The sequence below is a fragment of the Chromohalobacter marismortui genome (assembly GCF_004364315.1).
Taxonomy (GTDB): Bacteria; Pseudomonadota; Gammaproteobacteria; order Pseudomonadales; family Halomonadaceae; genus Chromohalobacter; species Chromohalobacter marismortui.
Map to the genome: position 1 here is coordinate 576,715 of NZ_SOBR01000002.1, position 115,343 is coordinate 692,057.

Sequence of the window (115,343 nt, forward strand, 5' to 3'; positions counted from 1 at the left end):
CATTATGCATACTGCCGTGACAGTCAATTCGCATCAACGCTAGCCCCCATGCAGCTGCGTTCTTATAATACCGACGGCAACGGATTGCACCACTCATTGCGGCCAGACCGCCACCCGAGACGACGGAAAACGCCTTTTCATGAAGCTTTTCAAACGCTTGTTAACGTCCATCCTATTGCTAATAGTGTCCTTGGGGCTGGGCTGCGTACTGGCCACTATCGGCGCCGGTATCTACTTCGCGCCGGGGTTGCCCGACGTTCGCCAACTGCAGGGCTTCGAACTGCAGACCCCACTGCGCGTTTACACGCGTGACGACAAGCTGATCGGCGAGTTCGGCGCTCAACGCCGTATGCCCGTCAGCTACGACGACATCCCCCAGTCTTATGTCAACGCCCTGTTGGCCGCCGAGGATGCCAGTTTCTTCGAGCACCCCGGCATCGATCCCAAGGGACTCGCCAGGGCGGCCCTGGAGCTGGCCACCACCGGCAGCATTCAGTCAGGGGGCAGTACCATCACCATGCAGGTGGCGCGCAACTACCTGCTCACGCTGGATCAAACGTTCACGCGCAAGATCCGCGAAATCCTGCTGTCGCTGCAAATGGAACAGGTGCTCAGCAAGCAGGACATCCTCGAGCTCTACGTCAACAAGATCTACCTGGGCAATGGCGCCTACGGTATCGGTGCCGCTGCCAAGAGCTATTACGACAAGCCGCTCGCACAACTCGATCTGCCGCAATTGGCCATGCTGGCGGGACTCCCCAAGGCGCCCTCTGCGCTCAACCCCTTGAGCAACCCCGAGCGCTCGCTGATCCGCCGCAATTGGGTCTTGCTGCGCATGCGCGAACTGGGCTTCATCGACCCCATTCAGTACCAGGCTGCCGTCAAGGCGCCGATCACGGCAAATCAGGCGCACTCGCAATATGAAGTCAATGCGCCCTATGTCGCCGAAATGGCGCGTCAATACGCCGTGAATCGCTTCGGCGATAACGCCTATACCGACAACATCAAGATCACGACGACCATCGACAGCCGTCTGCAAACCCTCGCTAGAAACGCCCTCGTGAACGGCCTGATCGAATATGACACACGGCATGGCTGGCGCGGCCCGGAAAAAACCGATATTCCTTCGAGCCTGGTGGAAGCTCAGGAAAACACCACTTCCCGGGGTCTCGAGAAAGAACTCTCCGAATCCCCCGAGGTCATGAAGACCGCACGCCAGGCCGCTAAAAGCAGCGAGCAGACAATCGAAGGTGTCGATGGCGATGTCAGCAACTGGCTCAAGGTGCTCGATCGCACCCCCACGCTCGGCCCCTTGAAGCCGGGTATCGTGGTGAGCACGGACGGTCGCCAGATGCGAGTACTCACCCGCGATGAGGGCGTGGTCACACTCGGTTGGGACGGCCTCGACTGGGCGCGGGAGTATCACAGTGCCGAATGGCGCGGCAAGGTGCCGGCCAATGCCAGCGCCATCGCGCAACGCGGCGATCTGGTTCGCGTGATGCAGACCGATGACGGCGACTGGCGCCTTTCCCAGATCCCCGGCGCCCAGGCCGCCATCGTCATCATGGATCCGCAGACGGGCGCCATTCGCGGCCTGCAGGGCGGCTTCAACTTCTCCGCCAGCAAGTTCAACCGCGCCATTCAGGCCAAGCGCCAGGCCGGCTCGATCTTCAAGCCGTTCATCTATCTTGCCGCGCTGCACAACGGCATGAGCGCCGCGACCATCATCAACGATGCCCCGGTGGTGATGTCGGACATGGGCGGCAAATGGCGCCCGGAAAATGCCGAGGGCGAGTTCCGCGGCCCCACCCGCTTGCGCGTCGGGCTCTATGAGTCACGCAACCTGGTGACCATCCGTGTCCTGCAGTCGCTGGGGCTGGACAATACGTTGACGTTCCTGGAGAAGTTCGGCTTCAGCAAGCAACAACTGCCGCATGGTCTTTCCTTGGCGCTGGGCAGTGCCTCGCTGACGCCGTTGGAGATGGCCAATGCCTATGCCGTGCTGGCCAATGGGGGCTTCAAGGTCTCGCCCTGGTACATTCAATCCGTCACCAAAGGCAGCCAGAACAAGCTGGTCGAGGAAGCCAACCCGGTGGTGGCCTGCAGGGAATGCGCCCCCGACCAGGAGACCGTCGCCCTCAACGGTGAAACCCGCCGCATCGCCGAGCGCGTCGCCAACCCCGAAGAGATGTACATCATCCGCGACATGATGCGTGACGTCATCGAGAAAGGCACCGGGCGCGGCGCCTTGGATCTCAACCGTGCCGATATCGTCGGCAAGACGGGGACCACCAACGACCAGCGCGATGCCTGGTTCTCGGGCTTCAACAGCGATCTGGTGGCCACCGTCTGGGTCGGCAAGGACGACAACACCACGACCGGGGAATACGGTTCGCAAGCCGCCCTGCCGATCTGGAAGTCGTTCATGGGCCAGGCGCTTCAAGGCCGGCCCGAAAGCATGCCCTCGCGTCCCGATGATATCGTCAAGGTGCGCATCGACCCCGCGACCGGGCTACGCCTGCATAACGATCAGCCGGGCGGCATGCAGGAAATCTTCCGCGAGAACAACCTGCCCGACTACAAGCCACGCTCGATTCAGCCCGAACTCGAGGACAGCAGCGGCTCGCAGGGCACCGGCACCTACGATGCCATTTTCTAAGCGACTCTCCATGGGTGGCCACGCAGGCCACCCCATGAGCGCGCCAGCTCCCACACCACTGACCGCGAACCGTTATTGAAGGGAGTCCCCCATGCTCGTGTCGCGAGGCTCGCCATGGTTATTGCTCGTCATGCTGCTCGGCGGCGCGCTCCCGGCCCATGCCGGCCTGTTCTACGCGCCCCCCGCACCGCAAGAAGACACCCCCAGGATGAGTGGCGAGGCCGAACTCGGCTATACCCACCTCTCCGGCAACAGCAACAGTCAGACACTACTCGCCAAGGGGCGCCTCACCTGGCTGAGAGGGCGCCATACGTACACCCTGCGCGGCGAGACACGCAGCGTGCAGGAAAACGACGATACAAGCACCGAACAGTACATGGCGGCCGGCCGCACGCGTTACGAGCTGCAAGGCCCACATTACCTGTTCGGCTTCGGGCGCTGGGAGAAGGACCGCTTCAGCGGTTACGACTACCAGTTCACCACCATCGGCGGCTATGGTCGTCAGTGGCTCGATGGTCCGACGCATATGTTGTCGACGGAATTCGGCCCGGGCTATCGTCACGATGCCTATCAGGATGGCAAGGACGCCGACCTCGGCCTGGCCTATGCCGCGTTCGACTATCGCTGGAACATCTCGGAGAACGCTTACTTCGAGCAGGCGATCTCTACCGAGGCGGCTGCCCCCAACACCACGACGCGCTCGATCTCGTCGTTGACCGCCCAACTCAATTCACACCTGGCGCTCAAGATGTCCTATGAGATCAAGAACAACACGGACCCGCCGGACGACGCGTCAGCCAATACCGATCGCACCACCTCGATGTCACTGCTTTATAGCTGGTAAGTCCAGCATGCGCCTGTCCACGACCTAAAAAGGGCCGCTCCCGGAGCGGCCCTTCCTCGAACATCATGCCCGTTCGACGCACCTATAGTGGGCCGTAAACGTCCTTGATGCTGGTCAACGGATAGTGAGCCGGATAAGGCTTGCGCGCCACGCCGGTATCCACCGCCGCTTGTGCCACTGCCGAGGCGACTCGATCAAGCAGACGTGAATCCAGCGGCGTAGGAATGATGTAGCCGCGCCCGAACGCCAGCGACGCGATACCGTAGCCATCCAGCACTTCGCGCGTCACCGGCTCACGGGCCAAGTCCTTCAAGGCATGCACGGCCGCCACTTTCATTTCTTGATTGATACGCGTAGCGCGCACGTCCAGCGCCCCGCGAAAGATGAACGGAAAGCCCAAGACGTTATTGACCTGATTAGGATAATCGGAACGCCCAGTGGCCATGATCACGTCATCGCGCGTCTCGTTCGCCACGTCCGGATGAATTTCCGGATCCGGATTGGAGCAGGCAAAGACCACCGGATTCGCTGCCATCCTCTGAAGCTGCTCGGGCTTGAGCAAGTTGGGCCCGGAGAGCCCCACGAAAACATCGGCTCCGTCGATGGCGTCATCCAGCGTGCGGCGCGTGGTTTCGGTGGCGAACATCGCCTTGTACTGATTGAGGTCGTCGCGCTCGCTGTGCACCACGCCCTTGCGATCGAGCATGAAGATATTCTCGGCGCGCGCACCGCACGAGACCAGCAGCTTCATGCAGGCGATGGCGGCCGCGCCTGCGCCCAGGCAAACGATCTTGGCTTCTTCGAGACGCTTGCCGGCGATATCCAGCGCATTGAGCAGCCCTGCCGCCGTGACGATGGCCGTACCATGCTGATCATCGTGGAAGACCGGAATGTTGCACTGCTCGATCAGCGCCTGCTCGATCTCGAAGCATTCCGGCGCCTTGATGTCCTCGAGGTTGATACCGCCCCAGGTATCGGCGATGCGAGCCACGGTGTCGATGAAGGCCTGCGGGCTTTCGGCGTCGACCTCGATATCCACGGAGTTGATCCCCGCGAAGCGCTTGAACAGCACGCCCTTGCCTTCCATGACTGGCTTGCTTGCCAACGGACCGAGGTTGCCCAAGCCGAGGATCGCGCTGCCGTCGGAGACCACGGCCACCAGGTTGCCCTTGCCGGTATACAGATACGCGTTTTCCACATCCTTGGCGATCTCGCGACACGGTTCGGCTACCCCCGGGCTATAGGCCAGGGCCAGATGTTTCGACGTTTCGGTAGGCTTGGTCAGTTCGACGGATAATTTGCCGGGAATCGGCTTGGCATGATAGTCCAGCGCTGCCTGTCTTTTTTCGTCACTCATGAGCTTTTTCCAGTCATCTGCATGGAGGCATGATCGCCAGAATATAGAAAAAGATTCCGCCAAACAACTTAACCCAAGTTCGCGACAGTAAAGGCTTTTAAGCGACCGTTTGAAGCAATTAACAGCCATTTGCCGAAACTTATGCCTGATTGAGCAGGCATAAAACAAACCTTATCGGAGCGCTCTTTTCGACTTCCAAAAATAAAAAAACCCGCCGGAGCGGGTTTTCTCGAATGCCGATGCATCACCGGCATATCGGTTCTTGCTGGTCTCAGTTGCGCTTGAGCGCTGCACCGAAACGCTTGTTGAAGCGCTCGACACGCCCCCCCGTGGTCGCCTGCTTCTGCTTGCCGGTATAGAACGGGTGGCACTGTGAGCAGACATCAAGGTAGAAGTCGTCTTTGGCCGTGGAGCCCAGAGAGAAGGTCGCGCCACAAGAACACGTGGCAGTGACCTTCTTGTATTCGGGATGGATCGCTTGTTTCATTTTGCCGCCTCACGCTATGGTGCGCCGCCACCTGGTCGATGCCAGGCACCGCACACGGGTTGATAAAGATGCAACCGATTGATTCGGCATGCGACCCCGACGATACTCGCCAGGGCCCAACGCCGAAGGGCCGCGCATTATAGCAGTGCCATGATATCGCTGAAAAGACGCGTGGCGCCTGCAACGCCATGTGTCACCGCCTTTTCGGAGGACTCTTGTCGAGCACCGACCATACGCCACGCCTACTCAGGGTCGCCCTGCCCACGCCCTTGCGACGCCTCTTCGACTATCGCCCCTGTCGCGAGGCGCCCGCCTGCGGATGGCGCCCGGGAATTCGCGTCAAGGTGCCATTCGGGCGCCGCCAGTTGATCGGCGTGGTGGTCGAGTGCCCCGAGCGCAGCGACGTACCGGACGCGCAGCTCAAGTCCGTGCTGGCGTGTCTCGACGAGGCCCCCCTGCCCGACGACTGGTGGTGGTTGTGCCGCTTTACCGCGCGCTACTACCAGCATCCACTCGGCGACACCATCGCCCAGGCACTGCCCGTCGCCTTGCGCCAGGGGCGTCCCTTGCAGGCGCGCCACCAGGAACGCTGGATAGCGCGCGATGCCGCCACTCCCACCCTCGAGCGTGCGCCCCGACAGGCCGAGCTGTTGGCGATGCTGCGCCAGCATCCGCGTGGTTTGATGACGCGCGCGATCACCGCGCAAGGCTTCACCCGCGCGCAGCTCGAAGGCCTGCAGGCCAAGCATCTCGTCGAGCGCCACGAAGAACGCCTGACGGCCACCGAGGAAGAATCCGGCTCGCGGCTCGCCGAGCCCTCGCTACCGCTCAACCGTGAGCAGGCAAGCGTCCTTGCCGAGATTCACGAAGGTCTCGAGCGCTATCATCCATGCCTTCTGCATGGCGTCACCGGCAGCGGCAAGACCGAAGTCTACCTGCAACTCATCGAAGCGGTGCTTGCGCGGGGTCGCCAGGCGCTGGTGCTAGTACCGGAGATCGGCCTGACACCGCAAACGCTGACCCGTTTCCGGCAACGCTTTCGGGTCCCGGTAGTGGCCCTGCATTCAGGACTCACCGACCTCGAGCGTCTGGATGCCTGGGATGCCGCACGCACCGGCCGGGCGCCGATCGTCATCGGCACGCGCTCGGCGGTCTTTACCCCCCTGGCCGCTGCCGGGGTGATCGTCATCGATGAGGAACACGACGGCTCCTTCAAACAACAGGAAGGCCTGCGCTACCACGCCCGTGACCTGGCCATCGCCCGTGCCCACCGCGACAACATTCCCATCGTGCTGGGCAGCGCCACACCGGCACTCGAGACGCTCGCCCAGGCACGCAGCGGCCGTTACCGGCATCTGCGCCTGACGCAACGCGCCAACCGGCACGCGCCAGCACGCCTGGAGCTGACCGATCTGCGTGGACGTCACCGCCAGGGCGGCTTGATCGCCCCTGCCATCGAGACAATCCGGCAGACCCTGAACGCGGGCAACCAGGTCCTCGTCTTCATCAACCGGCGCGGTTTCGCGCCCACCCTGGCGTGCCACGCCTGTGGCTGGCTGGCCGAGTGCCGGCATTGCGATGCCCGCATGACGCTGCACCGCCAGCCCCAGGAACTGGTCTGCCATCATTGCGACTTCCACCGAGCACTGCCCGACGCCTGCCCGGAGTGCGACAGCGGCGACCTGCGCCCCTTGGGCAGCGGCACCGAACGTACCGAAGAAACGCTGGCCGCCCTCTTTCCCGAGACACCCGTACATCGAATCGACCGCGACAGCACGCGTCGCAAACAAGCCTTCGAGGATATTCTACGCGAGATTCGCCGCGGCGAGCCCAGCCTGCTGGTCGGCACCCAGATGCTCGCCAAGGGCCACCATCTGCCGCATGTCACGCTGGTGGTCGTCGTCAACGCCGACGCCGGCCTCTACGCCAGCGACTTCCGCGCCCTCGAGCACAGTGCCCAACTGCTGGTGCAAGTCGCCGGTCGCGCCGGCCGTGCCGAGCATCCGGGCCGCGTACTGGTCCAGACCCTGCATCCCGACGACCCCAATCTGCGCCTGCTCGCCGACCGCGGCTATGAAGCGCTCGCCGGTCAATTGCTGGAAGAACGGCGCCTGGCCGGCCTGCCGCCCTATCGTCACCTGGCCCTGGCGCGCTTCGAGGCCGCGCGCGAGGAACACGTCGCCGAATTCGCCACTGCTGCCGCCGAGGCACTACGCGAATGGCTCACCACCCAGGACGCCTCGGTTACCTGTCTGGGGCCGGTGCCGGCCCCCATGGAGCGGCGCCAGAACCGCTACCACATGCAGCTGATGCTCGCCGACATACGGCGTAGTGCCCTGCACCGCGCCTGCGCCTGGCTCGTGCAATGGCTAGAGAGCCATCCCGATAGTCGCCGCGTACGCGCCTCGCTGGACATCGACCCCAAGACACTGACGTGATCCCTGCCACAGGGCGTCACGCCGCCCCACCGTCACCAGCGACAGCCACAGACACATGGCATCGCTGGGTTTAAAGGCGACGGCCAATCGCCGATAATGGACCACCCAACGCTCTTAGCGCAGCCTGGCGCTCGCCGGCCTGTCGCGCGCCAGACACAGGACATCGGAATTTCATGAAAGAGACGATCATCGCACTGCTCGACGCGGCCGGTACGCAGCTCAAGCAGCAAGGCATTCTGCCCCACGACACACCGCTGGACATCAAGGTCGAGCCCACCAAGGACAAGGCCCATGGCGACTACGCCAGCAACCTCGCCCTGACCCTGGCCAAGCCGGCCGGCCGCAAGCCTCGCGAGCTGGCCGAGGCACTGGTGGCGGCACTTCCGGAAAGCACCGCCCTGCGCCAGGTCGACATCGCCGGCCCCGGGTTCATCAACTTCTTCGCCGCCACCGACGCCGTGGCGCAGATCGTGCCCAGCATTCTCGACGCCGGCGATACCTACGGACGCAGCCTGAGCGGCCAGGGCCAGAAGGTGCAGGTGGAATTCGTTTCCGCCAACCCCACCGGGCCGCTGCATGTCGGCCATGGTCGGGGCGCCGCCATCGGCGACTGCCTGTGTCGACTGCTGGAGGCCACCGGCTTCGAGGTCACCCGCGAGTTCTACTACAACGACGCCGGTGCCCAGATCCACAACCTCGCGCACTCGGTGCAGGCCCGCGTCAAAGGCCTCACGCCGGAGGCCGCCGAGTGGCCCGAAGACGGTTATCGCGGCGACTACATCATCGATGTCGCCAACGCATACCTGGCCGGCGAGACGATCACCGCCGATGACCGCGAAGTCACCGGCAAAGGCGACCCCGACGACCGCGACGCCATCCGCGATTTCGCCGTCGCCTACCTACGTCGCGAGCAAGATCTCGACCTCAAGGCCTTTGGCGTGACCTTCGACGTCTATTTCCTGGAGTCTTCGCTCTACGACGACGGCAAGGTCGAGGCCACGGTGCAGGCACTCGTCGACGGCGGCCACACCTATGAAGAGGACGGCGCCATTTGGCTGCGCACCACCGATTTCGGTGACGACAAGGACCGGGTGATGCGCAAGAAGGACGGCGGCTACACCTATTTCCTGCCGGACGTCGCTTATCACCTCGACAAATGGCAGCGCGGCTTCACCACCGTGATCAATGAGCAGGGTGCCGACCACCACTCCACGGTCACCCGCGTCCGCGCCGGCCTACAAGCGCTGGAAACCGGCATCCCCCAAGGATGGCCGGACTACGTGCTGCACCAGATGGTGCTGGTCACGCGTTCCGGCGTCGAGGTCAAACTCTCCAAGCGCGCCGGTAGCTACGTGACGCTGCGCGATCTCATCGACGAAGTCGGCCGCGATGCCACGCGTTTCTTCCTCGCCGCCCGGCGTGCCGATTCGCAGTTGACCTTCGACATCGACCTGGCCCGCTCGCAGTCCAACGACAATCCGGTCTACTACATCCAGTATGCGCATGCGCGCGTGTGCAGCATGGTGCGGCGTGCCGAAGCCGATGAAAAACCCTTCGACCATGCCCTGAGCATGCACCACCTGAGTCGACTCGACGCCGAGCAGGAAAAGGATCTGATGAATCGCCTGGCACGCTATCCAGAGGTCGTCGAACGCGCCGCCCGGACTCGCGAACCGCAGCAGGTCGCCCAGTATCTGATAGATCTGGCCGCCGATTTCCACACCTGCTACAACGCCGTCAAGGTCATGGTCGACGACGCTGAACTGCGCAATGCGCGGATGGCACTAGGGCTGGCCACGCGCCAGGTGCTGCGCAACGGCCTCGACCTCATGGGCGTCAGCGCACCCGAGGAGATGTAAGCATGGCTCGTCGTCCCGCCCAGAATCAGAAAGCTCAAGGCAGTCGCCGCCCTGCATCACGCGGCGCCACCAGCCGCAAGCGTCAGACCAAGTCCTCGCGCGCGGGGTTGCCGGCCTGGTTGTGGGGGGTGGTCGGCTTGATCGCCGGCTTCGTGCTTGCCCAGTATTTCCAGCAGACGGCCCCATCGCCGGTGGCCACGATCGTGCCCAAGCCTTCCAGAAGCGCTGCGCCGAGCGATGGCACCAGCCGCAAGGGGGCTTCCGACGACGCCACCGGCCAGGCTGCGTCGGGCGCTTCCGAGCCGCGCATGCCGACCTTCGAATTCTATACCTTGTTGCCGGAATCGGAAGTCATCGCGCCCAAGGTGGATCGCACCACGGCGCCCCCCAGTAGCAGCGGCGAGGACGCGGCGGCCTCAGACGACAAGCGTGCCGACGACGTGGTCGCCGATCCGTCCGCCGATGGGCTCAAGTACATGCTGCAGGCGGCCTCGTTCCGCAACGTCGCCGATGCCAAGCGTCTGGCGAGCCGGTTACAGGACCTCGGGCTGATCGCCAAGATCACCACGGTCCAGACCGCCAGCGACGAAATCTGGCATCGTGTACAAGTCGGCCCTTACCAAGACACACATGAACTGACGCGCGCCCAGGACTTGATGGTGACGCAGGGCATCGAACCATTGCTGATCAAACTGCAGGACTGACGGGGTGTCCGTGTGGCTTGATTTCCCTGCATGCCGCCCGCATTACCGTGGGCATCATGGCCTTCGTCGCCGCCGTTTTATCGCCTGGGCGGCCACGAGCGCCTCGGCCATCAAGTCAGCGGGTGTCCGACACCCCACAAGGAGTTTCCATCCATGACCACGATCGTATCCGTACGTCGCGGCGAACATGTCGCCCTCGCCGGCGACGGCCAGGTCTCGCTCGGCAACACGGTGATGAAAGGTAACGCCAGCAAGGTACGCCGCATTCACCACGGCAAGGTGCTGGCCGGTTTCGCCGGTGGCACGGCCGATGCCTTCACCTTGTTCGAACGCTTCGAGGCCCAGTTGGACAAATACCAGGGGCATCTGGTCAAGGCCGCCGTCGAGCTTTCCAAGGAGTGGCGCACCGACCGTGCCCTGCGGCGTCTGGAAGCGATGCTTGCCGTGGCCGACAAGAATGCCTCACTGATTCTCACCGGTAACGGCGATGTCGTCGAACCCGAGCGCGGCATCATCGCCATCGGCTCCGGCGGCCATTACGCCCAGGCCTCCGCACGCGCCCTGCTCGAGAACACCGATCTCGACGCGCGCACCATCACCGAGAAGTCGCTCGAAATCGCCGGCGATATCTGCGTCTTCACCAATCAAAACATCACCCTCGAGGAGCTGTGAGCCACGCTCACCGCGCCCGGGCAGCATAGGGCTCCGTCATGACACAGATGACTCCCCGCGAGATCGTCCACGCACTGGACCAGTACATCATCGGCCAACAGGAAGCCAAGCGCTCCGTCGCCATCGCGCTGCGCAACCGCTGGCGTCGCATGCAGCTCGACGACAGCCTGCGCAACGAGGTCGTCCCCAAGAACATTCTGATGATCGGGCCCACCGGGGTCGGCAAGACCGAGATCGCCCGTCGCCTGGCCAAGCTGGCCGGCGCGCCGTTCATCAAGATCGAAGCGACCAAGTTCACCGAAGTGGGCTATGTCGGCCGTGATGTCGAATCGATCGTCCGCGATCTGGTCGAGATGGCCATGAAGATGGTCCGCGAACAGGCCAAGGAAGAAGTCGCCCACAAGGCCGAGGATGCCATCGAAGAGCGTATCCTCGACGCGCTTCTGCCTCGTCCGCGCGGCAGCGAGTACGACCATGCCCGTGACGACTCGTCGACGCGCCAGACCTTTCGCAAGAAACTGCGCGAAGGTCAGCTCGACGACAAGGAGATCGACATCGAGGTCACGCCCCAAGGGGGCAGCTTCGACATCTCCGCGCCGCCGGGCATGGAAGAGATGACCAGCCAACTGCAAAGCATGTTTTCCAACATGGGCAAGCAGAAGTCTGAGTCGCGCCGTGTGACCGTCAAGGAAGCCCGGCACCTGCTGCACGATGAAGAAGCCGCCAAGCTGGTCAACGAGGAGCAGATCAAGCACCGCGCCATCGAGGCGGTGGAGCAGAACGGGATCGTCTTTCTCGATGAGATCGACAAGGTCGCCAAGCGCGGTGACTCAGGCAGCGGCGGCGATGTCTCGCGCGAAGGCGTGCAGCGCGATCTGCTGCCGCTGATCGAGGGGTCGACGGTGTCCACCAAGCACGGCATGGTCAACACCGATCATATTCTGTTCATCGCGTCAGGGGCGTTCCACCTTTCCAAGCCCTCGGATCTGATCCCCGAACTGCAGGGTCGCCTGCCGATCCGTGTCGAGCTGCAGGCCCTGACACCGGCCGACTTCAAGCGTATCCTCACCGAACCGTCTGCGGCACTGACCAAGCAGTACCAGGCACTGCTCGCCACCGACGGGCTGGACGTGAATTTCACCGAGGAAGGCATCACCCGCATCGCCGAGATTGCCTGGCAGGTCAACGAAGGCACCGAGAACATCGGCGCCCGGCGCCTGCATACGGTGATGGAGCGCCTGCTCGAAGAACCGTCTTTCCAGGGCGGCGACATGGCCAGCCCGCTGACCATCGACGCCGCCTATGTCGACGAGCAACTCGGCGAACTGGCCACCGACGAAGATCTGTCGCGGTACATTCTCTAAGACGTGTGCTTCGGGCTTCGGGCCACGAGCCGCTCGAAGCTCGAAGCTCGAAGCTCGAAGCTCGAAGCTCGAAGCTCGAAGCTCGAAGCTCGACAATCAGCATGCTGCTCTCCACGCTTGAGTTAAGCGTTTTGCTCATGCATCCAGCCGCGCAGCGGCGCTCTTCCAGCTTCAAGCTCACCGGAGGTGTTTATGTCCGCACCCGTTCCCACGCGCATTCACTATCATCAGAAGGCCCGCGAGCTCGAGCTCGGCTATGCCGATGGCACGTCCTACCGCTTGCCGGCGGAGCTGTTGCGCGTGTTCTCGCCCTCCGCCGAGGTTCGCGGCCACGGCCCGGACACCGCCGTCCTGCAGGTTGGCAAGAAGGATGTCGGCCTCAAGAACATCACCCAGGCCGGGCGTTATGCCCTCAAGCTGCACTTCGATGACGGCCATGACAGCGGTCTGTACAGCTGGGACTACCTCTATGAAATGGCCCGCCATCAAGAACAGTGGTGGGCCGATTACCTGCGCCGTCTCGAGGAGGCGGGCGCCTCGCGCGAGCCTACCACCATCACCATCAAGGAGTTATAAGGCCACCAGGCGTGGCGACAAACGCCGGGGGCGACGTTACAATGCAGCCCCACTTCCACGCACCGCGCGGGCATTCCACGCCTGCCCAAGGAAAGGTCATGGACAAGCGCACGACCCACTTCGGTTATCAGGAAGTTCCGGTCGAGGAAAAAGCCGACCGGGTGGCGCAAGTCTTCCACTCGGTCGCCGCCCGCTATGACGTCATGAACGATCTCATGTCGTTCGGCGTGCATCGCCTCTGGAAACGCCTGACCCTCGAGCGCGCCGGCGTCCGCCCCGGTCATCACGTGCTCGACATCGCCGGTGGCACCGGCGATCTGGCGCTCAAGTTCTCGCGCCTGGTGGGTCCCCGCGGTCGCGTGGTGCTGGCCGACATCAACGCCTCGATGCTGCGTGTGGGCCGCGACAAGCTGCTCGACAATGGCGTCGGCGACAATGTCGACTACGTGCAGGCCAACGCCGAAACGCTGCCCTTCGCCGACAATAGCTTCGACTGCATCACCATCGCCTTCGGCCTGCGCAACGTTACCGACAAGGAGGCTGCACTGCACTCCATGGCGCGCGTGCTCAAGCCCGGCGGTCGTCTGCTGGTGCTGGAGTTTTCCAAGCCGGCGAGTGCCGTGCTCTCGCGTCTCTACGACGAATATTCCTTCCGCGTCTTGCCACGCATGGGCGAATGGGTCGCCCAGGACGGCGAGAGTTATCGCTACCTGGCCGAATCGATCCGCATGCATCCCGACCAGGAAACCCTCAAGGCGATGATGGAAGGCGCGGGGCTCGAACGTGTCGAGTACACCAACATGACCGGGGGCGTTGTCGCCCTGCATCGTGGCATCAAACTATGAGGCCGTCATGCCGGTGATGTTCACTTCCCTGCTGGCCAGTGCGGAAACGCTGATCAACGGGCTGCTCGCGCACGATCCCGCATCGCCCTCACGATTGGCGCGCCTTGCCGGACAACGCGTATCACTGCGCCTGGAGCGTCCGGCGCTGGCCGTACTGGTGCATTTCGACAGCCACGGCATCACCCTGCTCACCCAGCACGACCCTGCTGAAGCCGATAGCGACGTGGTCGTCGAACTGGACACCGAGACGCTGGGCGCCCTGCTGGGTGGCGAACGCGTCGAGGCACTGATGTTTGCCGGGCGCCTGTCGGTACGCGGCCGCACCCATGTACTGGAACGCGCCAGTCAATTGCTCAGCGATCTGGAGATCGACTGGGAAGCCGAACTGGCGAACTGGCTGGGCGATATGCCGGCACATAGCCTTTCGCAGGGCCTGCGGCGCCTGAATAAATTCGGCCTGCGCACGCGCGGCGAATTGCAACGCGACGTGCATGAATACCTGACCGAGGAAGCGCGGCTACTGCCCAGCCGTACGCAATGGGAAATCGCCCGCGAGCACCTGACGCAGTTGAGCCTGGCCACCGATCGGCTCGAAGCACGCCTGGACCGGCTAGTCCGCGAGATCGAGCGTCGCCGACAGGAGGAGCACACGTCGTGAGTTTGCGGCTGTTTCGCATCGCCTGGGTCATCGCGCGCTTTCGCCTCGACACGTTGATTCCTGCCGATCGCCTGCCCGGGGTTCTGCGGTTCTCGATGAAGCTCTCGCCGCTACGCCTCCTGCCCACCGGCCCCAACACGCGTGGCAAGCGCCTGCGCTTGGCACTCGAGGCGCTCGGACCGATCTTCGTCAAGTTCGGCCAGATGCTCTCCACGCGGCGCGATCTGCTGCCGCCGGACATCGCCGATGAACTCCGACGCCTGCAGGACCAGGTGCCACCATTCCCCGGCGAACAGGCCCGCGCACTGGTCGAGGAAGAGCTCGGCATGGACATCGACGCCGCCTTCGCCGACTTCACCCGCGAGCCGCTCGCCTCGGCTTCCATCGCCCAGGTCCACGGCGCACGCCTGCACAGCGGCGAAGACGTGGTAGTCAAGATCATCCGCCCCAACATCGATGGCGTGATGCGCAAGGACATCGGGCTGTTGTATACGTTCGCGCGCCTGCTCAAACGCGTTCCCGAAGCCAGGCGACTACGCCCCGTCGAGGTGGTGGCCGACTACGAGGCCACGCTTTTCGATGAACTTGACCTGCACAAGGAAGCCGCCAACACCTCGCAACTCAAGCGCAACTTCCGCGATTCGCCGCTGCTTTACGTGCCGGCGATCCACTGGTCGCTGACACGCAAGCAGGTGATGGTCCAGGAACGTATCCATGGCATGCCAGTGGCCGACATGGACGCCTTGCAGGCCGCCGGCATCGACTTGCGCCGACTCGCCGAGCGCGGCGTGGAGATCTTCTTCACCCAGGTGTTCCGCGATAATTTCTTCCACGCCGACATGCATCCCGGCAACATCTTCGTGTCGACCGAGACCCCTCACGATCCGCAGTACATCGCCATCGACTGCGGGATCGTCGGCAGTCTTACCCGCGAGGATCAGGATTACCTGGCCCGCAACCTGCTCGCCTTCTTCCGCCAGGACTACTACGAAGTCGCCGTGTTGCACATCGAATCGGGCTGGGTCGGCGAGGACACCCGTGCCAACGAGTTTGCCGCCGCCATTCGCGCCGTCTGCGAACCGATACTCGAGAAACCGCTCAAGGACATTTCCTTCGGTCAGGTCCTGCTGGGACTCTTCCAGACCGCGCGACGCTTCAACATGGAGGTTCAGCCGCAGCTGGTGCTGCTGCAGAAAACCCTGCTCAACATCGAGGGGCTGGGTCGCCAGCTCTATCCGGACCTGGATCTGTGGAGCACCGCCAAGCCCTATCTGGAACGCTGGATGAAGGAACGCGCAGGGCCCCGCGGCTTCTGGGACGCGCTGACCAAGCATGCCCCGGAACTCTCGCGGCAATTGCCCGAGCTGCCGGTGCTGGCACATCAGGCGCTCGCGCGCAGCGAAGACAGCCACCGCCAGCATCGCCAGCAGACCGAGGCCCTCAATGCCTTGCGCCGCCGACTGCGCGGGACCGGCGCCCGGGCGCGGCGCTTGCGCTTCGGCGCCTTGCTGCTGGCCCTGGCCCTGGCCTGGCAACCCCTATGGGAGTGGTCGCAATCCCAGCCTTGGCCGGTGCTCGCCGCCGCCGCGCTCGGCCTGCTATTGATTGCCTGGCGTTAATCCATCAGGGCGCGATGTTGCTGCTATCATTCACCCACCATTCTCTTTGTCTCGGAACCGTCACATCATGAATGATACGCTTTCCCAGCTTTCGGACGTTCTGGCCGCACGCCGCCATGCCGACCCCGACAGCTCATACGTTGCCAAGCTCCATGCCCAGGGTCTCAACAAGATCCTGGAAAAAGTCGGCGAGGAGGCGACCGAAACCTTGCTGGCCGCCAAGGACGCCGAACACGGCGACGATAAAAGGCGTCAAGCATTGGTCGCCGAAACCGCCGACCTGTGGTTTCATAGCTTGGTGATGCTCTCGCATCTGGACATCGACCATCAGGCGGTGCTGGATGAGCTGGCCCGGCGTTTCGGAACGTCCGGGCTGGAAGAAAAGGCATCACGCCAATCACCCTAATCGGCTCGGCCATGTCCGAGTATGAAGGAGATCTTCCATGTTAGGTGGAATCAGTATCTGGCAGCTGCTGATCGTTCTCGGCATCGTCATCCTGATCTTCGGTACCAAGAAGTTGCGTAACCTGGGCAGTGACCTTGGCGGTGCGGTGAAAGGGTTCAAGAGCGCCGTCGGCGAAGAGGAAAAGAAAACGTCGCACGACGACGAGGACACGACGCAACAGCGCGTCGCGCATGACGCCAACGACGAAACGCTCGACACCCAGGCGAACGCCTCGCAAGCGTCCAAGGTCGACGACAATACCGAGCGGAAGTAAGCCGTCATGTTCGATATGGGCTTTCTCGAGCTGATGCTCATCGGTGTCGTGGCCCTGTTGGTGCTGGGGCCGGAACGCCTGCCCGCGGCGGCACGCACCGTGGGCCTGTGGGTAGGCAAAATCAAGCGCACGGTGTCCGGCATGCAGCGCGAAATCAACGCGCAACTGGAAGCCGAGGAGCTGCGCCAGAAGCTCAACGAACAGCAGCGCAAGCTCGACGCCGGCCTGCACAAGGTCCGCGATGGGGTCGAACGCCACGCCGACGCCGACGCCGACACGCATCATGCCGGATCGCAGCGGCCCACGGCGACGCCTGAAGCAGATGATGACGCCCCGACGTCGACCTCCAGTGCCTCCCGGACACCATCCGACGCCTCGTCCGCCAAGGATTCCAGCACGCCATGAGCGATACACCGTCACCCGATACGGAAGAGCACGCTCAGACGCCATTGATCGAACACTTGGTCGAGCTGCGCTCGCGGCTGGTCAAGGCAGTGGCGGTGATCGTGCTCATCTTCGCCGCGCTTTACGCCTTCTCCAACGATATCTATAGCTTCGTCGCCGAACCGCTGATGGCGCTATTGCCTGCAGGCTCGCAGATGATCGCCACCGAAGTGGCCTCGCCGTTCCTGGCGCCCTTCAAGCTGACATTGTTCACGGCCTTTTTCATTGCCGTTCCCTTCGTGCTCTACCAAGCCTGGGCGTTTATCGCGCCGGGGCTTTACCGGCACGAGAAGGCCCTGGCATTTCCCCTGCTGGCCTCGAGCATCCTGCTCTTCTATGGCGGCGTGGCCTTCGCCTATTTCGCGGTCTTTCCACTGCTGTTCGACTTCTTCGTCCACACCGGACCGGAGAATGTCACGGTGATGACCGACATCAATCAATATCTCAATTTCGTGCTCAAGCTGTTCTTCGCCTTCGGCGCGGCCTTCGAGATTCCCATCGCCACCTTTCTCCTCATCTGGACCGGTGCGACCAGCGTCGAAAGCCTGGGCAAGAAGCGCCCCTACGTGATCGTCGGCTGCTTTGTGATCGGCATGATGATGACACCTCCGGATGTGGTCTCTCAAAGCCTCCTGGCCATTCCCATGTGGCTGCTGTTCGAGGTCGGCATCATCTTCGGCCGCCTGGTGCCACGTCACCGTCGAGACACCGACGCAGCCCGAGAAGGCTAGGATGCTTTTCTCAAGCGCGTGTGCCCGATAACACGACGCCCGTCATCGCAGAGAGCCTGGAAAGGGGCTCTCTGCCTCACGCGCCCCGGTGCCATCACCGCGAGCGGGCTCGTGATGCCCGCCGTTTCATGCATATACTGACAAGGCGCGGTCACTCTTGTCACATTCCTGTCACGCAGGCGTGTCAGGCTTTTGAGCCTGCGGTTGATCACCAGCAACGCTAGGGAGCTCATGATGGACGGTACGCGCTCTTCCGACGCCCCCCTCGGTAATGACAATGCAGCCCCCCAGGAGAGCGGTGAAGCGCCTCCGCTTCGCGTCAACCGCACGCGTACGGGCATTCACGCCAAGCCCGCGCCATCTCCCGAAGCCGATCTCGACGACCCGTCGTTGTATTTCAATCGCGAATTATCCCACTTGCAGTTCAACATTCGTGTCCTCGAACAGGCGCTGGATCCATCGCATCCGCTGCTCAACCGGCTGATGTTCCTGCTGATCTTCTCTTCCAACCTGGACGAGTTCTTCGAGATTCGCGTGGCCGGTCTCAAGCATCAGATCGCCTTGGCCCGCGAGGAAAGCGGCGCCGATGGCATGCCACCTCACCAGGTGCTGGCCGAAATATCACGCATCGCCCACGAGCAGGTCGAGCGACAATACCGCATCCTCAACGAGACCTTGATTCCCGCGCTCGAAGAGCAACGCTTGCGGTTCCGCCGCCGCACGCAGTGGACCGACAGCCAGGCCGCCTGGGTGAGCAAGTATTTCGCCGAAGAGATCATGCCGGTGATCAGTCCCATCGGGCTGGATCCTTCGCATCCCTTTCCGCGCCTGGTCAACAAGAGCTTGAACTTCATCGTCGAGCTCGAGGGCACCGATGCCTTCGGTCGCGAAGGCGGCATGGCCATCCTGCCCGCACCACGCTCACTGCCACGCTTGATACGCCTGCCAAGCGAGTTGAGCGAGCCCGGCTATACCGAGTACGTGTTTCTCTCCTCGATGATCCACGCGCATGCCCAAGAGGTCTTTCCCGGCATGGAAGTGCGTGGTTGCTATCAGTTTCGCCTGACCCGCAATGCCGACCTGGCCGTCGACCCCGAGGACGTCTCGGATCTCGCCTCGGCCCTGCGCGGCGAGCTGTTGGCACGGCGCTACGGCAGCGGCGTGCGCCTCGAGGTGGCCGATAATTGCCCCGACCGGCTGGCGCACTTCCTGCTCACCCAATTCGAGCTCGAAGAGGCGGATCTGTACCGCGTATCCGGCCCGGTCAATCTGACGCGCTTGATGTCGGTTCTCAGCGATATCGACCGCCCCGACCTGCTGTATCGTGCCTTTACGCCGGGCCTGCCGCGTCAGATCAAGAGTGATATCAGCCTGTTCACGCAGATCGCCCAGAACGACATTCTGCTGCACCATCCCTTTCAATCATTTTCGTTGATCGAGGACTGGCTTCAAGAAGCGGCCGACGATCCTGACGTGCTGGCGATCAAGCAGACCCTCTACCGAACCGGTGCGGACTCCCCCATCGTCGGCGCCCTGGTCAACGCCGCACGCAACGGCAAGGAGGTCACCGTCGTCATCGAGTTGCGCGCGCGTTTCGACGAGGCCGACAACCTGGCCCTGGCATCTCGATTGCAGGAAGCCGGCGCCATCGTCATCTACGGCGTCATGGCCTACAAGACCCACGCCAAGATGCTCCACGTGGTCCGTCGCGAACGTGGGGCGTTACGCTACTATGCGCATCTGGGCACCGGCAATTACCACTCCAAGACCGCCAAACTGTATACCGACTACAGCCTGCTCACTGCCAATGAAACGCTCTGCGAAGACGTTCACAAGGTCTTCCAGCAGCTCTCGGGGATGGGCAAGCCACGTCAAATCGATACACTGCTGCACGCACCGTTCGTGCTGCACGACCGCCTGGTGTCGATGATCGACCGCGAGGCACGCCATGCCCAAAAGGGCCAAAAGGCACAGCTGATCATCAAGTGCAACTCGCTCACCGAGCCACAACTGATCCGCGCGCTGTATCGCGCCTCGCGGGCCGGGGTGCAGTGCGATCTCATCATTCGCGGCATGTGTTGCCTGCGTCCCGGGGTCGAGGGAATCTCCGAGAACATCCGGGTACGCTCGATCATCGGTCGCTTCCTGGAGCACACCCGCGTGTTTCACTTCCACAACGGCGGCAAGCCCGAGACCTGGTGCTCCAGCGCAGATTTCATGGAACGCAACATGTTCCGCCGCGTGGAGACCTGCTTCCCGCTCCTCGACAAGAAGCTCGCCCAGCGCGTGCGCAAGGACCTGGCAACTTACATGGTCGACAACTGCCAAAGCTGGGAGCTGCAGACCGACGGTCGCTACCGTCTCCTCGAGGCAGGGGATGCCGAACCGATCAGCACACAGGAAACCCTGCTCTACGCCTACGCCGTCAAGCCCTGAGCTCGAAGCTCGAAGCTCGAAGCTCGAAGCTCGAAGCTCGAAGCTCGAAGCTCGAAGCTCTAAGGCAGCCTAACCCACACCGCCTCCGTTGCAAGCTCAGACGACGGAGGCGGTTTTCTCTTTCAGCGGTTTTCTCTTGCAACTTCCAGCCGCGCAGCGGCAGACTTCCAGCGTGCGGTTACACCCCGACCTGGCCACCATCGGCTTTCTGGATCACCACCGTAGCCGCTCGCGGACGCACGCTTCCGGAAGCGGTGCGCGTCGCATCCTGAATCGCGACGGCAGGGTCCGCAGGCCAATTGCCGGGATGCTGAATGTTGATGAAAAGCGCCGTCTTGTCGGGCGTGGCAAAGATCCCCGTCACCTCGCAATCATTGGGCCCGATCGCGAACCGCTTGAGTTGGGTCTGATCATCGGCGCTGATGACCGACGCATCGTTATTGCCTCGACTCACCGACGAGGGCACCACGGCCAGCACCTGGTTGTTGGTGTATTCCGCCACCCCGGCATAACCGTTATCGGTCTGAATCCAAAGAATCCCCTGGCCATCGCCACGCTCGTCGTACCACAAGCCATCAGGGCTGGCGAACTGATTCGCCTCGGTGAGCCCGGAGAGGTTGACCGTGTCGTCTGCGGCGGCACCGAAGACGAAAATCTCCCACTCGAAATCGGTAGGCGAATGAGCCGACTCACGCCAGCGGATTACCTGCCCGCCCTCATTGCGGGGGCGCGGATTGGCCGCATCGGTGGGGGCCGTGGCGTATCCGGCCGGAACCGCCTCAATGGAGTCGCCGCCATTGGTGTAAGTCGGCTCGGTATTCTCGGCCGTGCGGTCGGAGTTGTTGGTCAAGGTCATGTAGACCTCGCCGGAGACCGGGTCGACGGTGCCCCATTCCGGGCGATCCATCGGGGTCGCGCCCATCACGTCAGCCGCACTGCAGGTGTGCACGATCACCCCGGCCCGATCATCGGCATCAAGGCCCAATGCACTGGCCAAGGTGCGGCCCTCGGGCGTTTTCGCCTCCGGCGTCAACGGCAACCACTCACCACCGCCATCAGCGTCGAAGCGTGCGGCATAAAGCGTGCCTCGATCCATGTACTTGGCGCCGATGGCAAGACGATCGTAATCTTCACCGGGTCGATTGGCATCCGCGGGATCCCACTTGGCGTCGGAAACGAACTTGTAGATGTACTCGTTGCGCGAATCATGCCCGGAATAGAAGACGACGGGCTCACCGGCAACCAGCTTGCCCGGCCAGCAGCCCTCGTGGCGAAAGCGCCCCATGGCGGTACGCTTGACGGCTTGGGACTGGCCATCGTAGGGATCGATTTCCACGATATAACCGAAGGTCCGCGTCTCGTTGCGGTAATCATCGCGCGGCCCATCTCCACGCGGGGTGACATCGAAACGCGCGAATTCACTGTCACGCTCGCTGGCATTACCGGCGGCGGTTTCCCAGCCGTAGCGCCCGCGCTCGGCGGGCAGCCCCAGGCGCGCATCGTCGGCGTGACGCTCGCCGGTATTGACGAAGACCTCGGGCCAGTTCTCTTCACAGGTCAGGTAGGTGCCCCAAGGCGTGTACCCATTGGCACAGTTGTTGTTGGTACCACGCGTCCTGGTGCCGTCCGGGGAATAGGGCGTGCTGACGTATTCGCTGCCGGCCACCGGCCCCGCCAGGGCCATCGGCGTGGCGCTGGTAAAACGGCGATTGTGGGCATCGCCGGGTACATGCGACCAGGTGCCATCGCTGTGCTTGCGCACTCGCACGATGGTCACGCCATGCGCGTTGATCTCGGTGCGCACCTCGTCGGCCGGGCGTTGGCCAGTATCGGCGTTCGTCGGCCCGCCACGCGGTGCCCAGAGCGCTTTCTGGTCGATGTACTCGTTGTTGAGGGCCAACAGGAAGTCACGCGAGGCGTTCTGCTCATCCAGCGAGAAGGCATGCATGCCATCGTGATGCATCCCCACGCTGTGCGCCTGTGCCTCGGCGGTCATTTCTTGCTCTGGATTCCAGGCCATGCCCTGCTGATCGAGCGGCGTACCCCAAGGCACCAGTACCTGAGCGGTGTACCCCTCGGGGACCACCACGGCATCGGTACGCGCGCCGCGCAACGACTCGAAGGCCAGCGTCAGCGGCGTCTTCTGGGCGCCGCTTTCCTGCGCCCGGGCCATATTGAGGCCACCGATACCGCCCAGCATGCCCAGCGCGGCCAGACTCAGGCCACCACGCATGATGTCGCGTCGCGACACACGACGCGCCATCACCGATGAGAACGGCTCATTAGTACTCGGATTCAGATTGCTGTGATTCTCGATTTCCTGGCTCATGGTCTCTCCTCACGACGGTCGACCGACACCCCATCGTGTCGGGACATGTTATGAGGTCATATCTTGAACCACCTATATGACAGTGCCATGAAGTACGCTTCAGGCGCATGCATCACGCAATCGCTCGGCAACCACCGTAAGCAGGTGTTCGGTGCCTTCCCAGCCGAGACAGGCATCGGTCACGGAGACGCCATAACGCAACGCGCCCGGCGTGAGCGGCTGCTTGCCCTCGTGCAGGTGGCTTTCGAGCATCACGCCGACCAGGTCATGGTTGCCGACCAGCCGTTGTTCGAGCACGTCCAGCATGACCTCGGCCTGGCGGCGGTGGTCCTTGCGCGAATTGGCATGGCTGCAATCGACCATCAGACGCGATGTGATGCCGGCCGCCTGCAAGTCCCGGCGACACGCGTGCACCGACGCCTCATCGTAGTTGGGCTGGCCGTGGCCGCCGCGCAACACGACATGCGTGTGCGGGTTACCTTGCGTTTCACGCATCGCCGGACGCCCGGCATCGTCAATGGCGAAATGACGATGCGGATGCGCGGCCGATTGCATCGCAGCGACGGCGACATCGACGCTACCGTCGGTGCCGTTCTTGAACCCCACCGCGGCACGCAGGCCACTGGCCAGTTCGCGATGGACCTGTGACTCGGTAGTACGCGCGCCGATAGCGACCCAACTGAGCAGGTCCTCGAGGTAGGGCGCCGCCATCGGCTGCAGCAGCTCGGTGGCCACGGGCATGCCCAACGCGACGATGTCGCGCATCAGACGCCGCGACACTTCCAGGCCGTGCGCCATGTCGTCGCTGCCATCCAGGTGCGGGTCATAGGCGAGCCCCTTCCAGCCTACGGTGGTACGTGGCTTTTCAACGTATACACGCATGACGAGCAATAGCCGATCATCAAGGTGCGCGGCAAGTGCGCTGAGCTTTTCGGCGTATTCCAGCGCCGCACGGGGATCGTGGATCGAACATGGGCCCACCACGACCAGCAGACGGTCGTCACGGCCATCAAGAATGGCCTGAATCTCGCCACGTTGACGTTCGACCTGTGCTTCGAGGGTGTCACCCAGCGGCAGGCGCTGCTTGAGTTCATCCGGCGTGGGCAAGGGCTGATGAGAAGGTGCCGTGGCGACGTCGGGGCGTTGGGGCATCGTCAGGGGTGCGTTCATGTCGAGTCTCTAGTTGGGGCTGTCCATCACGAGTGGACAGCGGAACGTCGTGTTCGGTGGACGCCACCCAGCGTTTCACGGTCGGAGGTGGCCGCTAGAGCCGACCGGACGTCGCTAAATCGCCAATAATATAGTGCCTGGGGGCTCTGCCATGCGCTGCCGATCTCAAACATGTCCCGCTCCTGTGTCATTCATCAAAAAAGGGGTGGATTAAACGCAAGAACCCCCGATCGGGTTGCCGACCGGGGGTTCTAAGACGCAGGAGGCAACCCGGGATGGGGCGTGCCTCGTGGCGCATCAGGTCATGTGACCCTATCGCCGGGCACGCCGGGGCTAAACCAATACCAATAGCTGAACCCAAAGAACGCACGCAGAGCAGCATCCACTGCCTGAATCGGCAGGGAATGCATGCTTGCGATCATGGGGGCTATCGACATCGGTTGACTCCTGAACATGCCCTCATCCTACACGGCTGTCGTCATTTGACAAGTCCACGCCGGCCGATGCCCCTCAGCGCAAGTGCCGCCCGCCGTCCACGGGCAGGATCGCACCGGTCACGAAATCATTGTCGAGCAGATAACGCAGCGTCTGATAGATCACGCCCGGCCCCGGCACCTTGGCCATCAACGACTTGGCCTTGGCCTTCTCGGCGTAGGCCTCGTCGTCGGCGGCGCCCAGCATGATCAAGGCCGGTGCAATGGCGTTGACCTGAATGTCTGGCGCATACATCGCGGCGAACGACAGGGTCAGGTTGTCCAGCCCTGCCTTGGTCGCCGCGTAGGCGGCATGCTTGCGCGATCCTTTCTGGCTGACGTAATCGGTCATGTGGATGATGTCGCGCTGAGGTTCCTGGCAGGCGTCGAGCAGCTCGCGGGCATGCAGGTTGATCAAGTACGGCGCCTGCATGTGCACGCGAAACAGACGCTCGAAATTGGCGCCGGCATCGTCGTCGAGGCTGTCCGGCGCCCAGTCGCTGGCGTTGTGGACGATGGCGCGCAACGACGATGTCTGCGCCTTGAGTCGGGCGATGAAATCGAGGATACCCGCTTCGCTGGAAAAATCCGCCCCCAGGGTCACCGCGCCCCGCCGACGCAATGCCTCGAGGGCGTCGCGCTCGCGACGGTAGCTCAGGATGACCGGCTGGCCGTCATCGAGCAGACGCTCCACGCAATGACGCCCGAGGCGCTGGGCACCTCCGGTCACGAGAATCGGCGATTGACTCATGCATCGTCCTCCAAGCGCCGCTCACCGGGTGACAGCGGGGCCGATTCGGGCGCGTCGTCCGGCAACGGAATCAACGGCACGCGCGGGGCATAGGCGAAGACATCGGAAAACACGCGCTCGGGGTCGAGCCCCAGCGGCACCAGCGTGTCGATGCAGGCGTACACCATGCCCGGCGAGCCGGACAGATAGACATCGTCGCCGGCGACATCTCCCAGGGTCTCGGCGAGCACCGCATCGATACGCCCGACATGGCGGGTCACCCCGGGAGGCGTGCTCGTCACGGTCGTACTCTCCTCGGCCACGGTGTGCACTTCGATGTGTGCATGCTGAGCGGCCCAGTGTAACGCCAGGCTTTCCAGATACAGATCGCGCGGCGACTTGACCGCCCACCACAGCCGAATCGGCCCCGGATGATCGTTGGCCAGCGCCGCCTCGACGATGGCCTTCATCTGCGCGAATCCGGTACCCGCCGCGATCAGTGTCAGCGGCCGCCGGCTGTGCGTATCCAACACGCAGCCGCCATTGGGCAGGCGCACCGTCAACTGGGCGGCATGCACGAGGATCTCGCGCAGACGAGCCGAGTTGCTGCGTTCCGGCCAATGCTGGACATGCAATTCGATGATGCCATCATCAGCGTGCGCGTTGGCGATGGAAAACGGCACCCAGGTCTCTTCATCGAGCTTGAGCTCCAGGTACTGTCCCGGCGCGTGGGCGATGGCTTCGCGGCGCCCAGCCAGATGGACGCGAAATACATCGGGCGTCAGGTCTTCTACCGATTCGACATGGCAAGTCAGCGTCTTAGGCGTCATCGTGTCCTCGTTCGTCGCTCGGGGGCGAATGGCGGGGGGCCGGTGGCGGCGTCGCGATACCGTATTCTTCCCAGCGCGCGTCGACACGCCGCTTGACGGCAGCGTCCATGACGATGGGCGTACCCCACTCGCGGTCGGTTTCACCCGCCCATTTGGTGGTGGCATCGAACCCCATTTTCGAGCCCAGCCCCGCCACCGGAGAAGCGAAATCGAGATAGTCGATCGGCGTATTCTCGACCATGACCGTATCACGTGCCGGATCCATGCGCGTGGTGATCGCCCAGATCACGTCTTCCCAGTTGCGCGCGTCGACATCGTCGTCGAGCACGATCACGAACTTGGTGTACATGAACTGGCGCAGGAAACTCCAGACCCCCATCATCACGCGCTTGGCGTGGCCGGGGTACTGCTTTTTCATGGTCACTACCGCCATGCGGTAGGAACAGCCTTCCGGCGGCAGGTAGAAATCGACGATCTCGGGAAACTGCTTGCGCAGGATCGGCACGAACACTTCGTTGAGCGCCAGGCCCAGGATGGCGGGCTCGTCCGGCGGGCGCCCCGTATAGGTGGAATGGTAAAGGGGGTCGCGGCGATGGGTCATCCGCTCCACGGTAAAGACCGGGAACGTCTCGACTTCGTTATAGTAGCCGGTGTGGTCGCCATAAGGACCTTCCGGGGCCGTATCGTCGGGATAGAGATAGCCCTCGAGCACGATCTCGCTGGAGGCCGGCACCTCGAGATCGGCATGGCCACACTTGACCAGCTCGGTGCGTGACCCGCGCAACAGGCCTGCGAAGGCATACTCGGAGAGGCTGTCGGGCACCGGTGTCACCGCCCCCAGGATGGTCGCTGGATCGGCCCCCAAGGCGACGGCAACCGGAAACGGCTCGCCGGGATGCGCGCGTTGCCATTCCTGGAAGTCCAACGCCCCGCCGCGGTGCGAGAGCCAGCGCATGATCAGGCGGTTCTTGCCCAGCTTCTGCTGGCGATAGATGCCCAGATTCTGGCGTTCCTTGTGCGGTCCCTTGGTCACCACCAGCGACCAGGTCACCAGCGGCGCCACGTCGCCCGGCCAGCAATGCTGGATCGGCAACTGGTCGAGGTCGACCTCATCGCCTTCGTGGACCACTTCCTGACAGGGCGCCTTGCGTAACGTCTTGGGCCCCATGCTCATCACTTGCTTGAAGATCGGCAGCTTTTCCCAGGCATCTCGGAACCCCTTGGGCGGCTCCGGCTCCTTGAGAAACGCCAGCAGTTCGCCGACCTCGCGCAGCGCAGCGATCGACTCCTGGCCCATGCCCAGCGCGACCCGCTCCGGTGTCCCGAACAGGTTGCCCAGCAGCGGCATGGCGTGACCCTTGACGTTCTCGAACAAGAGCGCCGGCCCACCCGCACGTAGCGTGCGATCACAGATCTCGGTGATCTCCAGATAAGGATCGACCTCCGCCGTGATTCGCTGGAGCTCGCCACGCTCCTCCAGCGCCGCGATGAAATCGCGCAAGTCCCGATACTTCATGTGGTTTTCCGTGCCAAAACGCGAAAAGGGCAGCATAACATGCCGCCCCTTTCATTGACCGCCCATCGGTCTGCAGCCCGGCGATATCTTGACGCGTCAGCCGAGGCAGCCTTTCCGGAGGCGCTATGCCCCCAACCCTGGGCGCGCCACTCGCCTCAGCATATTATCAAGCGTTGAGAGCTGGCCGCAGCGAGCAAAGGCAAAACAAGGCGAACTCCGGCGAACCAGCGGAGTGTACTTTAGTACATGAGCATGGCGAGCCGGCGTTCAACGCCGTGTTGCCGAGCGAGCAGGCCAGAATCAACGCCTTTTCATGGCCTCGAAGAATTCCAGATTAGTCTTGGTATCCTTCAGACGATCGATCAAGAACTCCGTCGCCGCCACATCATCCATGGGGTTGAGCAGCTTGCGCAGGATCCACATACGCTGCATCTCTTCTTCGGAGGCGATGAGATCCTCGCGGCGCGTGCCGCTGCGACGGATATTGAGCGCCGGATAGACACGTTTCTCGGCCAGCTTGCGATCGAGATGCGCCTCCATGTTGCCGGTCCCCTTGAACTCCTCGAAGATCACTTCGTCCATCTTGGAACCGGTATCCACCAGTGCCGTGGCGATGATGGTCAGGCTGCCGCCTTCCTCGATGTTGCGCGCGGCCCCGAAGAACCGCTTGGGCTTCTCCAGTGCGTGGGCGTCGACACCACCGGTCAGCACCTTGCCGGACGACGGCACCACGGTGTTGTAGGCGCGCGCCAGGCGGGTGATGGAGTCGAGCAGGATGACCACATCCTTCTTGTGCTCCACCAGGCGCTTGGCCTTCTCGATCACCATCTCGGCGACCTGAACGTGGCGCGCGGGCGGCTCGTCGAAGGTCGAGGCGACCACTTCGCCACGCACCGTGCGCGACATCTCGGTGACCTCCTCGGGACGCTCGTCGATCAGCAGCACGATCAGATGACACTCGGGATTGTTGCGCGTGATCGACGTGGCGATGTTCTGCAGCATCAGCGTCTTGCCCGCCTTGGGCGGCGACACGAGCAGACCACGCTGGCCCTTGCCGATGGGCGACGTGAGATCGATCACGCGTGAGGTCAGATCCTCCGTCGAGCCATTGCCGACTTCCATCACCATGCGTTCCTGCGGGAACAAGGGAGTGAGGTTCTCGAACAGGATCTTGTGCTTGGCGTTTTCGGGCCGGTCGAAGTTGATCTGACTAACCTTGAGCAGCGCGAAATAACGCTCCCCTTCCTTCGGCGGCCGAATCTTGCCGGCGATGCTATCGCCCTTGCGCAAATTGAAGCGACGGATCTGCGACGGCGAGACATAGATGTCATCGGGGCCAGCCAGATAGGAGCTGTCGGCGCTGCGAAGAAAGCCGAAGCCATCCTGCAGGATTTCCAGCACACCATCGCCATAAATGTCTTCGCCACTTTTCGCATGCTTCTTGAGAATGGCAAAGATGATGTCTTGTTTACGCGAACGTGCCAGATTGTCGATGCCCATTTCCCGGGCAATATCCAGCAGTTCGGGAACGGTTTTTTGCTTGAGTTCGGTAAGATTCATCGGTTTCGTCAGAGGTTGCTCGTGTCGGCGAGGCAATGGGATTGCCGGACAAAAGACAGGAGGCGGTCATGCGCCGCGCGGTGCGTTCAGAGGGCCCCAGGAAATCCGTTCCACTCATCGCATTCATGCCTCAAGGCATCGCCGCGCGAGGGATTGGCGAAAAACGGTATTGAGAGATTCGGTTCGCGTCGCCTGGCGCCATGCCTGACTCCTGATCGGGAGACCTGGCGAGACAAGAATACTTGGGGCGATCTGACGACTTGAAGGACCGCGACGGCAATGCCGCGTGAACGGTCAGGAAGCATTCGGAACAGGCGAACGTCTCGATGGTAGTCAAGGCGCCCGCCAAACGCAACCCCACTTTACTCATGCATGAGACCCCGGCGCCACGCCTTACCTTTTAAGAGAGGCGCTTTTCGTCATGATCCGGGGCTCAGGGCGTGAGCTGATGATCGAGCCACGCCTCGAGTTGCGCAGTCGACAACGCCCCCACGCGCGTCGTATCCAGCCCCGCATCGGTAAACAGCGCCAGGGTCGGCATACCGCGCACACCGTACTTATGCGCCGTGGCGGTGTTGAGGTCGACATCGCACAGCGCCACCTGCAGCGTCGTCTCACGCGCACTGGCCAAGGCAGACAGACGCGGCCGCAATTCGAGACAAGGGCCGCACCATGACGCCATGAAGGCCACCAGCGTGGGGGTGGCTGCTTCCAGCACGCGACCCTCGAAGGTGTCATCCGTCACCTCGACAATACGTTCGGACATGCGCTTTCTCCCTGAACGTTCGGCCAATGAATGGTGCCTTATTGGACGCCGCAAGGCGACAATTGACAAGCACCGGACAGCCACGCAACCTTGCCATACTTCTGTCAAAAGGATCCTCGCATGAGCAGCCGCCACCCGGCACCACGGCGTCTTGCCGCTATCGACCTAGGCTCGAATAGCTTCCACCTGCTGGTCGCCAATCAAGTCGGCGGCGATCTGCAGGTGGTCGCCAAGCAGGGTGAAAAAGTACAACTGGCCGCGGGTCTCGACGACGACGATATCCTCGACGAAGCTGCCATGCAGCGTGCCCTCGCCTGCCTGGAGCGTTTCGCGCCTTATTTGAGTGACCTCGACCCCGGTGACGTGCGCATTGTCGGCACCAATGCGCTGCGCGCGGCACACAACCGCCAGACGCTGATCGACCGTGCCGAAGCCTTGATCGGCCACCCTATCGAGATCATCGCCGGCCGCGAGGAGGCGCGTCTGATTTATCTTGGCGCCGCGCATGCGCTGGCCGAGGTCCACGGCCGCCGCCTCATCGTCGATATCGGCGGCGGCTCCACCGAATTCATCATCGGCGAACGTTTCGAGCCGCTCGCCCTGGAAAGCCTGCACATGGGCTGCGTGGCCTATACGCAACGCTTCTTCGCCAATGAAGAGATCACCGAAAAGGCTTTTCGCAAGGCCGAACTCGCCGCACTCTCGGAACTCGCCAACATTCGACGCCCCTATCAGGCGCTCGGCTGGCAGGATCCCGTCGGCTCGAGCGGCACCATCAAAGCCATCGCCGCCGTCCAGGCCGCCTATGGCGACGGCCCGGAAGGCATCGTGACCCGACAGGGGCTCATGGCCCTGCGGCGTCGGTTGATCAAGTGCAAACGGCTCGACAAGGTGAGCATGACGGGGCTGAAAAGCGACCGAGCCCGAGTGTTTCCGGCCGGCGTGGCGATTCTGTGCGCCATCTTCGAAGCCTTCGAGCTCGAGCGCATGCGTTACTCGGAAGGCGCCCTGCGCGATGGCGTGCTCTACGATCTCCTCGGCCGCAATACCGCCGAGGACTCCCGCGCGTCGGCGCTTCTCACGCTGCGCCGACGCTTCGACGTCGACATGCGTCAGGCCAGCAACGTACGCACCACCGCCGAGCACCTCTGCGCGCATGTCGCCGACGTCTGGCCCCTGAGCCAGGAGCAGCGCCAGTTTCTGGCCTGGGCCGCCGAGCTGCACGAAATCGGCCTGGCGATCTCGCACAGCCAGTTTCACCGCCACGGCGCCTATCTACTGGAAAACTCCGACCTGGCCGGCTTTTCGCGTCCCGAGCAACAGTCCCTGGCCTTTTTAGTACGTGCCCATCGACGCAAGTTTCCCGCCAAGGAACTCGATACCCTCCCCGCCGCCACGCGATCCACCTATGCACGGCTGGCGCGACTGCTGCGCCTGGCGGTGGCCCTGAATCATTCGCGCCCTGAGGCACCCGTCCTCGACGCCCGCCTCCAGGCCGATGGCGAGACCCTATACGTGTACCTCGATCAGGCCAGCGATCAGCCCCTGCTGAGCGCCGACCTGGAACAGGAAGCGCTCTATCAGCGCAACGCCGGGTTTTCGCTGATAGTGGGCCCGTTGATGGACGAAGTCCAAACGAGTTCCTGACTCAATTGTTAATCTTGCCGAGGCTGGCGGCTGCCAGCCTCAACCCCATCGATTAGCTTGCGAAGCAGCTCATTCAAGGTGTTTTGCTCGTCCGTCGTAAGGCCTGAAAGGGCCACCGCTTCATTCTCTACGTGCAGGGGGACGATGCGATTTATCATCTCAAGCCCCGCATCGGTTAATGAGACTAGGGTGCCACGACGATCTTCAGGGTTGGGTGATCGAGCAATCAAACCTGCCTTTTCCAACCGATCGAGACGATTGGTCATCCCCCCCGAAGTGATCATAAGCGCTTCATAGAGCTTCGTTGGACCTAAAGCATAGGGCGCTCCTGCACGTCGCAACGAGGCCAAGACATCGAACTCACCTGCTTGAAGGTCATGGTTTTTGAAAAAAGGGTCAAGATAGTCGCGGTGGACCAGACGAGTGACCACCTTAAGCCTCCCGATCACAGCCATTACCAAGAGGTTTAACTCCGGCATCTCTTCCGACCACTGTCGAGTGGCCTTTTCGACATTGTCCATTGCACTCCCATTTGCCTTTGCACTAAGATAATTAAAGAAAAGATTCTTTATGAATTCCTATGGCCAGGAGTGATCATGGCGTGTTCAGCACTACAGCGCAAGGGGACGTTTCTGCCCGAGTGGCGTGCCTTAGGTTGCCTATTGCTTGTCGGCACCCTGTTGGCAATGTCATATGTGGTCGCCAAACAGGCCGAAGCGAGCGGTATGCCAAAGCTTCACCTCCTTGTTGTATCCATGGCGGGCGCGGGTCTCGTATTGCTGGGAATCGCACGTCTACAGCATCGGACTTCTCAGCTATCCCCGCGCCTCTGCGAATACGCCCTTGTTTCTGGCATGCTTTTAGCCTTTCCAAATGCCATGGGCTTTCTGGCTATCAGGCATGTAGGAGCTGGGTTCGTCTCGCTTAGCCTGGCCTTCCCTATTCTCATCACTTGGCTGCTCGTCGTCATGCTGAGGCTAGAACCGCTAATCAAGAATCGCTTGCTGGGCGTGCTGTTTGGCCTGGCCGGTGGGGTGCTGCTCACCCTGGGAAAGGCCAGCGGAATAGAGGGTAGTTGGGGGTGGGCTGCCATTGTTTTGGCCATGCCCGCTGTCATCGCTTTTGGCAATGTTTACCGTACGCTACGCTGGCGGTCCCAGGCCGAGCCAGTCTTTCTTGCTGCTTTGATGTTGCTCGGTGCTGGCGCTTCGCTACTTCCATTTGCAACCGTGTTCGAATCCGGACGAGCGGTTTCGCTGATTGCCACGAAGACGTCTGCTTGGCTCGTTCTGGAGCTGATCGCCGTATATACCGTCCTCTATCTATTCTTTTTCCTACTGCAACGACTGGCCGGCCCTGTCTACTTCAGTCAGATCGGGACGGTCGCCGCTCTGGTCGGCTCAGGGATCGCCATCCTTGCCCTGGGTGAGACCCTGCCAAACTATCTAGGCCCCGCTGCAGCTCTGATCGGGCTAGGCACGATACTTTTTCATCGCGGCGCAAGACTACGACGTACCAAGCCCAGCGCGACCACGACCTAAACCCACAGCCATTTCCCATCTGTCAAATAAGGAGCTTGTAGCATGTCATTTTTGGAAGCCTTGAACTGGCGCTATGCGACGAAACGCATGAACGGACACACAGTCCCTCAGGAAAAGCTGGATACGATCCTCGAAGCGGCACGCTTGGCCCCTTCCTCATATGGATTGCAACCCTACAGCGTGGCTGTAGTCAGCGATGCCGCACTTAGGAACAAGATTCGAGGGTTAGCGGTACCTCAGCCACAGGTTACGGAAGGATCCCACCTATTAGTTTTTGCCACCTGGACGACTATCGACGAGGCTAGCGTGGAAAGGTTTATAGAGCACGTCGCTTCAGAGCGTGACTTACCACTATCGTCTCTTGCAGGCTACACAGATGCGATCAAGAGCACCCTTCGAAAGTACCCAACGCAAGTGGAACGTGAGCATTGGGCCTCGAAGCAGGCATACATTGCTCTCGGGATGGCGCTAGCCGCTGCGGCAACAGAACATGTCGACGCGACACCAATGGAAGGCTTCTCTCCTGAGGCTCTGGATGAGCTCTTGGACCTGAAAGCCCAGGGGCTACGCAGCGTGGTGGTGATGGCCATAGGCGAGCGAGATGAGAGTAATGATTCCATGACTTCGCTTAAGAAGGTGCGCTGGCCGAAAGAGTCGTTCATTACTCACACGTGATGAGGTAAGAGATAAGAAGTCCCGCCTTGCCGCACCCACTGTGCGGCTTTTTTGCATACAGAGCATCCCTAGGCTAACAGAGGGCAGTCCTGGTTAGTCTGGAAAATTCCTAGCACCGTCGCTTGCACAGGTACACCAGCTTCTTCTTGCAACCGTGCACCTTGATGTTAAGATATATTCACATTAGCTTAACATTAATCTGCCAAGCTAAAACCGATGGTCTCGGTATGACATCAAGCGTAGCTGTAAAAGCCTCGTACTCATAGCCTTCATAGTGACTTCTTGGAACAAAGCAAACATCTGACGTCTATGCAGGATAAAGCGTTCAGCCACCCAATTACACTATCCGCAACATTTACTAAACAACCAGAATTTTGCAGGCTTAGATACACCAGTGTCGGATACCCCACACTCGGATGACAATGACAACCATATAAATTGGCTGTGAAGAGCAAGTTCAATAGACGCAAACTTGGGACGCCACAAACCATGGATCGCTTCACTGCTTTGAAAACGTTCTGCGCAGCTGTGGAGGCTCAAAGCTTTTCGCGTGCGGCGAATGACATTTGCCTGTCTCGCTCGGCTGTGAGTAAGAACATACGTGAACTGGAAGAGTATTTAGGCGTCACGTTGATACAGCGCAGTACACGCGGTATCAGTGTGACTGAGGCTGGCGCCAACTATTACGAAAAAGTCAGTCGGATGCTGACCAGCATGAAAGGTGCTGACGATGAGGTACGACAATCCAGTACGACCCCATGCGGAAACCTACGGGTATCTGTGCCACTTTCCCTGGGTCTGTTGTACATCACACCCTTACTACCAACGTTCCTTGAGCGATACCCCGACATCTCAGTAGAGGTAGTGCTAACAGATAGCAAAGTCGACCTTCTCCAAGAAGGTTTTGATCTTGCTATACGGGGTATAAAACGTTTGGAAGACTCGTGCACTAGGTCACGACTGATTGGCGAATTTACTCACACCATATGTGCTTCGCCCGATTATTTGGCTAGATGCACTGCCCCCATGTGTCCAAGTGACCTTCGACGTCATGACGTACTTATTTATACGGAAGTCGCGACCCCTGATCGCTGGAAGTTCGACAGCCCTACCAATGACGATCCAGATGAGTGCATCGTACAAGTCTCTGGAAGGTATCGATCAAATAACAGTCTCGCCTTGAGACAAGCAGCTATCGCAGGAAAAGGAATTCTTCGCATACCTGAGATCTATGTCAGAGATGACTTGGAGAAGGGGCACTTGGTTCCCTTGCTCCAAGACTGGTCGCTTCCAACTTCAGGAATTTGGGTAATTTACTCACAAACCTCTTTTATACCAAATAGGCTACGCGTATTTATTGACTTTTTAGCAGATAATTTTTCAATGAACACGCTTCCTTCCACACCTAATCACATCGGTATCACATAAACTTTACATAGATTTTTCAGACATATTTCTTCATTAAGCCCGCAGCGTAATTGTGCGGGCTTTTTTTATATTCTTCGCCTCTCCTCATGTTGTGCACTGTCGGTAAACACAGTTCGCACTCAAATATATCTATCCTATCATTTCTCAGTCTAGTAACGTCTTGTAACGCAGCAATACGCTGTTTTTCCATAGTCGAACACAAGGTAAGAGACAGACATGAGCATTATCCAGGTTGCAGGAATCATCGACGCCAAAGAAGCTGACATGCTGATCAATGAAGGTGTGGATTGGCTAGGTTTTCCGCTACGTCTTCCTTCAGGGCGTGACGATATCAGCGAATCTGAAGCTACCTCTATTTTACAGTCATTGCCTAAACCACACAGGGGCGTTCTGATTAGCTATATGACTGAGGCTGACGAAGTATCCCGCTTCTGTGACCAGCTCTGTCTGGATGCTGTACAGCTGCATGGCGATATTTCCATGAAGGAGTTAGCCAAGCTGCGTGAGGCCCGCCCGGACCTTTATTTGCTCAAAAGCCTCGTTGTTCGCTCAGATAACATGAACGGTCTCCTCCAGCTTATTGATGACAGCTCCGAATGGGTAGACATGTATATAACTGATACTTTCGACCCTATAACCGGGGCTAAAGGTGCCACTGGTATTACACATGACTGGTCAGTGAGCAAGGAATTGGTACGTCATTCTGAGCGCCCATTAATGATGGCTGGTGGTCTTTCTCCCGAAAATATTGGTGAGGCTATACGAGAGGTTCAGCCTGCTGCCATCGACGCACACTCGCTATTGGAAGGGCCTGACGGGCGCAAGGACCGAAACAAGATCCGCCGCTTCGTTTCAGAGGCACGTGCAGCTTTTGATGAAATTGGTGCAACAACCCTAGTGTAACGGAGGCTTAATCATGCCAGTTCATGTTTTGAACCAGACTAAGTCCTTAAAAGCCATACATTCGGTGATACGCCACCGTGATACCAGTCATTCACTGTTTGTCTTCCAGGCGAATCGGCTGATTCGTTTGATATTGGAAAAATGTTTTGAGCTTTTACCCTATCGGCCTTACGAGGTAAGAACGCCTATCGGCGAACTGTACGAAGGACAACAATTTAGCAAGCCTCTTTGTGCTGTTTCTGTCGTTAGAGCGGGAGAGAGCATGGAATATGCCCTTTCATCGATTCTGGCGGGCTTTCCTATCGGGAAGATCTTAATCCAGCGGAATAAGGTGACAAAGCTTCCTCACCTCTACTACGCCGCTTTTCCTGAAGATATTGCTGATCGATATGTGCTTCTTTTGGAACCCATGCTAGCCACAGGGGGATCGGCGATAATGGCTGTGCGTGAACTCCTTGAACGTGGCGTCCCAGAACATAACATCATTTTTGCGAACGTTCTTACCTCACCAGAAGGGTTAGCGAGACTCGAGTCAACCTATCCAAACCTGACTATCGTGACTTCTTCGGTCGAGAAACGACTGAACGAAGAGGCCTTTATGGTACCGGGCATTGGGGACTTTGGTGACAGGTACTTTGGCACAACGAGACAAGGGGCCGCTCATGGACAGGCATAACATTGTCCTGAATATCTTTTTGACCTCATTGGTTCCTATTGTCTGGGGCAGCACATATCTGGTGACCACGGAGTTTTTGCCTCCCGATGCGCCTTTGCTAGCTGCGGTGCTTCGCGCGTTACCGGCCGGCCTCATCCTCATTGCTTTCGGGCGCCAGCTGCCGACAGGTGGCTGGTGGGTCCGGGCGGCACTGTTGGGCGTACTGAACATAGGAGCCTTCTTCTATTTTTTGTTCGTCGCAGCCTATCACCTCCCTGGAGGGGTAGCTGCACTGATCATGTCCATCCAGCCAATCATTGTACTGCTTTATGGAGTAGTACTGTTTGGCAACGCCATTACTGCCACGCAGGTACTGGCCTGTGTGCTGGCGGCAGTCGGTGTGGCTCTAGTGGTGCTCAGGCCTGAAGCTGAATTGAACGTCGTTGGCGTAACAGCTGGCCTTGGGGGGGCATTGTCCATGGCGACGGGCATCGTCCTTACTAAGCGCTGGGGCCGTCCCGCCGGAACCAGCCTATTAACGTTCACAGGCTGGCAACTGGCCTTCGGAGGCGCCGCATTACTGCCGATCGCCCTCGTCTATGAAGGCCTCCCTCCGGTCCTCACAGTACGTAACTGGCTGGGTCTGGGTTACCTCGGGTTGTTTGGAGCTCTCGCCGCCTATGCGCTGTGGTTCCGTGGCATTGAGCGCCTGCCGGCTTTATCCGTGTCTTTCATCTCTCTCCTGAGCCCCCTCTCCGCGACATTGCTGGGGTACTGGTTCCTCAATGAGCAATTGAATTGGTTGCAATTGCTGGGAGGTGTCGGGGTGCTCGGTGCGGTATTCCTCGCGCAGCCCAATATAAACCTTTTTGCCCGTTTTCAACGTCCGAGGCACGGAGAGGCCTGAACCCCATCTGCCCACGTCTTTAAACCGATCAGCAAGGGTATTCCTATGGCTTTGAACACGCAGCTTCCTTCCCATGACATTCCTACAACCTTGGACACGCTTTCCGGCATGCTTGCCTGGCAGGCCCGTACAAGGCCGGACGCGCCAGCGGTGATCTCTGACGATACCCAGGTAAGCATGGCCGATCTCGCTTCGACCGCGGGCAGTATTGCCAAGGGGATTCTCTCTAGCGCGCCAGGCGTCAGCGAGTGTCTGGGTCTCTATGCCGATCCTTCGCCGGAAATGATCTCTGGTCTCTGGGGTATTCTCTGGGCCAGCCGTGCCTATCTTCCGCTGGCCGTTGAATACCCTGAGGAACGTATTCGTTACATCGTCGAGCACAGCGGTAGCAACACCATCCTCACCCAGGCGCATCTAAAAGCCCAGCTACAAAGGATGGTGCCGCACACTACCCAGGTACTGGTGCTCGAAGAACTCCTGCGAGAACCAGCGAGTGAGGCTGCGACATGCACTTTGGAGGACCTTGGCTACGTAATTTACACGTCCGGAAGTACAGGTAAGCCGAAAGGTGTCATGATCAGCCAAGAGGCAGTGGTCAACCAGTTGCGTTGGCTGTCCCGTCAAGCTTACCTAAGACCTGGCGTCAGAATCCTGCAAAAAACACCGGTCAGCTTCGATGCTGCACAGTGGGAATTACTCGCGCCAGCCGTCGGTGCAGCGGTGGTGTCAGGCCGACCAGGTATGTTCCGTGACGCGCATGCCATCATCTCCAGTATCCAGCGTCACAGTGTGACCAATCTCCAATGCGTTCCCACCCTGCTCAGTGCGCTTGTCGAAGACGAGACATTCTTGAGCTGTACAAGCCTCTCGACACTGTTTTCCGGTGGCGAAGCACTTTCTCAGAAGCTCGCACGCAAGGTGCTCACCTCGATGCCTCACGTCGATCTTGTCAATCTGTATGGACCGACGGAATGCACGATCAATGCGACATCGCATCATGTCTGTGTAGATGAATTAACCGACCTGTCCTGCGCGGTATCAATCGGCACACCCGTCGATGGGGTAACTTGCCATATCCTGGATTCGCAGATGAATCACGTTCCCGACGGAGAGGAAGGTGAGCTCTATCTTGGCGGGATTCAGCTAGCCAAAGGGTATCGCAACAGTACCGAACTAACCCGGGAACGCTTTGTTTTTCTACCCGGGGCTCCACAGCAACGTTTGTACCGGACGGGGGATATCTGTTCCCGGCAAGCCGACGGCACCCTACGCTTTGCTGGGCGTTCTGATCATCAGGTAAAGCTGCGGGGTTATCGCGTTGAACTTGAGGAAATCATCGTAGCAATCGAAGCTCATCTCTGGGTCCGCCATGCGTCGGTGGTGGTCCTTGAAGACGAGCGAACCAAGGGGCAATCGCTGACGGCTTGCATCGAGCTGAACGATAAAGAAGCTGCATTGATGGACCAAGGGGTCGCCGGCAGTCACCACCAATCCAAGGCGAACAAACTTCAGGTGAAGGCTCAGCTGGCCAACCCGGGCCTTCGTGATGATCTTTCTCTCGCCTCATCAGCGGTTACATCGCTGCCCGGCTCACAGCCCTTCGACGAGCAACGACGGAAGGTCTTCGCCCGGAAAACCTATCGTTTCTATGACGGCGGCATCACGACCCGAGACGAGCTGGCAGAGTTGATCAGCGACTGGCAACGCCAGATGGCGAGCCCCAAGGACATGCAGCTACCCCGTGAATGGGATATCGTCCTGTTGAGCGACCTGCTTCGTTGGTTCGGCAGCTTCCAGAGTGAAGCCCGACTTCTCCCCAAATATGCCTATGCATCCCCGGGAGCGCTATACGCAACTCAGCTCTACGTAGAGTGTGCCGGCATCCCAGATGTTGAGGATGGAATCCACTACTATCATCCCTTACGACACACCCTGATTCGTGTGGCCAGCCCTTTCTCGGCCATTCAGGAAGACGGGCCTCGTCAGCTACGTTTCCACTTCGCGGGCAAGCGAAAGGCCATAGAGCCGGTCTACAAGAACAACATTAGAGAAGTCCTGGAGATCGAAACGGGACACATGCTGGGACTGCTCGATGAAGTACTGATCAAGGATGGTCACAGTGTTACGCCCGCGCCTCGCCATGAATATCTGTTAGCGCACCTTGGTCTCCAACGTGACGACTTTGACCTTGGAAGTTTTGCCTGTGTCCCAGCAGGACGAGGTTGGAGGCCGAATGTCGAGTTATATGTCCAGTCGACGGGCCTTGGGACAGAGGGCCTAGAGCCCGGGACCTGGAAGATCATGAGAAACAAGCGGAAGCTGATTTCGAACAATGCCATTGCGTCACGAGACGTCATCGCAATCAACCAGCAAGTTTTCAATCGCTCAAGCGTCGGCCTATCGATCCTGAGCCGCGAACAGGATGCGTCATTAGGCTATGTGGCGCTGGGCTATGCACTGCACAAGTTCCAGCGTAATGAGCACGGCTTTGGCTTCATGTCATCGGGCTACAGTTCTAAATCGGGCAACCCATTACCCGCTGCTCGCCGATTTGACGGGATTCTTCACGAAGCGGGCATCGAATCTGGCCCGATGTACTTCTTCATAGGCGGCAAGGTCAGCGAGGCACAGCGGCTTAGCGAAGGCATGCATGAAGACAGCGTTCACATGCAAGGCCCCGCAGAGATGATCCGCGATGAACTGGCGAGAAGCCTCCCTGATTATATGATACCCGACAGAGTTCTCGTCTTTGACAGGCTCCCCCTCTCGGCCAACGGGAAAGTCGATCACAAAGCAGTCGCCGCCTCGGATCAGTTACGCGAGGCCGTCGCTGCTAAACCCTATAAGGAGCCTGATTCACCGACCGAGCGCTGGCTAGCAACCCTTTGGTCCGACTTGTTGGATTTTGATCCCGTTTCGCGTGAGGACGAGTTCTTCCTGTCGGGTGGCAATTCCCTGGTTGCGATATCGATGCTTGCCTCGATCAATAAGCATTTCGGTCTGAACCTCCCCGCCCAGGTGGTTTTCGAGTGCCCGAAGCTAAGTGAACTAGCGACTCGCATTGATGAGGGTATGGCCACCCCATCTTCGCGCCTGATTCCGCTGAACGATAAAACAGACGCCTACCCCATATTCTGCTGGCCTGGGTTGGGCGGGTATCCGATGAACCTTCGCCCACTGGCCCAAACTCAGGCCCGTCCATTCATCGGTATCCAGTGTTATGGACTCAATGAGGGTGAGACACCTTACTCAACGATCGCAGAGATGGCCCGGGCGGATGTCGAGGAAATCCAGCATAAGCAGCCGAGCGGTCCCATAACGCTATGGGGGTATTCTTTCGGCGCCCGGCTGGCATTCGAGGCTGCTTGGCAGCTGGAACAAGCAGGCAGACAAATTGACCACCTGGTCCTGATCTGCCCAGGGAACCCTCATGTTGATACCGGGGTGGTGACAGAACAACGTGATGCGAATCTGAGCAATCTGGGCTTCGCTGCGATTCTCCTATCTGTCTTCTTTGGCAAGGTCGACATCGAAGAGACCAAGCGCTGTATGGCTCAGTGTGCCAACCTTGAGGCCTTCATCCGTTACGTGCACACACGACGCCCTGAAGTAGGCGTAGATACCGTGAGGCGCATTACCCAGCTCGTCTGTGAGACCTATGAGTTTGAGTATAACTTCGCTGAACTCAAAGTCCACCGGGTGTCGGCACCCATCGATATCGTGAAAGCCCAAGGGGACGACTACTCGTTTCTGGAAAATGCCAGCAGTTATGCCGCGGCGGCCCCGCGCGTCCTGTATTCGGCAAGCGACCATTACCAAATCCTTCGAGATGGCCCTGTTCGTGAGCTTGCCGGCATGCTCACCCGCGCAGGCCAACCCCCGCAGGGTTTCGAGGAAACCTCCACAACCTCGGCTTCACAGCGGGAGGTAAGCCATGCCGCACATTGAACTGAGCCACTTCCCGGTCGAGCTCACTCACGCAGAAAAAGAGGCCTTGGCCAAAGATCTAACACGGGTGGTGTGCGACAGGCTTAAAACACCCTCGTCCGTAGTGTCGATTGCCCTGGAGCCAGTCACGCCCGAGCAGTGGCATGACCGAGTGATCGCTCCGAGGCTGCTACCTGCCGGGAGTCGGCTTATCAAGAAACCGAACTACCCCATTAAGGAATGAACATGCGTTACGTGACCACACATGGCGATATCCCATTAACGTTCAATGAAGAAGTCGCTGACGCGCTGGCCGGTAATCGTCCTGTCGTGGCGTTGGAATCCAACGTCATTACCCACGGTTTGCGATATCCACTGAACATAGAGACGGCCCTGGCCGTGGAGAATGCGGTTAGACGGGGTGGGGCTGTTCCAGCAACGATTTTCATCGATGAAGGTAAGATCCTGGTAGGGTCTGATCAGGATCGGATTGAACGATTCGCTTCCCTTGAGTCCGTGCCGAAGGTATCAAGCCGCGACCTGCCTGTCGCGCTTGCTAAAGGCGGGCCCGGTGCTACCACGGTCGCCTCTTCCCTGGTCTGTGCGGAACTGGCGGGGGTCGAAGTGTTTTCCTCAGCGGGCATCGGCGGTGTGCACCGCGGCGCAGAACGCAGCATGGATATCTCAGCAGATCTGGTGCAGTTCACGCGCTCGCGTGTCGCCGTGGTCTGTGCCGGCGCCAAAAGCATACTGGACCTGGAGTTAACGCTTGAGTTTCTCGAAACACATTGCGTGCCGTTGCTCTCTTACCGCTCGGATGATTTCCCCGCTTTCTTTTGCGACAGCAGTGGCTTGCGTAGCCCCAACCGTATAGATGACCTACCCACCCTAGCCCGTGCAATCCTGGCTCATTGGGCCAGCGGCGCCCCGGGTGGCCCCGTCATCACGACACCACCTCGCCCCGAGGATGCACTGCCTCGCGCCGAGGTCGAAAGCGTTATCACCGATGCACTTCAGCGTGCTGAAACTGAGCAGATTTCCGGCAATGGCCTGACGAAGTTCCTGATGCGTGCCATTGAGCAGGCAACAGAAGGACGCTCTGCCCAGGCCAATGCCGCCGTGCTGGTTAGTACGGCTGAGCTTGCCGGCGAAGTCGCCGCCTCACTACAACGCGAATCTACCTTTGTTTAAGGATCCAAGATGACCCGTTCAATCGCTTTCACCCCGGCACGCTTCGGTGCGATAGACGTTGCAAACCGATTTGTCATGGCTCCCATGTCACGCAATCGTGCCACACCCGAGGGCCTTGCAACGCCATTGATGGCCGAATATTACGCCCAGAGGGCCACGGCAGGCTTGATCGTGACCGAGGGTGTACAGCCCAGCGCCGTAGGACAAGGGTTCATGAATACACCAGGCCTGCATAGTGAAGCGCAAATAACAGCGTGGCGTCAGGTGACCGAGGCCGTCCATGCCAAGGGAGGCAAGATTGTTGTTCAGCTGATGCACGCTGGACGCATTGGGCATCCCTCCCTCTACCCTGACCGACATGCTTCAATTGCGCCCTCAGCGATTGCTGCACAAGGACAGGCCTTCACTCCCGAAGGTCCCAAGGATTACCCGACGCCTCGTGCCATGTCTGAGGCTGATATCAATCAGGCGATCGCTGAGCATGCCCAGGCTGCCCGAAATGCCATGGAGGCAGGCTTCGACGGCATTGAGATCCATGCCGGTAATGGCTTTCTAATCCATCAATTCATGGCAGAAAACTGCAATCAGCGCACTGATGGCTATGGTCGCGGCATTAAGGGGCGTGTTCGCTTTGCCCTGGAGGTGATTGACGCTTGCGTTCAGGCCATCGGCGCCAGGCGTGTTGGGGTAAGAATTTCCCCATATAATCCTTTTAACGACATCATTGAAGGAAATACCCCAGAACTCTACAAGGCGCTCCTGGAGCGTATACCGGAGGACCTGGCTTACCTACATATTATGGAAGCCAATAACCGGCCGCAGACAGAGGCCATCAGGGCGATGTGGCGCGGTCCGCTCATCCTGAACCCGCATGCGGATGCCACCGCCTGGCCGGCCACTCCAAGCATACTAAAAACCCTCTTCGATACGGACCTCGCCGACGGGGTCTGCTTCGGCGCCCTATTCCTGGCCAACCCAGACCTGGTCTCTCGGATTCGCCTGTCAGCTCCATTAAACAGCGTGGATGAAACTACCTTCTATGGGGGAGGTGCCCGAGGCTATACCGACTACCCGACTCTGGAGCAGTGCGCATCCATTGCCTGATCCCCAGTGCCTTCGGCGGCATCGTCAAGACGCCGAAGAATGAACCGCAGCCGTGAACTAGGCGACCTGTCCCATAAACAGGCAGGTTGCCCTCGTGCAGCCGAAAAAGGATTAGGCTGATGCATGATGTTGCAATCGTTGGTTTTGGTGCGACTGGGGTCAGTTTCCTCCGCCAGCTGCATTCCCATTTGTATGAGCAGGATTTAGATCCGATCCGTGTTGCCCTGGTTTCGCCTGAGGAAAGCTTTTCGTCTGGGCTAGCCTTTGGACAGGCTGAATATTTTCACAAGGTGAACACGCCACCCGAGCTAATGGGAATCGACCCAGAAGACCCACAAGGGTTTGCCACGTGGATGCGTCAGCAGAGAGGACAGGAGGACCCGTACCCACCACGCGTGACGTATTCAGATTACCTGAAGTATATCTATCGGACCTTGGCCGGCGACAAACTTGCAATCACTGAGTTTCACACCCACGCCAGCGATATCGATACACATACTGCCTACCAAGTTATTCGGCTTAACGATGGGCGCGAGGTCATGACGCGAAGGACCGTGCTTGCTCTAGGGTCTATTTCCGCACCAACATTCAACACTGCCTCGGGCATGAATCCGGTACAACCCAGAGAGATTGCCTATACGCGGGCCCCCGAATGCGCGTTGGTCGCAGGGACAGGGCTAACGGCAGTGGACTGTGTCCGATCGCTGGCTCGACTGGGAACCCAGTCAATACACATGTTTTCACGTAGCGGGTTTGCGCCCACGGTAATCTCGAAAGGCGTGTCCTACCACCCTGAGCACTTCATCTGGGACAAGTTAAAGGCCGAGTTGAACCAGCATCCTCGTGAGACGCGGCTGCCCAGTGTTATTAAATTGCTCAAAGCCGAGATAAAACAGATGCCTAATCCGGAAGTCCCTCGAGCCAACAGGTTCCTGTTGAAGGGGAATCTCAAGTCCTATTGGGGTTACCTGTTATCACGCGCTGACAACGCCGATCTCCCCTTTCAGGATACGTTAGGCTCGACTCGATTCTATGCCCACAAGATTTGGCGCAAGCTTGGAGAACGAGAGCGTCAGGACTTTCAACGTAGCTTCGGGTCGTTCTGGGCATGCTGGCGGCATCCGATACCTGCCGATATTGTCAGAGAGCTTCAGCAGTACGCAAAAGAGGGTCGTTTGCATTTGCATCGCCCGGTGGCGCCCATCAAACGCCAAAGAGGGCAGTATATACTTGAGACCAAAGACACGCGCATACTTGCCAACATCCTGATCGATGGAACCGGTGGCTCAGGCGACATGCAGCAAGTCTCTTCTCCACTTGTCCGAAATTTGTTGAACAAACAGTTGGCGATTGCTCATCCCTGCGGCGGCCTGAGAGTCGACTCCCTAACCTATGGATTAGAGAACGACACTCGATCCACAGGAATCTATTGTCTTGGGCCATTGGCCAAAGGAGCGCTTTTTTCTACCAATGCCTTCTGGTTCAATGCGCAGTGCGCCTCCCAGCTGGCCTATTACCTGGCCATCGAAATTCGCCTTGAGCCGCGCAGGGGGGTTATAGCCTGATGTCACTTCTTGCGCCTCTGGCCTATTTACTTAGCGGTATCCTGCTAGGCCGATTGTTGCCCGATATAAAAAATGCCTTAGCTATCACGCTGACTACAGTTCTCATCCCGTTCATCATCATCTACAACCTTTTAGCCTATCAGCCCGGTACGGCAACGCTGGCGCTATTCAGCGTGGCCTTTTGTTCGCTACTGTTTGTGTGTGGCTATGTGGTTTGGAAGGATCGGTTGACGGCCCTGACATTGAGTTATCTCAATGTAGGTTGGCTCGGTCTGCCGATTGCCATAGCTCTTTTTGGCGACGGGGCCAGTCGCATTATAATTGCAGCCTACGTGGGAAGCTCTATCTTCGGAAACATTGCGGCGTCCTTTGCGCTACAGTCTGGTATGACGTGGCGCGGATTAAGCTACCGCTTACTCAAAATGCCGCCAGTAATAGCCGTTATAGTGGGTCTCGTGTTGCATGTCTTGCCGCTACGCCTGGTGCAAAATGAACAGCTCAGCGTCCTCTATGATATTGCCAAGCAATTGATGTCCATGGCTGGCATGGGTATTTTAGGGATCTGGCTATACAGTTCCAAGGTTACACTGCAGAGTTTACGAGCATCAATTCCGCATGCCATTGTCAGAGCCGTGGTGGGAACCAACGTGGTCGCCCTGTTTATCGGAGGCTGCCGAAGCTTAGGTTACGACCCCTTTCCAGACAGTATCTGGGCGCTTGCTTTATTGCCTCTTCTCCCTCCAGCAGCCAATATCGTAGTGTTGGAAACCTACTACTGCGGCACGGGAAATTCCGCGCAAACGATAGTCTGTGGAACGGTAATTTCTCTTGTTTTGGTGTTTGTTTTTTCTTTGATACTCATGGCGAGTTAACAGTCATCCCTAGGCCCGCGCACAGGCTTGGACACCAACCCCCCTCGTCCCTCGGATGGCGAGAGGGACTTTTAATTCCCCTTAGCGGCCATCGCCCGCAGCCGCCAGCCTTCGGCGGCGGCGATGCCCAGCACCCCGACCAGAGTGTCTCCCTCCCAGACCAGCCACACACGCTCGCGTTGCCAGGGCGGTACCCCGGCCTCCTGCAGGAGCCGTTTGACGTCGCGCCGGCCGCGTCCCGCCACGCGCAGCGTCTCGCCGCCCCGACGCCTGCCCAGCGTGAGATAAACATCACGCGGCGGCTCGGGTAGCAGTTGCCAGTTCAAGGGACCCGACGGCGTTTCCAGAGGGGTGACGCCATCCCACGCGGCCTCCCAGTCGACATCGACAGGGGCGCACGGCGCCAGCAGATGGAGGTGCCCTTGCCAGCGCCGGGCCTCTCCACCCGGCCAGGCGAGATGGACCTGTGCGTCGCCGCGGGCCTGTAATTGGTCGAGCAAGCTTTCGAGGCGCGCGCGCGGCGGCGTAGGCAGAGCGAGTTGCCGACAGGCATGGCGCACGAGAAGCCGCTGACGGGGGCGGGAGAGCGCCAGGACATCCGCCACCGACAAACAGGCCGCAGCGCCGCCCAAGGCCTGCAAGGTTTCTTCGGCCAACTCCTCCAACAGCGCATCGCTCTCGCCCAGTTGCTCGGCGGTGCGTGCCAGCGATGCCGCCGCACTCGGCCAGCGCGCCGCCAGCGCCGGCATGACCGTGTGGCGTAGATAGTTGCGATCGAAGCCTTGGTCTGCGTTGCTCGGGTCGTCGATCCAACGCAGGCCTCGTTTCTCGGCCTCACACTCCAGCGCCGCCCGCGTCACGGACAGCCATGGCCGGACCATGAAACGCCCTTGCCACTCGCGGCTCTCGGGCATGCCGGCCATGCCACGCAAACCACTACCGCGTAAACCCGCCAGCAACAGACCTTCGGCCTGATCGTCGGCATGCTGGGCCAGCAGCAATGTGTCTCCCGGTGCGACACGTCGGGCGAACGCCGCCAGGCGAGCGTCACGGGCGTGAGCCTCAAGGCCCCGTGCGCCGCGTTCGACCGTGGCACGCTCTACGAACAACGGCACCCCGAGACGCCCGCACAACCATCGCGCATGGTCTTCGAACGCGGCAGCGGCATCCTGCAGGCCATGATTGACGTGCAAGGCATACAGCGGGCGCGGATGGCGGCGGCAGGCGGCCACCGCGAGTGTCAGCAGCAGCGACGAATCCAGCCCACCGGAGAGCGCCACCCAAACACGACGCCCCGGCGAGATCATCGCCAGGGCGTCGTCGACAAGGGCTTCGGGGGTCGACCGCGCGTTATTGGGGCGCGCCATAGCTCATCAGACGATCATAGCGACGCGACAGCAGGTCATCCGTCTCCATGGCTTCCAGCCGCTCGAGGCTGGCGCCGAGGGCGTCCTTGATGCTATCGGCCATCTTCTGCGGGTTGCGGTGCGCGCCCCCCAACGGCTCCTTGATCAAGGTATCGACGAAGCCCAGCTCCTTGAGGCGCTCGGCGGTGATACCCATGGCCTGCGCTGCCTCGGAGGCCTTTTCGGCGCTCTTCCACAGAATCGAGGCGCAGCCTTCCGGGGAGATCACCGCATAGGTCGAATACTGCAGCATCTGCAGCTCGTCGCAGACGCCGATCGCCAGCGCCCCGCCGGAGCCGCCCTCGCCCACGACGGTGGAGATGATCGGCGTCTTGAGGCGCGACATGACCGCCAGATTGTAGGCGATGGCCTCGCTCTGGCCGCGCTCCTCGGCGTCGATCCCCGGATAAGCGCCCGGGGTATCGATGAAGGTCAAGACCGGCATCTTGAAGCGCTCGGCCATTTCCATCAGCCGGCATGCCTTGCGATAGCCTTCCGGGCGCGGCATGCCGAAGTTGCGCCGCACCTTCTCCTTGACGTCACGCCCCTTCTGATGACCGATGACCATCACCGGTTTGTCGTCGAGACGCGCCACGCCACCCACGATGGCGGCGTCATCGGCGAAATGACGATCGCCGTGCAGCTCGTCGAAGTCCTCGAACAGGCTGTCGAGGTAATCCAGCGTGTAAGGACGCTGGGGGTGACGCGAGAGCTGCGATACCTGCCAGGCGCTGAGATCGCGAAAAATCGATTCGGTGAGCTTGCGATTCTTTTCTTCAAGCTTGCCGATTTCGTCGCTCAAGCTGATACGGCTGTCGTTACCGACCAGGCGTAGCTCATCGATCTTGGCTTCCAGCTCGGCGATCGGTTGTTCAAAGTCCAGGTAGTTGGGATTCATAGAACGTCTACTTTGTGGTCTTGGGCAGCCCGGGGCCGCACGTCCGATGCCGCGCGAGGCGACGCTGTGACGGACAGGGCATGGCGCCAACCGGCCGTAATCCGGCATTATCGCACCCTGAACGCATCACGCAAGACACTCAGTGCCAGGGAACCCCATCAGCACGCTCACGCCCCGCCCCGATAGCGCAGCGTCACCGACTCCTGGCCCTCTACCTCACGCAGAGCAATGAGCAGGTCGTCACTAGGCGCCACGCGCCAGGCCTCCCCCAGTTCCACGATGCCGCGAGCCTGGGGATTGCGGTAGCGCACACGCACCGGGAGGCCCTGAGGGTCGCGCCACTGCGTCAGGCTATCGTGCAGGCTACGGGCGAAACGCCCATTGAGACGTGCGCCGTCGACGGAAAGTTCCACGGCCTCGCCATAGCGCGTGCGTGCATCGACCATCGGGGTCACCTCCTTGCCACGCAGGCGCAACCCGCCCGAGTAATCGTCGGTGCTCACTTCGCCTTCGATGATCAGCACGTCGTCGGCGCCGAGCTTGCCACGCATCTGATCGTACATCTCACCGAACAGCGAGGCCTCGATGCGTCCGGTACGGTCGTCCAGGGTGATGAAGGCCATGGTATCGCCGCGCTTGGATTTCATGGTGCGCATGGCCACCACCAGCCCCGCGACCCGCTGCGATTCGCCGCGCTGGGGCTTCAGGTCGACGATGCGCGTCGACACGAAGCGCTTGAGCTCGCTCTCGTATTCGTCGATGGGGTGGCCGGTCAAATACAGACCCAGCGTCTCTTTCTCGCCGGCCAGGCGCTCCTTGTCGGTCCACTCGCGCACCCCGCGATAGTCGGCGTAGGCATCGCCGGCCTCGGGCTCGCTGAACGCTTCGCCGAACATGTCCATCATGCCCAGATTGGCATTGGTGGTGCTCTGCGCGGCGGCCTTGAGCGCCGCCTCCAGCGAGGCCATCAGCACCGCGCGGGTGGGGCCGAGATTGTCCAGCGCGCCGGAGCGAATCAACGCCTCCAGGGTGCGCTTGTTGAGGCGTTTGGCATCGACCCGGCGGCAGAAGTCGAACAGGTCGCTGAAGGCACCGTCCGCCTCGCGCGCCTCGACGATCGCCCCGATGGGCCCCTCGCCCACGCCGCGAATCGCACCCAGCCCATAGACGACACGGTTTCGTTCATCGACGGTAAACTTGTAGCTCCCCATGTTGACGTCCGGCGGCGTCACCGTAAGCCCTTGATTGCGGCATTCCTCGATCAATGGCACGACCTTGTCGAGGTTGTCCATTTCGGTGGACAGCACCGCCGCCATGAAGGGCGCGGGATAATGCGCCTTGAGCCACGCCGTCTGGTACGAGACCAGGCCGTAGGCCGCCGAGTGCGACTTGTTGAAGCCATAGCCGGCGAATTTTTCCACCAGGTCGAAGAGGTTACCGGCCAGGTCCTTGTCGATGCCATTGGCCGCGCAGCCCTCCATGAAGCCGGCACGCTGCTTGGCCATCTCCTCGGGCTTCTTCTTGCCCATGGCACGACGCAGCATGTCGGCCTGCCCCAGGCTATAACCCGCCATCACCTGGGCGATCTGCATCACCTGCTCCTGATAGAGGATGATGCCATAGGTGGGCCCGAGCACGGGTTTGAGCAGCTCATGCTGGTAATCCGGGTGAGGATAGGCCACCTCGGCGCGACCGTGCTTGCGGTTGATGAAGTCATCGACCATGCCGGATTGCAGCGGCCCCGGACGGAACAGTGCCACCAGGGCGATCATGTCCTCCAGCGAGTCGGGCTGCAGGCGCTTGATCAACTCCTTCATGCCGCGCGATTCCAACTGAAAGACCGCCGTGGTCTCAGCCTTCTTGAGCATGTCGAAGGTGGGCACGTCATCCAGCGGAATCGAGGCGATGTCCAGCGGCCCCTGGCCTTCGCGGGCGCGTACCGTGTCGACCATTTCCAGCGCCCAGTCGATGATGGTCAGCGTGCGCAGCCCCAGGAAGTCGAACTTGACCAGCCCGGCTTCCTCGATGTCGTTCTTGTCGTACTGCACGACCAGGCCACTGCCGTCCTCATCGCACAGCAGCGGCGAGAAGTCGGTGAGCTTGGTGGGCGCGATCACCACCCCGCCGGCGTGTTTGCCGGTGCCGCGCGTGATGCCTTCGAGCTTGAGGGCCATGTCCCAGATTTCCTGGGACTCCTCGTCGCTGTCCAGATACTCCTTGAGAGCCGGTTCCTGCTCGATGGCCTTGGACAGGGTCATGCCGACCTCGAAGGGGATCAGCTTGGAGAGCTTGTCGCCCATCGAGTACGGCTTGCCCTGGGCGCGCGCCACGTCGCGCACCACGGCCTTGGCGGCCATGGTACCGAAGGTCACGATCTGCGAGACGGCGTCACGCCCGTAGCGACTCGCCACGTACTCGATGACCCGGTCGCGCTTCTCCATGCAGAAATCGACGTCGAAGTCGGGCATCGACACACGCTCGGGGTTGAGGAAGCGCTCGAACAGCAGATCGTACTCGAGCGGGTCGAGGTCGGTGATCTTGAGGGCATAGGCCACCAGCGACCCGGCCCCGGACCCGCGCCCGGGGCCCACCGGAATGTCGTTGTCCTTGGCCCACTGGATGAAGTCCATGACGATCAGGAAGTACCCGGGAAAGCCCATCTCGAGGATGATGTCGAGCTCGAAGTCGAGGCGCTCGCGGTAGGTCGGCTCGTACTCGGCCAGGTCGCGGCCGGGGTAGATCGGTCGCTCGCCGGAGAACAGCTTGTCGAGCCGCTCGGTGAGGCCGTCATGGGAAATCTTGCGGAAGAAACCGTCCATGCTCATGCCGTCCGGCACCGGGTACTCGGGCAGGAAGATTTCCCCCAACGGCACATCGACGTTGCAGCGCGCGGCGATCATCACGCTGTTTTCCAATGCCTCGGGCAGGTCCGAGAACAGTTCCGCCATCTCCTGCGGGGTCTTGAGGTACTGCTCTTCGCTGTAGCGGCGCTCGCGCCTGGGGTCGTCGAGTGCCTTGCCTTCGCCGATCGCCACCCGCGTCTCGTGGGCCCAGTAGTCCTCACGGGTCAGAAAGCGCACATCGTTGGTCGCCACCACCGGCGTCTCGGTCTCGGCCGCCAGGGCCACCGACAGATGCAGGCACTCCTCGTCATGCTCGCGACCGGTCCGCTGGAGCTCCAGATAGAACCGCCCCGGAAAGGCCGCCTTCCAGCCCTGGCACAGCTCGCGCGCCGCCTGGCCGTGCTCGGCGAGCAGGTACCGGCCGATCTCGCCGTCGCGGGCCCCGGAAAGCGCGATCAGACCCGCACTACGGGCAAAGATCCACTCCTTCTTGAGGATCCCCTGGCCGCGCTGCTGGCCTTCGCTCCAGCCCTGCGAGATCAGCTCGGTCAGATGGCGATAGCCGTCGTTGTCCATCGCCAGCAGCGTCACACGATAGGGATGCGACTCGTCATGGGGATTCTCCATCCACAGATCGGCGCCGATGATCGGCTTGAGTCCCGCGCCTTGCGTCCCCTTGTAAGCCTTGACCAGGCCGAACAGATTGGAATCGTCGGTCACGGCCACGGCGGGCATGCCGCTCGCAGCCGTCGCTTCGATCAGCGGCTTCAAGCGTACCAGGCCATCGATCAGGGAATATTCACTGTGCACGCGCAGATGAACGAAAGGCGTAGTCATGACGAGCTCTTGAGACGAAACGAACGATGCCGCCCGGACGGCATCCTCCTGAATGAATTGGGTAACGACGTAATGGGACGCTATACCAGTGGCAACTGCTTGACCGGCGCAAACGAACGACGATGCTCCTCGAGCGGCCCCAGGCGCTCGAGCGCCTCGCGGTGCTCACGGGTAGGATAGCCCTTGTGGCGCGCGAAGCCATAGCCGGGATGACGCTCGTGCAGGGCACGCATCTGGGCATCGCGCGTCACCTTGGCGAGGATCGAGGCGGCCCCGATGGCGGCATGACGTTGATCACCCTTGACCACGGATTGCCCCGGCACATGGTGCCCCGGCATCCGGTTGCCGTCCACCAGCAGATAGTCTGCCGCCACCGGCAGCGCGTCGATGGCACGCCGCATGGCAAGATGCGTCGCGTGGTAGATATTGAGCGTATCGATCTCGATGGGCGACGCTTCACCTACCGCGAAGGCCAGCGCGTATTGGCGAATGGCGTCGGCCAATGCCAAACGGCGCTTTTCGCTGAGCGTCTTGGAGTCGGCCAGCCCCTCGATGGGATGGGCCGGGTCGAGAATCACCGCTGCCGCGACCACGCTGCCCACCAAGGGACCACGGCCGACTTCATCGACGCCCGCCAAGCGCGCGCCGTGATAGTCGATCATCAGGGGCGGAAAGTCCGTCATGCTATCGGCTCCTCAGGCAAGCGTCCGTGTGCCACCAGGCGGTCGATGGCCTCGGCGGCACGTTCGCTGGCACCTCTTTGAAGCGTGGCGTGCAAGTCGGCAAAACGCGCTTCCGTGGCCTGGCGGTGCGCGTCGTCGCCCAGCCACGTCAGCAGGGCCTCGCCAATCGCCTCACAGGACGCGTCTTGCTGCACCAGCTCGGGCACCAGCGTCTCCTGGGCGATCAGATTGGGCAGCGAGATCCACTCGGTCTTGACCATGCGTTTGGCCAGCCAGTGCGTCGCAGCCGCCATCTTGTAGGCCACCACCATGGGACGATGACAGAGCATGGCTTCGAGCGCCGCGGTGCCGGACGCCAACAGCACGGCATCGGCCGCGGTCATTGCCTGGCGCGACTCGCCGTCGCGCAGATGCACGAACTCGCGGGCCGGATGCGTAGCGAGCAAGACCTCGAGTTCCTGTCGACGTGCCGGAGAGGCTGCGGGAATCACCACCTGCAGGCCCGGCAAACGCTCGCGCAACCAGACGGCACTGTCCAGGAAAGTCGGTCCCAGAAAGCGGATCTCGTTGCCACGCGACCCCGGCAGCACGGCCAGTAGCGGTGCAGTGGCCGACAAGCCCAATGCCGTGCGCGCCGCCTGACGGTCGTTGACCAGCGGCAGCTCATCGGCCAGCGGATGCCCGACAAAGGCCACCGGCACTGCATGGCGCGCATAAAAGGCCGCCTCGAAGGGCAGAAAGGTGAGCATGGCGTCGACCGACTCGGCGATGGTCTTCACGCGTCCCTGGCGCCAGGCCCATACCGAGGGACTGACATAGTGGACAGTAGGCATGCCGGTGACGCGCAGCTGGCGCTCGAGCCCCAGATTGAAGTCCGGGGCATCGATGCCGATCATCACGTCCGGCTGCCAGGCCAGGGCGTCACGCCGCAGATGACGGCGGACCTTGACCAGCCTCGGTAGATGCTTGAGCACCTCGACCAGCCCCATGACCGACAGCGTTTCCAACGGATAAAGTGACTGCAGGCCCTCGGCCAGCATGCGCGGCCCGCCGATACCGCGAAACTCGGCACCGGGGTGGCGACGTTTCAGCGCCTGCATCAGCCCGGCACCGAGGATATCGCCCGACAGTTCTCCCGCGACCAGGTAGATACGCATGGCGTGTCTCGTTCAGCGCGTGATGCCACGCTGGGAGTTCTTCAACGATGCCAGGAACGTCGCGACTTCCGGACCGTCGAAATCGTTCTCCAGACGCTGCAGCGCCTGCTCCATGGTCAAGCCCTGGCGGTAGACGGCGCGATAGGCATCGCCCAGCGCGCGCAGGGCTTCGCGCGAGAAGCCACGACGCTTGAGCCCCACCAGATTGAGCCCATGAGCCTGCGCCGGATTGCCATTGACGATGATGTAGGCCGGGACATCCTTGGTGATGATCGACCCACCCCCCGCCATGGCATGTTCTCCCATATGGCAGAACTGATGAATCGCCGACAATCCCCCCAGGATGGCGAAGTTGCCAAGCGTGACGTGCCCTGCCAACGTGGCTTGATTGGCGAGGATACAGTCATCGCCGATCACACAGTCATGACCGACGTGCGCATAGGCCATGAAGAGGTTGCGCGAGCCGATGATGGTCACTTCCTTGTCCTGTACCGTGCCTCGATGCAGGGTGACGCCTTCGCGCACGACGTTATCGTCACCCATCTCCAGGCGCGTGGCCTCGCCGGCGTACTTCTTGTCCTGGCAATCCTCGCCCACGGAGGCGAACTGAAAGATCCGGTTGCGCTTTCCCAGACGCGTGGGTCCCTTGATCACCACATGCGGGCCGATGACCGTTCCGTCCCCGATTTCAACCTCAGGGCCGATCACGGAGAACGGGCCAATGTCGACGTCATCGGACACGCGCGCACTGGGGTCGACGATGGCGGTGGAATGAATCAAGCGACTTTCCTCTCGGCACAGATGATCTCGGCTTCGCAGGCCAACTCGCCATCGACCGTCGCACGGCAGGCGAATTTCCAGATCCCACGCTTACCTCTGATAACGTCGGCCTCCAGACGCAGTTGGTCGCCCGGCATCACCGGACGTTTGAAGCGCACGTTATCACTTCCTACCAGGTAATAGACATAACCGTCGGCAGGCATCTTGTTGACGGTCTTGAAGCCCAGGATCCCGCAGGCCTGCGCCATCGCCTCGATAATCAGCACGCCGGGCATGATCGGGTGATGCGGGAAATGCCCAGTAAAAAATGGCTCGTTGATGCTGACATTCTTGTACGCGACGATCGATTCGCCAACCGTGATCTCCATGACGCGATCCACCAGCAAAAACGGATAACGATGCGGCAGATACTCACGGATCTCGTTGATGTCCATTACCATCGATACAACCTCTGAAATAACGAAGTGCCTGCCGTGAAGGCAGGCACACAAGGGCGGAGTACTCCGCCTACCTGGATGGGGCGAGAATTATACAGACCCGGCCCTGCGCTGGCAGCCTTCAGCTTTTACCCGCATCCGAGGTCTCCCGCTCCAGGCGCGTCAGACGCTTGGCGAGATCGTCGAGCTGCTTGAAGCGCACCGCGTTCTTGCGCCATAACGCATTGGGCATGGCCCCTGTTCCCGAGGAATAGACGCCGGGCTCATGGATGGAGTTGGTGACGAGGCTCATACCGGTGACCTGAACACCATCGCAAATCGTCAAATGGCCCGAAAGCCCCACGCCACCGCCCAGCATGCAATGACGTCCCACGCGGGTCGACCCCGCGATCCCCACGCATCCCGCCAGGGCACTGTGGTCGCCAATCTGCACGTTGTGCGCGATTTGCACCTGGCTATCGATCTTGACGTCATTGCCAATCAGGGTATCGCCCAGCGCCCCTCGATCGATGCTCGAGCAACTGCCGATTTCAACGTCGTCACCCAGGATGACACCGCCGAGCTGAGCGATCTTGTGCCAGCCATGGCCATCGTGGGCGAAACCGAAGCCATCGGCGCCGATCACGCAACCGCTGTGCAGGATGCCGCGTCGCCCGACGCTCACGCCGTGATAGAGCGTGACATGCGCATGGAGTCGGGTATCGGCGCCGATCTCGCTGTCCGCTCCGACGATGCAGCCGGCACCAATGACGCAGCCATCACCGATGACGGCGCCGGACTCGATCACGCACTGGGGACCGACCGATACGCGGGCGCCGAGATGCGCACTCTCGGCGACCACCGCGCTGGGATGCACGCCTTCCGTGGCTTGCCCAGCCAAGGGGTCGAACAAGCGTGACAGCTCAGCATAGCCAAGATAGGGATTCTCGAGCTCGAGGCGCGCGCAGGGCGCATCGGCACCGTGCGCAGGATGCACCAGCACGGCAGCCGCACGCGTCTCAGGCAAGTGCTTGAGATAGGTCTTGTTGGCCAGGAACGTAATATCGTTCGGGCCTGCATCGAGCAACGTGGCCAGACCGGTGACGCGATGATTACTGTCGCCGACCAAGCGGGCCTTGAGACGCTCGGCCAGTTCGCCGAGCGTGAAGGCACAGGGGGTAAGGGTCTTCATGTGCACTTGGAGCCGCTAGCCATCGGGCGCCATCGACGCCCCATGGGCTCAGTTGAGCGAGTTGAAGATGCGGGTGACTTCCTTGGTCACGTCGAGGCCATCCTTTGAATACACCACCGCATCGCGATCGACCACGAGATCCAAGTCATGCTGCTCGACGACCTGCTCGATGGCTTTGTCAAGCTTGGGCTTGGCCGACTTCATGAACGCCTGTTCCTTTTGCTGCTGTGTGCGCTGAATCTGCTGACGCAGCCGCTGGAACTCAGCGCCTTTCTGACGCAATTCTTGCTGTGTACTGGTGCGCTCGGACTCGGACATCACCGCGCCATCCTGCTGGAGCGTTTGCTGCAGCTGCCGAAGTTCCTGGCTCAGTGACTGCGCACGCTGCTGCTGGGCGCTGATCTGGTTCTTGAGCTCGTTCATCGAACGCTGCGCGGCGTCCGAATTCAACAGCGCCTGACGCCAGTCAAGCACGCCGACCTCGGTCGCCATGGCCGGCATGGACAATACACTCATCACCCCAAGACATAGGGCCCCTGTCAATTTGCGCATCACACCCTCTCCTTGATTCGTTATGGTTGCTCGACGCGATCTTGTCACCGCGTCGAGCACATGCCGCTACGTCGACCCACGTTAGAAGGTCTGACCCAACGAGAATTGAAAGACCTGCGTATCGTCGCCGTCTTCATCGCTGAGCGGCTTGGCGACACTGAAGGTCAACGGCCCCACCGGGGTCAGCCAGGACAAGCCCAGGCCGACGCTGTAACGCAAGGTCCCCATATCCACGCCGCTGCTGCAGCTAGAACTATAGTCATCCGGCACATCGTAGCAGTCGGTCAGATAGGTATTGCCGGCATCGAAGAAGACACTGGTCTGCAACGAACGACGATCCTCGACCCAGGGGAACGGATAGATCAGCTCGGCCGAGCCCTCGACGAGCACGTTACCGCCCAGAGTATCGTCGTCGCCCCCGTTACGCGGTGTGGTATCCGGCCCCAGCGTGTTGCTGGAGAAGCCTCGTACCGAGCCCAGGCCACCCGCGTAGAAGTTTTCATAAAAAGGGTAGGCATCGTCGCCGACCGTATTGGCATAGCCAAGATTGGTACTGAACTTCAACGACCAGCCCGGCCGGAACTCAAACAGCTTCTGGCCTTCATAACGTGCCTTGTAGTACTGCGTATCGCTGCCCGGAACAGCCGTTTCCAGTGACAGGCTCTGATAGCTACCGGCCGTAGGCATGATACCGCGATTGAGGTTATTGCGCGTCCAGCTCGCGGTGAGCTTGTAGTTCAGGAAGTCTTCGCCCTCGTCTTCCGTGTACTGGATGATTTCGGCCGGCGTATCGCGATAGGTGTCCAGCGACAGATCCTCGACACCGACACCGAAGTTGAGACGCGAGAGCTCGTTGATCGGATACCCGAAGTTGATGCTGCCGCCGAGCTTGTCGGAAGAATACGTCGACACATCATCGAAATCTTCATAATTGGTTTCACGGTAGTAGACGTTATACCCCCGCGAAATGCCATCCAGCGTCCAGTAGGGATCGGTATATCCGAAGTTGAGGTTGGTGAAGTAATCACCCTTCTGCGCGTTGATGTTGACACGATTGCCAGTGCCCAGGAAATTTTTCTGGGACAAGGCGGCTCCGTAGATGACACCGGCACTTTGCGAGTACCCCAGACTGGCCGAGACCGAACCGGAGGGCTGCTCCTCGACGGTATAGGTGACATCGAGCTGATCGGGGTGATCGGCGACGGGCCGCGTTTCGACATCGACCGTACGGAAGAACCCGAGACGCTGGAGGCGCTCACGCGACTGGCTGATCTGCTCCGTGGACGCCGGAGCCCCCTCCATCTGCACCATCTCACGGCGCAGCACTTCATCCTGGGTCGTCGTATTGCCTTCGAAATTGATCCGCCGCACATAGGCACGCCGCCCAGGCTTCACCTGGAAGGTCACGTCAACGGTATCACCGCCGGGCTCGACCTCGGGGACGCTATTGACCTCGGCGAAGGCGAAGCCTTCGGCTCCGAGCCGCTTGCGCAAGGCTTCGGCGGAGGCGGTCATCACGCTTTGCGAGTAATACTCGCCGGGGTTGGCGGTCACCAGCTCGCGCGCCTCGCTCTCGGGAATCTTCAAGTCGCCGGCGAAGCGGATCTCATCCAGCTTGTAACGCTTGCCCTCATCCATGTTGATGGTGATGAAGATATCGGACTTGTCAGGGCTGATCGATACCTGAGACGAGGTGATATCGAAGTTCACATAGCCTCGGTCCAGGTAGTAGGAACGTAATGTCTCCAAATCGCCCGAAAGCTTGTCACGCGAGTATTCATCGTCGGAAAACCAGCCAAAGAACCAGCCCGGCTTGTCTTCCAGGGCGAACAGTTCGCGCAAGGTTTCGTCATCGAAATCCTGGTTACCGACGAAGTTGATCTTGTGAATCTTGGCAACGGCCCCTTCATTGATCTCGATATGGACCGTTACGCGGTTGTTGTCGAGCTTCTCGATACGCGTATCGATGCTCGCACTATAACGCCCCTGGGATTGGTAGAGCCGCTCCAGCTGACGCTGCACTTCATCGAGTGTCGAGCGCTGTAGCACCTGCCCTTCATCAAGGCCTGCGTCGCGCATGCCTTTGCGCAGGTCTTCATCGGATACCTGCGAGTTGCCCTCCAGCTCGATGGAGGCGATCGTGGGGCGCTCGACCACATTGACGATCAAAACATCGCCATCGCGTAAAAGTTCGATATCGTCGAACAGGCCGGTGTCGAAGAGCTGTTGCGATGCCTCAGCCAGCTCTCGGTCATCGACCGTCTCATGGGCACTCACCGGAAAGGCATTGAATACCGATGCCGGCGAAACGCGCTGCAGCCCCTCCACGCGAATGTCTGAAATCTCGAAGGGGGCCGCCAGTGCTGCGGGAGCTGCGGTCATCAGCAGGGCCGCCAATCCGATGGTCTTGATCTTCATGCAGTCGATTCGCTTCTCTCGAGTCCGCCCGCTCATTGAACAGGCACCTTATACATTTCCCTGGGCGACTGGCAAGGTCGTACCCCGCTTCGCAGTCACACCCGGGTCGCTCATTCTTGCGGCCGCCGGCCGCTCTAAAGGCGCATCAAATCGAAATACAGCGCCATCAACATCAACGAGCCGACCAAGGCAACGCCGATGCGCAATCCGAAGGCTTGCACCGCCTCGGGCACCGGCCGCCCCCGTACCGCCTCGATCAAGTAATAAACCAGATGACCGCCATCGAGCACGGGAATCGGCAACAGGTTGAGCACTCCCAGACTGATCGACAAATAGGCCAGGAAGTTGATGAAACTTTCCACGCCCGCGCGCGCCGAATCCCCCGCGATACGCGCGATCGTCACCGGTCCCGATAGATTGGAAGGCGAGATCAGCCCCACCAACATCTTGCGGATCGAGTCCAGCGTGAGCAAGCTCATCTCACCCGTCTTGCTGACCGCTTCGCCGACGGCGGCCAATGGGCCGAAACGGATCTCGCGGCGATAACGCTCCGGCCACTCGGCGGCTTGCACGCCGGCGCCGATGTAACCGATGGTCGCGCCATCCTCCTGTTCGCGCACGGCGGGCGTCAGCGTGATATCGCGCCGCTCGCCATCGCGCATCACCTGCAGGGTCAGAGGCGTCCCCGGATTGGCGCGCACACGCTCGACGAACGCCATCCAGTCATCGACAGCCACACCGTCGACGCTGACGATGCGGTCGCCACGCTGCAGCCCGGCCTGTCGGGCACGGCCGTCATCCAGCACCTTCCCCAGCACGGCAGGCAGCTCGGGACGCCACGGCGTCACCCCCAATGAGGCGATAGGCCGCGGTGGACTCTGCCCCACCAACCAATCGCCGACCGGGATCTGATGCTGCTGCGGCGTAGCGCCCTCGGACGTCCGCGTGGTGACAGCCAGTTCGCCATTGGCGCCAATGGCCGCTATCAATTCGAGATTGACCGCGTTCCAGGAAGGCGTGCGCGCGCCCTCGACGGACACGATTTCCTGGCCGGACTGCAAGCCGCCCCGCGCGGCCGGCGAGTCCGCCGCGATATCGCCGATCACCGGTGCCACCGTGGTCGTGCCATAGACGAACAGTGCCCAATAGGCCACGAAGGCGAGCAGGAAATTCGCCAACGGCCCGGCCGAGACAATGGCGATGCGCGCCCAGACACTCTGGCGATTGAAGGCCTGTGCTTGCTCATCCGGCGCGACCGGCCCCTCACGCTCATCGAGCATCTTGACATAGCCGCCCAGCGGAATCGCGGCCACGGCGAACTCCGTGCCATGGCGATCGAAACGCGACCACAACGGCTTGCCGAAACCCACCGAGAAACGCAGCACCTTGACGCCACAACGCCGCGCGACCCAGAAATGACCGTACTCGTGGAAGGTGATCAACACCCCCAGCACCACGATGACCGCCAGCAGATTCTCAATCACGCCCATGAGGGTCGCCCTCCTTCCTGCGGCTTGCCAAGCCCGCGCATCAAGACGCGAACCGCGTCAATTGCCGTGCGGCCTCACGCCGCGCCGCCGCGTCCGCGGCCAGCACCGCACTTAACTCATGCGCCGAGTGTATTTCGCAGGCCTCGCAGACCGCCGCCACGAGACGTGGAATATCCGCGAACCCTAGCCGGGCATCGAGAAACGCCTCTACCGCCACTTCATTGGCGGCATTGAGCGTCGCCGGGGCGGTACCGCCGGCGGCCATCGCCTCACGGGCAAGACGCAGACAAGGAAAGCGCGCTTCATCGGGCGCCTCGAAATCGAGCCGTGCCACCTGAAACAAGTCCAGCGGTGCGACACCGGCATCGATGCGTTCGGGCCAGGCCAACCCATAGGCGATCGGCGTACGCATATCGGGATTACCCAACTGCGCAATCACCGAGCCGTCGCTATACGCGGCCATGGAGTGCACCACGCTTTGTGGATGCACCACGACCTGTATCTGTTGCGGCTGAGCATCGAACAACCAGCATGCCTCGATCAGCTCGAGCCCCTTGTTCATCAGCGTGGCGCTATCCACCGAGATCTTGCGGCCCATCGACCAATTGGGATGCGCACACGCCTGCGCCGGGGTCACCGCCTGGAGCTGGGCTTGCGACCAGTCACGAAAAGGCCCCCCTGAAGCGGTCAACAGTAACTGGGTCACGCCCTGGCGTGCCAACCCACCACGGTGCTCGGTGGGTAGACACTGATAAATGGCATTATGTTCAGAATCGATGGGCAACAAGACCGCGCCATGACGTTCGACGGCGTCCATGAACAGTGCGCCGGACATCACCAGGGCTTCCTTGTTGGCGAGCAGCACGCGCTTGCCGGCACGCACCGCCGCCAGTGTCGGCATCAAGCCCGCCGCTCCCATGATGGCGGCCATTACCACGTCGCTGTCGGCACTGCCTGCCACCTCCGATAGCGCCGCTTCGCCGGCGCGCACCTGGGTATCGATGCCGGCCTCGGCGAGCGCCTCACGCAGCCAGGCGGCGTCGCGCTCCTCACCCAGTACCGCGACATCGGGCCGATGAACCAGGCATTGATCGCGCAACACCTCGCGCGAGCGGTAAGCAGTCAAGGCATGCAGCCGATAACGTTGGGGATGACGGGCAATGACATCGAGAGTGCTCTTGCCGATGGAGCCGGTGGCTCCGAGCACGGTCACACGCTGTATCCGAGCGCAATCGGCATATTCCATGCGTCACCTCAGCCCAACCATGGGCGCAACAATACGAAAAGCGGAATCGCGGCGGTCAAGCTGTCGATGCGATCGAGCACCCCCCCATGACCGGGGAGCAGGTGGCTCGAATCCTTCAATCCGCGCTGGCGCTTGAGCATGCTTTCGAGCAAGTCGCCCAGCACCGATATCAGCACCACCGGCAGTGTCAGGATCATCAACCACAGTGCGTCACTGCTCGCCGCTTCCTGCCACTGCGCGAAGACCAGGGCCAGCGCTGCCACCGCCACCATACCGCCGTACACACCTTCCCAGGATTTCCCGGGACTAACGTGTATGGCCAGCTTGCGGCGCCCGAATGCACGCCCCGCGAAGTAGGCGCCGATATCCGCCACCCAGACCAGCAACAGCACGAAAAGCAGCCACGCTGCACCATCGCCGCGCAACTGCACGAAACCGATCCAGCACGGTAACAGCACCCACAGCCCCATGCCCAGACGCACCTTGCAGCTTTGCCACTGCTCATGGCGCCGAGGGTAACTAACCACCCAGTAGAGATTGGCCAGCCACCCCAGCATCCCCAGCCACAACGGCCAGGGCTGATGCACAGCATCGCTAAGCCATAGAAGAAGCATCGCCGCGGCGCAGGCGGCGACGAAGGCAAAACGCGGCATCTGGCGCTCGAAACCGGCCAGATTGGCCCACTCCCAGGCCCCGATCAGCACGACCACGCCCGTGAACAAGGCAAAAGGGAGACCGGTGAGCCCAAACAACCCGAGCAGCGCCAATGGCGCCAGGACCAACGCCGTGAGAATACGTTGTCTAAGCACCATGCGCCTCGACTTGCTCCGGGGACATGCCGAAACGGCGCTGGCGCGCTTTGTAGGCGTCCAGTGCAGCATCGAATGCCTCGGCACCGAAATCCGGCCATAGTTCGGGGGTGAAATAGAACTCCGCGTAGGCCAGCTGCCACAACAAGAAGTTGGAAATCCGCTGCTCGCCACTGGTGCGAATGCACAGGTCGACGGGGGCTTCATCGGCCAGGCTGATTTCAGCCCCGAGCGTTTCCTCGTCGATCGCCTCGGGCGCCAACTCTCCCGCCGAGACCTGCTGTGCCAACCGTCGCGCGGCACTGGTAATGTCCCAGCGACCGCCATAATTGGCCGCGACCACCAGGTGCAGGCCCTGGTTGTCTCGGGTCATGGCTTCGGCACGCTCGATGTATTGCTGGATGGACGCAGAGAATTCTTCGCGGCGACCGATGACCGACAGGCGAATGCCGTGGCTATGAAGCTTTTTCACCTCACGCTTGAGAGCGATCAGAAACAGCTCCATCAGTGCATTGACCTCGGCAGCGGGGCGTTTCCAATTCTCGCTGGAGAAGGCGAACAAGGTCAGTGTATCGATGTCACGCTCGGCAGCCCGACGGATCACTGCGCGCACCGACTCGACGCCCGCGCGATGTCCGCGAATCCCGGACAGTCCACGCGCACGCGCCCAGCGATTGTTACCGTCCATGATGACCGCCACATGGCGTGGCAGTCCGCCCGCACTGGGTGGAGAAAACGGCTGTGAGGTCATGGGATCCCGTATCATGGAGAGATCGACGGGAGCGCATCCCGCCGCTCACCTCTCAGACCTGCAGCAGGTCATGTTCCTTGGTTTCCAGAAGCTTATCGATCTCGGCGACATACTTGTCGGTCAGCTTCTGGATCTCATCGATGGCCTGATGTTCATCGTCTTCGGTGATCTCTTTCTCCTTGAGGAGCGCCTTGAGATCGCCGTTGGCATCGCGACGCACGTTGCGAATCGCGACGCGCGCATTTTCCGCCTCGCTACGCGCCTGCTTGATGTAATTGCGACGCGTTTCCTCGGTCAATGGCGGCAGAGGGACGCGAATCACATTGCCGGCGGCCGCCGGATTGAGCCCCAGATCGGAGGTCATGATGGCCTTCTCGACCTTGGGTACCATGCTCTTCTCCCATGGCACCACTGCCAGGGTCCGCGCATCTTCCACATTGACACTGGCCACCTGATTGAGTGGCATGTCAGCACCGTAGTATTCCACGTGAACCGCATCCAGCAGGCTAGGATGAGCGCGCCCGGTACGAATCTTGTGGAAATTGGCGTTCAGCGACTCGACGCTTTTCTTCATGCGCGCGTCGGCGTCTTTCTTGATGTCTTTGATCACGGTTTCAGCCTCTATCTACCAACGTTCCTTCCTTGCCCCCGACAACGAGATTAAGCAAGGCACCCGGCTTGGTCATATCGAACACGCGCACCGGCATGTCATGGTCCCGCACCAAACAGATAGCGGTCAAATCCATCACGCCGAGCTTCTGATCGAGCACTTCATCATAGGTCAGGCGCTCATACTTGGCGGCATCGCCATGCTTGACCGGATCCTTGTCGTAGACACCATCGACCTTGGTGGCCTTGAGCACGACATTGGCATCGATCTCGATGCCGCGCAGGCACGCCGCAGAGTCGGTGGTGAAAAACGGGTTGCCGGTGCCGGCAGAGAAAATCACCACGTCGCCCGACGTCAGGTAACGAATGGCGGTACGCCGATCGTAATGCTCGACGACGCCGCTCATGGGGATCGCCGACATCACGCGCGAACGAATGTTGGAGCGCTCCAGGGCATCACGCATGGCCAAGGCATTCATGACCGTCGCCAGCATCCCCATGTGATCGCCGGTGACACGTTCCATGCCCGCCGCGTGTAGCGCTGCCCCACGGAACAGATTGCCGCCGCCCACCACGATTCCCACCTGGACACCGATCCCGACCAGCTGGCCGATTTCCAGCGCCATGCGGTCGAGCACCTTGGGATCGATCCCGAAGTCATGCTCGCCCGTCAGGGCTTCGCCGGACAGTTTCAACAGAATGCGCTTGTACTTCGACTTCTCGTTACGCACCTGGGAAGTGGCGTTACGATCGGTGGGAACAGACATTCGACTCTCCTCGTCTCAGCGGACTGTATCGGCGGTGGGAACGACTCGGCCTAGCGGCGGCCGGATACGCGATGGCGTGCGCGGGTGCGCACGCCATCGACGGCACAGACACATGGCAGCTTAGCTGCGACGCGCCTGTTCCATGACTTCCTGAGCGAAGTCGACTTCTTCCTTCTCGATGCCCTCGCCCACTTCGAAACGAGTGAAGCTGACCATTTCGCCACCTGCGGCCTTCACGTATTCGGCCACGGTCTGGTTAGGATCCTTGACGAAGGGCTGTTGGGTCAGGCTGTTCTCGGCCAGGTACTTCTTCAGGCGACCCTGGACCATCTTCTCGGCGATTTCCGCCGGCTTGCCGGCCATGTCCGGCTGCGCCAGGATGATCGCCTTTTCGCTGTCCAGCTCTGCTTGCGGCATGTCTTCGGGATGCGACACACTCGGATTGATCGCCGCGACGTGCATGGCAATGTCCTTGGCCACCTCGGCATTGCCGCCGCTGAGAACGGTCAGCACACCGATGCGGCTACCGTGCACATAGGCACCCACGACACCGCCTGCCGGCGCATCGACGACCACCGCGCGACGCACGCTGATGTTTTCGCCGATCTTCTGCACCAGCTGCTCACGCGCTTCTTCCAGCCCGCCTTCCATCAGGCTGGCCACGTCATCGCTCTTGGTCTCGAAGACCCGCGCGACGACCTGATCGGCGAAGGCGATGAAGTTGTCATCGCGGGCCACGAAATCGGTCTCAGAGTTGACCTCGAGCATGACCGCGTAAGAGCCGTCGTCGGCGACACGCGTCACCACAGCCCCTTCGGCGGCCGTACGATCGGCTTTCTTGGCCGCTTTCAGGCCAGAGTTCTTGCGCAGGTTTTCGATGGCGGTTTCGATGTCACCGTCCGCTTCGGTAAGGGCTTTCTTGCACTCCATCATGCCAAGGCCGGTGCGCTCGCGCAGTTCCTTGACCAGAGATGCGCTGATAGCTGCCATGGTAAATACCTCTGAATGTGGTTCGACGTCTGGTGGAAACGCTGTCTCGTCGCCGACACGGCTTAGGCGTGGCTTGGCGTGACATGCACGCGCGACACCCGACCAGCATTCCCTTTGAATGAAGAATGTCTTCAGGGTTCACCGTCCGTGCATCCGAACGGTGAAAAGGGGGCTCATAGCCCCCTTTCTGTCCGCGCCGACCCGCGACCACGGGCTGCCTGGTTCTTCGTCGCCCGCAAGCGAGCGTCAGCACGGACACGCCACCATCACTCGGCGGCGGCTTCGTTCGCTTCGCTTGCCTCGTCGGTCACTTCGACGAACTCGCTGGCGCTGTTGCCCTTGGCCTGCACGCAGGCGTCGGCGACGGCCTGCGTGTAGATCTGGAGCGCACGAATGGAGTCGTCGTTGCCCGGGATCACATAGTCGACACCGTCCGGATTGGAGTTGGTATCGACGACACCGATGACCGGAATGCCCAACTTGTTGGCTTCGTTGATCGCGATGCGCTCATGATCGACATCGATCACGAACAGCGCGTCGGGAAGGCCGCCCATGTCCTTGATACCGCCGACGCTGCGCTCGAGCTTGTCTTGCTCGCGGGTCGCCATCAGGACTTCTTTCTTGGTCAGCTTCTCGAACGTGCCATCTTCGTGCATGGCTTCAAGTTCGCGCAGGCGCTTGATCGAGACGCGAATGGTCTTGAAGTTGGTCAGCATGCCGCCCAACCAGCGATGGTTGACGAACGGCTGGCCGGCGCGACGCGCTTCTTCCTTGACGATCTTGCTGGCGGCGCGCTTGGTGCCGACGAACAGGATCTTGTTATTGGATGCCACCATCTTCTCGATCACGGCGAGCGCATCATTCAGCGCCGGCAGCGTGTGTTCGAGGTTGATGATGTGGATCTTGTTGCGTGCGCCGAAGATGTACTTGCTCATCTTCGGGTTCCAGTAACGGGTCTGGTGACCGAAGTGAGCGCCTGCCTTGAGCAGGTCACGCATATTGACTTGTGCCATGGATGACTCCTGAATCGGGTTAGGCCTCCATACACCCCATGGATCCGACCACGACGGCACTGTTGCCGTCCCGGCACCCGGGACCATGTGACGGTGCATGTGTGTTTTCAAGGCGTTATCATTTCGCCCTCTTGCCTCACCGCACTAGGCGGCGATTGCAGTAAGGCGCGCGGCTTTATACCATAGATCGATTCTAAGATGAAGTCGCTCCCGGTCGCCGCACTTGGTGACTGCATGCTTGTGTCGCGTCTCGCCCCAGCCTGGCCGGGGCGCCGAGACTATAGGCCAGGAGCCATTCCAACGCCAGACCCGAACCCTCCGAATTCGAGATCGCATGAACATTCCCATCAAGACCGCCGACGAAATCGAGAAAATGCGCGAAGCCGGCCGCCAGGCCGCTTCGGTACTGGAAATGATCACTCCCCACGTGGTGGCCGGTATCAGCACCGGCGAGGTCAACCGGTTGTGCCACGAGTACATCGTCAACGAATTGGGCTCCACGCCGGCACCGCTCAACTATCATGGCTTTCCCTACGCCACCTGTACCTCGATCAACCACGTCGTCTGCCATGGCATGCCCGATACCGCCAAGAAGCTCAAGAACGGCGACATCATGAATCTCGACATCACGGTCAAGACCGCCGACGGCTACCACGGCGATTCCAGCATGATGTTCGTGATCGGGGACAGCATCCAGGGCGGTCGTCTCTCGCGGATCACCCAGGAGTGCCTGTACAAGAGCATCGCCCAGGTCCAGCCCGGCGTTCACCTCTCCGAACTGGCACGCACGATCCAGCAGCATGCCGAGAGTAACGGCTACTCGGTGGTGCGCGATTTCTGCGGTCACGGTATCGGCGCCGGCTTTCACGAGGACCCGCAGTTCCTGCATTACGACGGTTACGAACCCCATGCCGATATCGCGCTGGCCGAAGGCATGTGCTTCACCATCGAGCCCATGCTCAACGTCGGCGACTATCGCACCAAGGTGTTGCGTGACGGCTGGACGGCGGTGACCAAGGACAAGAGCTTATCCGCCCAGTGGGAGCACACGCTGCTGGTCACTGCGACCGGTGTCGACGTACTTACCGCGCGCGGCGACGAGGACCTGAGCTTCCTCGGGACGTAAGCGTCACGCCCGTCACCCGCTCAATCGCTTGCGCGATATCCGCGCGAAGGAGTGCCACGCGAATGCTGCTTCATCACTACCGCTTCGTGCCCGACGAGACGTTGCTCGATACGTCCGCTTTTCGCGAAGCGCTAGCCGCCAGCCGCACGCCGATCGTCGTCTTCAAGGAGGCGCTACGCGAGCTGCAGACGCGGCTGGACGCACGCTTTCGTGCCGGCAGCGACATTCGCGACCTGGTCCATGGCCGCGCCTGGTGCCTGGACCAGCTACTGGCCATTGCCTGGGAACGCTATGACTGGCCCGACGACGGCATTGCATTGCTCGCCGTCGGCGGCTATGGCCGGGGCGAGCTGCACCCGCATTCCGACATCGACCTGTTGCTGCTGCTCGAACACGACGACGACACGCCCTACCGCGAAGGCCTGACCGGCTTCATCACCTTTTTGTGGGACATCGGCCTGGAAATCGGGCATAGCGTGCGCTCACTGACCGATTGCGAGCGCGAGGCACACGCCGACCTGACGGTCATCACCAACCTGCTGGAATCGCGCACCCTGGCCGGCCCCGAGCAGCTACGCGAGACGATGCGTGGACGCCTCTCCAACGAGGCGATGTGGCCGAGCGATGCCTTTTTCGAGGCCAAATGGCAGGAGCAGATCGCGCGCCACTATCGCTTCAACAACTCCGAATATCACCTCGAACCCAACATCAAGAGCTCGCCGGGCGGACTACGCGACATTCAGATGATCGGCTGGGTGGCCAAGCGCCACTTCGGCGAGCTGCGCTACGAGGATGTCGTCGCCCAGGGATTCATGAACGATGCCGAGCTGCGCATCCTCAGCCAGGGGCAGGCCTTCTTGTGGCAGGTTCGCTATGCGTTGCACATGCTCAATGGCCGCGCCGAGGATCGCCTGCTGTTCGACCATCAACGCGCCATCGCCGAGCTATTCGGCTATCGCGACACGCCTGAGCGCCTTGCCATCGAGCAGTTCATGAAGCGCTACTACCGTCATGTCACTGCGCTGGCCGGGCTCAACGACATGCTGCTGCAGCACTTCGACGAGGTCATTCTGCGCGCCCACGAGACCCCGGACGTCACCCCCCTCAACGCGCGCTTCGAGGTTCTCGGCGGCTATATACAGGTGCGCCACGCCAACGTCTTTCGCCACCGTCCCGGCGCCCTGCTCGAGCTATTCCTGCTGATGGCCCAGCATCCCGAGATAGAGGGCGTGCGCGCCGAAACCATCCGTCTCATCCGCGACCATCGCCACCTGATCGACGAAAGCTTTCGCGACGACCTGCGTCATCAGAGCCTGTTCATGGAACTGCTGCGCAGCGGGGGGAACATTCCGCGCCAGCTGCGGCGCATGAACCGCTACGGCATCCTCGGCAAGTACCTGCCCGAGTTCGGTCAAGCCGTGGGGCTGATGCAGCACGACTTGTTCCACCTGTACACCGTCGATGCCCACACATTGCGTCTACTGAAGTTCGTGCAGCGCTTCCGCGAACCCGACGGTCACGAAGACTTCCCCGTCGCCGCGACCCTGGTGCATCAGTTGCCCAAGCTCGAACTGCTGTGGATCGCCGGGCTCTACCACGATATCGGCAAGGGGCGCGGCGGCGATCATTCCGAACTCGGCGCCATCGATGCCACCGCCTTCTGCGAGCGCCACGGCCTGTCGCCACGCGATACCCGGCTGGTCGCCTGGCTGGTCGAACATCACTTGCTGATGTCCAAGACGGCTCAGAAACGCGATATTTCCGACCCCGACGTCATTCATGAATTCGCGTTGGCGATGCGCGACGAGGTCCATCTCGACTATCTCTACGTACTCACCGTGGCCGACATCACCGCCACCAACCCCTCGCTATGGAACGGCTGGCGCGCCGCCCTGTTGCGTCAGCTGCATACCGAAACCAAACGTGCCCTGCGGCGCGGCCTGGACCATGCCATCGACCGCGAAGAATGGGCCCGCGAGTCACGCGATGAAGCACGCAGCCTGCTCGGCACGGTGGGTATCGACATCCCCCGTGCGGATGCCTTGTGGGCATCGTTCGGCGATGATTATTTCCTGCAATACGCGCCCAGCGAGATCGTTTGGCAGACGCAGGGCATCCTCGAGCACCAGCCCTCGGAGCTGCCGCTGATCCTCGCCAACGCACCCACCGAGGACATGGCCGAAGGCGGTACCAAGGTGTTCATCCATACCCGCTCGGTCAACGACCTGTTCGCCGCCACCGCCGCCGCCATGGAACAACTGGGGCTCTCGATCCACGATGCCCGCATCGCCACCTCCAGCAACGACTGGACGCTCAACACCTTCATCGTGCTCGACGACGACGGCGAACCGATTCGCGATCCGCAGCGCCTCGAGGAAATCCGTCACCACCTGGTGGAAGAACTCGACGATCCGGCCGACTATCCGCGCATCGTCACTCGCCACACCTCGCGACAGCTCAAGCACTTCAAGGTCCCCACCCGGGTAATGATCGAGCAGGACGAAGCCAACGCCCGCACCATCGTCGAGCTCATCGCCCCCGACCGCCCCGGGCTGCTGGCCCGCGTCGGCCGTATCTTCATGGAACAGGACATCGCCCTCTCGGCGGCCAAGATCGCCACCCTGGGCGAGCGTGTCGAGGACGTCTTCTTCATCACCGACAAAGCCGGCGAACCGCTCACCGACCCCGACCGCCAAGCGCAACTGCGCGAACGTCTGTGCGACACGCTCGACGTCTGAACCGGCCTCATTTGAGGCCCCGGGCCCGCTTGCCTATAATCGGGCCCTTCCGATGGCGCCGCGCGCCTTCATAACAACGCCATGTCCGCGACGCCGGACTCGCTGCTGGATTGCCGATGAATCCCGATCTCGACGCCCTCAAGCCCTACCCTTTCGAGAAGCTTGCCGCCCTCAAGGCCGAGGCAACGCCGCCCACGCCATCGCCCATCGCGCTGTCCATCGGCGAGCCGCGCCATGCGCCGCCTGCTGCGGTGCTCGACGCGATGCGTCGCTTCGAGGGCGAGGTCGCGCGCTATCCGGCCACGGCGGGACTCTTCGAGCTACGCAACGCCATCGCGCAGTGGGCGACGCAACGTTACGCGCTGAGCCCCGGTTCGCTCGCCCCCGAGCACCACGTGCTGCCGGTCAACGGCACCCGCGAGGCGATCTTCGCTTTCGTCCAGGCCGCGCTGGACCGCACGCGACCTGCCAAGGTGGCGATGCCCAACCCGTTCTATCAGATCTACGAAGGCGCGACCCTGCTGGCCGGTGGCGAGCCGTTGTATCTCGATTGCGCCCCCGAAAACGGCTGCCTGCCCGATCTCGAGGCCGTCCCCGCCGCTACCTGGCGCGACGTGCAGCTGGTCTTCGTCTGTTCGCCCGGCAATCCCACCGGTGCCGTCACGCCGCTGGCCGAGTATCGAAAACTGATCGCCCTGGCCGACGAGCACGATTTCATCATCGCCTCCGATGAATGCTACTCGGAGCTCTATCTCGATGAGGCCGCACCGCCACCGGGACTACTCGAGGCCTGCCGCTCGCTGGGACGCGACGACTACCGCCGCTGCCTGGTCTTTCACTCGCTGTCCAAGCGCTCCAATTTACCCGGGCTGCGTTCGGGCTTCGTGGCCGGCGATGCCGAGCTGATCGCCCCCTTCAAGCGCTACCGCACCTATCACGGCTGCGCGATGCCGCTGACGACCCAGCATGCTTCGATCGTCGCCTGGGAGGACGAAGCGCATGTGCACGCTAACCGCGATGCCTACCGCGAGAAATTCAGCGCGGTGGGCGAGATTCTGGCGCCGGTCATGGATTTTCCCACGCCGCGCGCCAGCTTCTATCTGTGGCCGGCGGTGCCCGGCGGCGACGATGAAGCCTTCGCCCGCGACCTGTTTTCCGAGGAGCACGTCACCGTGCTGCCCGGACGCTACATGTCGCGCGACGGCGCCCGAGGCAATCCCGGCGCCGGCCGCGTACGCCTGGCGCTGGTCGCCGAGCTCGACGCCACCGTGGAAGCCGCATGGCGCATCCGACGCTTCATCGCGCGCCGCCCCTGAGCCATCGCGGCACATCGCCATTCACTCATGAGGAGGCCGTCATGGTCACGCTCTACGGCATCAAGACCTGCGACACCTGCCGCAAGGCACGCCGCACACTCGACGACCTGGGCATCGCGTATCGTTATCACGACCTGCGCACAGACGGCCTCGATGCCGCACGGCTCGATGCCTTGCTGGCACGCAGCGACTGGAAAACGCTGCTCAACACGCGCAGCACGACCTGGCGCGGACTGGACGATGCCGACAAGCGCGATCTCGACGCCGACCGGGCCCGCTCGCTGTTGCTGGCGCACCCGACGCTGCTCAAGCGTCCCGTGCTGGAAACGCCGAATCATTTCCTGGTGGGGTTCAAGGCCGACGCCTATCGCGCCCTTCAGGCGCCCTAGTCGCCCACCGGCACGACACGTATCACTCATCTTCTTCATCCAATCCTCGAGGATTTCCCCATGCTGAGCTTCGCTCTCGGAATCGGCCATCAGAACACCCAAGGCGAGTGGCTGGACGTCTACTATCCGGCGCCCCTGCTGAATCCCGACGCCGCCCTGATCGCGGCAGCGCGTGACGCATTGAATGCACCGGCGGGCAATGCCGTGGTCAGCTTCCTGCCCGAACACTGCCAGGCGCTGGCCGCGGCACTGCGCCAGGCCGGCGCTACCGACCAAGCCGAACTGGCCGAGGCCTTCGCCACCGCCCAGCGCCCGCTCGTCGCGACCTTCCTCGATGAGGACAGCGCCCCGGCCAGCGTGCCCGAGGTCTACCTCAAGCTGCATCTGCTCTCGCATCGCCTGGTCAAGCCGCATGGCATCAAGCTCGATGGCATGTTCGGCCTGCTCAAGAACATCGCCTGGACCAGCGAAGGCCCCATCGACATCGACGAACTTGGTGCGCGGCGCCTCAAGGCGCGCCTCGAAGGTCGTCCGCTCACGGTCGATTGCGTCGACAAGTTCCCCAAGATGGCCGACTACGTGGTACCCAAGGGCATACGCATCGGCGACACCGCGCGCGTGCGCCTGGGCGCCTATCTCGGCGAGGGCACCACCGTCATGCATGAAGGCTTCTGCAACTTCAATGCCGGCACCGAAGGCCCGGGCATGGTCGAAGGCCGCATCTCCGCCGGCGTGGTGATCGGCAAGGGCTCCGACCTGGGCGGCGGCTGCTCGACCATGGGCACCCTCTCCGGCGGCGGCAACATCATCATCGCCATCGGCGAAGGTTGCCTGATCGGCGCCAACGCCGGTATCGGCATCCCGCTGGGCGACCGCTGCACGGTGGAAGCCGGTCTTTACGTCACGGCCGGTGCCAAGATCGCCGTGCTCGACGATCAGGGCGAGCTGGTGCGTACCGTCAACGGCCGCGACCTGGCCAACCAGAGCGACCTGCTGCTGCGTCGCAACTCGCAGAACGGCCGCATCGAGTGCCTGACCAACAAGAGCGCCGTGGCGCTCAACGAGGCACTGCATGCCCACAACTGATCGCACCACGCCAGCGTCGCCGACCCTGGCGCTGGCCTTCGAGTTGCTGCGGCGTCGTTCGGTGACCCCGGACGACGCCGGCTGTCAGGCGCTGATGATCGCACGCCTGGAACGGCTGGGATTTCATGTCGAACGCTTGCGTATCGGCGAGGTCGATAATTTCTGGGCCACACGCGGCGATAGCGGCCCCATGCTGGTCTTCGCCGGGCATACCGATGTCGTGCCCACCGGTCCTGAAAACGACTGGGAACACCCACCCTTCGAGCCATGCATCGACGCCGAGGGCATGTTGTGTGGACGCGGTGCCGCGGACATGAAAGGCAGCCTGGCGGCGATGATCACCGCCGTGGAAGACTTCCTGGCCGCGCACCCGACGCATCCCGGCCGGCTCGGCTTTCTGATCACCGCCGACGAGGAAGGCCCCGCCGTTCACGGAACCCGAGCCGTGGTCGAACACCTGCGCGAACGTGGCATCGCCCCGGATTACTGCATCGTCGGCGAGCCTTCGTCCAGCGAACGCGTGGGCGACACGCTCAAGAACGGGCGTCGCGGCTCCCTGGGCGGCGTGCTGCACGTCAAGGGGATCCAGGGCCATGTCGCCTACCCGCATCTGGCGCGCAACCCCGTGCACGAGGCGGCCCCGGCATTGGCCGCGCTGGCCGCCGAGCGCTGGGATACGGGTAACGACTTCTTCCCCGCCACCAGTTTCCAGATCTCCAATCTCCAGGCCGGCACCGGGGCGACCAACGTGATTCCCGGTCAACTCGAGGTGGTCTTCAACTTTCGCTTCTCCACGCAGGTGACCGCCGAGGCATTGAAGGCACGCACCGCCGAGATCCTGGATGATTTTGCGCTCGAGTACACGCTCGACTGGACGCTCAATGGCGAGCCCTTCCTCACCGCCGGGGGGGCGCTGGTCGATGCCACGATGGCCAGCGTGGAAGACATGCTGGGCTATCGGCCGCAGCTATCGACCGGCGGCGGCACCTCGGATGGCCGCTTCGTCGCCACGCTGGGCGCGCAAGTCATCGAACTGGGCCCGGCCAACGCCACGATACACAAGGTCGACGAACGCATACGCGCCGCCGATCTGGAGACGCTGAGTCGTCTCTATGCGACCATCATGCAACGCTTGCTTACCTGAGGTTCGCCGTGGAGCACTACCCCGACATCGAGATCTATCTGGCCGACGCCGACATCGAGGCCGTGCAACGCTGGCTCTCTGCACATTTCGACGAACTGCCCGCACTGGTCAAGCGCGGCAAGCGCCAGTGGCGAACCCTGGCGCGCCATGCCGATAGCGAGGTCCCCATTCTGCTGGTCACGCATGCCGCCGACGGCTTCGCCAGCCTGTGGTTCGACAGTCCGCATACACCCTGGCCACGCGACGTCGACTGCGCGCGCGATGCCGCGCGAACGCTCGGCTGCGAGGTGCGTTGCTCGCTGGGCGGCTGGCAGCCGGGTGACGAGCCGGACCGCTTCTGGCGGGTCCGTGCGGACGGTGAGGAAGGCGCTATCGACTGGCCGGACTCGGGACAATAACGCGACGCATGACGTTAAACGCCCCGTCCGGTACAACCGGACGGGGCGTTGTCGTGCCAGTGGCAAGGCCTGCGATCAGGAAATCACGGTCACATCGTCGGCCTGCAGGCCACGCTCGTTCTCGATCACGTGATAGCGCACCTTCTGGCCCTCCGCGAGCGTGCGATGCCCCTTGCCACGAATGGCGCGGAAGTGCACGAACACGTCCTCGCCACTATCGCGGGTGATGAAGCCGTATCCTTTATTGACGTTGAACCACTTCACCTCCCCGATCTCGCGGTCGTCGTTCTCCAGTTCGGCAAGATGCGCCAGCTGACTCGAGCGTGGGGCCAACGCCTGCGTGCTCAGCGTTCCCAACAATAGCAGCAAGAACACGGCCAGGGCCGTGGCGCTATAAGCGATGGCAATGCCATCGGCTTCGAGCAGCAGGGAAAACTCCAGCACGCTGCCGCTCAGCGTCACGAACAGCGCGATCAGCAAGGGAGACGGAATGGCCAACAGGACACTGATGAGACTACAACGTAGGAATATCTTACGATTCATGGACCTCGATATCTCTTGTTGTCCGATAGAAACGCTCCGCGGCGCCTGAGCGCGTGCGGAGCCGACAGGGGTTGCGCAGAGACTGCGCAACGCTATGAACACAACTTATGAATACAATGCTTTTGAACACACTGCATAAGGTGCCAGAAAATGAACGGTGACACACCGCCGAACGATTCTAGCATGACCGAAGACACCACGCGCGACCGCCTCGATGCACTGGAAACCCGACTCGCCTATCAGGAAGACTGGCTGGATACGCTCGATCACGCCCTGGCTGCGCAAGACCGTCGCGTGGCCCAGCTCGAACGCACCAATGACATGCTGCGCGAACGCCTGCAGCACCTGCGCCACAGCATCGACCACATGAGCGATGATGACTCCACTCCAGCGCCTAGCGACGAGGTCCCACCGCACTACTGAGTGACCGATGCCGCAGCCGAAGGCACACGACTCAGGCGTGCTGGGGCTTTTTGAGCAACAGAATCAAGGGTGCCACCAGCAGGTACAGCATGCCCAGCCACAGGAAGATATCGTTGTAGGCCATGACCATGGCCTGCTCGAGCAGGGTCCGCGCCATCATTTCCACCGCGGCTGTCTGAGGGTCGCCGGTCGAGGCCAGCAGCTGTTGATACTGCGCCTGGGTCGCATTGACCACCTCACGCCCATTGTCGATGGCGGGGATCAGCTGATTCCAATGATAATCCTCGCGCCAGTCGCGAATCGTGTCCAGCAACGCCAGGCCCACCGCCCCACCGAGATTGCGCATCACGTTGAACAGGCCACTGGCATTGCCGACCTCGCTTGGCGGCAAGGTACCGAAGGCGATGCGCGAGGTCGGGATCAAGCACATCACCAAGCCCATGCCGCGCACCACCTGCGGCCAGAAGAACGCATCGAATCCCGCTTCGGCGGTCAGGTTGGCATTCATCACCGTGCCGATGCCGGTCAACAACATGCCGAGAAGCAACAGGATCCGCAGGTCGACCTTGTCCGAGGCTCGCCCGACCAGCGGGGCCGTCATGAACATCGCCATCCCGGTCACGATCATGACCTCGCCGATCTGCAGCGCCGAGTAGCCTCGCACGTTGCCCAGGAACAGCGGCAGCAGATAAACCAGGCCATAGAGCCCGATCCCCACCACGAACCCCAGGCATGCGCCCACGGCGAAGTTGAGATTGGCAAAGGCGCGCAGATCGACGATGGGATGACGGTGGCGCAAGGTACGCCAGAAGAACCCCACCGAGGTCAGCGCGCAGACCAACGCGGCGATCAGGATCGTGCGGCTGGCGAACCAGTCCTCGCCAGGGCCTTCTTCGAGAGAAAACTCCAGCGTCCCCAGAAACAGCGCCAAAAGCGCCAGCCCGATGAGATCCAGATGGCGCAGCGCGCGATGGTCGGGGCGGTCGATATCCAGAAGCCGCCACACCGCCACCGACACCAGCACACCGGGGACGAGGTTGGCGAGGAACAGCCAATGCCAGCTCGCAAACTCGGTGATATACCCCCCCACGGTCGGCCCGATCGAGGGCGCCAGGGTTGCCACCAACCCCATGACCGCTTGCACCGAGCCCATCATGCGCCGGGGAAAAACGCTGAAGCTGATGGCATAGGCAATGGGGATCATCGCTCCCCCCATGAAGCCCTGAATCGCGCGCAGCACGATCAGCGCCTCGATGGAATTGGCCATGGCACAGCCCAGACTCGCCAATGTGAAGCCCAGACACGAGACCACGAATGCCACGCGAGTGGAGAGAATCCGTGTCAGCATCCCCGACAACGGAATCATGATGATCTCGGCGATCAGGTACGACGTCTGGACCCAGGAAATCTCGTCGGCGCTGGCCGAGACCCCGGCCTGAATCTCGTTGAGGGAACTGGCGACGATCTGGATATCCAGAATCGCCATGAACATGCCGAACACGGCGGCCACGAAACCCAATTGGGTACGTCGTGAAGGTACCTCCTGCGGACTCGCCGAGTCGGTTGCGGTCGCCTCGGCCATCTAGCCGTCATCCTCGGCGCCCGGGTGGAGATCGCGCGTATCGACCGAGGGCACCACCGAAAGGCCGTCGCGCAAGCGTTCCAGGGCATCGTCGGGCCCCGTCACGCGGATACGCACCGGCACGCGCTGAACGATCTTGTTGAAGTTGCCGGTGGCATTGTCTTGCGGCAACAGACTGAATCGCGAGCCCGTGGCAGGTGCCAGGCTATCGACGACGCCCTCGAATTCGATATCGGGATAGGCATCGACATGCAACGACACCGGCTGCCCCGGCCGCATGCGTGCGATCTGGGTTTCCTTGTAATTGGCGACGACATAGGCCGAGCGAATCGGCACCAGTTGCATCAAGGTCAACGACGGCTGGGCCAGCGTACCGACCTCGACCGTCTTGTTGCCGATAACGCCATCCACCGGCGCCGTCAGGCGCGTCTTGTCGAGTTGGTGGCGTGCGTTGTCGACATCGGCCCGTGCGGATTCGATATTCGCCTCGGCGCTGTCGCGTTCGGCCTCGAGTACAGCGAGCTGCTTGCGCGACGACGCCAGCATGGCGCGCCGTGCGGCGAGTGTCGCTTCCGCGACCTGCACCGCCGCTTGATCATCCTGGTAGGCCTGTTGAGACGCGTAGTTTTGCTCGGCCAGTCGCTTCGAGCGTTTGAGATGCAAGCGTGCCTGTTCGAGATCCGCCTGCGCCGAGGTCACTTGCGCCTTGGCTTCGTCAATCGACGCGCGTTGCTGCGCGACCTGGCGGTCAGCACTGACGGCATTGGCCTGCGCAACGGCCAGCGCCGCCTTGGCCTGAGCCAACTGGGACTGGGCATCGCTGGGATCGAGCTTGACCAGGACATCGCCGGCCTCGACCCGCTGGTTGTTGGCGACGGCCACGTCGGCGACACGCCCCGTCATCTCGGCCCGTAGCGCGACACTGTCGGCATGCACGTAAGCGTTATCGGTCTCCTCGAAGTAACGCCCGGTCTGCCACCAATGGATCCCCCAGGCAAGGAGCGCCAGCATCAACACGATCAATGCCAGCGCCGTATAAAGTCGCTTCTTGATTTTCATATTACCCGTTCACCGGACGGCCTACAGAGGTCATGTAGGATACACTAATTTTCCCCGACGACGCTTGAGGACACGACGACGAAACGATGCCTCCGCGCCCGATGGGCGATGTCGCCATGCAGCGAAGATGATAGCATTCGCGGTTGCCAGAAAGTCTCACCCGCATCTCATCGCCGCCCGCCAAAGGAACGTGACATGCCACTCTTCGGTAGCCGACCGGCCTTCTTCTTCCGTTCCCGACACCGTCGACATGTCGACCCCTGGACTCTGATGACACTCGGCGTTGCGCTGAGCGTGGCCCTGCCGGTCATCACGGTCCTGGTGCACGTGCTGATCCCCTCGCGGGCGATCTGGGCGCATCTCGCGGATACCGTGCTCACCGGATACCTCACCAACACTCTCTGGCTGGCGCTGGGCGTCGGCATCGGCACGACCGCCATCGGGACCGGCACCGCCTGGCTGATCGCCATGTGTCGCTTTCCAGGCCGCCGCGTCTTCGAGTGGGCACTGCTGTTGCCCCTGGCCGTGCCCACTTACGTCATCGCCTACGCCTATACCGACTTCCTGCAGTACGCCGGCCCCCTGCAAAGCGAGCTGCGCGCGCTCTTCGGCTGGGGCCACGGGGACTACGTCTTTCCCAACATCCGCTCGCTGGGCGGCGCCACGCTGCTGATCACCCTGGTGCTCTATCCCTACGTCTACCTGCTCACCCGTGCGGCATTCCTCGAACAGTCGGCCTGCGTGCTGGATGTGGGGCGCACGCTGGGGCGTGGCCCTTGGCGGCTGTTCACGACGGTGGCCGTGCCACTGGCGCGGCCGGCGATCATCGGCGGCGTCTCCCTGGTCTTGATGGAAACGCTCAACGAGTTCGGCGCGGTACAATACTTCGGCGTGGACACCTTCACCACGGGGATCTATCGCACCTGGTTCGGCATGGGTGAACCCGTCGCCGCCGCACAGCTGGCTGCCTGCCTGCTGGCCTTCGTGATCATCGTGGTCGCCCTGGAACGCCTCTCGCGCGGCCGCCGCCGATACTTCCACACTACCGGCCGCTATCGCCAATTGCCGGAGTTCACCCTCCGCGGCTGGCATGCCTGGGGCGCCTGCCTCGCCTGTGCCTTGCCCATCGGCATCGGCTTCGTGCTGCCCGGCGCCATTCTCGCCGACCTCGCCCTGGAGACGGGCGATGACGTTCTCGGCGCCCGGTTCCTGGACTACGCCGGCAACAGCCTCATGCTCGCGGCACTCGCGGCGCTGGCCGCCGTGGGCCTCGCGCTCGTGCTCAGCTATGGCGTGCGCCTGCATCCCGGCCGCACCACCCGGACGGCCACGCGCATCGCAGCCATGGGCTATGCCCTGCCCGGCTCGGTCGTCGCGGTGGGGATTCTGATTCCTCTCACCTGGGTCGACCGCCACCTCTATGCCTGGTTGAACGGTCAGCTCGGCATTGAGACCGGTCTGATACTGAGCGGAACGGCCTTCGTCTTGATATATGCCTATGTCGTGCGCTTTCTGGCGGTATCGTTCAATACCGTGGAAGCGAGCCTGGCCAAGGTCACCCCCGGCATGGATGCGGCGTCCCGCACGCTGGGCCAGACCGCCGGCGGCACCCTCCGGCGCGTTCATACCCCGCTCATGAGAGGCAGCCTGTGGGCGGCCTTGCTGCTGGTCTTCGTCGATGTCATGAAGGAATTGCCCGCAACGGTGATCCTGCGCCCCTTCGATTTCGACACCCTGGCGGTGCGCGCGCACAATCTGGCCGCCGACGAGCGCCTGGCGGAGGCCGCCTCGTCATCGTTGGCCATCGTCCTGGTCGGCGTCATTCCCGTCATCCTGCTCAGTCGCGCGATTCGCCACGCGCGCCCCGGGGCCTCAGGCGGGAAACGCGAAGCACTGTGAAGCATCCAGTTCCAAGGCCAGCGACGTGCCGACATCCGGCAGGAAAACGTCGGGCACCTGAGCGTGCAGATGCACCTCGCCACCCCCGCCATCGGCTGCGGCCAAGTGCAGCAGGCTGCTGCGTCCCAGAAGCTTGACCATGACCACGCGAGCCTGCCGGGGCGCAGACGTCTCCACAGTGTCGCCGGCATGAGCGAGCGGCGTCACACGGATCGCCTCCGGGCGAATCATCACGCGCGCCCGCGCCCCCTCGGCAAGCGTCGGCGCCGCCACCGCACCCGCCGGTGTCGCCACGGCACCGTTGCGGACGTCGCCTGACCACTCGTTGACGGCACCGAAAAACGTCACCACGAAAGGGTCCTGCGGCTGGCAGTACAACTGATAGGGCGTCCCCCACTGCACCACGCGCCCCTCGCGCATCAGGGCGATGCGATCCGCCATGAACATTGCCTCCTCGGGGTCGTGCGTCACCAGCAGCGTCCCGGCTTCTCCCTGCTTGAGCGCATGCAGGGTATCGTCGCGAATCTGTTCGCGCAGGCGCGCATCGAGACTGGAGAACGGCTCGTCCAGCAGCATCAGCTGCGGCGACGGCGCCAGGGCGCGGGCCAGGGCCACGCGCTGCTGCTGTCCGCCCGACAACTGGTGCGGATAGCTTTCGGCGCGGGCCGCCATGCCCAGCTGATCGAGCCAGTGGCGGGCGCGGGCGCGCCGCTGCGACGCCGGCAGGCCATCCAGGCCGAAGGCGACGTTGTCCAGCACACTGAGGTGAGGAAACAGCGCCGCTTCCTGAAACGCCAGGCCGACGCTGCGCTTCTCGGGAGGCACATGACGGCCACCGGCCATGCTGAGCGCCTCGCCTCCCAGGTAGAGTTCGCCATGCTGCAAACGTTCGAGACCGGCCACGAGGCGCAGCACCGTTGTCTTGCCGCAGCCCGACGGCCCCAGCAGGCACACCACTTCGCCCGGCATCACCTCGAGACTGACCTCTTCCACGGCGACATGCTCGGCATAACGATGGTGCAACCGGCGCACGTCCAGACGAGGAGAAACCGACGCGGCAGTGCATGTGCGGGAGGCATTGAACGGTTGATTCATGGTCAAGGGCCCAGGCACGGCAAGCGATGGGACGACCGGCAACCACATGGGGCTGACGCAATCGGCCACCACCTGTCGTTAAACGATGATTAAACACTGTGAATTGACGCCGCCATCCGATTGGGCTTCAATACACACGCCAATACGACTTATTATCATTAATAATCATACCACAAGGGGATACCGCATGCCGCAACGCCCACTCGCCTTACCGGCTACCGCACTGCTCGTCGGCGCCATCTTCACCGGGGATGCTCTGGCCGAAGAGGTCAACATCTACTCCGCGCGCCATTACGATTCCGACCAGGCCCTCTACGATGCCTTTACCGAGAAAACCGGCATCGACGTCAACATACTCGAAGGGGATTCGGACCAGCTCATCGAGCGGATCCGTCGCGAAGGCGCCGCCAGCCCCGCGGACATCATGCTGACCGTCGACGCCGGCCGCCTGTGGCGCGCCGAACAGGCAGGCGTTTTCCAGGGCATCGAGTCCGATGTGCTGAACGAGCGACTGCCCGACGCCATGCGTCATCCGGAAGGCAAGTGGTTCGGCTTCAGCCAGCGCGTGCGAGCGATCTTCTACGATCCCGACGATGTCGATCCGGCGAATCTGAAAAGTTACGAGGATCTCGCCGACCCGCGTTTCGAGGGCGATATCTGCATTCGCTCATCGAACAACATCTACAACCAGTCCCTGCTCGCCTCGATGATCGCCCACCACGGCATGGACGACGCCGAGGCCTGGGCCCAGGGCGTGGTCGACAACATGGCGCGCGACCCCGTGGGCGGCGATACCGATCAGATTCGCGGCGTGGCCAGCGGTGAGTGTGATATCGCCGTCGCCAACCACTACTATTATGTGCGCTTGCTCGAGTCCGATGACGCCAGTGACCGCGAGGCCGCCGAGAGCGTCGAGATCCTGCTGCCCAACCAGGACGGACGCGGCGCCCACGTCAACGTCGGCGGCGCCGGCGTGGTGGCGGACGCGCCCAATCGGGACAACGCCATCCGTTTCCTGGAGTTCCTCGCTTCCGACGAGGCCCAGCGCCTGTTCGCCGCCGGCAATCACGAGTTCCCTGTCGTCGACGGCGTCGAGGTCGACGGCCCCCTCGCGACATGGGGCGACTTCAAGCGAGACGCCCTCAACATCAACGCCCTGGGCGAACACAACCCCGAGGCCATCCGCATCTTCGATCGCGTCGGCTGGCGTTGAGCCCCGCGTCGCGACCTGCCAACACCGGGCCCCGGCATCGCCGCGGGCCCGTTCTCAATGCGCTTCGTCCCAGTTGTCGCCGGCGTTGGCTTCGACGGTCAGCGGCACGTCGAGCTTGGCGGCGCCTTCCATGCGCTGGCGAACGGCGTCGGTGAAGGCATCGACCTGCGTCTCCTTGACCTCGAAGACCAGTTCGTCGTGCACCTGCATCACCATCCAGGCATCGAAGTCGCCGTCGCCGCTGGTGGGCGACAGCCAGCGGTCGACATCGATCATCGCCAGCTTGATGATATCGGCGGCGGTCCCCTGCATCGGCGCATTGATGGCGGTGCGCTCGGCAGCCTGACGCCGGGTCCGGTTCTGGGCATTGATCTCGGGCAGATAGAGGCGACGGCCGAAGACCGTCTCGACGTAACCGTCGTCGGCGGCCTGGGCACGAATGCGTTCCATGAAGCGCGCCACGCCGGGGTAACGATCGAAGTAGCGATCGATGTAGGTCTGCGCCTGATGGCGCTCGATATGCAGCTGGCGCCCCAGTCCCCAGGCGCTCATGCCGTAGATCAGACCGAAGTTGATGGCCTTGGCGCTGCGCCGTTGCTCGCCGCTGACGGCATCGAGCGCCACGCCGAACACTTCCGCCGCGGTGGCGGTATGGATGTCGCGCCCCTCGGCGAAGGCCTCGAGCAGTCCCTGGTCGCCGGAAAGATGCGCCATGATGCGCAGCTCGATCTGCGAATAGTCGGCAGCGACGATGCGGTAACCGGGGCGTGCGACGAAGGCTTGACGAATCTTGCGGCCTTCTTCGGTACGGATGGGAATGTTCTGCAGGTTGGGGTCCGACGATGACAACCGCCCGGTGGCCGTCACGGCCTGGTGATAACTGGTGTGCAGCCGCCGCGTGGTGGCATTGACCAGTTGCGGCAGCTTGTCGGTATAGGTCGATTTCAACTTGGCGAAGCCGCGATGTTCGATGATCACCTTGGGCAAGGGGTAATCCAGCGCCAGTTCCTCGAGCACCGCCTCGGCGGTACTGGGCGCGCCCTTGGGCGTCTTCTTGAGCACCGGGATCTTCAACTCATCGAAGAGAATCTCGCCGAGCTGCTTGGGCGAGCCGAGATTGAACTCGCGGCCGGCCAGTTCATAGGCGCGGGTTTCCAGTTCCCGCAGGCGCTTGTCCAGCTCGCGACTCTGCACGTGCAGGCGTTCGGCATCCAGTGCCACGCCGTTGCGCTCCATGCGCGAGAGCACCGGCACCAGGGGCAGTTCGATGTCGTCCAGTACCGCCGCCAGCCGGCCCTCGCCATCCACGCGCGGGCGCAGTTCCCGGTGCAGCCGCAAGGTGATGTCGACGTCCTCGCAGGCGTAGGGGGCGGCTTCTTCGAGTGCGATCTGGTCGAAGGTCAGCTGCTTGACACCCTTGCCGGCGATCTCCTCGAAGGAAATGGTCTTCTCGCCAAGATACTTCAGCGCCAGCGAGTCCATGTCGTGCCGCGTCGCCGTGGCATTGAGCACGTAGGATGCCAGCATGGTGTCCTCGAGCCGTCCCGCGACCTCGATGTCGTAGCGCGCCAGGACGGAAATGTCGTACTTGAGGTTCTGGCCGATCTTGGCCTTGGCGGGATCTTCCCAGAGCGGCTTGAGCGCGGCCAGCACCGCGTCGCGATCGAGCTGCTCGGGGGCGTCGAGATAGCGGTGCGCCACCGGGATGTAGGCCGCTTCGCCGGCGTCCAGCGACAGACCGATTCCCACGATATCGGCCTCCATGTAATTGAGGCTGGTGGTTTCCAGGTCGAAGCAGAAGATGTCCGCCTCGCCCAGGCGCGCAAGCCAGGCATCGAGGGCCTCGCCGGTGGCGATGACGTGATCCGAACGTGACGTCGCCTCGGCAGTACTCGCCACGGGCCCCTGCGCGGCATCCACCGCATCGCCCGAACCGACATCGTCGACGCCCTCGTCGCGCCCCTCGAGCAGCTCGTTCAGCCAGTTCTTGAATTCCAGCTCGGTGTACAGCGTCTTGAGCGCCTCGCGGTCGGGGTGCGCGATATCCAGGTCATCGAGCCCCACCGGCAGCTCGCAGTCGGTCTTGATGGTGGCCAATTGATACGACAGGAAGGCCTGCTCACGGTTGGCCTCGAGCTTCTTGGGCATCGTCTTGGCGCCGCGAAACGACAGCGTGGTGACACGCTCGAGATCGGCGTAGAGGGTGTCCAGCCCGCCCTGCATGCCTTGCAGCAGGCCGAGCGCCGTCTTCTCGCCGACGCCGGGCACGCCGGGGATGTTGTCGACCTTGTCGCCCATCAGGGCCAGGAAGTCGATGACCAGCGACGGCGGAATGCCGAATTTTTCCTCGACGCCGGCCACGTCGAGGGTCTCGCCCTTCATGGTGTTGACCAGCGTGATGTGGGCATTGACGAGCTGCGCCATGTCCTTGTCACCGGTGGAAATCACCGCATCGCGCCCCGCCTCGGTGGCCTGGCGTGCCAGGGTGCCGATCACGTCGTCGGCCTCGACGCCCTCGATGCACAACAGCGGCAGGCCCAGCGCGCGAATACAGTCGTGCAGGGGCTCGACCTGCGGGCGCAGATCGTCGGGCATCGGCGGACGGTGCGCCTTGTACTCGGCGTAGATATCGTCGCGGAAGGTCTTGCCCTTGGCATCGAAGACCACCGCCATGGGACTTTGTGGATACTGCTTGATCAGGCTCTTGAGCATGTTGAGCACGCCCTTCACCGCCCCGGTGGGGTTCCCCTTGGACGTGGTCAGCGGCGGCAAGGCATGAAAAGCCCGATACAGATACGACGAGCCGTCGACGAGAACGATGGGGGGCGTATTGGCCATGACATCAGCATCCATTGGAAATTCGCGATGCCACCATGATACGCAAGGCGTTGCGCAGCGTCAGGCGAAACCCGCTTTGCATGTGCCGAGCCTGCATGATGTGGGATAATGACCGTTCATTACCTCAAGGCACGCGGCGCAATGCCACCCTAGTGGCCCCGCCCGCCGAGGAGACCGCCATGCAACGCTTACCGATCATTCTCCGTTTGGGGTTCGGCCTCATTATCAGCATCAGTGCATCGCTTGCTATCGCGCAACCGTCCCCCGACATCACCGTACACCAGGCAGAAGCGCGCACCATCAAGGAATACCGCATCAACGGCGAGCTCTATGCCATCGAGGTCATACCCCGACAAGGCACCCGTTATTTTCTGGTCGACGATGATGGCGATGGCAACTTCGAGCGCAACGAGACGTCGCACGTCGAGGTGCCCGACTGGGTCAGCGGCGGCGAATGAGGTCGCCGGCCGCACGACGCCACCACGTCAACGGCGGTAGGACTGCCTGCGCCAAGCCGCTACAATAGCGCGCTTGGCAACCCGGGCGAGAGACACATGGCCGTATTCACTCCTTTGACCGAGACACAGGTCGCGAGCTTTCTCGAGCGCTTCGACGTGGGCACGTTACGCGCGCTGGAAGGCGTTCCCAGCGGCACGGAGAACTCCACCTTCTTCGTCACCACCGACCGCGACCGCTTCGTGCTCACGCTCTTCGAACAAGGGGAAAGCGACGAGCTGCCCTTCTTCGTGGCGCTGCTCGACTATCTCGCCGAGCACCGCCTGCCCGTACCGGGACCCGTTCACGACCGCGACGGCGTCGCCCTGCAGCGACTCGCCGAACGCCCGGCCCTGCTGTTCCCGCGCCTGCCCGGGCGTCATCCCGAAGCGCCCACGCTCGCCCAGTGCCATGCCCTCGGCGACGCGCTAGGGCGCATGCACAAGGTGTCCCAGCGTTTCGAGGGCCAGCGCCCCAACCCCCGTGACCTGCACTGGTTGGCCAGCGCGCAGCACAAGGTCATGAGCTATCTCGCCGCGGACGACCAGCGCCTGATGGGCGACGAGATCGACGCCTACCAGGTCGCGTTCGGCGATGCCTCGCCGCTCCCCCAGGGCGCGATCCATGGCGACCTGTTTCGCGACAACACCCTGTTCGACGGCGACCGGCTGGGCGGCATCATCGATTTCTACAACGGCTGCACGGGCGATCTGCTCTTCGACCTCGCCATCGTCGTCAACGACTGGGCCAGCGATGCGGGCGGTCACCTCGACCGGGAACGCTACACGGCCCTGCTCGCGGCCTACCAGGCGCGCCGCCCGCTGACCGACACCGAGCGCGAGCTGTGGCCGATGATGCTGCGCATGACGGCACTGCGATACTGGCTGTCGCGACTGCTGGTGGTCTATGTCGATCCGCCCGCGCACGACCTGACGCCCAAGGATCCCGGCGAGTATCGTCGGCTCCTGCTGACCCGGCTCGCGCATGGCGCACCGCCCCTGCCGGCGCCGGTATCGCCGTCATGACGCCAGCGTAAGCATTCTTTAAGAAACCCGGCATAAGGTAGAGGCGTCATCGAAGGCGGGGCACGCCGCCGCGTCCACCGAGGGAGTCTCCTTATGTCGACCTTCATCCGCCGCCTCACCGCTGTCTCGCCCGCCCGCAACGGCATGTCGAGCCTTCTGCATGGCATATGCCAGGCGGGTGCCTCGCTGGCCCTGGCGTTCGCCAGCCTGGCCTTGATGTTGCAGGGCCCCGTGATCGCCCTGCTCGTCATCTTTGCCCTGGGCACGGGCTTGCTGGGGCGTGCCTGCCGTCCCGGCGACGACGAGACGTTCCCGGCTACCGAGTCCTGCCGCGCAAGACCCTGGGTCGACGCCTTGAACGGCGAGACGCTGGCGACCCTCGGCATGGCCAGCGCCAGCACTCTGATGGTGCTGTGTCTCCTTCACTGAGCACGTCGGCGCCTCTTTGCAGCCCCGCACGCGGGCGGCATAATGCCAGCCCGTTCGTTCACCGGGCCGCGTCGGCCCGCCCAGGAGTGCGCCATGACCTCGCCCGCCATTCAGGCCCGCCGCACCTACAACATCGATCAGTGGGGCAGCGGCTACTTCGATGTCGACGATGCCGGCCATGCCGTCGTGTGCCCTCGCGGCGACGAGCGCGGCGGCCCCGCCCTGCCGCTCAATGCCCTGGTCGAGGAATTGCGTCGTGCCGGCCTGCGCCTGCCGGTGCTGGTGCGTTTCACCGACATCCTGCATGACCGGGTCGAACGGCTGTGCGGCGCCTTCGACAGTGCCATGCACGACGAGGCTTATCATGGCGGCTACACCGCCGTGTATCCCATCAAGGTCAACCAGCAGCGTCGCGTGGTCGAGGAAATCCTCGCCACCCAGGCACGCGGCCATGGCCGCGTCGGGCTCGAGGCCGGCAGCAAGCCGGAACTGCTCGCGGTACTCGCGCTCTCCGGCGACGGCCCCTCGCTGATCGTCTGCAACGGCTACAAGGATCGCGAATACGTGCGTCTGGCGCTGATGGGCGAGAAGCTCGGCCACCGCGTCTATCTGGTGGTCGAAAAGCACTCCGAGCTCACCCTGATCCTCGAGGAGGCCCGGCGGCTCGACGTGACGCCGCGCATCGGCCTGCGTGCACGGCTGGCCTCGGTGGGCAAGGGCAAGTGGCAGAACTCGGGCGGTGAGAAGTCCAAGTTCGGGCTCACCGCCAGCCAGATCCTCGACGTGGTCGAACGCCTGCGCAACGCCGATGCCCTAGCCAGTCTGCAGCTGGTGCATTTCCATCTCGGTTCGCAGATCGCTAACATCCGCGATATCCAGCGCGGCCTGCGCGAATGCGCCCGGTTCTACCAGAGCCTGCGCGCCCTGGGCGCCCCGGTGGACACCGTCGATGTCGGTGGCGGCCTGGGCGTCGATTACGAAGGCACCCGCTCGCGCAGCTTCTGCTCGATCAACTACTCGATGCACGAATACGCCAGCAACGTGGTCTGGGCCTTCCGTCAGGCCTGCGACGCCGAAGGCTTGCCGCATCCGCACCTGATCTCCGAATCGGGACGTGCATTGACCGCGCACCACGCCGTGCTGATCACCAACGTCATCGGCGAGGAGCGTCTCAGCGACACGCCCCCCGAACGCCGCCTGGAAGGCGACGCCGAGCTCGACGAGTTATGGCGCGTCTATGCCAAGCTGGATACCGCGCAGGAGCCGCGCGGCCTCGCCGAGGCCTACCACGACGTGGTACAGGCCATCGGCGAACTGCAGGACCGCTTCGTGCTGGGCCTGGCCACCCTCGACGCCCGCGCCGAAGGCGAGACGGTCTACTTCGCCGCCTGCCGGCGCCTGAGCGCACAGCTGGATCCGCGCAACCGCGCCCATCGCGAGATCGCCGACGAACTGGCCGAGAAGCTCGCCGACAAGCTCTTCGTCAACTTCTCGCTGTTCCAGTCAGTGCCCGATGTGTGGGGCATCGACCAGGTGTTCCCGGTGCTGCCGCTCACCGGTCTCGACCGTCCGCCCACGCGGCGTGGCGTGATCCAGGACATCACCTGCGACAGCGACGGGCGCATCGACTGCTACGTCGACGGCCAGGGCCTGGAAGCGACGTTGCCGCTTCCGGAGTGGCAGGACGGCGAGGACAAGCTGCTGGGACTGTTCCTGGTTGGCGCCTACCAGGAAATCCTCGGCGACCTGCACAACCTGTTCGGCGATACCGACGCCGTGGACGCCACGCTGGACACCGACGGCCACTGGCGGCTCAGCAATCACCAACAGGGCGATACCGTCGCCGACGTACTGCGTTACGTGAACTTCGACGCCGACGAACTCAGCCAGCGCCTGTCACGCCAGCTCCGGGACAGCGCCCTGAGCGACGCCCAGCGCGACGACTTCATGCGCGATCTCGCCGCCGGCCTGGAAGGCTACACCTATCTGGAATGAGCAGGTGTTCAACGCGTTCGGGTGGTGACCTCCAGCCCGAACGAGGCCTGCAGCGACAAGCGCGCGTTGCGCGGCAAGGGGCCCACGCCCGCCGGCGTCCCGGTGAGCACGACATCACCGGGCTGCAACGTGAAGTGGCGCGACATCTCGGCCAGCAACTCGGGAATCGCGAACAGCATGTCACGCGTCTCGCCGGTCTGACGACGCGCGCCGTCGATATCCAGCGTGAAGCGCAAATCCGCCCAGTCGGGCACCTCGTGCAACGCCACGAACGGTGACAGCGGACAGGCCCCGTCGAAGGCCTTGGCGATTTCCCAGGGGTGCCCCTTTTCCTTCAATTGCGACTGCACGTCGCGCAGCGTCAGGTCCAGCGCCAGCCCGAGACCCGCGACCGCTTGCTGCGCGGCTTCGGCACTCGCCGCGCTCAGACGCTTGCCGATCAGCAGCGCCAGCTCCGTCTCGAAATGCACCTCGCCACGCGTGAATGGCGCGGCGATGTCATGGGCCATGGGCACCGCGCTGGTGGCAGGCTTGATGAATAGCAGCGGCGCGCTGGGCACCGGGTTGTCGAGTTCGCGGGCGTGCTCGGCGTAGTTGCGCCCCACGCAGACGATCTTGCCCAGCATATGGGGAAAGACACCGCCATCGGCCAGGCGAGTCACGAACGGTTGGGCCGGGATGGACATGCAGACTCCTTGGCAATCAAAAAGCGCCGTGGCGCGAAGACTCGAGTCTAACGCGACCGCCAACGCTTCACACGGTACCGCGCTCGGCCGTCACGCTGGGGCGCTCGCCGAAGCGGGCCTGGTAGACACGCGAGAAGTGTGCCAGGTGCACGAAGCCGCTGCTCAGCGCAGCCTCGGTGACACGGCAGCGGCTATCGGCGAGCAGGCGTCGCGCATAGTCCAGGCGCATGCCCAGGTAGCATTGCTTGGGGGTTTCTCCGAAATGTGCCACGAAGAGACGCGTCAACTGACGCTGCGACTGTCCCGCCAGGCGGCAGATCTCGGGCATCGGCAGTACCTGGTCGAGGTGGGCCTCCATCACCGCCAGCGCCCGCACCACGCTGCGCGGCAAGTCCTCCAGGGTGCGCGCGGCGCCGGCCTTCCAGGCTTCTTCTTCGGAGACGCGCTGGTGCACCAGCTGACGTCCCACGGCATTGGCCAGCGCCGGCCCGTAATCGTGCTCGATCCATTGCAGCATCATGTCGATGCCTGCCGCCCCGCCCGAGCCGGTCAGGCGCTGTCCGGCGAACTCGAAGCGCGCCTCGCTGACGGCGATGTGGGGAAACTCCGCCCGGAACGCCGGCACGCTCTCCCAGTGCAGTGCCACGCGATGGTGATCGAGCAGCCCTGCCCGCGCCAGGATGAAAGGCGCCGTATCGAGACCGCCGACACGCCCGCCATGGGCCGCGACGTGGCGCAGCACCGCGCGCTCGGCGCTGGTCACGCTGACTTCCGGCTGATAGGACGAGATCACCATCAGCAGCTCGCCGTGGCAATGCGCCTCCAGGGGGCCGTCCACCTCGATGCGCACCCCGTTGCTGGCCACCACCGCCTCGCCGTCCGCCGACAACAACCGCCATGCGAAGAGCGTGCGCCCGAACCGATTGGCCACGCGCAGCGGTTCGAGCAGGCAGAACAATGTCAGCATCGAGAAATTGGGCACGACCCAGACATCCACGGTATGCGCCGCTTCGCCAGGCCGAGGGACCGGTGGTTGCTCGGGGCGTGGATAGGGCCAGTCGGTGGTCGAGAGCTCACTCATGGCGAAAATCATCTATTAAATGACGATTTAGTGCAAATACCCTGCTTGCAACCCGCCTAGGGTAGGGAAATGTCTTGGCCCGCGAGCCAAGCGGTTACGAATCCATGCCAGCAGTGGAGAGCACCGTTCATGTCCATTTCCGCCGACGTCGAACTCAAGGACGAGGGGCGCCGCCTGATCCTGCATGCCGCCGGTCAGCGGCGCGAATTCGCCGCCCTCTGGCTCCGCGAGCGGGCGCCGGACGACACCACGCTCGACACCCGCACCGGACAGCGCCTGATCGAGGCCGCACAACTGCCCCTGACGTTGCGCGCCGAGACCGCAAGCTGCGAGGCAGACACGCTGCACGTACGCTTCAGCGACGGTCACGCCACGGCCTATGCCCTGAATGACCTGCTCCTCGACACCGACGCCGATCGCGCCGAGGTCGAGCCCGGTCTGCGCCTGTGGGATGCCGGCCTCGACGCGCTGCCCCAGGCGACCTTCGCGGCGGCGCTCGAGGACGACGGTGCCCTGCTGGCCATGCTCGAGGATCTGCACTGCTACGGCTTCGTCAAGGTCAGCGGCGTGCCCTGCGAGGCAGACGGCATGCAGCCGTTGATCGACCGTATCGGCCCGTTGCGCCGCACCAACTGGGGCGGCATCGCCGACGTCAAGTCGCTGGCCAACGCGTTTGACCTCACCATGACGCAACGCGGCCTCGAGCCGCATACCGACAACCCCTATCGCGACCCGATCCCCGGCTATATCTGGCTGCACTGCCTGAGCAACGCCGCCGCCGGGGGCGACAGCACACTCACCGATGGCTTCATGGCGGCGCAGCGTCTCAAGGTCGAGGCGCCCGAGGACTTCGCATGTCTGACGCGTCTCTCGCCACGCTTCCGCTACACCGACGCCACCACCGACCTGGAAAGCGAGGGACCGCTGATCGAACTCGACAGCCGAGGACGTCTGGCGCGCGTGCGCTACTCCAATCGCACCGAGCGCATCGCGGCCCACGACGCGGCGCTGCTCGAGCGTTACTACGCCGCGCGTCAGCGGTTCTATCGTCTGATCACCGACGAGGCATTGACCGTGCACCTCAAGCTCGGGCCGGGCGACATGCTGATCATGGACAACTATCGGCTGCTGCACGGCCGCACCGCGTACCAGCTCGAGGGGGGCGTGCGTCACCTGCGCCAGGGCTATGTGGATCGCGACAGTACCGCCAGCCGGCGCCGCGTGCTCGGCGCCCAGCTCGCCGGAAACGCGCGGCCTGGCGCATCGCATACCGCTCAAGGAGTCACCCCATGAACCAGGCGACCTTCACCCGTTTCGATGAAAGCACCCGCGCCGACTGGGCATTGATCGACGCGCATTTCCAGCACTACCAGAACGATGCCAGCCGACGCGTGCTCGAGCACCTGCTGCGCCTCAAGGGCGATACCCACGGCTATCCCATCGACCGTTACGAACATTGCCTGCAAACCGCCACCCGCGCGCTGGAAGCGGGCGCCGACGAGGAGACCGTGGTCTGCGCCCTGCTCCACGACATCGGCGACGACCTGGCGCCCGCCAATCATGCGGAAATCGCCGCGGCGATCCTCGAACCCTTCATCGATCCGCTCAATGTGTGGATGATTCGCCATCACGAACTGTTCCAGGGCTATCACTACCGCGCCTTCTACGGCATGGATCCCCATGCGCGCGAGGCCTATCGCGATCACCCTGCCTACGCGCGCACCGTGCGCTTCTGCGACGAGTGGGACCAGTGCGCCTTCGACCCCGACTACCCCACGCGGCCTCTCGAGGACTTCATCCCCATGGTCGAGCGTGTCATGTCACGCCCGCCATTCGGCGAAACCACCAGCGTCGAGGACCCGGCATGACCCAGTGCGCCCATCGCCTTCTCGAGCTGCTCGTCGCTCACGGCATCGAGACCGTCTTCGGCATCCCCGGCGTGCATACCGTCGAGCTGTATCGCGGTCTGCCCGACAGCGGTCTGCGCCACGTGACCCCGCGCCACGAGCAAGGGGCCGGCTTCATGGCCGACGGTTACGCCCGCGCGACCGGCAAGCCGGCCGCCTGCTTCATCATCAGCGGTCCGGGCATGACCAACATCGCCACCGCCATGGGCCAGGCACTCGCCGACTCGGTGCCCATGCTGGTGATTTCCAGCGTCAATCGGCGCGACACCCTGGGTCGTGGCCAGGGCCGCCTGCACGAACTGCCCGATCAGCAACGCACCCTGTCCGGGGTCAGCGTGTTCAGCCATACCCTGCAGACGCCCGAGGCCCTGCCCGAGGTGCTGGGACGCGCCTTTGCCGTCTTCAAGAGCGCCCGCCCCGGCCCCGTGCACATCGAAATCCCGCTCGACGTGATGGCCTTGCCCGCGCCCGAGCACCGGCCGCGCATCGCCGAGGTCTTTCCGCCGACGGCCCCCGATGCCGCCCTGGCCTGGGCCGCCGACTGGCTCGCCGACGCCGAACGTCCGCTGGTGCTGCTGGGGGGGGGCTGCGTCGCTGCCGGCGACGCGGTACGCACCCTGGTCGAACGCCTCGACGCTCCCGCCATGACCACCATCAACGCCAAGGGCGTGCTGGGATGCGGGCATCCGCTCGACCTCGGCGCCTGCGCGAGCCTGCCCGCCGGCCGTAAACTCGCCCGCCACGCCGATGTGGTACTGGCACTGGGCACCGAACTCGGTGAGACTGACTACGACCTGACCTTCGATGGCGGCTTCCGGCTCGATGGCCGGCTGATCCGCGTGGACATCGATGCCCAGCAACTGGCGCGCAACCACGCCACCGACCTCGCCCTGCTGGCCGACACCGGCGAAGCGGCCCTGGGATTGCTCGAACGCCTGCCCCCTCAGGCCGCGCGCGAGGGCGCCGCCCGCGTCGCCGACACCCGGGCGGCGCTGGCACTGCGCGACGCCGACGATGTCGCGCCCTATGCCGACTTTCTCGACACCCTGCGCGAGGCATTGCCCGACGCCACCATCGTCGGCGACTCCACCGGACCGGTGTATGCCGGCAACTTCATCGCCGAGATGCCCGCGCCACGCCGCTGGTTCAATGCCGCCACCGGCTACGGCACGCTCGGCTACGGCCTGCCCGCTGCCCTGGGCGCGGCCCTGGGCGTGCCCGAGCGGCCGGTGATCGCGCTGGTCGGCGACGGCGGGCTGATGTTCACCCTCGCTGAAATCGCCACCGCGCGCGAGGCCGGTGTGCCTCTGGCGATCGTGATCTGGAACAACGCCGGCTATGGCGAGATCCGCCGCTACATGGACGCCCAGGACGTGCCACGTCTCGGCGTCGATCTTGCCGCGCCGGACTTCGTGACGCTGGCCAAGTCGCTCGACTGTTACGGCGTGCGCGTCTCGACGCGTGCCGCGCTGCACCAGGCTCTGCAGGCCTCGCGACAGGCCCCTGGGCCGACCCTGATCGACGTCGAGGCCGACAGATGGTCCGCTTGAATTCATCGTATCCACCAGGAGACATCATGCGACGCACCACCACGCGACTGATGGCCGCCCTTGCCCTGCTGCCCCTGGCGGCCCACGCCTTTGCCACCGACGACGCCACCCAGGTCTCCTTCGTCACTCCGCCGTGGCCCGGGGTCACGGTCAAGACCGAGATCATGGCGCAAATCCTCGAGCCACTGGGCTACAGCAGCGAGCGCCAGGCGCTCAGCAGCACGGTGGGCTACACGACCTTGCAAACCGGCGACAGCGACGTCTTCCTCGCCGGCTGGCTTCCTGCTCAGCAGAGCAGCTACGACGCCGCGATGGACGACGGCACCATCGTCGATCTGGGCAACAACGTCACCGGCGCGCGCATGGGCTTCGCGGTCCCCGGTTACGTCTTCGATGCCGGCGTGACCAGTGCCGAGCAGCTCGACGATCCCGAGAATCGTAAGCGTTTCGGGGGGCGTTACTATTCCATCGAGACCGGCTCGACGGTCAGCGACTTCATCCATGCCGCCAAGCGCCACGACACCTACGGCCTGGGCGACTGGGAGCTGCTGGAGTCCTCGACTCCCGGCATGCTCAGCGCCGTGCGCAGCGCCTACGACGAGAAGCGCTGGGTCGCCTTCTACGGCTGGACGCCGCACTGGATGGTGCCGGAATTCGACATGCATATCCTCGACGACCCTGCAGGCATCTATGGCGAGAACCAGGGCCGCAGCGATGTGCGCACCATCGTCGCCAAGCCCTTCAGCGAGGCCAACCCCAACCTCATGCGCCTGCTCGACCAATTCGTGCTGAGCGCCGAGCAACAAAGCGACTTCATTCGCGAATACGGCCTGGCAGAGCGCGAGCTCGAGACGGTGGCCCGCGAATGGCTGCAAGCGCACCCCGATGAACTGGCCGACTTTCTGGAAGGCGTCACCACGCGTGACGGCGAACCGGGCCTGGAAGCGATCAAGGCTAGCCTATAACCGCACCGACGACGCTAACGAGGACACTGCATGCACTATTCCCGACTGACCCAGCGCATCGCCGGTGAAGGCGCCGCCGCCTGGGACATCCACTACCGGGCCCTGGCGCGTCAGGCCGAGGGCGACGACGTCATCATCCTCTCGGTGGGCGATCCGGATTTCGCCACGCCGACGCCGATCGTCGACAGCGCGGTCGACAGCCTGCGCGCCGGCGCCACGCACTATGCCGACGTACAGGGCAAGGCGCGGCTGCGCGAGTTGATCGCGCGTCGGCACCGCCAAACCGGCGGCGCGCCGGAGACCCGGGCCGACAATGTCGCGGTCATGGCCGGTGCGCAGTGCGGCCTGTATGCAGTGGCACAGTGCGTGCTCGACCCCGGCGACGAGGTGATCGTGCCCGAGCCGATGTACGTCACCTACGAGGCGGCTCTGCAGGCCGCGGGGGCGACCCTGGTGCGCGTGCCGTTGCGTGCGGCGAATGCGTTCCAGCCCGACCCTGCGGAGTTCGCCGCCGCGGTCACGCCGCGCACCCGTGCATTGCTGCTCAACAGTCCGCACAACCCCACCGGTCAGGTGCTGAGCCGCGACCACTGGGCGGCACTGGCCGCATTGTGCCGCGAGCACGATCTGTGGCTGCTCTCCGACGAAGTCTATGCCGAGTTGATCCACGATGGCGAACATCTCTCGCCGGATAGCCTCGCGGGCATGCGTGAGCGCACCGCCATCGTCAATAGCCTGTCCAAGTCGCACGCCATGACCGGCTGGCGTCTGGGCTGGGTGATCGGGCCCGAGCCCTTGATCCAGCACCTGACCCACCTGGCGCTGTGCATGCTCTACGGCAGCCCCGACTTCATCCAGGAGGCCGCCTGCGAAGCCCTGGCCCACCCGCCTGCAGCGCTCGACGAGATGCGTCGCACCTACCGGATGCGCCGCGACAGCGTGCTCGAGGCCCTCGCCGACGACGAGACCGTCGAGGCGCTGCGTCCCGCGGCCGGCATGTTCATGATGGTCGACATTCGCCGCACCGGGCTGTCGGCACAGGCCTTCGCCGACCGCTTGCTCGATACCCAGGGCGTCTCGGTACTCGCGGGGGATGCCTTCGGCCCGTCGGCGTCCGGCTTCGTGCGCTTGAGCTTGACGGTGGATGCCGACCGCCTGCGCGAGGCCTGCCGGCGCCTGGCACGCTGCGCCGCCGCGTGCCGCACGACGGCCGAGGCATGACCGCACGCGCGGCCCGGTGACGATGCCCGGGCCGCTATCTTTCCACTCACTGCAGGAGGGGTATGGCTAATCACGATAACCTGGCCATCGAGGCCCGCCACCTGGTCAAGCGCTACGCCGAGCTGGAAGTCATCAAGGACGTCTCGCTCGACGTGCGCGAGGGCCACGTGGCCTCGATCATCGGCTCCAGCGGTTCCGGCAAGAGCACCTTGCTGCGCTGCATGAACCTTCTCGAGACGCCCGACAGCGGCGACCTGACCATCGCCGGCGAGTCGCTGGCCTTCTCGCACGCTCGCCACCACCGGCCCGACCGGCGCCAGCTGCAACGCCTGCGCACGCAGGTCAGCATGGTCTTTCAGCAATTCAATCTATGGCCACACTTGAGCGTGCTCGGCAACGTGATCGAGGCGCCCATGCGCGTGCGCGGCCTGAGCAGGCGCGACGCCACATCCCTCGCCGACCATTACCTGGCACGCGTGGGCATGGCCGACAAGCGCGATCAGTACCCCGCCTACCTCTCCGGCGGACAACAGCAGCGCGTGGCCATCGCCCGGGCCCTGGCCATGGAGCCGCGCGTACTGCTGTTCGACGAACCTACCTCGGCGCTCGACCCGGAACTGGTCGGCGACGTGCTCGCGGTCATCCAGAGCCTCGCCGAGGAAGGCCGCACCATGCTGCTGGTCACCCACGAGATGGGCTTCGCACGCGACGTCTCGCACCAGGTGGCGTTCCTGCACCAGGGCTGCGTCGAGGAAATCGGCACGCCGCATGATGTCTTCGAGAACGCAACCAGCGAGCGCTGCCGCCAGTTCGTCTCGAGCGTGGCCTGAGCCTTTCACGTGGCGCCCCCCAGGGCGCCATATCATCCCGGGCCGCACCGGCCCGATACAACAACGATGGGGAACCATGATGATCAAGCAACTGAAAGCGACCCTGATGCAGGCCACGGGCATTGCCTTGCTGGCCCTGAGCGCCACCTCGGCGATGGCGGATGAACCGCTCAAGATCGGCATCTCCGCGGAGCCCTACCCGCCGTTCACCTACAAGGATGCCGACGGCAGCTGGACCGGCTTCGAAGTCGAGCTGGGCCAGGCGATCTGCGCGCAGATGGACGCCGCCTGTGAAATCACCCCGACGGGCTGGAGCGGGATCTTCCCTGCCCTCAATAGCGGCAAGATCGACATGATCATGAATTCGCTGTCGATCACCGAGAAGCGCAAGCGGGTCATCGCCTTCAGCGATCCGTACTACTTCACGCCCTCGGCATACGTCACCGCCAAGGCCAACGACATGCAAATCCCCGAGGATCTGGATGGCAAGATCCTGGGGGTTCAAGGGTCGACCACCAACGCCACCTTCGCACGTCGCTCGCTGGCCGATACCGGGGTCGAGCTCAACGTCTACGACCGTCAGGAACAAGCCAACCGTGACCTGCTCGCCGGACGTGTGGATGTCATTCTCGCCGACAAAGTTGCCATGACGGAATTCGTCGAGCGCGATTCAGCGCAGGACTTCGAGATTCGCGCCATCGCACCGCGTGACGATGCCTTCGGCGACGGCGTGGGCATTGGTCTGCGTCAGGACGACGATGTCCTGCGCAAGAAACTCAACACCGCGATCGCCCGCGTGCTCGACAACGGCCGCTGCACCGAGCTCTCCCAGCAGTACTTCGGTACCGACATCTGCGGCAGTTGATCCGCCTCGCGACCCTCCGGCCGGGCCTGCCCGGCCGGCCCCGTTCAGACACTGCGAGATTCGACTATGCCAAGCGATCATAGCGATGGCCTGCTGGAATGGCTCGGCCCGATCCTGCAAGGTGCCCTGGTAACCCTGGAAATCGCCTTGCTGGCTTATGCCATCGGGCTCGGCCTGGGGCTCGTCGGCGCCACGGCCCGACTCAGCCCCTGGCGCCCCCTGCGTGCCCTGGGGACGGTGTACTCCACCCTGGTGCGCGCCATTCCCGAACTGCTGTTGATCATCCTGCTGTATTACGCCGGCAGCCAGGCGCTCAACGCTCTGCTCGCCGAACTCGGCGGCGACATGCACATCGAGATCAGCGGTTTCGTCACCGCCGTGGGCGTGCTCGCCTTCGTGCAGGGTGCCTACATGACCGAAGTCTTCCGCGGTGCCATCCAGGCGATACCGCGCGGGCAGCTTGAAGCCGCCGATGCCTACGGCTTTTCGCGCTCGACCCGCTTTTACCGCATCGTGCTGCCCGGCATGCTGCCCAACGCCCTGCCCGGGATGTCCAACCTGTGGCTGATCCTGGTCAAGGACACCGCGTTGATCAGCGTGATCGGTTTCGAGGAACTGTTCTTCACCGCCCAGCAGGCGGCCGCCAGCACCCGCGACTATGCCCTGTTCTACGCCCTCGCCGGGGCGCTTTACCTGGTCATGACGCTGGGCTCCAATGCCTTGTTCGCCCGCGCGGAGCGCTACGTCCGGCGCGGCCAGCCCAGCACCTAAGGAGCACCCAGACATGGACTTTTCCTGGTTGAGCGATCCGTTCTATCAAAAGGCCCTGTGGACCGGCTTCGTCAACACCTTGTGGCTGGTCGCCGCGTCGGCCGTCTGCGGTTTCGCGCTGGCGGTGGTGTTTGCCGTGACCCGTCTGCGCGGCCCCCGTCCGCTGGCCATGCTGGTCACCGGTGTAACCACGGTGATACGTGGCACGCCCTTGCTCGTGCAACTGTTCTTTTTCTACGACGGGGTCGGGCGTTTGTTGCCGGAAATTCCCGGCGTGCGCGAGAGCTTGATCTGGCCGCTACTGCGGGACCCGTTCTTCTACGGCGCTTTGACCTTCACGCTGAGCGTCGGCGCCTACACGGGCGAGGTCCTGCGCGGCGCGCTCTTGAGCGTACCCGAGGGGGAGCTGGCCGCGGGACGCGCCTTCGGCCTGAACCGTTGGCAGATTCTCTATCGGCTGTGGCTGCCGCGCGCCATCCAGATGTGCCTGCCCACCCTGACCGGCGAGCTGATCCTGCTGCTCAAGTCGGTGCCGCTGGTCTCGACCATCGCGCTGATGGATCTGCTCAAGGCCGCCAACATGGTCCGCGACGAAACCTTCCTGGTGTACGAGCCACTGCTGCTCATCGCCGGGATCTATCTCGCCCTGACCCTGGTGCTCACCAGCGTGATGCGCCTCATCGAGCAGCGTTTTCCCGGCGCGCGCCCCGCCGCGCCCAAGCGCCGACGCCTGCTGCCCGGCTAGCCTAAGACGATCCCCCACAAGGCACGTGATGCGCGGTATAGTAGGTCCGTGAAATGAATACCAGGTAGCGCCAGGGCGAGCGTCAACGACCACCTGGCGGGCATGACAACACAGGTATGAGTGAGCGTCTTGAGCATGCAACACTTGGATTTGCAGGTCATCGAGCGAGCGCTCGAATGGGCCCGCGACGGTGAAACGGTCTGGCTGTGCACGGTGCTGGCGACGTTCGGCTCGTCGCCCCGCGAGCCGGGCTCGCTGTTCGTCGCGCGCGGGGACGGCCGCCATGCAGGTTCCTTGTCGGGCGGTTGCATCGAGGAGGATTTCCTCGAGCGCCTGACCCAGGGCGCCTTCGGGGCGCCGATCACCACGCTGCGCTACGGCGACGGGCATGCCGACGGACCGTCGGTGACGCTGCCCTGCGATGGCATTCTCGATGTCCTGATCGAGCGACTGCCACCGACGCGTGAAAATGTCTCGCATCTCGAGGCCTTGTACGACGTTCTGCGTGGGCAGCGCCCGGCCATTCGCGAGGTCGATCTCGCCACTGGGTTCGCAACGCTTGCCAATGACGACAACGAAGGTCCGCGGCTAACGCTTGATGAGCGCCAAGCCCAAATGCGCCTGGGGCCGGTGGCGCGCTTGATCGTGGCCGGTCTCTCGCCGGTCTCGATCGCCTGCGCTGAATTCGCGCGCTCGCTGGGCTTCGAGGTCATCGTCTGCGACCCGCGCGAAGAGGCATGGGAAGACGTGGCGCTTCCCGAGGTACGCACGCGACGCGAGCTGCCCAGCGCCTTCATTGCCTCGGGCGCGAGCCACGCGGCGACGGCCATCGTCGCCCTGACCCACGACCCGCGCCTGGATGACCTGACCATGGTCGAGGCCGTGCGCACGCCGGCGTTCTACATCGGGGTCATGGGCTCGCAACGCACCTCGACGGCCCGTGCCGAGCGCCTGGCACGCACCGGCGGGCTCAGCGAGGAAGAGATCGCCCGTCTGCACATGCCCATCGGCTTGGCTCTCGGGAGCAAGACACCCGCCGAAATCGCGCTGGCGGTCATGGCCGATATCGTGCGCGTGCGACGCGGCAAGGCACGCGATGCCCTGTAAGCGCGTGGTCGCCGTGATCATGGCCGCCGGAAGCTCGCGGCGTTTCGGCGAGCAGGACAAGCGCCGCGCCCTGCTGGCGGGGGGCGAGACGCTGCTGAATGCCTCCTTCGCGCGTGCGGTCGAGGCCTTCACTCACTGTCGCGTGGTGCTGCGCGACACCGAGACGCCAGCACCTCTCGGCCTGGCCGAGCACGCATCCGTGATCGGTGTCGCACACGCCGACCGCGGACTGGGTACCAGCCTGGCCGAGGCCTTCGCGACGCTCGCCGGGGACCCGTCACTCGCCGAGGTTCAGGCGGCCGCGATACTGCTCGGCGACATGCCCGCCATTCGCGTCGACACGCTGCGGCGCTTGCAGCACGCCGCCGACACCGCACACATCCTACGCCCCTGTCACGCCAGTCATCCCGGCCACCCGGTGCTATTCGGGCGCGCGTTCTGGCCAGCACTCACACGCCTGGACGGCGACGCCGGGGCGCGGCGACTTATCCGCCAGCACCCCGAACGCTGCCGGACGATCGAGGTCGATGATCCCGGCATTCTGCTGGACGTCGATACGCCCGCTGACCTGCAGTTCGAGATTCGCAACACTGACGCCCAAGTGCCGTATTAACCAATAATAAGCGTCTTGCTGTCCAATTTTTACAAGCGTACATTATTAATAGACATCGCAGATTATTGGACAAAATGACAACTTCATTGGAGTGGGAGATCGCAGAAGCGGCCATTGCCGCCTTCCAACGCGAAACAGGGCTGAGCGCCTCACTCAGCTCCGTCCCAAACGGCCCACAAGAAGAGGGCCTCAATGTCGAACTGGGTGGCCAGCACTTCCCCGGCGAGGTAAAACGCTGGGCGGCTCACCTGATACCGGCGCTTTCATACCACTTAGCTGGCAACCCCGGTCGCCTCCTGATCGCCGACTACCTCAACGCCAGCGCTGCCAAGAAGCTGCAAGCCCAAGGCATCCAATTCATCGATACGGCTGGCAATGCCTTCATTGACCGGCCTGACTTTAAGATTTTGATTCGAGGTAACAATCGCCCAGCGATATTCGCAAGGGAGGAAGAATCGCATGCAGCCCAGCGAGCCTTTCAACGCCAAGGTCTCATCGTTGTCTATCATCTGCTGATCGTTCCCGATCTGATGAACGCCTCGGTGCGCGCAATCGCCGAGCGAACGGGCGTTTCTCATGGCACCGTCGCCAACGTCCTCCAGGCACTCGAAGCCGGGGGCTTAGTGGCGACGATGGGTCGTAGCAGACGCAAGATCATCGAACCAAGAAAGCTCATGGAGCGCTGGGTCGTCGGCTACTGCGAAAAACTCGCCCCCAAGATACTGATCGGCGAATTCCACGGCGAGACCGCTGATTGGTGGGGAGAGCGCGACATAGATCGTTTCGCCGCGGCATGGGGCGGGGAAATTGCCGGAGCCTTTTTCAGTGGTCACTTGACGCCGCAAGTGGCCACACTCTTTCTGCCCAGAGAAAATCTACCCCAGCTGATGCAACAATATCGGTTGAGGAAGCCCCCAGCAGGTGTCGAAGCCAATGTTCGAATCATGGAACGCTTTTGGAGGGCAGACGACGAAGAGCTCGCCATGGCCCACCCTTTGCTCGCCTATGCGGACTTGATCCGCAGTGGCGATCCCCGCAATGCCGAAATCGCAAGGATTCTGGATGAACGCTATCTCGCTGACCATTTCAGCGCCTATTGATGAGGTGGCTCATACCGCGCTGAACGATGTCAGTGCTCTGGCCAAGCAGTTCGGCATCGATTACGTCTTGATCGGCGCCAAAGCTCGGGATCTCATCCTTCATCACCATTACGGGGCACCAGTACGTCGTGCCACCGCCGATATCGACTTCGCCATCTACGTGCAGGGTTGGGAAGAGTTTCGACGGATCCACGCGGCTCTGCTCGACAGAGGTTATCAGCAAGGACGCGCCCCACATGAATTGCGATCTCTCAACGGCTGCGTCGTCGATATCATCCCCTTTGGTGGCGTCACTGACGAGGACGTCAACATCGGCTGGCCACCCGAAGGTGTGATCGAGATGTCGGTGATGGGTTTCGAAGAAGCCTGCAACACAGCCTATCGCGTTCACCTGACCGACCAAGCATCACTCAAGATCAAAGTAGCCAATCTAGAGAGCCAAGCGCTATTGAAGCTCGTCGCCTGGACGGAACGCATACCCGATACCCGTCGCAAGGATGCCGCGGACATTGCCTATCTCTTCCAGCATTACAGTCGTGTGGACTGGGACAGGGGGACGCTTTATGAAGGCAAGTGGGCAGCAGTACTAGAGGAAAATGGCTACGACATCACCCTTACCGCCATGCAGCTACTCGGTGAGCGGGCTCGCCTGATTGCCGCGCCCGATACGCTCGCACACGTCTCGGCGTTGCTAAACGACAGCCTTCCCCGTCTCACTCTCGAAGACCTGGCGACCGACATGAGCCTTGGCATCCCAGAAAGCGTCGACGAGTGCCTACACTGGCTAACCATGTTCAAACGTGGGCTCGAGGGCGGCCAATAATTCCTAACCCCCCATATCGCCTCGCCTGGCTCAGAACCACACCCCACGACAGGCTCTGCCGCGCCCGAAGCGACCAACTCAGTCACGCGACGGAATCGACATCAGGCTCCCGCCGAGCCGGGATCCAACATACTAATTTCTCTCAAGCACCGCGATGGATCACGATTCCACGCAGCTTATAGGGAGCAAGTCGGTCTTCCGTGGCCGCACAGTCTGTCACCAAGTCAGTGATGGCTGTCGTCGGCGCCACAATGTACGGATAGGCAATATCCAGCTTATCGTTGCTGGCCAACGCGACGACCCGCGTCGCTTGTTCGATCATCACTCGCTTGGTACTCGATTCCTCCGGAAAAGGGATAGTCAGACCAGTATCCGCCGACAAAGCACAAACACCAATGAAGCTCAGGCTGGCCCGGAAACGACGCAGAAAGTCCGTAGCTTCGGCCCCGATAGTGACGGCAGATCGCTTAGCCACCGCGCCACCAGCCATGTATACGTCCACCCCGGGATGGTCTGTGAGCGCCGCAGCGATGGCCGGCGCATTAGTGACGATGGTAGCTCTAAGATTCACAGGCAGTGATTCAGCAATACATAGGGCAGTCGTCCCCCCGTCAAGGAAAAATACTTCCCCATCACTCACGAGCGATGCCGCAACACGCGCAAGAGACGACTTTCGAGCCTGATCGCATCCTCGACGTTCAGCGTAGCTTGCAGGAACAGGTGGCTTGGGAATTGCACCACCATGCACACGCTGCAAACTTCCTGCAGCGTCCAATTCGCGCAGGTCCCGACGCAAGGTATCCTCGGAAATACCCAGCTGCTCAGCCTCATCGATAGCACTCAACCGACCGTGTTTACTCAGCTGTTGGAGGAGATAGGCATGTCGTTCAGCCTTTAGCATAAGACCCTCGTCGAATATATTTTGCCTGATAATGCGCTATTTTGCACGTTCGTGCAAAATACGAAAACAATATCAACTGGCAACGCTCCGGAGAGATACCATGGCCACCGAAGCCCACCTGCATCAGATGCGCTTTCGTAACACGCTAACGTTTCTCAGCAACGGCTTTGGCATTGGCGTCTGGTCGATAGAAATCGCCCCGGTAAGGCTGATTGTCGGGATCTCAGAAGCCGTCTTGGGACTGGCTCTGTTTGGTTTCGCGGCAGCCGCCCTACTGGGGATGCGGGTAGGAGCCCGCATGAGTGACCGCTGGCCGATTAACCGGGTCTGCGGAGTTCTGGGGCTGGCCTTCGCTGTGGCCTTGTTCCTGCCCTGCCTAGCCCGGGACATCGGTACGTTGGTGATCACGCTGATCCTGCTGGGGGCCACCAACGGCGCCCTTGATGTCGCTATGAACACCCGCGGTAGCTTGATCGAAAACCGCTATGATCGCCCGATAATGTCGTCCTTCCATGCCGCCTGGAGTATTGGTGGGGCCGCCGGCGCTGCGTTGGCCGGTGTGCTCACTGGTTTCGGTTTCGGTCCAGTCATAGTGCTATCGATCGCCGCCCTCTTCGTCGCCGTATCGCTGGCCGCCTCGTCAGGCGCCTACCAGCCACCGGCGCCGCTGGCCAACGAGTGCTCGTCATCTTGCGGCAAACGGCGGCAGCTAGATCCCCGACTCGCCGGGCTGTGCCTGCTGGCGTTCTGCGCCCTGTTCACCGAAGGCGCCATCGCCGACTGGAGCAGCATTTACCTACAAGGCGTACTGGAAAGCGGCTTCGCCATCGGCTTCTTCGCCTTCTCCGCCGGCATGTCGGTCGGCCGGCTTGGCGGCGACCGGGCGGTGACGCGTTATGGTCGGCTGAGGGTGGGATCGCTTGGTGCTCTCATCGCCGGTCTGGCCATGGCCTATGTATTGTGGGCACCATCGCTTGGCACGGCTTGCATCTGTTTCCTACTGACCGGGCAGGGCATGAGCAACGTGGTACCGATGACTTTTAGCATGGCAGGGCAGGTTACAGCGAAGACTTCTCAGGGCATCGCCATGGCGGCTACATTCGGCTATACGGGATTCCTACTGGGGCCAGCCTTCATCGGCGGCCTGACCCACTTCCTGACGCTGCCCCTCGCTCTGATGGTGCTGGTAATAACGATTGGAGTCATCGCTCTTACCAGCCAGTTCGTTTTTCCTCCAAAGGAAGCGGACTATCAATCTGCCCGCAAGTAACCACAATACTAGCCAGCCATATTCCATTTAGATCATTAAATTACGGTACGCAGCCCACCCTCGCCGGACGACGGCGCGAGGCGCTGAGGTCAGCCGACGCGCCTCAGGCACTTTGCGCCTGGGGGACGTCGTCCATCAGCTTGTCGAGAGTGATGGGCAGTTCGCGGATGCGCTTGCCGGTGGCATGGTGCACCGCATTGCCGATGGCGGCGGCAAGCCCGGTGATGCCGATCTCGCCGATACCGCGTGCGCCGTACTCGTTGAACGCCAGATCCGGATAGTCGAGCAGGATGACGTCGATCTCCGGCTGATCGGCGTGTACCGGCACCACGTACTCGGCGTAGTCGTTGTTCACGGGACGACCGTTACGCGTGTCGTACTCGGTGGCTTCGAATAGCCCCATGCCCACGCCCATGACGACCGCGCCTTCGACCTGGTTGCGCGCCGTGGTTGCGTTGATCACCTTGCCTACATCGATGGCACTGACCACGCGCGACACACGCAGGTGCGAGATGCCCGGGTCCCAACGTACCTCGACGAAATGCGCACCGAAGGAGCGATAGGAGTATTTCGAGTCGGCGGCCTCGGTATGCGCTTCGCCGTCGGCACTGCCGTAACGCGCGGCATCGAGGACCTCGGTGAAACTCGCCTGCTTGCCGTCATAACGCAGGGCACCATCGACCACGCTCAGATCATCCGCGTGGGCCCCGGCGAAGATGCCATTGCCACCGGTGGCGTAACGCTTGAGTTCATCAAGCGCCTTGCGCGCCGCCCCGGCGATGGCCGGGAGTGTCGTCGCCGTGGCCCAGGAGCCGCCGGAGATAGGACCTTCCGGGTAGGAGGAATCGCCCAGCTTGACGGTGATGCGATCCAGCGCAATGCCGGTCACGTCGCTGACCGCCTGGGCGACGATGGTGTAGGTGCCGGTGCCGATATCCTGTGTCGCGCAGGAGGCAAACACCGTGCCGTCGGCACGGATCGAGACCCGCGCATCGCAGGGGCGTTTCAGCGCTTCCCAGTTGCACGCGGCCATGCCGTAGCCGACGATCTCGCGTCCTTCGCGCATGCTGCCGATCTCGGGGTTGCGGTCGGCCCAGCCGAAGGTCTCCGCCGCCCGCTTCGTCGCTTCGACGATATGGTTGCTGGAGAAGTCCAGATCCAGGCTTTCGTCGCGCTCAGCGTAGTTGTCGAGCCGGAACTGAAGCGGGTCGACACCTGCCGCCAGGGCCATCTCGTCGATCGCCGACTCCAGCGCGAACAGGCCCGGCGCGGCGCCCGGCGCGCGCATCGAGGTCGGCGTGCCGCGATTCACCTGGGTGGTTTCGTGACTGACCGTGAGGTTGGGACAGCTGTAGAGGCTTTTGGTCACGCTGCCGCAGGTTTCCACGTACTGATCGGTGAACGAGGTGGTGTTGATCGCCTCGTGACGCAGCGACACCAGCTTGCCGTTGCCGTCGGTGGCCAGGCGCATGCGCTGGCGGGTTTCCGGCCGGTGCCCGGTGGTCGTGAACATCTGCTGACGCGGCACGACGAGCTGCACCGGTCGGCCCAGCTCACGCGAAACCGCCGCCGTGGCGATGGCGTGCGGCCAGGTCCATAGCTTGCTGCCGAAGCCGGAGCCGATATAGGGCGCATGCACGGTGATTCGCTCCGGCGGTATGGCGAAGATCTTGGACAGTGCATTGCGCTCGACCACGACCCCTTGCGAGGCATCATAGATGGTCAGATTGCCCTGCGCGTCCCAGTACGCCACGGAGGCATGCATCTCCATCGGGTTATGGGTTTCCACCGGCGTGCGGTAGGTGACGTCGATGCTCGCTGCCGCGTCTTCGAACGCTCCGGGCGCATCTCCCCGAGAGTGATTGCCGCTGCCCGCCCGGGTGCCGTTGGCCTCGACGCCCTGGTCGAGATTGGCCACGGCCTGGTCGGCCGAGTACGTCACCTTGACCCGGCGCGCCGCCGCTCTGGCGTTCTCGAAGCTGTCGGCAACCACCAGCGCCACGAACTGGCCCTCGTAATACACACGCTCGTCCTCGAACGGCAGCCGGGTTTCTTCCACCTTGTTGCCCTGCACGAAGCTCGACGGCGTCCGGTACAGCGACGGGAAATGTCCATGATGGAAAATATCGATGACGCCCGGCATCCTGCGAGCCTCGTCGACGCTCAACTGTGAGACCTTGCCGCTGGCAATGGTGCTGAAAACGCCGTAGCCGTAAGCCAGGTTGGGCGGCAGATTGTCGGCGGCATAGTTGGCACGCCCGGCGAGCTTGTCCGGGCCGTCGATGCGCGGCACGCCCGCGCCGATGATGCTGTGCTGTTTGTCGCTCATGGTCGGTTCTCCTCGCGGGCGATCAGGCGGCGGTCAGGTCGGAAAGATTGCGCACGATGGCCTGCTGGCCGAGCGGAATCTTGTAGCCGTTGTGGGCATAGGCGATGGCATTCTCGAAAGCGAGCTTTGCGGCGTCGGCAAACACGGCTTCGCTGGCGGCCTTGCCCTTGAGCGCCGCTTCCACCTCCGGGGCGCGCCAGGGCTTGGTGCCGACACCGCCCATGGCGACCCGGGCCTCACGAATGGTGTTGCCGTCCATGCGCACGATCACCGCGCTGGAGGCGAGCGCAAACTGATAGGACTGGCGATCGCGCAGCTTGAGATAGGCCGACCGGCTTCCGTGGATCGGCGCCTCGAGAATCACATGAGTGATCAGCTCGCCAGGCTCGAGGGCGTGCTCGCGGGCCGGGGTGTCACCGGGCAACAGGTGGAAATCGCCGAAGTCGATCTCGCGGGTGCCCTCCGGCCCCTGCACCTCGACCGTGGCGCCGATCGCGGCCATCGCCACGCACATGTCCGAGGGATGCGTGGCGATGCAGCTGTCGCTGGTGCCGAGCACCGCATGCACGCTGCGATTGACGCCGCCGATCGCCGCGCAGCCGCTACCGGGGTCGCGCTTGTTGCAGGCGGAGACGCCATCGCGGAAATAGGGACAGCGCACCCGCTGCATGATGTTGCCACCGGTGGTGGCCTTGTTGCGCAGTTGTGTCGAGGCACCCGCCAGCAGGGCCTGGGACAGCACGGCATAATCCTCGACCACACGCGCGTCCCGCGCCAGCGTGGTATTGGTCACCATCGCGCCGATACGCAGCCGCCCGTCGTCGAGGCGCTCGATGGTCGTGAGATCGACGCCGTTGATATCGACCACCGTCTGCGGCTGCATCACGTCGAGCTTGACCAGGTCCAGCAGTGTGGTGCCGCCTGCCAGAAAGGCGGCATCGCGATCGCTGCCATGCGCCGCAATCGCCTGCTGCGGGCTTTCGGCGCGGGCGTAATCGAAATGTCTCATGTCTTGTCTCCCTGGACGGCGCCTCGAGCTGACTGTATCGCCGCGACGATGTTCTTGTAGGCACCGCAACGGCAGATATTGCCGCTCATCGCCTCGCGCACGTCGGCGTCACGGGTACCAATGTCGTCATCCTGCAGGATCGCCAGCGCGCTCATCATCTGACCCGCCGTGCAGTAACCGCACTGATAGGCGTCATGTGCGAGAAACGCCTGCTGCAACGGATGCTGCTGGCCGTCCTTCTCGAGCCCTTCGACGGTGGTGATCTCGTCACCGTCGTGGGTCACGGCGAGGCTCAAGCAGGAATTGATGGACGTGCCGTTGACCAGGATCGTGCAGGCGCCACACTGGCCGTGGTCGCAGCCCTTCTTGGTGCCGGTGAGACCGAGACCGTGGCGCAGCGCGTCGAGCAGAATCACGTTGGGTGTGACATCGAGCTGATGGCGACGTCCATTGACGGTCAGGGTGATGCGCCGTTTCCCCTCGGCGGGCGGTGCATCGGTCTGCGTGTCGGGGTCGTCCGGCGAGCCGGCGTAACTCACCGACGACAACGCCGGCGCGGCGGCTACCGCCAACCCGGAAGCGCCTGCAGTCTGCAGGAAGCGGCGCCGCGACGGCGATGCCGGTTGTCGCGCGGGATCATAATACGAGACCTCGGCCTCGAGACGTTCGCGGTCATCCATGTCGTATCCTCACCATTCGCCAGCCAGGGGCTGGGGGCCGTCTTCGGCGAGCGATTACCGGGCATCGGTGCACGCCCACCGACGTAAAATAGTCTGCGGGCCGAAAACCGTGTCAGGCGGTTCGGCCAACCTTAACGTTAGGAGAAGCGTCGGATAGCCGCAAAGCTAGGGCGCTAACTTCAGAGAAACGGAGCATGATGCCAGAGGATCAGGCATGAAATGCCGAGCATATGGCACAGGAACGCAAGACCGCCGCCCGGAAACACCGTGACGGCGGTCTGCAGATATTTATCTTGGTGCCGGTGAGTGGACTCGAACCACCGACCTACGCATTACGAGTGCGTTGCTCTTCCGACTGAGCTACACCGGCAGCGGCACAAAATGGTAGTCAGGATAGCGTCACTCGACAAGGCCCACGCACTTAGGACGACGCTACTCAGGCAACACCGGCATGGTCAGCAGCAGCCACAGATACACCGCAATCAGCGCCGCCACCACCGCGGCGATGGCCCAGGCCATGCGCTCTCGTGTCGCCTTGTCCCGTGCGACAAGATGCTTGAGCGCTATCCGTGCGCCCCACCAGACGCCTACCAGCACCAGCAATGGAATGACCACGCCGATTAGAAATGTCATATCGCCTCCATCGTCCGGCAATGCACGACTATCATGACGCAACGCCCACGAGTCTCGCAGCGGTCGCTGGGTTCGACAAGCGCATGCCGCCTGGCCACAAGATTGTCGACAGTGTATATGCGCAACAAACACTCCACTGGTATAATCTGGCACGACCGCTGGGTCGCCGGCACCATGACGGGCCAACCGAATTCACTATCTGCATGATGATTCAAGCGCTTTCGCGGAGACGGCATCATCGCCGGACGAGCGGAACTGCCCAAAGTTAGCCGGCAAGCACTGCTATCGCCCCAAGCCAATCCGCACCGCTCAAGATTCGTGCAACCGCTGTGACAAGAGAGGTCAATATCCCAATGTCCAACACGCCGAAGATCATCTACACACTCACCGATGAAGCTCCCGCGCTGGCGACCCATTCCCTGCTCCCGATCATCGCTGCTTATACAAGCACTGCCGGGATCACCGTCGAAACCCGCGATATCTCGCTGGCCGGCCGCATCCTGGCGCAATTTCCGGACCTGCTCAGTGACGAGCAGCGTGTCAACGACGATCTGACTGAACTCGGTGAACTGGCCAAGACGCCGGAAGCCAACATCATCAAGCTGCCCAACATCAGCGCTTCCGGTCCGCAGCTCAAGGCCGCGATCAAGGAACTGCAGAGCCAGGGCTATCCGCTGCCGGATTATCCGGACGAGCCGAAAAACGACGAAGAGAAGGCGATCAAGGCCGCTTTCGACAAGGCCAAGGGCAGCGCGGTCAACCCGGTACTGCGCGAAGGCAACTCCGACCGCCGCGCACCGCAGTCGGTCAAGAACTACGTACGCAAGTACCCGCACCGCATGGGCGAGTGGAGCGCTGACTCCCAGTCGCATGTCGCGCACATGAGCGAAGGTGACTTCTACGGCAGCGAACAATCCGCCACCATCGAAAAAGCCAGCAAGCTCAAGATCGAACTCAAGCAGAAAGACGGTACTACCAGCGTCCTCAAGGAAGGCCTGGCGGTTCAGGAAGGCGAAGTCGTCGACGCCGCATGCATGAGCAGCCGTCGGCTGCGCAACTTCATCGACAGCGAGATCAAGGATGCCAAGAAGCGTGGCGTGCTGTTCTCGCTACACCTGAAAGCCACCATGATGAAGGTTTCCGACCCGATCATGTTTGGCATGGTGGTCGAGGAGTTCTACAAGGAGGTGCTCGAGAAGCACGCCGACGCCCTCGATCTGGCCGGTTTCAACCCCAACAGCGGGATCGGCGATCTGTACAGCGCGATCGGATCACTGCCCAGCGAACAGCAGGACGCGATCAAGGGCGACATCGACGCGCTCTACAAGGAGCGTCCGCCGATGGCGATGGTCAACTCGCACAAGGGCATCACCAACCTGCACGTGCCCTCTGATGTGATCATCGATGCGTCCATGCCGGCGATGATTCGCGATTCCGGCAAGATGTGGGGCGCCGACGATGCACTGCACGATGCCAAGGCCGTGATCCCGGACCGCTGCTACGCCGGCATCTACCAGGTCACCATCGACGACTGCAAAAAGAATGGCGCCTTCGATCCAACCACCATGGGCAGCGTGCCCAATGTCGGCCTGATGGCGCAGAAAGCCGAAGAATACGGCTCGCATGACAAGACCTTTCAGGCCGCAGCGGACGGCACCATCGTCGTCACCGACGAGAACGGTCATCAGCTGTTCAGCCACGCCGTGGAAGCCGGCGACATCTGGCGCATGTGCCAGACCAAGGACGCGCCGATTCAGGACTGGGTCAAGCTGGCCGTCACCCGTGCCCGCGACAGCGCCACGCCTGCCATCTTCTGGCTGGACGCCAACCGTGCGCATGATGCGCAATTGATCGAGAAGGTCGAAACCTACCTCAAGAATCACGACACCAGCGGCCTGGATATCCGTATCATGGCGCCGGAAAACGCCATGCGCGTCACGCTGGAACGCACACGCAAGGGCGAAGACACCATTTCCGTCACCGGTAACGTGCTGCGCGACTACCTGACCGACCTGTTCCCGATCATGGAGCTCGGCACCAGCGCCAAGATGCTGTCCATCGTCCCGCTGATGCAGGGCGGCGGCTTGTTCGAGACCGGCGCCGGCGGCAGCGCGCCCAAGCATGTCGAGCAACTCCTGGAACAGAACCACATGCGCTGGGATTCACTGGGTGAGTTCCTGGCCTTGGCCGCGTCACTCGAGCATCTCGCCAAGACGTATGACAATGCCAAGGCCAAGGTGCTCGCCAAGACACTGGATCAAGCCAACGGTGAATTCCTCAACGCAGACAAGTCCCCCAAGCGCAAGGTCGGCGAACTGGATAACCGCGGCAGCCACTTCTACCTCTCGCTTTACTGGTCTCAGGCGCTGGCCGCCCAGGACGAGGATGCCGAGCTGAAGGCGCAGTTCAGCGAGCTGGCCAAATCCCTCGAAGCCGACGAAGCCAAGGTCGTCAAAGAGCTCAATGAGGTGCAGGGCAAGCCGGTAGACATCCACGGCTACTACCATCCCGATCATGACCTGACCAGCCAGGTCATGCGCCCCAGCGCCACGCTGAACGCCGCTCTGGACGCCCTTAAGAAGCGTTAAGCGCTTTCCGCCGGGCCACACTTGGTCCCGTATCGTAAAAGCGTCAGAACAGGCCCATGCCCCGTGCATGGGCCTGCTTCGTTCAGAGACAGGAAAAGCACTGGAAGGCCTGATTTCCTGTCTTCCAGGCAGAAAAAAGCCCTCCACCGATGGGAGGGCTAAAACGTAGTACGCAGTGCGAGCCACTACGCGATGGAATCGGACATCCTTGGAGGTTCCTGGCCATCCATGGCTCACACTTACAGAAAATAACACATTAGAGACGCCTCGTTTACCTCCATTCAATACTTTTTTAGTAAGCCAATGCCGACGCAATGTGTCAGCATTGACGTGCGCTCCAACAAGGCTTATCCAGACGGCATCAATATCCGAGTAAAATTGTCAGCTATTTAACTCAGATCAATCTAGCGGCCTGCTGACTATGACACCGTGGGCGGCGTCGAGCAGGGAGGCGACGTCGATGCTCAAGCATCGCGCACAAGGACGTGCGGCAAGTCGCAAGGAGCTCGACAGGACAATGCAGTGACGCAATCGTCCACAGCCCGGCCTCGGTCGGGCTTATTTGTGTCTGGACCTCGCCAACGCCTTCCTCTGCCGCAATGGTCTATTCTAGCCGGCGTGCCATCGTTGCAAGGAGAAGGTATGACACCACGCAAGACCGACTTCCCACTCGATCAATGCCGCTGCCATCTGGAAACCGGCCCCATCGTATTGGTGGGCTCGCAATGCCAATCAGAGCGCAACCTGATGGTGATGGGCTGGCACATGATGCTCGGCTTCACACCGGCACACTTTGGATGTCTTATCAGCGCCGCCAATTACAGCCATCGCCTCGTGCGCGAAAGCCGCGAATGTACGATCAACATACCGACACTTGAGCTGGTCGACGCCGTGGTCGGAGTAGGCAATAGCGATGGTGACGCACTCGATAAGTTCGACGCCTTCGGGCTGACACCGACACCGGGCAAGAGCGTATCCGCTCCGCTCGTGGAGGAATGCTATGCCAGCTTCGAGTGCCGCCTGGCCGACGACAGTCAGATAGATCGCCACGAGCTGTTCATCTGGGAAATCGTCAAGGCCCATGTCGACACCTCGATCGCCCTTCCCCGCACACTGCATTATCGCGGTCACGGCCGCTTCATGGTCGCCGGCGACGACGTCGATCGCGCAGTGGATTTCCGGGTGCAGAATCTGTAAGGCTTGAACGAGCGCCGTGGACAAAATGTGGACACATACAAAAAAACCGCCCTGAGAGGCGGTTTCTTTCAAGGCCAAAAAAGCCTTTCAAATCAAGCTCTAAGCTATGGTGCCGACACCAGGAGTCGAACCCGGGACCTACTGATTACAAGTCAGTTGCTCTACCAACTGAGCTATGTCGGCATAGCATAGAGATGTTGGCGATGGCTGGGGTAGCAGGACTCGAACCTGCGAATGCCGATACCAAAAACCGGTGCCTTACCACTTGGCTATACCCCAGCAATGTGGTGGCCAGAGACGGAATCGAACCGCCGACACGAGGATTTTCAATCCACTGCTCTACCGACTGAGCTATCTGGCCCTTGCCAACGGGGACGCATTAAACCGAATTCTTCGGTGCGGGTCAAGCCTTTTAATTCAAAAAGATGCTGACCGCCGAGCCTGCTCTACTGGCTAGGCGGCACGTACCCTTCGGCATGATCGGTCTCCCGGTTGTCGAGGAAGCGCTCCATCTGGTCCATGAGATAAGTACGCGCGTCGGGATCCAGCAGGCTGAGATGCTTTTCGTTGATCAGACGGGTCTGCAGCGCTTGCCACTCATCCCAGGCTTGCTTGGAAACC

General features: G+C 62.3%; 99 protein-coding genes and 4 tRNA genes (1 of these 103 running past the window's edge). 58 read left to right on the plus strand and 45 right to left on the minus strand.

Translation table 11 applies throughout. The features are described from left to right. Window positions 1–139 precede the first annotated feature (139 nt). Both C8E00_RS05895 and C8E00_RS05900 read left to right on the plus strand, forming a co-directional pair. On the plus strand, window positions 140–2,659 hold the full coding sequence (locus C8E00_RS05895; protein ID WP_133695628.1) for a penicillin-binding protein 1A: 2,520 nt from the start codon (window positions 140–142) through the stop codon (window positions 2,657–2,659). Window positions 2,660–2,750: 91 nt separating this feature from the next. Further along, window positions 2,751–3,503, plus strand: coding sequence for a DUF481 domain-containing protein (locus tag C8E00_RS05900; RefSeq protein WP_133695631.1), 753 nt, complete (start codon window positions 2,751–2,753; stop codon window positions 3,501–3,503). An 82-nt stretch (window positions 3,504–3,585) separates the two neighbouring features. Here the strand turns inward: C8E00_RS05900 and C8E00_RS05905 are convergent, their stop codons facing one another. Both C8E00_RS05905 and rpmE read right to left on the minus strand, forming a co-directional pair. Further along, complete coding sequence (locus C8E00_RS05905; RefSeq protein WP_133695633.1) at window positions 3,586–4,860, minus strand: malic enzyme-like NAD(P)-binding protein; 1,275 nt, start codon at window positions 4,858–4,860, stop codon at window positions 3,586–3,588. A gap of 271 nt (window positions 4,861–5,131) precedes the next feature. Beyond that, the gene (rpmE, locus tag C8E00_RS05910) at window positions 5,132–5,347 is read right to left on the minus strand and encodes a 50S ribosomal protein L31 (RefSeq protein WP_133695635.1); all 216 of its coding nucleotides are present in this window, start codon (window positions 5,345–5,347) and stop codon (window positions 5,132–5,134) included. A gap of 215 nt (window positions 5,348–5,562) precedes the next feature. Here rpmE and C8E00_RS05915 point away from each other — a divergent pair, with 215 nt between their 5' ends. From C8E00_RS05915 to ppk1, 14 genes are all read left to right on the plus strand, one after another. Beyond that, window positions 5,563–7,785 (plus strand): primosomal protein N', encoded by a 2,223-nt coding sequence (locus tag C8E00_RS05915; RefSeq protein WP_287709675.1) that lies wholly within the window; start codon window positions 5,563–5,565, stop codon window positions 7,783–7,785. Window positions 7,786–7,958: 173 nt separating this feature from the next. Further along, window positions 7,959–9,644, plus strand: coding sequence for an arginine--tRNA ligase (argS, locus tag C8E00_RS05920; protein WP_133695640.1), 1,686 nt, complete (start codon window positions 7,959–7,961; stop codon window positions 9,642–9,644). Between the two features lie 2 nt (window positions 9,645–9,646). Next, a complete protein-coding gene (locus C8E00_RS05925; RefSeq protein ID WP_133695642.1) occupies window positions 9,647–10,348 on the plus strand; it encodes an SPOR domain-containing protein in 702 nt (233 codons plus the stop codon). Window positions 10,349–10,501: 153 nt separating this feature from the next. Beyond that, a complete protein-coding gene (hslV, locus tag C8E00_RS05930) occupies window positions 10,502–11,020 on the plus strand; it encodes an ATP-dependent protease subunit HslV (protein WP_133695644.1) in 519 nt (172 codons plus the stop codon). Window positions 11,021–11,058: 38 nt separating this feature from the next. Then, on the plus strand, window positions 11,059–12,384 hold the full coding sequence (gene hslU / locus C8E00_RS05935; RefSeq protein WP_133695646.1) for an ATP-dependent protease ATPase subunit HslU: 1,326 nt from the start codon (window positions 11,059–11,061) through the stop codon (window positions 12,382–12,384). 192 nt (window positions 12,385–12,576) lie between these two features. Continuing rightward, a complete protein-coding gene (locus C8E00_RS05940) occupies window positions 12,577–12,960 on the plus strand; it encodes a gamma-butyrobetaine hydroxylase family protein (RefSeq protein WP_133695648.1) in 384 nt (127 codons plus the stop codon). Between the two features lie 98 nt (window positions 12,961–13,058). Further along, the gene (gene ubiE, locus C8E00_RS05945) at window positions 13,059–13,805 is read left to right on the plus strand and encodes a bifunctional demethylmenaquinone methyltransferase/2-methoxy-6-polyprenyl-1,4-benzoquinol methylase UbiE (protein ID WP_133695650.1); all 747 of its coding nucleotides are present in this window, start codon (window positions 13,059–13,061) and stop codon (window positions 13,803–13,805) included. A 7-nt stretch (window positions 13,806–13,812) separates the two neighbouring features. Continuing rightward, window positions 13,813–14,463, plus strand: coding sequence for a ubiquinone biosynthesis accessory factor UbiJ (locus tag C8E00_RS05950; protein WP_133695653.1), 651 nt, complete (start codon window positions 13,813–13,815; stop codon window positions 14,461–14,463). Continuing rightward, a complete protein-coding gene (gene ubiB, locus C8E00_RS05955; RefSeq protein WP_133695655.1) occupies window positions 14,460–16,082 on the plus strand; it encodes a ubiquinone biosynthesis regulatory protein kinase UbiB in 1,623 nt (540 codons plus the stop codon). The genes C8E00_RS05950 and ubiB overlap by 4 nt, the downstream gene beginning before the upstream one ends. Window positions 16,083–16,149: 67 nt before the next feature. Further along, window positions 16,150–16,488 (plus strand): phosphoribosyl-ATP diphosphatase, encoded by a 339-nt coding sequence (locus tag C8E00_RS05960; RefSeq protein WP_133695657.1) that lies wholly within the window; start codon window positions 16,150–16,152, stop codon window positions 16,486–16,488. Between the two features lie 37 nt (window positions 16,489–16,525). Further along, entirely contained in the window at window positions 16,526–16,801 is a 276-nt protein-coding gene (tatA, locus tag C8E00_RS05965; RefSeq protein WP_133695659.1) for a Sec-independent protein translocase subunit TatA, read from the plus strand. Window positions 16,802–16,807: 6 nt separating this feature from the next. Next, window positions 16,808–17,206, plus strand: coding sequence for a Sec-independent protein translocase protein TatB (tatB, locus tag C8E00_RS05970; RefSeq protein WP_133695662.1), 399 nt, complete (start codon window positions 16,808–16,810; stop codon window positions 17,204–17,206). Then, complete coding sequence (gene tatC / locus C8E00_RS05975) at window positions 17,203–17,976, plus strand: twin-arginine translocase subunit TatC (RefSeq protein WP_133695664.1); 774 nt, start codon at window positions 17,203–17,205, stop codon at window positions 17,974–17,976. Before tatB ends, tatC begins: the two co-directional genes overlap by 4 nt. 234 nt (window positions 17,977–18,210) lie before the next feature. Further along, on the plus strand, window positions 18,211–20,412 hold the full coding sequence (ppk1, locus tag C8E00_RS05980) for a polyphosphate kinase 1 (RefSeq protein WP_133695667.1): 2,202 nt from the start codon (window positions 18,211–18,213) through the stop codon (window positions 20,410–20,412). 178 nt (window positions 20,413–20,590) lie between these two features. Here the strand turns inward: ppk1 and C8E00_RS05985 are convergent, their stop codons facing one another. From C8E00_RS05985 to C8E00_RS06020, 7 genes are all read right to left on the minus strand, one after another. Next, window positions 20,591–22,741: a PhoX family protein gene (locus C8E00_RS05985; RefSeq protein ID WP_133695669.1), complete on the minus strand. Its 2,151-nt coding sequence runs from the start codon at window positions 22,739–22,741 to the stop codon at window positions 20,591–20,593. Between the two features lie 99 nt (window positions 22,742–22,840). Further along, complete coding sequence (locus C8E00_RS05990) at window positions 22,841–23,911, minus strand: 3-deoxy-7-phosphoheptulonate synthase (protein ID WP_133695671.1); 1,071 nt, start codon at window positions 23,909–23,911, stop codon at window positions 22,841–22,843. 510 nt (window positions 23,912–24,421) lie between these two features. Beyond that, window positions 24,422–25,135 (minus strand): dihydromonapterin reductase, encoded by a 714-nt coding sequence (gene folM, locus C8E00_RS05995; RefSeq protein ID WP_133695673.1) that lies wholly within the window; start codon window positions 25,133–25,135, stop codon window positions 24,422–24,424. After that, complete coding sequence (locus tag C8E00_RS06000) at window positions 25,132–25,944, minus strand: NAD(P)H-flavin reductase (protein ID WP_133695675.1); 813 nt, start codon at window positions 25,942–25,944, stop codon at window positions 25,132–25,134. Before C8E00_RS06000 ends, folM begins: the two co-directional genes overlap by 4 nt. Further along, window positions 25,934–27,460, minus strand: coding sequence for a 4-hydroxy-3-polyprenylbenzoate decarboxylase (ubiD, locus tag C8E00_RS06005; RefSeq protein WP_133695677.1), 1,527 nt, complete (start codon window positions 27,458–27,460; stop codon window positions 25,934–25,936). The genes C8E00_RS06000 and ubiD overlap by 11 nt, the downstream gene beginning before the upstream one ends. Window positions 27,461–27,760: 300 nt before the next feature. Then, window positions 27,761–29,020: a transcription termination factor Rho gene (gene rho, locus C8E00_RS06015; RefSeq protein WP_133695681.1), complete on the minus strand. Its 1,260-nt coding sequence runs from the start codon at window positions 29,018–29,020 to the stop codon at window positions 27,761–27,763. A gap of 433 nt (window positions 29,021–29,453) precedes the next feature. After that, entirely contained in the window at window positions 29,454–29,786 is a 333-nt protein-coding gene (locus C8E00_RS06020) for a thioredoxin family protein (RefSeq protein ID WP_133695684.1), read from the minus strand. A 120-nt stretch (window positions 29,787–29,906) separates the two neighbouring features. Between C8E00_RS06020 and ppx the strand changes: the two genes are divergently transcribed. Further along, window positions 29,907–31,433, plus strand: coding sequence for an exopolyphosphatase (ppx, locus tag C8E00_RS06025; protein WP_133695686.1), 1,527 nt, complete (start codon window positions 29,907–29,909; stop codon window positions 31,431–31,433). An 8-nt stretch (window positions 31,434–31,441) separates the two neighbouring features. On the opposite strand, the gene C8E00_RS06030 is transcribed toward ppx, so the two are convergent. Then, window positions 31,442–31,954 carry a MarR family winged helix-turn-helix transcriptional regulator gene (locus C8E00_RS06030; RefSeq protein WP_133695688.1) on the minus strand — a complete coding sequence of 171 codons (513 nt, stop codon included), beginning with the start codon at window positions 31,952–31,954 and terminating at the stop codon, window positions 31,442–31,444. A gap of 75 nt (window positions 31,955–32,029) precedes the next feature. On the opposite strand from C8E00_RS06030, the gene C8E00_RS06035 reads away from it, so the two are divergent. The 11 genes from C8E00_RS06035 (at window position 32,030) to C8E00_RS06090 (ending at window position 46,201) form a co-directional block, all read left to right on the plus strand. Continuing rightward, window positions 32,030–32,974, plus strand: coding sequence for a DMT family transporter (locus C8E00_RS06035; protein WP_133695691.1), 945 nt, complete (start codon window positions 32,030–32,032; stop codon window positions 32,972–32,974). Window positions 32,975–33,016: 42 nt separating this feature from the next. Continuing rightward, window positions 33,017–33,649 (plus strand): nitroreductase family protein, encoded by a 633-nt coding sequence (locus tag C8E00_RS06040; protein WP_133695693.1) that lies wholly within the window; start codon window positions 33,017–33,019, stop codon window positions 33,647–33,649. Between the two features lie 489 nt (window positions 33,650–34,138). Beyond that, window positions 34,139–35,077, plus strand: coding sequence for a LysR family transcriptional regulator (locus C8E00_RS06045; RefSeq protein ID WP_133695695.1), 939 nt, complete (start codon window positions 34,139–34,141; stop codon window positions 35,075–35,077). Between the two features lie 216 nt (window positions 35,078–35,293). Continuing rightward, window positions 35,294–35,980 (plus strand): phosphoribosylanthranilate isomerase, encoded by a 687-nt coding sequence (locus C8E00_RS06050; RefSeq protein ID WP_133695697.1) that lies wholly within the window; start codon window positions 35,294–35,296, stop codon window positions 35,978–35,980. Between the two features lie 13 nt (window positions 35,981–35,993). Continuing rightward, window positions 35,994–36,656, plus strand: coding sequence for a uracil phosphoribosyltransferase (upp, locus tag C8E00_RS06055; RefSeq protein WP_133695699.1), 663 nt, complete (start codon window positions 35,994–35,996; stop codon window positions 36,654–36,656). Continuing rightward, window positions 36,643–37,542, plus strand: coding sequence for an EamA family transporter (locus C8E00_RS06060; RefSeq protein WP_133695701.1), 900 nt, complete (start codon window positions 36,643–36,645; stop codon window positions 37,540–37,542). Before upp ends, C8E00_RS06060 begins: the two co-directional genes overlap by 14 nt. Before the next feature lie 45 nt (window positions 37,543–37,587). Further along, window positions 37,588–41,490 (plus strand): amino acid adenylation domain-containing protein, encoded by a 3,903-nt coding sequence (locus C8E00_RS06065; RefSeq protein WP_133695704.1) that lies wholly within the window; start codon window positions 37,588–37,590, stop codon window positions 41,488–41,490. A gap of 225 nt (window positions 41,491–41,715) precedes the next feature. Then, a complete protein-coding gene (locus C8E00_RS06075; RefSeq protein ID WP_133695709.1) occupies window positions 41,716–42,660 on the plus strand; it encodes a pseudouridine-5'-phosphate glycosidase in 945 nt (314 codons plus the stop codon). Window positions 42,661–42,669: 9 nt separating this feature from the next. Then, a complete protein-coding gene (locus C8E00_RS06080) occupies window positions 42,670–43,764 on the plus strand; it encodes an alkene reductase (RefSeq protein ID WP_133695711.1) in 1,095 nt (364 codons plus the stop codon). Window positions 43,765–43,883: 119 nt separating this feature from the next. Continuing rightward, window positions 43,884–45,329, plus strand: a complete 1,446-nt coding sequence (locus C8E00_RS06085) for an FAD/NAD(P)-binding protein (protein WP_133695714.1) — start codon at window positions 43,884–43,886, stop codon at window positions 45,327–45,329. Then, window positions 45,329–46,201 (plus strand): AEC family transporter, encoded by an 873-nt coding sequence (locus C8E00_RS06090; RefSeq protein ID WP_133695716.1) that lies wholly within the window; start codon window positions 45,329–45,331, stop codon window positions 46,199–46,201. Before C8E00_RS06085 ends, C8E00_RS06090 begins: the two co-directional genes overlap by 1 nt. Before the next feature lie 71 nt (window positions 46,202–46,272). Here C8E00_RS06090 and tilS read toward each other — a convergent pair whose 3' ends face one another. From tilS to rpsB, 18 genes are all read right to left on the minus strand, one after another. Continuing rightward, the gene (tilS, locus tag C8E00_RS06095) at window positions 46,273–47,568 is read right to left on the minus strand and encodes a tRNA lysidine(34) synthetase TilS (RefSeq protein ID WP_133695719.1); all 1,296 of its coding nucleotides are present in this window, start codon (window positions 47,566–47,568) and stop codon (window positions 46,273–46,275) included. Beyond that, complete coding sequence (accA, locus tag C8E00_RS06100) at window positions 47,552–48,505, minus strand: acetyl-CoA carboxylase carboxyl transferase subunit alpha (RefSeq protein WP_133695722.1); 954 nt, start codon at window positions 48,503–48,505, stop codon at window positions 47,552–47,554. The genes tilS and accA overlap by 17 nt, the downstream gene beginning before the upstream one ends. A 167-nt stretch (window positions 48,506–48,672) precedes the next feature. Then, window positions 48,673–52,185 (minus strand): DNA polymerase III subunit alpha, encoded by a 3,513-nt coding sequence (gene dnaE / locus C8E00_RS06105; RefSeq protein WP_133695724.1) that lies wholly within the window; start codon window positions 52,183–52,185, stop codon window positions 48,673–48,675. An 80-nt stretch (window positions 52,186–52,265) separates the two neighbouring features. Then, window positions 52,266–52,868, minus strand: coding sequence for a ribonuclease HII (rnhB, locus tag C8E00_RS06110; RefSeq protein WP_133695727.1), 603 nt, complete (start codon window positions 52,866–52,868; stop codon window positions 52,266–52,268). Then, on the minus strand, window positions 52,865–54,025 hold the full coding sequence (gene lpxB / locus C8E00_RS06115; protein ID WP_133695730.1) for a lipid-A-disaccharide synthase: 1,161 nt from the start codon (window positions 54,023–54,025) through the stop codon (window positions 52,865–52,867). Before lpxB ends, rnhB begins: the two co-directional genes overlap by 4 nt. Window positions 54,026–54,037: 12 nt before the next feature. After that, entirely contained in the window at window positions 54,038–54,805 is a 768-nt protein-coding gene (lpxA, locus tag C8E00_RS06120; protein ID WP_133695732.1) for an acyl-ACP--UDP-N-acetylglucosamine O-acyltransferase, read from the minus strand. Then, window positions 54,802–55,245 carry a 3-hydroxyacyl-ACP dehydratase FabZ gene (fabZ, locus tag C8E00_RS06125; protein ID WP_133695735.1) on the minus strand — a complete coding sequence of 148 codons (444 nt, stop codon included), beginning with the start codon at window positions 55,243–55,245 and terminating at the stop codon, window positions 54,802–54,804. Before fabZ ends, lpxA begins: the two co-directional genes overlap by 4 nt. 118 nt (window positions 55,246–55,363) lie before the next feature. After that, entirely contained in the window at window positions 55,364–56,413 is a 1,050-nt protein-coding gene (lpxD, locus tag C8E00_RS06130; RefSeq protein WP_133695738.1) for a UDP-3-O-(3-hydroxymyristoyl)glucosamine N-acyltransferase, read from the minus strand. A gap of 48 nt (window positions 56,414–56,461) precedes the next feature. After that, window positions 56,462–56,965, minus strand: coding sequence for an OmpH/Skp family outer membrane protein (locus tag C8E00_RS06135; RefSeq protein ID WP_133695740.1), 504 nt, complete (start codon window positions 56,963–56,965; stop codon window positions 56,462–56,464). A gap of 81 nt (window positions 56,966–57,046) precedes the next feature. After that, complete coding sequence (bamA, locus tag C8E00_RS06140; protein WP_208291888.1) at window positions 57,047–59,383, minus strand: outer membrane protein assembly factor BamA; 2,337 nt, start codon at window positions 59,381–59,383, stop codon at window positions 57,047–57,049. Window positions 59,384–59,517: 134 nt separating this feature from the next. Next, on the minus strand, window positions 59,518–60,873 hold the full coding sequence (rseP, locus tag C8E00_RS06145; RefSeq protein WP_133695743.1) for a sigma E protease regulator RseP: 1,356 nt from the start codon (window positions 60,871–60,873) through the stop codon (window positions 59,518–59,520). 40 nt (window positions 60,874–60,913) lie between these two features. Beyond that, window positions 60,914–62,119: a 1-deoxy-D-xylulose-5-phosphate reductoisomerase gene (gene ispC / locus C8E00_RS06150; protein ID WP_133695745.1), complete on the minus strand. Its 1,206-nt coding sequence runs from the start codon at window positions 62,117–62,119 to the stop codon at window positions 60,914–60,916. A gap of 8 nt (window positions 62,120–62,127) precedes the next feature. Then, window positions 62,128–62,928 carry a phosphatidate cytidylyltransferase gene (locus tag C8E00_RS06155; RefSeq protein ID WP_166638270.1) on the minus strand — a complete coding sequence of 267 codons (801 nt, stop codon included), beginning with the start codon at window positions 62,926–62,928 and terminating at the stop codon, window positions 62,128–62,130. Continuing rightward, the gene (gene uppS / locus C8E00_RS06160) at window positions 62,921–63,679 is read right to left on the minus strand and encodes a polyprenyl diphosphate synthase (protein WP_133695750.1); all 759 of its coding nucleotides are present in this window, start codon (window positions 63,677–63,679) and stop codon (window positions 62,921–62,923) included. The genes C8E00_RS06155 and uppS overlap by 8 nt, the downstream gene beginning before the upstream one ends. A gap of 52 nt (window positions 63,680–63,731) precedes the next feature. Continuing rightward, window positions 63,732–64,289: a ribosome recycling factor gene (gene frr, locus C8E00_RS06165; protein WP_133695753.1), complete on the minus strand. Its 558-nt coding sequence runs from the start codon at window positions 64,287–64,289 to the stop codon at window positions 63,732–63,734. Between the two features lie 4 nt (window positions 64,290–64,293). Continuing rightward, window positions 64,294–65,055, minus strand: a complete 762-nt coding sequence (gene pyrH, locus C8E00_RS06170) for a UMP kinase (protein ID WP_133695756.1) — start codon at window positions 65,053–65,055, stop codon at window positions 64,294–64,296. Between the two features lie 120 nt (window positions 65,056–65,175). Continuing rightward, window positions 65,176–66,045: a translation elongation factor Ts gene (gene tsf, locus C8E00_RS06175; RefSeq protein ID WP_133695759.1), complete on the minus strand. Its 870-nt coding sequence runs from the start codon at window positions 66,043–66,045 to the stop codon at window positions 65,176–65,178. Window positions 66,046–66,311: 266 nt separating this feature from the next. Then, entirely contained in the window at window positions 66,312–67,058 is a 747-nt protein-coding gene (rpsB, locus tag C8E00_RS06180) for a 30S ribosomal protein S2 (protein WP_133695761.1), read from the minus strand. A gap of 334 nt (window positions 67,059–67,392) precedes the next feature. On the opposite strand from rpsB, the gene map reads away from it, so the two are divergent. From map to C8E00_RS06215, 7 genes are all read left to right on the plus strand, one after another. Next, window positions 67,393–68,184 carry a type I methionyl aminopeptidase gene (gene map / locus C8E00_RS06185; protein WP_133695764.1) on the plus strand — a complete coding sequence of 264 codons (792 nt, stop codon included), beginning with the start codon at window positions 67,393–67,395 and terminating at the stop codon, window positions 68,182–68,184. Between the two features lie 62 nt (window positions 68,185–68,246). Further along, entirely contained in the window at window positions 68,247–70,922 is a 2,676-nt protein-coding gene (locus C8E00_RS06190; protein ID WP_133695766.1) for a [protein-PII] uridylyltransferase, read from the plus strand. Window positions 70,923–71,038: 116 nt separating this feature from the next. After that, window positions 71,039–72,238, plus strand: coding sequence for a succinyldiaminopimelate transaminase (gene dapC / locus C8E00_RS06195; protein ID WP_133695769.1), 1,200 nt, complete (start codon window positions 71,039–71,041; stop codon window positions 72,236–72,238). 41 nt (window positions 72,239–72,279) lie between these two features. Further along, window positions 72,280–72,627 carry an ArsC family reductase gene (locus C8E00_RS06200; RefSeq protein WP_133695771.1) on the plus strand — a complete coding sequence of 116 codons (348 nt, stop codon included), beginning with the start codon at window positions 72,280–72,282 and terminating at the stop codon, window positions 72,625–72,627. Window positions 72,628–72,687: 60 nt separating this feature from the next. After that, window positions 72,688–73,713: a 2,3,4,5-tetrahydropyridine-2,6-dicarboxylate N-succinyltransferase gene (gene dapD / locus C8E00_RS06205; protein WP_133695773.1), complete on the plus strand. Its 1,026-nt coding sequence runs from the start codon at window positions 72,688–72,690 to the stop codon at window positions 73,711–73,713. Then, window positions 73,700–74,857, plus strand: coding sequence for a succinyl-diaminopimelate desuccinylase (dapE, locus tag C8E00_RS06210; RefSeq protein ID WP_133695775.1), 1,158 nt, complete (start codon window positions 73,700–73,702; stop codon window positions 74,855–74,857). The genes dapD and dapE overlap by 14 nt, the downstream gene beginning before the upstream one ends. Before the next feature lie 8 nt (window positions 74,858–74,865). Then, window positions 74,866–75,255, plus strand: coding sequence for a hypothetical protein (locus C8E00_RS06215; RefSeq protein ID WP_133695777.1), 390 nt, complete (start codon window positions 74,866–74,868; stop codon window positions 75,253–75,255). A gap of 75 nt (window positions 75,256–75,330) precedes the next feature. On the opposite strand, the gene C8E00_RS16800 is transcribed toward C8E00_RS06215, so the two are convergent. Next, window positions 75,331–75,798 (minus strand): cold-shock protein, encoded by a 468-nt coding sequence (locus C8E00_RS16800; RefSeq protein ID WP_279586107.1) that lies wholly within the window; start codon window positions 75,796–75,798, stop codon window positions 75,331–75,333. A 183-nt stretch (window positions 75,799–75,981) separates the two neighbouring features. Between C8E00_RS16800 and C8E00_RS06225 the strand changes: the two genes are divergently transcribed. Further along, the gene (locus C8E00_RS06225) at window positions 75,982–76,221 is read left to right on the plus strand and encodes a SlyX family protein (protein ID WP_133695780.1); all 240 of its coding nucleotides are present in this window, start codon (window positions 75,982–75,984) and stop codon (window positions 76,219–76,221) included. Window positions 76,222–76,252: 31 nt separating this feature from the next. On the opposite strand, the gene C8E00_RS06230 is transcribed toward C8E00_RS06225, so the two are convergent. Both C8E00_RS06230 and C8E00_RS06235 read right to left on the minus strand, forming a co-directional pair. Then, window positions 76,253–77,803, minus strand: coding sequence for a DHA2 family efflux MFS transporter permease subunit (locus tag C8E00_RS06230; RefSeq protein ID WP_133695783.1), 1,551 nt, complete (start codon window positions 77,801–77,803; stop codon window positions 76,253–76,255). Continuing rightward, on the minus strand, window positions 77,804–78,862 hold the full coding sequence (locus C8E00_RS06235) for an HlyD family secretion protein (protein ID WP_133695785.1): 1,059 nt from the start codon (window positions 78,860–78,862) through the stop codon (window positions 77,804–77,806). A 195-nt stretch (window positions 78,863–79,057) separates the two neighbouring features. Between C8E00_RS06235 and C8E00_RS06240 the strand changes: the two genes are divergently transcribed. Further along, window positions 79,058–80,761 carry an ABC transporter permease gene (locus C8E00_RS06240; protein ID WP_133695788.1) on the plus strand — a complete coding sequence of 568 codons (1,704 nt, stop codon included), beginning with the start codon at window positions 79,058–79,060 and terminating at the stop codon, window positions 80,759–80,761. On the opposite strand, the gene C8E00_RS06245 is transcribed toward C8E00_RS06240, so the two are convergent. Further along, on the minus strand, window positions 80,735–81,856 hold the full coding sequence (locus C8E00_RS06245; RefSeq protein ID WP_133695790.1) for an ABC transporter ATP-binding protein: 1,122 nt from the start codon (window positions 81,854–81,856) through the stop codon (window positions 80,735–80,737). The two genes, C8E00_RS06240 and C8E00_RS06245, sit on opposite strands and share 27 nt — an antisense overlap. Before the next feature lie 187 nt (window positions 81,857–82,043). Here C8E00_RS06245 and C8E00_RS06250 point away from each other — a divergent pair, with 187 nt between their 5' ends. Then, a complete protein-coding gene (locus C8E00_RS06250) occupies window positions 82,044–83,069 on the plus strand; it encodes a Fe(3+) ABC transporter substrate-binding protein (RefSeq protein ID WP_133695793.1) in 1,026 nt (341 codons plus the stop codon). Window positions 83,070–83,123: 54 nt separating this feature from the next. On the opposite strand, the gene polA is transcribed toward C8E00_RS06250, so the two are convergent. Continuing rightward, complete coding sequence (gene polA / locus C8E00_RS06255; protein ID WP_133695795.1) at window positions 83,124–85,907, minus strand: DNA polymerase I; 2,784 nt, start codon at window positions 85,905–85,907, stop codon at window positions 83,124–83,126. Window positions 85,908–86,086: 179 nt separating this feature from the next. Between polA and C8E00_RS06260 the strand changes: the two genes are divergently transcribed. The 4 genes from C8E00_RS06260 (at window position 86,087) to speA (ending at window position 89,851) form a co-directional block, all read left to right on the plus strand. Next, window positions 86,087–86,365, plus strand: a complete 279-nt coding sequence (locus C8E00_RS06260; protein WP_133695798.1) for a DUF2782 domain-containing protein — start codon at window positions 86,087–86,089, stop codon at window positions 86,363–86,365. Window positions 86,366–86,461: 96 nt separating this feature from the next. Then, complete coding sequence (locus tag C8E00_RS06265) at window positions 86,462–87,427, plus strand: homoserine kinase (RefSeq protein WP_133695800.1); 966 nt, start codon at window positions 86,462–86,464, stop codon at window positions 87,425–87,427. Window positions 87,428–87,520: 93 nt separating this feature from the next. Continuing rightward, the gene (locus tag C8E00_RS06270) at window positions 87,521–87,856 is read left to right on the plus strand and encodes a hypothetical protein (protein WP_133695803.1); all 336 of its coding nucleotides are present in this window, start codon (window positions 87,521–87,523) and stop codon (window positions 87,854–87,856) included. Window positions 87,857–87,949: 93 nt separating this feature from the next. Next, the gene (gene speA / locus C8E00_RS06275; RefSeq protein WP_133695805.1) at window positions 87,950–89,851 is read left to right on the plus strand and encodes a biosynthetic arginine decarboxylase; all 1,902 of its coding nucleotides are present in this window, start codon (window positions 87,950–87,952) and stop codon (window positions 89,849–89,851) included. Window positions 89,852–89,859: 8 nt separating this feature from the next. Here the strand turns inward: speA and C8E00_RS06280 are convergent, their stop codons facing one another. Both C8E00_RS06280 and C8E00_RS06285 read right to left on the minus strand, forming a co-directional pair. Then, window positions 89,860–90,537, minus strand: coding sequence for a fumarylacetoacetate hydrolase family protein (locus C8E00_RS06280; RefSeq protein ID WP_133695807.1), 678 nt, complete (start codon window positions 90,535–90,537; stop codon window positions 89,860–89,862). Between the two features lie 67 nt (window positions 90,538–90,604). Next, window positions 90,605–91,618: a GlxA family transcriptional regulator gene (locus C8E00_RS06285; protein ID WP_243833122.1), complete on the minus strand. Its 1,014-nt coding sequence runs from the start codon at window positions 91,616–91,618 to the stop codon at window positions 90,605–90,607. 129 nt (window positions 91,619–91,747) lie between these two features. On the opposite strand from C8E00_RS06285, the gene tmpA reads away from it, so the two are divergent. The 13 genes from tmpA (at window position 91,748) to C8E00_RS06350 (ending at window position 104,115) form a co-directional block, all read left to right on the plus strand. Next, on the plus strand, window positions 91,748–92,911 hold the full coding sequence (gene tmpA / locus C8E00_RS06290; RefSeq protein WP_166638262.1) for a 2-trimethylaminoethylphosphonate dioxygenase: 1,164 nt from the start codon (window positions 91,748–91,750) through the stop codon (window positions 92,909–92,911). Continuing rightward, the gene (locus C8E00_RS06295) at window positions 92,908–93,486 is read left to right on the plus strand and encodes an HD domain-containing protein (RefSeq protein ID WP_133695814.1); all 579 of its coding nucleotides are present in this window, start codon (window positions 92,908–92,910) and stop codon (window positions 93,484–93,486) included. The genes tmpA and C8E00_RS06295 overlap by 4 nt, the downstream gene beginning before the upstream one ends. Continuing rightward, complete coding sequence (locus tag C8E00_RS06300; RefSeq protein WP_133695816.1) at window positions 93,483–95,075, plus strand: 5-guanidino-2-oxopentanoate decarboxylase; 1,593 nt, start codon at window positions 93,483–93,485, stop codon at window positions 95,073–95,075. Before C8E00_RS06295 ends, C8E00_RS06300 begins: the two co-directional genes overlap by 4 nt. A gap of 26 nt (window positions 95,076–95,101) precedes the next feature. Continuing rightward, on the plus strand, window positions 95,102–96,040 hold the full coding sequence (locus C8E00_RS06305; RefSeq protein ID WP_133695819.1) for an ABC transporter substrate-binding protein: 939 nt from the start codon (window positions 95,102–95,104) through the stop codon (window positions 96,038–96,040). A gap of 30 nt (window positions 96,041–96,070) precedes the next feature. Continuing rightward, window positions 96,071–97,261: a pyridoxal phosphate-dependent aminotransferase gene (locus tag C8E00_RS06310; RefSeq protein ID WP_133695821.1), complete on the plus strand. Its 1,191-nt coding sequence runs from the start codon at window positions 96,071–96,073 to the stop codon at window positions 97,259–97,261. 62 nt (window positions 97,262–97,323) lie between these two features. Next, the gene (locus C8E00_RS06315; RefSeq protein WP_133695823.1) at window positions 97,324–98,091 is read left to right on the plus strand and encodes an ABC transporter ATP-binding protein; all 768 of its coding nucleotides are present in this window, start codon (window positions 97,324–97,326) and stop codon (window positions 98,089–98,091) included. Between the two features lie 76 nt (window positions 98,092–98,167). Then, a complete protein-coding gene (locus C8E00_RS06320) occupies window positions 98,168–98,956 on the plus strand; it encodes a transporter substrate-binding domain-containing protein (RefSeq protein WP_243833123.1) in 789 nt (262 codons plus the stop codon). A 66-nt stretch (window positions 98,957–99,022) separates the two neighbouring features. Further along, complete coding sequence (locus tag C8E00_RS06325; protein WP_133695825.1) at window positions 99,023–99,727, plus strand: ABC transporter permease; 705 nt, start codon at window positions 99,023–99,025, stop codon at window positions 99,725–99,727. A 13-nt stretch (window positions 99,728–99,740) separates the two neighbouring features. Continuing rightward, window positions 99,741–100,472, plus strand: a complete 732-nt coding sequence (locus C8E00_RS06330; RefSeq protein ID WP_133695828.1) for an ABC transporter permease — start codon at window positions 99,741–99,743, stop codon at window positions 100,470–100,472. Window positions 100,473–100,607: 135 nt separating this feature from the next. Continuing rightward, entirely contained in the window at window positions 100,608–101,579 is a 972-nt protein-coding gene (locus tag C8E00_RS06335) for an XdhC family protein (RefSeq protein ID WP_133695830.1), read from the plus strand. Beyond that, window positions 101,569–102,192: a nucleotidyltransferase family protein gene (locus C8E00_RS06340; RefSeq protein ID WP_133695833.1), complete on the plus strand. Its 624-nt coding sequence runs from the start codon at window positions 101,569–101,571 to the stop codon at window positions 102,190–102,192. Before C8E00_RS06335 ends, C8E00_RS06340 begins: the two co-directional genes overlap by 11 nt. A 74-nt stretch (window positions 102,193–102,266) precedes the next feature. Continuing rightward, entirely contained in the window at window positions 102,267–103,292 is a 1,026-nt protein-coding gene (locus C8E00_RS06345) for a type IV toxin-antitoxin system AbiEi family antitoxin (RefSeq protein WP_133695836.1), read from the plus strand. Further along, window positions 103,255–104,115, plus strand: coding sequence for a nucleotidyl transferase AbiEii/AbiGii toxin family protein (locus C8E00_RS06350; protein WP_166638263.1), 861 nt, complete (start codon window positions 103,255–103,257; stop codon window positions 104,113–104,115). The genes C8E00_RS06345 and C8E00_RS06350 overlap by 38 nt, the downstream gene beginning before the upstream one ends. Window positions 104,116–104,257: 142 nt before the next feature. Here C8E00_RS06350 and C8E00_RS06355 read toward each other — a convergent pair whose 3' ends face one another. Then, entirely contained in the window at window positions 104,258–105,016 is a 759-nt protein-coding gene (locus C8E00_RS06355; protein ID WP_040239511.1) for a DeoR/GlpR family DNA-binding transcription regulator, read from the minus strand. 100 nt (window positions 105,017–105,116) lie between these two features. Here C8E00_RS06355 and C8E00_RS06360 point away from each other — a divergent pair, with 100 nt between their 5' ends. Beyond that, window positions 105,117–106,286 carry an MFS transporter gene (locus tag C8E00_RS06360; protein WP_133695841.1) on the plus strand — a complete coding sequence of 390 codons (1,170 nt, stop codon included), beginning with the start codon at window positions 105,117–105,119 and terminating at the stop codon, window positions 106,284–106,286. Between the two features lie 103 nt (window positions 106,287–106,389). Here the strand turns inward: C8E00_RS06360 and C8E00_RS06365 are convergent, their stop codons facing one another. From C8E00_RS06365 to C8E00_RS06385, 5 genes are all read right to left on the minus strand, one after another. Continuing rightward, complete coding sequence (locus C8E00_RS06365) at window positions 106,390–108,615, minus strand: xanthine dehydrogenase family protein molybdopterin-binding subunit (RefSeq protein WP_133695843.1); 2,226 nt, start codon at window positions 108,613–108,615, stop codon at window positions 106,390–106,392. A 22-nt stretch (window positions 108,616–108,637) separates the two neighbouring features. After that, the gene (locus C8E00_RS06370) at window positions 108,638–109,624 is read right to left on the minus strand and encodes an FAD binding domain-containing protein (protein ID WP_133695846.1); all 987 of its coding nucleotides are present in this window, start codon (window positions 109,622–109,624) and stop codon (window positions 108,638–108,640) included. Then, a complete protein-coding gene (locus C8E00_RS06375; protein WP_133695848.1) occupies window positions 109,621–110,304 on the minus strand; it encodes a (2Fe-2S)-binding protein in 684 nt (227 codons plus the stop codon). Before C8E00_RS06375 ends, C8E00_RS06370 begins: the two co-directional genes overlap by 4 nt. 294 nt (window positions 110,305–110,598) lie before the next feature. Further along, a tRNA-Thr gene (locus C8E00_RS06380) sits at window positions 110,599–110,674 on the minus strand. A 62-nt stretch (window positions 110,675–110,736) separates the two neighbouring features. Next, the gene (locus C8E00_RS06385; protein ID WP_133695850.1) at window positions 110,737–110,937 is read right to left on the minus strand and encodes a hypothetical protein; all 201 of its coding nucleotides are present in this window, start codon (window positions 110,935–110,937) and stop codon (window positions 110,737–110,739) included. 353 nt (window positions 110,938–111,290) lie between these two features. Here C8E00_RS06385 and C8E00_RS06390 point away from each other — a divergent pair, with 353 nt between their 5' ends. Together C8E00_RS06390 and C8E00_RS06395 are read left to right on the plus strand one after the other, a co-directional pair. Next, complete coding sequence (locus C8E00_RS06390) at window positions 111,291–113,525, plus strand: NADP-dependent isocitrate dehydrogenase (RefSeq protein ID WP_133695853.1); 2,235 nt, start codon at window positions 111,291–111,293, stop codon at window positions 113,523–113,525. Window positions 113,526–114,167: 642 nt separating this feature from the next. Next, window positions 114,168–114,722: a flavin reductase family protein gene (locus C8E00_RS06395; protein ID WP_133695855.1), complete on the plus strand. Its 555-nt coding sequence runs from the start codon at window positions 114,168–114,170 to the stop codon at window positions 114,720–114,722. A gap of 107 nt (window positions 114,723–114,829) precedes the next feature. Here the strand turns inward: C8E00_RS06395 and C8E00_RS06400 are convergent. The 4 genes from C8E00_RS06400 to C8E00_RS06415 all read right to left on the minus strand — a co-directional run. After that, a tRNA-Thr gene (locus C8E00_RS06400) sits at window positions 114,830–114,905 on the minus strand. 21 nt (window positions 114,906–114,926) lie between these two features. Then, window positions 114,927–115,001 (minus strand) — tRNA-Gln (locus C8E00_RS06405). A 6-nt stretch (window positions 115,002–115,007) separates the two neighbouring features. Beyond that, a tRNA-Phe gene (locus C8E00_RS06410) sits at window positions 115,008–115,083 on the minus strand. 85 nt (window positions 115,084–115,168) lie between these two features. Continuing rightward, a protein-coding gene (locus C8E00_RS06415) for an oxidative damage protection protein (RefSeq protein ID WP_133695858.1) crosses the window boundary here: on the minus strand, window positions 115,169–115,343 show its 3' portion. Its footprint extends 98 nt past the window's final position; only the last 175 of its 273 coding nucleotides appear in the window; its start codon lies beyond the right edge, outside the window — the gene reads right to left on this strand; its stop codon occupies window positions 115,169–115,171.

Coding starts and splice junctions, on each gene's coding strand:
- C8E00_RS06090 (WP_133695716.1), top strand. CDS start 45,329: ATGTCACTTCTTGCGCCTCTGGCCTATTTACTTAGCGGTATCCTGCTA.
- tatA (WP_133695659.1), top strand. CDS start 16,526: ATGTTAGGTGGAATCAGTATCTGGCAGCTGCTGATCGTTCTCGGCATC.
- C8E00_RS06000 (WP_133695675.1), bottom strand. CDS start 25,944: ATGACGCCTAAGACGCTGACTTGCCATGTCGAATCGGTAGAAGACCTG.
- lpxB (WP_133695730.1), bottom strand. CDS start 54,025: ATGCGTATCTACCTGGTCGCGGGAGAACTGTCGGGCGATATCCTCGGT.
- C8E00_RS05960 (WP_133695657.1), top strand. CDS start 16,150: ATGAATGATACGCTTTCCCAGCTTTCGGACGTTCTGGCCGCACGCCGC.
- C8E00_RS06390 (WP_133695853.1), top strand. CDS start 111,291: ATGTCCAACACGCCGAAGATCATCTACACACTCACCGATGAAGCTCCC.
- rseP (WP_133695743.1), bottom strand. CDS start 60,873: ATGGGCGTGATTGAGAATCTGCTGGCGGTCATCGTGGTGCTGGGGGTG.
- C8E00_RS06305 (WP_133695819.1), top strand. CDS start 95,102: ATGCGACGCACCACCACGCGACTGATGGCCGCCCTTGCCCTGCTGCCC.
- rnhB (WP_133695727.1), bottom strand. CDS start 52,868: ATGACGGACTTTCCGCCCCTGATGATCGACTATCACGGCGCGCGCTTG.
- C8E00_RS06325 (WP_133695825.1), top strand. CDS start 99,023: ATGCCAAGCGATCATAGCGATGGCCTGCTGGAATGGCTCGGCCCGATC.
- C8E00_RS06365 (WP_133695843.1), bottom strand. CDS start 108,615: ATGAGCGACAAACAGCACAGCATCATCGGCGCGGGCGTGCCGCGCATC.
- C8E00_RS06280 (WP_133695807.1), bottom strand. CDS start 90,537: ATGTCCATCCCGGCCCAACCGTTCGTGACTCGCCTGGCCGATGGCGGT.
- rpmE (WP_133695635.1), bottom strand. CDS start 5,347: ATGAAACAAGCGATCCATCCCGAATACAAGAAGGTCACTGCCACGTGT.
- C8E00_RS16800 (WP_279586107.1), bottom strand. CDS start 75,798: ATGAATCGTAAGATATTCCTACGTTGTAGTCTCATCAGTGTCCTGTTG.
- C8E00_RS06385 (WP_133695850.1), bottom strand. CDS start 110,937: ATGACATTTCTAATCGGCGTGGTCATTCCATTGCTGGTGCTGGTAGGC.
- C8E00_RS06260 (WP_133695798.1), top strand. CDS start 86,087: ATGCAACGCTTACCGATCATTCTCCGTTTGGGGTTCGGCCTCATTATC.
- speA (WP_133695805.1), top strand. CDS start 87,950: ATGACCTCGCCCGCCATTCAGGCCCGCCGCACCTACAACATCGATCAG.
- ispC (WP_133695745.1), bottom strand. CDS start 62,119: ATGGAATATGCCGATTGCGCTCGGATACAGCGTGTGACCGTGCTCGGA.
- tilS (WP_133695719.1), bottom strand. CDS start 47,568: ATGGCGCGCCCCAATAACGCGCGGTCGACCCCCGAAGCCCTTGTCGAC.
- C8E00_RS06310 (WP_133695821.1), top strand. CDS start 96,071: ATGCACTATTCCCGACTGACCCAGCGCATCGCCGGTGAAGGCGCCGCC.
- C8E00_RS06330 (WP_133695828.1), top strand. CDS start 99,741: ATGGACTTTTCCTGGTTGAGCGATCCGTTCTATCAAAAGGCCCTGTGG.
- folM (WP_133695673.1), bottom strand. CDS start 25,135: ATGAGTCAATCGCCGATTCTCGTGACCGGAGGTGCCCAGCGCCTCGGG.
- pyrH (WP_133695756.1), bottom strand. CDS start 65,055: ATGTCTGTTCCCACCGATCGTAACGCCACTTCCCAGGTGCGTAACGAG.
- dapE (WP_133695775.1), top strand. CDS start 73,700: ATGCCCACAACTGATCGCACCACGCCAGCGTCGCCGACCCTGGCGCTG.
- C8E00_RS06200 (WP_133695771.1), top strand. CDS start 72,280: ATGGTCACGCTCTACGGCATCAAGACCTGCGACACCTGCCGCAAGGCA.
- C8E00_RS05925 (WP_133695642.1), top strand. CDS start 9,647: ATGGCTCGTCGTCCCGCCCAGAATCAGAAAGCTCAAGGCAGTCGCCGC.
- tmpA (WP_166638262.1), top strand. CDS start 91,748: ATGTCCATTTCCGCCGACGTCGAACTCAAGGACGAGGGGCGCCGCCTG.
- C8E00_RS06225 (WP_133695780.1), top strand. CDS start 75,982: ATGACCGAAGACACCACGCGCGACCGCCTCGATGCACTGGAAACCCGA.
- C8E00_RS06250 (WP_133695793.1), top strand. CDS start 82,044: ATGCCGCAACGCCCACTCGCCTTACCGGCTACCGCACTGCTCGTCGGC.
- C8E00_RS05940 (WP_133695648.1), top strand. CDS start 12,577: ATGTCCGCACCCGTTCCCACGCGCATTCACTATCATCAGAAGGCCCGC.
- C8E00_RS06320 (WP_243833123.1), top strand. CDS start 98,168: ATGATGATCAAGCAACTGAAAGCGACCCTGATGCAGGCCACGGGCATT.
- map (WP_133695764.1), top strand. CDS start 67,393: ATGAACATTCCCATCAAGACCGCCGACGAAATCGAGAAAATGCGCGAA.
- C8E00_RS06370 (WP_133695846.1), bottom strand. CDS start 109,624: ATGAGACATTTCGATTACGCCCGCGCCGAAAGCCCGCAGCAGGCGATT.
- C8E00_RS06135 (WP_133695740.1), bottom strand. CDS start 56,965: ATGCGCAAATTGACAGGGGCCCTATGTCTTGGGGTGATGAGTGTATTG.
- C8E00_RS06230 (WP_133695783.1), bottom strand. CDS start 77,803: ATGGCCGAGGCGACCGCAACCGACTCGGCGAGTCCGCAGGAGGTACCT.
- accA (WP_133695722.1), bottom strand. CDS start 48,505: ATGAATCCCAACTACCTGGACTTTGAACAACCGATCGCCGAGCTGGAA.
- C8E00_RS06345 (WP_133695836.1), top strand. CDS start 102,267: ATGACAACTTCATTGGAGTGGGAGATCGCAGAAGCGGCCATTGCCGCC.
- C8E00_RS06300 (WP_133695816.1), top strand. CDS start 93,483: ATGACCCAGTGCGCCCATCGCCTTCTCGAGCTGCTCGTCGCTCACGGC.
- rho (WP_133695681.1), bottom strand. CDS start 29,020: ATGAATCTTACCGAACTCAAGCAAAAAACCGTTCCCGAACTGCTGGAT.
- C8E00_RS06035 (WP_133695691.1), top strand. CDS start 32,030: ATGGCGTGTTCAGCACTACAGCGCAAGGGGACGTTTCTGCCCGAGTGG.
- bamA (WP_208291888.1), bottom strand. CDS start 59,383: ATGAAGATCAAGACCATCGGATTGGCGGCCCTGCTGATGACCGCAGCT.
- C8E00_RS06190 (WP_133695766.1), top strand. CDS start 68,247: ATGCTGCTTCATCACTACCGCTTCGTGCCCGACGAGACGTTGCTCGAT.
- C8E00_RS06045 (WP_133695695.1), top strand. CDS start 34,139: ATGGATCGCTTCACTGCTTTGAAAACGTTCTGCGCAGCTGTGGAGGCT.
- ubiE (WP_133695650.1), top strand. CDS start 13,059: ATGGACAAGCGCACGACCCACTTCGGTTATCAGGAAGTTCCGGTCGAG.
- C8E00_RS06060 (WP_133695701.1), top strand. CDS start 36,643: ATGGACAGGCATAACATTGTCCTGAATATCTTTTTGACCTCATTGGTT.
- lpxD (WP_133695738.1), bottom strand. CDS start 56,413: ATGAAGACCCTTACCCCCTGTGCCTTCACGCTCGGCGAACTGGCCGAG.
- tatC (WP_133695664.1), top strand. CDS start 17,203: ATGAGCGATACACCGTCACCCGATACGGAAGAGCACGCTCAGACGCCA.
- C8E00_RS06335 (WP_133695830.1), top strand. CDS start 100,608: ATGCAACACTTGGATTTGCAGGTCATCGAGCGAGCGCTCGAATGGGCC.
- C8E00_RS06050 (WP_133695697.1), top strand. CDS start 35,294: ATGAGCATTATCCAGGTTGCAGGAATCATCGACGCCAAAGAAGCTGAC.
- C8E00_RS06075 (WP_133695709.1), top strand. CDS start 41,716: ATGCGTTACGTGACCACACATGGCGATATCCCATTAACGTTCAATGAA.
- uppS (WP_133695750.1), bottom strand. CDS start 63,679: ATGACCTCACAGCCGTTTTCTCCACCCAGTGCGGGCGGACTGCCACGC.
- ppx (WP_133695686.1), top strand. CDS start 29,907: ATGAGCAGCCGCCACCCGGCACCACGGCGTCTTGCCGCTATCGACCTA.
- ubiD (WP_133695677.1), bottom strand. CDS start 27,460: ATGAAGTATCGGGACTTGCGCGATTTCATCGCGGCGCTGGAGGAGCGT.
- tsf (WP_133695759.1), bottom strand. CDS start 66,045: ATGGCAGCTATCAGCGCATCTCTGGTCAAGGAACTGCGCGAGCGCACC.
- C8E00_RS06350 (WP_166638263.1), top strand. CDS start 103,255: ATGAACGCTATCTCGCTGACCATTTCAGCGCCTATTGATGAGGTGGCT.
- C8E00_RS06020 (WP_133695684.1), bottom strand. CDS start 29,786: ATGTCCGAACGTATTGTCGAGGTGACGGATGACACCTTCGAGGGTCGC.
- C8E00_RS06295 (WP_133695814.1), top strand. CDS start 92,908: ATGAACCAGGCGACCTTCACCCGTTTCGATGAAAGCACCCGCGCCGAC.
- C8E00_RS06315 (WP_133695823.1), top strand. CDS start 97,324: ATGGCTAATCACGATAACCTGGCCATCGAGGCCCGCCACCTGGTCAAG.
- C8E00_RS06235 (WP_133695785.1), bottom strand. CDS start 78,862: ATGAAAATCAAGAAGCGACTTTATACGGCGCTGGCATTGATCGTGTTG.
- tatB (WP_133695662.1), top strand. CDS start 16,808: ATGTTCGATATGGGCTTTCTCGAGCTGATGCTCATCGGTGTCGTGGCC.
- fabZ (WP_133695735.1), bottom strand. CDS start 55,245: ATGGTAATGGACATCAACGAGATCCGTGAGTATCTGCCGCATCGTTAT.
- C8E00_RS06360 (WP_133695841.1), top strand. CDS start 105,117: ATGGCCACCGAAGCCCACCTGCATCAGATGCGCTTTCGTAACACGCTA.
- C8E00_RS06340 (WP_133695833.1), top strand. CDS start 101,569: ATGCCCTGTAAGCGCGTGGTCGCCGTGATCATGGCCGCCGGAAGCTCG.
- C8E00_RS06030 (WP_133695688.1), bottom strand. CDS start 31,954: ATGGACAATGTCGAAAAGGCCACTCGACAGTGGTCGGAAGAGATGCCG.
- dapD (WP_133695773.1), top strand. CDS start 72,688: ATGCTGAGCTTCGCTCTCGGAATCGGCCATCAGAACACCCAAGGCGAG.
- hslU (WP_133695646.1), top strand. CDS start 11,059: ATGACACAGATGACTCCCCGCGAGATCGTCCACGCACTGGACCAGTAC.
- C8E00_RS05900 (WP_133695631.1), top strand. CDS start 2,751: ATGCTCGTGTCGCGAGGCTCGCCATGGTTATTGCTCGTCATGCTGCTC.
- rpsB (WP_133695761.1), bottom strand. CDS start 67,058: ATGGCACAAGTCAATATGCGTGACCTGCTCAAGGCAGGCGCTCACTTC.
- dnaE (WP_133695724.1), bottom strand. CDS start 52,185: ATGACTACGCCTTTCGTTCATCTGCGCGTGCACAGTGAATATTCCCTG.
- C8E00_RS06065 (WP_133695704.1), top strand. CDS start 37,588: ATGGCTTTGAACACGCAGCTTCCTTCCCATGACATTCCTACAACCTTG.
- C8E00_RS06080 (WP_133695711.1), top strand. CDS start 42,670: ATGACCCGTTCAATCGCTTTCACCCCGGCACGCTTCGGTGCGATAGAC.
- C8E00_RS05905 (WP_133695633.1), bottom strand. CDS start 4,860: ATGAGTGACGAAAAAAGACAGGCAGCGCTGGACTATCATGCCAAGCCG.
- C8E00_RS06040 (WP_133695693.1), top strand. CDS start 33,017: ATGTCATTTTTGGAAGCCTTGAACTGGCGCTATGCGACGAAACGCATG.
- ppk1 (WP_133695667.1), top strand. CDS start 18,211: ATGGACGGTACGCGCTCTTCCGACGCCCCCCTCGGTAATGACAATGCA.
- C8E00_RS06270 (WP_133695803.1), top strand. CDS start 87,521: ATGTCGACCTTCATCCGCCGCCTCACCGCTGTCTCGCCCGCCCGCAAC.
- C8E00_RS05985 (WP_133695669.1), bottom strand. CDS start 22,741: ATGAGCCAGGAAATCGAGAATCACAGCAATCTGAATCCGAGTACTAAT.
- C8E00_RS05950 (WP_133695653.1), top strand. CDS start 13,813: ATGCCGGTGATGTTCACTTCCCTGCTGGCCAGTGCGGAAACGCTGATC.
- C8E00_RS06375 (WP_133695848.1), bottom strand. CDS start 110,304: ATGGATGACCGCGAACGTCTCGAGGCCGAGGTCTCGTATTATGATCCC.
- C8E00_RS06285 (WP_243833122.1), bottom strand. CDS start 91,618: ATGAGTGAGCTCTCGACCACCGACTGGCCCTATCCACGCCCCGAGCAA.
- polA (WP_133695795.1), bottom strand. CDS start 85,907: ATGGCCAATACGCCCCCCATCGTTCTCGTCGACGGCTCGTCGTATCTG.
- C8E00_RS06085 (WP_133695714.1), top strand. CDS start 43,884: ATGCATGATGTTGCAATCGTTGGTTTTGGTGCGACTGGGGTCAGTTTC.
- C8E00_RS06240 (WP_133695788.1), top strand. CDS start 79,058: ATGCCACTCTTCGGTAGCCGACCGGCCTTCTTCTTCCGTTCCCGACAC.
- C8E00_RS05990 (WP_133695671.1), bottom strand. CDS start 23,911: ATGAACGCACCCCTGACGATGCCCCAACGCCCCGACGTCGCCACGGCA.
- hslV (WP_133695644.1), top strand. CDS start 10,502: ATGACCACGATCGTATCCGTACGTCGCGGCGAACATGTCGCCCTCGCC.
- argS (WP_133695640.1), top strand. CDS start 7,959: ATGAAAGAGACGATCATCGCACTGCTCGACGCGGCCGGTACGCAGCTC.
- C8E00_RS06265 (WP_133695800.1), top strand. CDS start 86,462: ATGGCCGTATTCACTCCTTTGACCGAGACACAGGTCGCGAGCTTTCTC.
- C8E00_RS06355 (WP_040239511.1), bottom strand. CDS start 105,016: ATGCTAAAGGCTGAACGACATGCCTATCTCCTCCAACAGCTGAGTAAA.
- C8E00_RS05895 (WP_133695628.1), top strand. CDS start 140: ATGAAGCTTTTCAAACGCTTGTTAACGTCCATCCTATTGCTAATAGTG.
- upp (WP_133695699.1), top strand. CDS start 35,994: ATGCCAGTTCATGTTTTGAACCAGACTAAGTCCTTAAAAGCCATACAT.
- C8E00_RS06245 (WP_133695790.1), bottom strand. CDS start 81,856: ATGAATCAACCGTTCAATGCCTCCCGCACATGCACTGCCGCGTCGGTT.
- C8E00_RS06395 (WP_133695855.1), top strand. CDS start 114,168: ATGACACCACGCAAGACCGACTTCCCACTCGATCAATGCCGCTGCCAT.
- dapC (WP_133695769.1), top strand. CDS start 71,039: ATGAATCCCGATCTCGACGCCCTCAAGCCCTACCCTTTCGAGAAGCTT.